General features: G+C 42.0%; 117 protein-coding genes and 1 pseudogene (1 of these 118 running past the window's edge). 62 read left to right on the top strand and 56 right to left on the bottom strand.

Translation table 11 applies throughout. The features are described from left to right. Both VM932_RS06545 and VM932_RS06540 read right to left on the bottom strand, forming a co-directional pair. On the bottom strand, positions 1 to 294 hold the 5' portion of the coding sequence (locus VM932_RS06545) for a M56 family metallopeptidase (RefSeq protein WP_326277977.1). 1,449 nt of this gene lie to the left of the window's left edge; 294 of the gene's 1,743 nt are visible here — the first part of the coding sequence; the start codon lies at positions 292 to 294; its stop codon lies off the left edge, out of view. After that, a complete protein-coding gene (locus VM932_RS06540; protein ID WP_293168455.1) occupies positions 294 to 653 on the bottom strand; it encodes a BlaI/MecI/CopY family transcriptional regulator in 360 nt (119 codons plus the stop codon). Before VM932_RS06540 ends, VM932_RS06545 begins: the two co-directional genes overlap by 1 nt. Before the next feature lie 152 nt (positions 654 to 805). Here VM932_RS06540 and VM932_RS06535 point away from each other — a divergent pair, with 152 nt between their 5' ends. Next, the gene (locus tag VM932_RS06535; protein ID WP_326277974.1) at positions 806 to 1,744 is read left to right on the top strand and encodes a calcium/sodium antiporter; all 939 of its coding nucleotides are present in this window, start codon (positions 806 to 808) and stop codon (positions 1,742 to 1,744) included. Between the two features lie 61 nt (positions 1,745 to 1,805). On the opposite strand, the gene VM932_RS06530 is transcribed toward VM932_RS06535, so the two are convergent. Continuing rightward, on the bottom strand, positions 1,806 to 2,816 hold the full coding sequence (locus tag VM932_RS06530; RefSeq protein ID WP_326277972.1) for a glutamine synthetase beta-grasp domain-containing protein: 1,011 nt from the start codon (positions 2,814 to 2,816) through the stop codon (positions 1,806 to 1,808). Between the two features lie 211 nt (positions 2,817 to 3,027). Here VM932_RS06530 and VM932_RS06525 point away from each other — a divergent pair, with 211 nt between their 5' ends. From VM932_RS06525 to pyrF, 9 genes are all read left to right on the top strand, one after another. Beyond that, positions 3,028 to 5,214 carry a glutamine synthetase III family protein gene (locus VM932_RS06525; protein WP_326277970.1) on the top strand — a complete coding sequence of 729 codons (2,187 nt, stop codon included), beginning with the start codon at positions 3,028 to 3,030 and terminating at the stop codon, positions 5,212 to 5,214. Positions 5,215 to 5,292: 78 nt separating this feature from the next. Then, positions 5,293 to 6,471 carry an AIR synthase related protein gene (locus VM932_RS06520; RefSeq protein ID WP_326277968.1) on the top strand — a complete coding sequence of 393 codons (1,179 nt, stop codon included), beginning with the start codon at positions 5,293 to 5,295 and terminating at the stop codon, positions 6,469 to 6,471. 48 nt (positions 6,472 to 6,519) lie between these two features. Continuing rightward, complete coding sequence (locus tag VM932_RS06515; RefSeq protein WP_326277966.1) at positions 6,520 to 6,960, top strand: QcrA and Rieske domain-containing protein; 441 nt, start codon at positions 6,520 to 6,522, stop codon at positions 6,958 to 6,960. A gap of 20 nt (positions 6,961 to 6,980) precedes the next feature. Then, positions 6,981 to 7,418, top strand: a complete 438-nt coding sequence (locus VM932_RS06510; RefSeq protein WP_326277964.1) for a thioredoxin family protein — start codon at positions 6,981 to 6,983, stop codon at positions 7,416 to 7,418. Next, the gene (locus tag VM932_RS06505; protein WP_326277962.1) at positions 7,415 to 8,410 is read left to right on the top strand and encodes an FAD:protein FMN transferase; all 996 of its coding nucleotides are present in this window, start codon (positions 7,415 to 7,417) and stop codon (positions 8,408 to 8,410) included. The genes VM932_RS06510 and VM932_RS06505 overlap by 4 nt, the downstream gene beginning before the upstream one ends. A gap of 14 nt (positions 8,411 to 8,424) precedes the next feature. Further along, entirely contained in the window at positions 8,425 to 8,634 is a 210-nt protein-coding gene (locus VM932_RS06500) for a DUF4266 domain-containing protein (protein ID WP_326277961.1), read from the top strand. Positions 8,635 to 8,668: 34 nt separating this feature from the next. Continuing rightward, positions 8,669 to 9,964, top strand: a complete 1,296-nt coding sequence (locus VM932_RS06495; RefSeq protein WP_326277959.1) for a DUF3570 domain-containing protein — start codon at positions 8,669 to 8,671, stop codon at positions 9,962 to 9,964. Positions 9,965 to 10,126: 162 nt separating this feature from the next. Then, positions 10,127 to 11,203, top strand: coding sequence for a peptide chain release factor 1 (prfA, locus tag VM932_RS06490; RefSeq protein ID WP_163625910.1), 1,077 nt, complete (start codon positions 10,127 to 10,129; stop codon positions 11,201 to 11,203). A 41-nt stretch (positions 11,204 to 11,244) separates the two neighbouring features. Next, positions 11,245 to 12,066 carry an orotidine-5'-phosphate decarboxylase gene (gene pyrF / locus VM932_RS06485; protein ID WP_326277956.1) on the top strand — a complete coding sequence of 274 codons (822 nt, stop codon included), beginning with the start codon at positions 11,245 to 11,247 and terminating at the stop codon, positions 12,064 to 12,066. Between the two features lie 3 nt (positions 12,067 to 12,069). Here pyrF and VM932_RS06480 read toward each other — a convergent pair whose 3' ends face one another. Then, positions 12,070 to 12,264, bottom strand: a complete 195-nt coding sequence (locus VM932_RS06480; protein ID WP_326277954.1) for a hypothetical protein — start codon at positions 12,262 to 12,264, stop codon at positions 12,070 to 12,072. Between the two features lie 200 nt (positions 12,265 to 12,464). On the opposite strand from VM932_RS06480, the gene VM932_RS06475 reads away from it, so the two are divergent. Beyond that, complete coding sequence (locus VM932_RS06475) at positions 12,465 to 12,986, top strand: hypothetical protein (protein ID WP_326277952.1); 522 nt, start codon at positions 12,465 to 12,467, stop codon at positions 12,984 to 12,986. Positions 12,987 to 13,170: 184 nt separating this feature from the next. Here the strand turns inward: VM932_RS06475 and VM932_RS06470 are convergent, their stop codons facing one another. The 4 genes from VM932_RS06470 to purU form a co-directional block, all read right to left on the bottom strand. Then, positions 13,171 to 13,875 (bottom strand): DUF4197 domain-containing protein, encoded by a 705-nt coding sequence (locus tag VM932_RS06470; protein ID WP_326277950.1) that lies wholly within the window; start codon positions 13,873 to 13,875, stop codon positions 13,171 to 13,173. Between the two features lie 121 nt (positions 13,876 to 13,996). Beyond that, positions 13,997 to 16,285: a glycoside hydrolase family 65 protein gene (locus VM932_RS06465; protein ID WP_326277949.1), complete on the bottom strand. Its 2,289-nt coding sequence runs from the start codon at positions 16,283 to 16,285 to the stop codon at positions 13,997 to 13,999. A gap of 109 nt (positions 16,286 to 16,394) precedes the next feature. Beyond that, on the bottom strand, positions 16,395 to 17,747 hold the full coding sequence (locus VM932_RS06460; protein ID WP_326277947.1) for an MFS transporter: 1,353 nt from the start codon (positions 17,745 to 17,747) through the stop codon (positions 16,395 to 16,397). A gap of 218 nt (positions 17,748 to 17,965) precedes the next feature. Continuing rightward, the gene (gene purU, locus VM932_RS06455; protein ID WP_326277945.1) at positions 17,966 to 18,814 is read right to left on the bottom strand and encodes a formyltetrahydrofolate deformylase; all 849 of its coding nucleotides are present in this window, start codon (positions 18,812 to 18,814) and stop codon (positions 17,966 to 17,968) included. Between the two features lie 142 nt (positions 18,815 to 18,956). Here purU and VM932_RS06450 point away from each other — a divergent pair, with 142 nt between their 5' ends. Continuing rightward, a complete protein-coding gene (locus VM932_RS06450; protein WP_326277943.1) occupies positions 18,957 to 22,415 on the top strand; it encodes a methylmalonyl-CoA mutase family protein in 3,459 nt (1,152 codons plus the stop codon). Between the two features lie 9 nt (positions 22,416 to 22,424). Here the strand turns inward: VM932_RS06450 and VM932_RS06445 are convergent, their stop codons facing one another. Beyond that, positions 22,425 to 22,826, bottom strand: coding sequence for a hypothetical protein (locus VM932_RS06445; protein WP_326277941.1), 402 nt, complete (start codon positions 22,824 to 22,826; stop codon positions 22,425 to 22,427). 121 nt (positions 22,827 to 22,947) lie between these two features. Here VM932_RS06445 and VM932_RS06440 point away from each other — a divergent pair, with 121 nt between their 5' ends. The 3 genes from VM932_RS06440 to VM932_RS06430 all read left to right on the top strand — a co-directional run bounded on the left by VM932_RS06440 (position 22,948) and on the right by VM932_RS06430 (position 25,586). Next, positions 22,948 to 23,400, top strand: coding sequence for an Lrp/AsnC family transcriptional regulator (locus tag VM932_RS06440; RefSeq protein WP_293168416.1), 453 nt, complete (start codon positions 22,948 to 22,950; stop codon positions 23,398 to 23,400). Between the two features lie 62 nt (positions 23,401 to 23,462). Then, on the top strand, positions 23,463 to 24,884 hold the full coding sequence (locus VM932_RS06435) for an alpha/beta hydrolase (RefSeq protein WP_326277938.1): 1,422 nt from the start codon (positions 23,463 to 23,465) through the stop codon (positions 24,882 to 24,884). 63 nt (positions 24,885 to 24,947) lie between these two features. Further along, positions 24,948 to 25,586 (top strand): DUF1684 domain-containing protein, encoded by a 639-nt coding sequence (locus VM932_RS06430; protein ID WP_326277936.1) that lies wholly within the window; start codon positions 24,948 to 24,950, stop codon positions 25,584 to 25,586. Positions 25,587 to 25,640: 54 nt separating this feature from the next. On the opposite strand, the gene VM932_RS06425 is transcribed toward VM932_RS06430, so the two are convergent. From VM932_RS06425 to VM932_RS06400, 6 genes are all read right to left on the bottom strand, one after another. Continuing rightward, positions 25,641 to 26,699: an outer membrane beta-barrel protein gene (locus VM932_RS06425; protein ID WP_326277934.1), complete on the bottom strand. Its 1,059-nt coding sequence runs from the start codon at positions 26,697 to 26,699 to the stop codon at positions 25,641 to 25,643. Positions 26,700 to 26,840: 141 nt separating this feature from the next. Continuing rightward, the gene (locus tag VM932_RS06420) at positions 26,841 to 28,121 is read right to left on the bottom strand and encodes an ammonium transporter (protein ID WP_326277932.1); all 1,281 of its coding nucleotides are present in this window, start codon (positions 28,119 to 28,121) and stop codon (positions 26,841 to 26,843) included. Between the two features lie 34 nt (positions 28,122 to 28,155). Then, positions 28,156 to 28,494 (bottom strand): P-II family nitrogen regulator, encoded by a 339-nt coding sequence (locus tag VM932_RS06415; protein ID WP_108246498.1) that lies wholly within the window; start codon positions 28,492 to 28,494, stop codon positions 28,156 to 28,158. 269 nt (positions 28,495 to 28,763) lie between these two features. Continuing rightward, entirely contained in the window at positions 28,764 to 29,138 is a 375-nt protein-coding gene (gene crcB, locus VM932_RS06410; protein WP_326277928.1) for a fluoride efflux transporter CrcB, read from the bottom strand. 16 nt (positions 29,139 to 29,154) lie between these two features. After that, a complete protein-coding gene (locus VM932_RS06405; RefSeq protein WP_326277926.1) occupies positions 29,155 to 29,334 on the bottom strand; it encodes a hypothetical protein in 180 nt (59 codons plus the stop codon). 118 nt (positions 29,335 to 29,452) lie between these two features. After that, the gene (locus tag VM932_RS06400; protein ID WP_239057436.1) at positions 29,453 to 29,641 is read right to left on the bottom strand and encodes a hypothetical protein; all 189 of its coding nucleotides are present in this window, start codon (positions 29,639 to 29,641) and stop codon (positions 29,453 to 29,455) included. A gap of 39 nt (positions 29,642 to 29,680) precedes the next feature. Between VM932_RS06400 and VM932_RS06395 the strand changes: the two genes are divergently transcribed. Next, on the top strand, positions 29,681 to 30,067 hold the full coding sequence (locus VM932_RS06395; protein ID WP_293168400.1) for a pyrophosphohydrolase domain-containing protein: 387 nt from the start codon (positions 29,681 to 29,683) through the stop codon (positions 30,065 to 30,067). Positions 30,068 to 30,228: 161 nt separating this feature from the next. Here the strand turns inward: VM932_RS06395 and VM932_RS06390 are convergent, their stop codons facing one another. After that, entirely contained in the window at positions 30,229 to 31,299 is a 1,071-nt protein-coding gene (locus VM932_RS06390; RefSeq protein WP_326277921.1) for a branched-chain amino acid aminotransferase, read from the bottom strand. Between the two features lie 106 nt (positions 31,300 to 31,405). Between VM932_RS06390 and VM932_RS06385 the strand changes: the two genes are divergently transcribed. From VM932_RS06385 to VM932_RS06340, 10 genes are all read left to right on the top strand, one after another. Next, a complete protein-coding gene (locus VM932_RS06385; protein ID WP_326277919.1) occupies positions 31,406 to 31,882 on the top strand; it encodes a DUF4920 domain-containing protein in 477 nt (158 codons plus the stop codon). Further along, complete coding sequence (gene mnmC2 / locus VM932_RS06380) at positions 31,879 to 32,544, top strand: tRNA (5-methylaminomethyl-2-thiouridine)(34)-methyltransferase MnmC2 (protein WP_326277917.1); 666 nt, start codon at positions 31,879 to 31,881, stop codon at positions 32,542 to 32,544. The genes VM932_RS06385 and mnmC2 overlap by 4 nt, the downstream gene beginning before the upstream one ends. 131 nt (positions 32,545 to 32,675) lie before the next feature. Continuing rightward, positions 32,676 to 33,620 (top strand): TIGR01777 family oxidoreductase, encoded by a 945-nt coding sequence (locus tag VM932_RS06375; RefSeq protein ID WP_326277915.1) that lies wholly within the window; start codon positions 32,676 to 32,678, stop codon positions 33,618 to 33,620. 140 nt (positions 33,621 to 33,760) lie between these two features. After that, positions 33,761 to 34,336 (top strand): nucleotide exchange factor GrpE, encoded by a 576-nt coding sequence (locus tag VM932_RS06370; RefSeq protein WP_326277913.1) that lies wholly within the window; start codon positions 33,761 to 33,763, stop codon positions 34,334 to 34,336. A gap of 6 nt (positions 34,337 to 34,342) precedes the next feature. Further along, positions 34,343 to 35,464 carry a molecular chaperone DnaJ gene (gene dnaJ, locus VM932_RS06365; protein WP_326277911.1) on the top strand — a complete coding sequence of 374 codons (1,122 nt, stop codon included), beginning with the start codon at positions 34,343 to 34,345 and terminating at the stop codon, positions 35,462 to 35,464. A 180-nt stretch (positions 35,465 to 35,644) separates the two neighbouring features. Continuing rightward, on the top strand, positions 35,645 to 36,583 hold the full coding sequence (locus VM932_RS06360) for an ABC transporter ATP-binding protein (protein WP_326277909.1): 939 nt from the start codon (positions 35,645 to 35,647) through the stop codon (positions 36,581 to 36,583). Further along, a complete protein-coding gene (locus VM932_RS06355) occupies positions 36,573 to 37,910 on the top strand; it encodes an ABC transporter permease (protein WP_326277907.1) in 1,338 nt (445 codons plus the stop codon). Before VM932_RS06360 ends, VM932_RS06355 begins: the two co-directional genes overlap by 11 nt. Before the next feature lie 6 nt (positions 37,911 to 37,916). Continuing rightward, positions 37,917 to 38,804 (top strand): mechanosensitive ion channel family protein, encoded by an 888-nt coding sequence (locus tag VM932_RS06350; protein ID WP_326277905.1) that lies wholly within the window; start codon positions 37,917 to 37,919, stop codon positions 38,802 to 38,804. Between the two features lie 6 nt (positions 38,805 to 38,810). Next, positions 38,811 to 39,707 (top strand): DUF6268 family outer membrane beta-barrel protein, encoded by an 897-nt coding sequence (locus VM932_RS06345; RefSeq protein WP_326278129.1) that lies wholly within the window; start codon positions 38,811 to 38,813, stop codon positions 39,705 to 39,707. Positions 39,708 to 39,717: 10 nt separating this feature from the next. After that, positions 39,718 to 40,881: a sigma-54-dependent transcriptional regulator gene (locus VM932_RS06340; protein ID WP_326277903.1), complete on the top strand. Its 1,164-nt coding sequence runs from the start codon at positions 39,718 to 39,720 to the stop codon at positions 40,879 to 40,881. Positions 40,882 to 40,883: 2 nt separating this feature from the next. Here VM932_RS06340 and VM932_RS06335 read toward each other — a convergent pair whose 3' ends face one another. Continuing rightward, positions 40,884 to 41,594: a hypothetical protein gene (locus tag VM932_RS06335; protein ID WP_326277901.1), complete on the bottom strand. Its 711-nt coding sequence runs from the start codon at positions 41,592 to 41,594 to the stop codon at positions 40,884 to 40,886. A 182-nt stretch (positions 41,595 to 41,776) separates the two neighbouring features. Here VM932_RS06335 and VM932_RS06330 point away from each other — a divergent pair, with 182 nt between their 5' ends. Together VM932_RS06330 and VM932_RS06325 are read left to right on the top strand one after the other, a co-directional pair. Continuing rightward, positions 41,777 to 42,661 carry a PPK2 family polyphosphate kinase gene (locus VM932_RS06330; protein WP_326277899.1) on the top strand — a complete coding sequence of 295 codons (885 nt, stop codon included), beginning with the start codon at positions 41,777 to 41,779 and terminating at the stop codon, positions 42,659 to 42,661. Further along, a complete protein-coding gene (locus VM932_RS06325) occupies positions 42,658 to 44,055 on the top strand; it encodes a M20/M25/M40 family metallo-hydrolase (protein ID WP_326277897.1) in 1,398 nt (465 codons plus the stop codon). Before VM932_RS06330 ends, VM932_RS06325 begins: the two co-directional genes overlap by 4 nt. A gap of 157 nt (positions 44,056 to 44,212) precedes the next feature. On the opposite strand, the gene VM932_RS06320 is transcribed toward VM932_RS06325, so the two are convergent. From VM932_RS06320 to pepT, 5 genes are all read right to left on the bottom strand, one after another. Further along, positions 44,213 to 44,773, bottom strand: a complete 561-nt coding sequence (locus VM932_RS06320) for a PepSY domain-containing protein (protein ID WP_326277895.1) — start codon at positions 44,771 to 44,773, stop codon at positions 44,213 to 44,215. A 520-nt stretch (positions 44,774 to 45,293) separates the two neighbouring features. Continuing rightward, on the bottom strand, positions 45,294 to 45,968 hold the full coding sequence (locus VM932_RS06315) for a DUF6624 domain-containing protein (protein ID WP_326277893.1): 675 nt from the start codon (positions 45,966 to 45,968) through the stop codon (positions 45,294 to 45,296). 61 nt (positions 45,969 to 46,029) lie between these two features. Then, a complete protein-coding gene (locus VM932_RS06310) occupies positions 46,030 to 46,653 on the bottom strand; it encodes a hypothetical protein (RefSeq protein WP_326277891.1) in 624 nt (207 codons plus the stop codon). A 53-nt stretch (positions 46,654 to 46,706) separates the two neighbouring features. After that, on the bottom strand, positions 46,707 to 47,297 hold the full coding sequence (locus VM932_RS06305; RefSeq protein WP_326277889.1) for a YdeI/OmpD-associated family protein: 591 nt from the start codon (positions 47,295 to 47,297) through the stop codon (positions 46,707 to 46,709). A 2-nt stretch (positions 47,298 to 47,299) separates the two neighbouring features. Further along, positions 47,300 to 48,529, bottom strand: coding sequence for a peptidase T (gene pepT, locus VM932_RS06300; protein WP_326277887.1), 1,230 nt, complete (start codon positions 48,527 to 48,529; stop codon positions 47,300 to 47,302). 103 nt (positions 48,530 to 48,632) lie between these two features. Between pepT and VM932_RS06295 the strand changes: the two genes are divergently transcribed. The 9 genes and pseudogenes from VM932_RS06295 to VM932_RS06255 all read left to right on the top strand — a co-directional run. Further along, a complete protein-coding gene (locus VM932_RS06295) occupies positions 48,633 to 49,052 on the top strand; it encodes a hypothetical protein (protein ID WP_326277885.1) in 420 nt (139 codons plus the stop codon). A gap of 56 nt (positions 49,053 to 49,108) precedes the next feature. After that, positions 49,109 to 50,149, top strand: a complete 1,041-nt coding sequence (locus VM932_RS06290; RefSeq protein ID WP_326277882.1) for a quinone-dependent dihydroorotate dehydrogenase — start codon at positions 49,109 to 49,111, stop codon at positions 50,147 to 50,149. 6 nt (positions 50,150 to 50,155) lie between these two features. After that, a complete protein-coding gene (locus VM932_RS06285; RefSeq protein WP_326277880.1) occupies positions 50,156 to 50,812 on the top strand; it encodes a LysE family translocator in 657 nt (218 codons plus the stop codon). Positions 50,813 to 50,833: 21 nt separating this feature from the next. Beyond that, positions 50,834 to 51,697, top strand: a complete 864-nt coding sequence (locus VM932_RS06280) for a hydroxymethylglutaryl-CoA lyase (protein ID WP_326277879.1) — start codon at positions 50,834 to 50,836, stop codon at positions 51,695 to 51,697. 138 nt (positions 51,698 to 51,835) lie between these two features. Next, complete coding sequence (locus VM932_RS06275) at positions 51,836 to 53,059, top strand: DUF4856 domain-containing protein (RefSeq protein ID WP_326277877.1); 1,224 nt, start codon at positions 51,836 to 51,838, stop codon at positions 53,057 to 53,059. A 104-nt stretch (positions 53,060 to 53,163) separates the two neighbouring features. Further along, the gene (locus VM932_RS06270) at positions 53,164 to 54,300 is read left to right on the top strand and encodes an imelysin family protein (protein WP_326277875.1); all 1,137 of its coding nucleotides are present in this window, start codon (positions 53,164 to 53,166) and stop codon (positions 54,298 to 54,300) included. Next, positions 54,301 to 55,668, top strand: a complete 1,368-nt coding sequence (locus VM932_RS06265; RefSeq protein ID WP_326277873.1) for an HTTM domain-containing protein — start codon at positions 54,301 to 54,303, stop codon at positions 55,666 to 55,668. Further along, on the top strand, positions 55,649 to 58,120 hold the full coding sequence (locus VM932_RS06260; protein ID WP_326277872.1) for a TonB-dependent receptor domain-containing protein: 2,472 nt from the start codon (positions 55,649 to 55,651) through the stop codon (positions 58,118 to 58,120). The genes VM932_RS06265 and VM932_RS06260 overlap by 20 nt, the downstream gene beginning before the upstream one ends. A 155-nt stretch (positions 58,121 to 58,275) precedes the next feature. Then, positions 58,276 to 58,533, top strand: a pseudogene (locus VM932_RS06255) (hypothetical protein); the annotation flags it as partial. 1 nt (position 58,534) lies between these two features. Here the strand turns inward: VM932_RS06255 and VM932_RS06250 are convergent. Then, the gene (locus tag VM932_RS06250) at positions 58,535 to 58,885 is read right to left on the bottom strand and encodes a DUF6686 family protein (RefSeq protein WP_326277869.1); all 351 of its coding nucleotides are present in this window, start codon (positions 58,883 to 58,885) and stop codon (positions 58,535 to 58,537) included. A 153-nt stretch (positions 58,886 to 59,038) separates the two neighbouring features. On the opposite strand from VM932_RS06250, the gene guaB reads away from it, so the two are divergent. After that, positions 59,039 to 60,511 carry an IMP dehydrogenase gene (guaB, locus tag VM932_RS06245; RefSeq protein ID WP_014031696.1) on the top strand — a complete coding sequence of 491 codons (1,473 nt, stop codon included), beginning with the start codon at positions 59,039 to 59,041 and terminating at the stop codon, positions 60,509 to 60,511. Between the two features lie 34 nt (positions 60,512 to 60,545). Here guaB and VM932_RS06240 read toward each other — a convergent pair whose 3' ends face one another. Then, positions 60,546 to 61,061, bottom strand: coding sequence for a thioredoxin family protein (locus VM932_RS06240; RefSeq protein ID WP_326277866.1), 516 nt, complete (start codon positions 61,059 to 61,061; stop codon positions 60,546 to 60,548). A gap of 99 nt (positions 61,062 to 61,160) precedes the next feature. Further along, positions 61,161 to 62,399, bottom strand: coding sequence for a diaminopimelate decarboxylase (lysA, locus tag VM932_RS06235; RefSeq protein ID WP_293168346.1), 1,239 nt, complete (start codon positions 62,397 to 62,399; stop codon positions 61,161 to 61,163). A gap of 162 nt (positions 62,400 to 62,561) precedes the next feature. Here lysA and VM932_RS06230 point away from each other — a divergent pair, with 162 nt between their 5' ends. The 5 genes from VM932_RS06230 to VM932_RS06210 all read left to right on the top strand — a co-directional run bounded on the left by VM932_RS06230 (position 62,562) and on the right by VM932_RS06210 (position 66,256). Next, positions 62,562 to 63,200, top strand: a complete 639-nt coding sequence (locus VM932_RS06230) for an LON peptidase substrate-binding domain-containing protein (RefSeq protein WP_326277863.1) — start codon at positions 62,562 to 62,564, stop codon at positions 63,198 to 63,200. 116 nt (positions 63,201 to 63,316) lie between these two features. Next, the gene (gene sucC / locus VM932_RS06225) at positions 63,317 to 64,510 is read left to right on the top strand and encodes an ADP-forming succinate--CoA ligase subunit beta (RefSeq protein WP_326277861.1); all 1,194 of its coding nucleotides are present in this window, start codon (positions 63,317 to 63,319) and stop codon (positions 64,508 to 64,510) included. A gap of 352 nt (positions 64,511 to 64,862) precedes the next feature. Beyond that, positions 64,863 to 65,198 (top strand): hypothetical protein, encoded by a 336-nt coding sequence (locus tag VM932_RS06220; RefSeq protein ID WP_326277859.1) that lies wholly within the window; start codon positions 64,863 to 64,865, stop codon positions 65,196 to 65,198. A gap of 115 nt (positions 65,199 to 65,313) precedes the next feature. Continuing rightward, positions 65,314 to 65,715 (top strand): TerB family tellurite resistance protein, encoded by a 402-nt coding sequence (locus VM932_RS06215; RefSeq protein WP_326277857.1) that lies wholly within the window; start codon positions 65,314 to 65,316, stop codon positions 65,713 to 65,715. 115 nt (positions 65,716 to 65,830) lie between these two features. After that, positions 65,831 to 66,256: an Hsp20/alpha crystallin family protein gene (locus VM932_RS06210; protein ID WP_326277855.1), complete on the top strand. Its 426-nt coding sequence runs from the start codon at positions 65,831 to 65,833 to the stop codon at positions 66,254 to 66,256. A 90-nt stretch (positions 66,257 to 66,346) separates the two neighbouring features. Here the strand turns inward: VM932_RS06210 and uvrB are convergent, their stop codons facing one another. The 3 genes from uvrB to VM932_RS06195 form a co-directional block, all read right to left on the bottom strand. Then, positions 66,347 to 68,335: an excinuclease ABC subunit UvrB gene (gene uvrB / locus VM932_RS06205; RefSeq protein WP_326277853.1), complete on the bottom strand. Its 1,989-nt coding sequence runs from the start codon at positions 68,333 to 68,335 to the stop codon at positions 66,347 to 66,349. A 65-nt stretch (positions 68,336 to 68,400) separates the two neighbouring features. Next, positions 68,401 to 69,234: an ABC transporter permease gene (locus VM932_RS06200; protein WP_326277851.1), complete on the bottom strand. Its 834-nt coding sequence runs from the start codon at positions 69,232 to 69,234 to the stop codon at positions 68,401 to 68,403. 11 nt (positions 69,235 to 69,245) lie between these two features. Next, positions 69,246 to 70,142: an ABC transporter ATP-binding protein gene (locus VM932_RS06195; RefSeq protein ID WP_326277849.1), complete on the bottom strand. Its 897-nt coding sequence runs from the start codon at positions 70,140 to 70,142 to the stop codon at positions 69,246 to 69,248. Positions 70,143 to 70,220: 78 nt separating this feature from the next. Between VM932_RS06195 and VM932_RS06190 the strand changes: the two genes are divergently transcribed. Further along, the gene (locus VM932_RS06190; protein WP_326277847.1) at positions 70,221 to 71,297 is read left to right on the top strand and encodes a hypothetical protein; all 1,077 of its coding nucleotides are present in this window, start codon (positions 70,221 to 70,223) and stop codon (positions 71,295 to 71,297) included. Here the strand turns inward: VM932_RS06190 and VM932_RS06185 are convergent. The 6 genes from VM932_RS06185 to VM932_RS06160 are packed head-to-tail and all read right to left on the bottom strand — an operon-like array spanning position 71,294 to position 76,767. Then, the gene (locus VM932_RS06185; RefSeq protein WP_326277845.1) at positions 71,294 to 72,352 is read right to left on the bottom strand and encodes a nucleoid-associated protein; all 1,059 of its coding nucleotides are present in this window, start codon (positions 72,350 to 72,352) and stop codon (positions 71,294 to 71,296) included. The genes VM932_RS06190 and VM932_RS06185 overlap by 4 nt on opposite strands. Positions 72,353 to 72,397: 45 nt before the next feature. After that, entirely contained in the window at positions 72,398 to 72,901 is a 504-nt protein-coding gene (locus VM932_RS06180) for an IS1096 element passenger TnpR family protein (RefSeq protein WP_326277843.1), read from the bottom strand. A gap of 42 nt (positions 72,902 to 72,943) precedes the next feature. Next, positions 72,944 to 73,957, bottom strand: a complete 1,014-nt coding sequence (locus VM932_RS06175; RefSeq protein ID WP_326277841.1) for a COX15/CtaA family protein — start codon at positions 73,955 to 73,957, stop codon at positions 72,944 to 72,946. Further along, complete coding sequence (locus tag VM932_RS06170) at positions 73,954 to 75,384, bottom strand: CCA tRNA nucleotidyltransferase (protein WP_326277839.1); 1,431 nt, start codon at positions 75,382 to 75,384, stop codon at positions 73,954 to 73,956. The genes VM932_RS06175 and VM932_RS06170 overlap by 4 nt, the downstream gene beginning before the upstream one ends. A 2-nt stretch (positions 75,385 to 75,386) precedes the next feature. After that, a complete protein-coding gene (locus VM932_RS06165) occupies positions 75,387 to 75,947 on the bottom strand; it encodes an L-threonylcarbamoyladenylate synthase (RefSeq protein WP_326277837.1) in 561 nt (186 codons plus the stop codon). Then, the gene (locus VM932_RS06160; RefSeq protein ID WP_326277835.1) at positions 75,940 to 76,767 is read right to left on the bottom strand and encodes a zinc-binding alcohol dehydrogenase; all 828 of its coding nucleotides are present in this window, start codon (positions 76,765 to 76,767) and stop codon (positions 75,940 to 75,942) included. The genes VM932_RS06165 and VM932_RS06160 overlap by 8 nt, the downstream gene beginning before the upstream one ends. Positions 76,768 to 76,848: 81 nt before the next feature. Here VM932_RS06160 and VM932_RS06155 point away from each other — a divergent pair, with 81 nt between their 5' ends. Further along, positions 76,849 to 77,667 (top strand): glycosyltransferase family 2 protein, encoded by an 819-nt coding sequence (locus VM932_RS06155; protein ID WP_326277833.1) that lies wholly within the window; start codon positions 76,849 to 76,851, stop codon positions 77,665 to 77,667. On the opposite strand, the gene VM932_RS06150 is transcribed toward VM932_RS06155, so the two are convergent. Further along, entirely contained in the window at positions 77,649 to 78,452 is an 804-nt protein-coding gene (locus VM932_RS06150; protein WP_326277831.1) for a glycosyltransferase family 2 protein, read from the bottom strand. The two genes, VM932_RS06155 and VM932_RS06150, sit on opposite strands and share 19 nt — an antisense overlap. Positions 78,453 to 78,642: 190 nt before the next feature. After that, on the bottom strand, positions 78,643 to 79,761 hold the full coding sequence (glf, locus tag VM932_RS06145; RefSeq protein WP_326277829.1) for a UDP-galactopyranose mutase: 1,119 nt from the start codon (positions 79,759 to 79,761) through the stop codon (positions 78,643 to 78,645). 92 nt (positions 79,762 to 79,853) lie between these two features. Here glf and VM932_RS06140 point away from each other — a divergent pair, with 92 nt between their 5' ends. Further along, a complete protein-coding gene (locus tag VM932_RS06140; protein ID WP_326277827.1) occupies positions 79,854 to 80,900 on the top strand; it encodes a glycosyltransferase in 1,047 nt (348 codons plus the stop codon). Here the strand turns inward: VM932_RS06140 and VM932_RS06135 are convergent, their stop codons facing one another. Further along, positions 80,901 to 81,716 carry a 2,3,4,5-tetrahydropyridine-2,6-dicarboxylate N-succinyltransferase gene (locus VM932_RS06135; protein WP_326277825.1) on the bottom strand — a complete coding sequence of 272 codons (816 nt, stop codon included), beginning with the start codon at positions 81,714 to 81,716 and terminating at the stop codon, positions 80,901 to 80,903. A 100-nt stretch (positions 81,717 to 81,816) separates the two neighbouring features. Here VM932_RS06135 and ruvX point away from each other — a divergent pair, with 100 nt between their 5' ends. The 3 genes from ruvX to VM932_RS06120 are packed head-to-tail and all read left to right on the top strand — an operon-like array spanning position 81,817 to position 83,320. Continuing rightward, positions 81,817 to 82,227 carry a Holliday junction resolvase RuvX gene (gene ruvX / locus VM932_RS06130; RefSeq protein WP_293168311.1) on the top strand — a complete coding sequence of 137 codons (411 nt, stop codon included), beginning with the start codon at positions 81,817 to 81,819 and terminating at the stop codon, positions 82,225 to 82,227. 3 nt (positions 82,228 to 82,230) lie between these two features. Beyond that, the gene (gene def, locus VM932_RS06125) at positions 82,231 to 82,821 is read left to right on the top strand and encodes a peptide deformylase (RefSeq protein ID WP_293168309.1); all 591 of its coding nucleotides are present in this window, start codon (positions 82,231 to 82,233) and stop codon (positions 82,819 to 82,821) included. A 55-nt stretch (positions 82,822 to 82,876) separates the two neighbouring features. Beyond that, entirely contained in the window at positions 82,877 to 83,320 is a 444-nt protein-coding gene (locus VM932_RS06120) for a DUF5606 family protein (RefSeq protein WP_293168307.1), read from the top strand. A gap of 3 nt (positions 83,321 to 83,323) precedes the next feature. On the opposite strand, the gene VM932_RS06115 is transcribed toward VM932_RS06120, so the two are convergent. Together VM932_RS06115 and VM932_RS06110 are read right to left on the bottom strand one after the other, a co-directional pair. Continuing rightward, positions 83,324 to 84,859, bottom strand: coding sequence for a family 20 glycosylhydrolase (locus VM932_RS06115; RefSeq protein WP_326278128.1), 1,536 nt, complete (start codon positions 84,857 to 84,859; stop codon positions 83,324 to 83,326). 54 nt (positions 84,860 to 84,913) lie between these two features. Next, the gene (locus VM932_RS06110; protein ID WP_326277822.1) at positions 84,914 to 85,558 is read right to left on the bottom strand and encodes a GDSL-type esterase/lipase family protein; all 645 of its coding nucleotides are present in this window, start codon (positions 85,556 to 85,558) and stop codon (positions 84,914 to 84,916) included. A gap of 154 nt (positions 85,559 to 85,712) precedes the next feature. Here VM932_RS06110 and mazG point away from each other — a divergent pair, with 154 nt between their 5' ends. From mazG to VM932_RS06085, 5 genes are all read left to right on the top strand, one after another. After that, entirely contained in the window at positions 85,713 to 86,486 is a 774-nt protein-coding gene (gene mazG / locus VM932_RS06105) for a nucleoside triphosphate pyrophosphohydrolase (protein WP_326277820.1), read from the top strand. Positions 86,487 to 86,569: 83 nt separating this feature from the next. Further along, positions 86,570 to 87,937 carry an MATE family efflux transporter gene (locus tag VM932_RS06100; RefSeq protein WP_326277818.1) on the top strand — a complete coding sequence of 456 codons (1,368 nt, stop codon included), beginning with the start codon at positions 86,570 to 86,572 and terminating at the stop codon, positions 87,935 to 87,937. Positions 87,938 to 88,123: 186 nt separating this feature from the next. Further along, a complete protein-coding gene (locus tag VM932_RS06095; RefSeq protein ID WP_293168299.1) occupies positions 88,124 to 88,351 on the top strand; it encodes a hypothetical protein in 228 nt (75 codons plus the stop codon). Beyond that, positions 88,351 to 88,920 carry a phosphatase PAP2 family protein gene (locus VM932_RS06090; protein ID WP_326277815.1) on the top strand — a complete coding sequence of 190 codons (570 nt, stop codon included), beginning with the start codon at positions 88,351 to 88,353 and terminating at the stop codon, positions 88,918 to 88,920. The genes VM932_RS06095 and VM932_RS06090 overlap by 1 nt, the downstream gene beginning before the upstream one ends. Then, on the top strand, positions 88,917 to 90,575 hold the full coding sequence (locus tag VM932_RS06085) for an ArnT family glycosyltransferase (protein ID WP_326277813.1): 1,659 nt from the start codon (positions 88,917 to 88,919) through the stop codon (positions 90,573 to 90,575). The genes VM932_RS06090 and VM932_RS06085 overlap by 4 nt, the downstream gene beginning before the upstream one ends. Here the strand turns inward: VM932_RS06085 and VM932_RS06080 are convergent. The 3 genes from VM932_RS06080 to meaB are packed head-to-tail and all read right to left on the bottom strand — an operon-like array spanning position 90,572 to position 93,466. Beyond that, positions 90,572 to 91,444, bottom strand: coding sequence for a lysylphosphatidylglycerol synthase transmembrane domain-containing protein (locus tag VM932_RS06080; protein WP_326277811.1), 873 nt, complete (start codon positions 91,442 to 91,444; stop codon positions 90,572 to 90,574). The two genes, VM932_RS06085 and VM932_RS06080, sit on opposite strands and share 4 nt — an antisense overlap. Further along, positions 91,425 to 92,387: a glycosyltransferase family 2 protein gene (locus tag VM932_RS06075; RefSeq protein ID WP_326277809.1), complete on the bottom strand. Its 963-nt coding sequence runs from the start codon at positions 92,385 to 92,387 to the stop codon at positions 91,425 to 91,427. The genes VM932_RS06080 and VM932_RS06075 overlap by 20 nt, the downstream gene beginning before the upstream one ends. A gap of 35 nt (positions 92,388 to 92,422) precedes the next feature. After that, positions 92,423 to 93,466, bottom strand: coding sequence for a methylmalonyl Co-A mutase-associated GTPase MeaB (gene meaB, locus VM932_RS06070; RefSeq protein ID WP_326277807.1), 1,044 nt, complete (start codon positions 93,464 to 93,466; stop codon positions 92,423 to 92,425). Positions 93,467 to 93,666: 200 nt separating this feature from the next. Between meaB and VM932_RS06065 the strand changes: the two genes are divergently transcribed. The 4 genes from VM932_RS06065 to VM932_RS06050 all read left to right on the top strand — a co-directional run bounded on the left by VM932_RS06065 (position 93,667) and on the right by VM932_RS06050 (position 96,805). Beyond that, positions 93,667 to 94,092, top strand: coding sequence for an Ohr family peroxiredoxin (locus tag VM932_RS06065; RefSeq protein ID WP_326277805.1), 426 nt, complete (start codon positions 93,667 to 93,669; stop codon positions 94,090 to 94,092). 206 nt (positions 94,093 to 94,298) lie between these two features. Then, complete coding sequence (locus VM932_RS06060; protein WP_326277803.1) at positions 94,299 to 94,781, top strand: RNA polymerase sigma factor; 483 nt, start codon at positions 94,299 to 94,301, stop codon at positions 94,779 to 94,781. After that, on the top strand, positions 94,771 to 95,373 hold the full coding sequence (locus VM932_RS06055; protein WP_326277801.1) for a hypothetical protein: 603 nt from the start codon (positions 94,771 to 94,773) through the stop codon (positions 95,371 to 95,373). The genes VM932_RS06060 and VM932_RS06055 overlap by 11 nt, the downstream gene beginning before the upstream one ends. Further along, the gene (locus VM932_RS06050) at positions 95,345 to 96,805 is read left to right on the top strand and encodes a hypothetical protein (protein WP_326277799.1); all 1,461 of its coding nucleotides are present in this window, start codon (positions 95,345 to 95,347) and stop codon (positions 96,803 to 96,805) included. Before VM932_RS06055 ends, VM932_RS06050 begins: the two co-directional genes overlap by 29 nt. 82 nt (positions 96,806 to 96,887) lie before the next feature. On the opposite strand, the gene msrA is transcribed toward VM932_RS06050, so the two are convergent. Beyond that, a complete protein-coding gene (gene msrA / locus VM932_RS06045) occupies positions 96,888 to 97,580 on the bottom strand; it encodes a peptide-methionine (S)-S-oxide reductase MsrA (RefSeq protein WP_326277797.1) in 693 nt (230 codons plus the stop codon). 324 nt (positions 97,581 to 97,904) lie between these two features. On the opposite strand from msrA, the gene VM932_RS06040 reads away from it, so the two are divergent. Continuing rightward, complete coding sequence (locus VM932_RS06040) at positions 97,905 to 98,141, top strand: hypothetical protein (protein ID WP_326277795.1); 237 nt, start codon at positions 97,905 to 97,907, stop codon at positions 98,139 to 98,141. 170 nt (positions 98,142 to 98,311) lie between these two features. Here VM932_RS06040 and VM932_RS06035 read toward each other — a convergent pair whose 3' ends face one another. The 8 genes from VM932_RS06035 to VM932_RS06000 form a co-directional block, all read right to left on the bottom strand. Beyond that, positions 98,312 to 99,529 (bottom strand): sensor histidine kinase, encoded by a 1,218-nt coding sequence (locus VM932_RS06035; RefSeq protein ID WP_326277793.1) that lies wholly within the window; start codon positions 99,527 to 99,529, stop codon positions 98,312 to 98,314. Between the two features lie 158 nt (positions 99,530 to 99,687). Further along, positions 99,688 to 103,050, bottom strand: a complete 3,363-nt coding sequence (gene secA / locus VM932_RS06030) for a preprotein translocase subunit SecA (protein WP_326277791.1) — start codon at positions 103,048 to 103,050, stop codon at positions 99,688 to 99,690. Between the two features lie 134 nt (positions 103,051 to 103,184). Next, positions 103,185 to 103,409: a DUF2795 domain-containing protein gene (locus VM932_RS06025; protein WP_013551418.1), complete on the bottom strand. Its 225-nt coding sequence runs from the start codon at positions 103,407 to 103,409 to the stop codon at positions 103,185 to 103,187. 125 nt (positions 103,410 to 103,534) lie between these two features. After that, complete coding sequence (locus tag VM932_RS06020) at positions 103,535 to 104,092, bottom strand: cob(I)yrinic acid a,c-diamide adenosyltransferase (protein WP_326277748.1); 558 nt, start codon at positions 104,090 to 104,092, stop codon at positions 103,535 to 103,537. Positions 104,093 to 104,191: 99 nt separating this feature from the next. Further along, a complete protein-coding gene (locus tag VM932_RS06015) occupies positions 104,192 to 104,353 on the bottom strand; it encodes a hypothetical protein (protein ID WP_326277746.1) in 162 nt (53 codons plus the stop codon). A 17-nt stretch (positions 104,354 to 104,370) separates the two neighbouring features. After that, a complete protein-coding gene (locus VM932_RS06010; RefSeq protein ID WP_326277744.1) occupies positions 104,371 to 104,868 on the bottom strand; it encodes a hypothetical protein in 498 nt (165 codons plus the stop codon). A gap of 37 nt (positions 104,869 to 104,905) precedes the next feature. Further along, positions 104,906 to 106,777 (bottom strand): ABC-F family ATP-binding cassette domain-containing protein, encoded by a 1,872-nt coding sequence (locus tag VM932_RS06005; RefSeq protein ID WP_326277742.1) that lies wholly within the window; start codon positions 106,775 to 106,777, stop codon positions 104,906 to 104,908. A 22-nt stretch (positions 106,778 to 106,799) separates the two neighbouring features. Beyond that, a complete protein-coding gene (locus tag VM932_RS06000; RefSeq protein ID WP_326277740.1) occupies positions 106,800 to 107,969 on the bottom strand; it encodes a lipoprotein N-acyltransferase Lnb domain-containing protein in 1,170 nt (389 codons plus the stop codon). Between the two features lie 102 nt (positions 107,970 to 108,071). Between VM932_RS06000 and VM932_RS05995 the strand changes: the two genes are divergently transcribed. Next, positions 108,072 to 108,797, top strand: a complete 726-nt coding sequence (locus VM932_RS05995; RefSeq protein ID WP_326277738.1) for a CDP-alcohol phosphatidyltransferase family protein — start codon at positions 108,072 to 108,074, stop codon at positions 108,795 to 108,797. 2 nt (positions 108,798 to 108,799) lie between these two features. Here VM932_RS05995 and lptB read toward each other — a convergent pair whose 3' ends face one another. The 4 genes from lptB to VM932_RS05975 are packed head-to-tail and all read right to left on the bottom strand — an operon-like array spanning position 108,800 to position 111,745. Then, positions 108,800 to 109,540 carry an LPS export ABC transporter ATP-binding protein gene (gene lptB, locus VM932_RS05990; protein WP_293168263.1) on the bottom strand — a complete coding sequence of 247 codons (741 nt, stop codon included), beginning with the start codon at positions 109,538 to 109,540 and terminating at the stop codon, positions 108,800 to 108,802. Between the two features lie 57 nt (positions 109,541 to 109,597). After that, positions 109,598 to 109,948, bottom strand: coding sequence for a carboxymuconolactone decarboxylase family protein (locus VM932_RS05985; protein WP_163625810.1), 351 nt, complete (start codon positions 109,946 to 109,948; stop codon positions 109,598 to 109,600). Continuing rightward, positions 109,938 to 110,780, bottom strand: a complete 843-nt coding sequence (gene tatC / locus VM932_RS05980) for a twin-arginine translocase subunit TatC (RefSeq protein WP_326277735.1) — start codon at positions 110,778 to 110,780, stop codon at positions 109,938 to 109,940. The genes VM932_RS05985 and tatC overlap by 11 nt, the downstream gene beginning before the upstream one ends. Further along, positions 110,780 to 111,745, bottom strand: a complete 966-nt coding sequence (locus tag VM932_RS05975; protein ID WP_326277733.1) for a KpsF/GutQ family sugar-phosphate isomerase — start codon at positions 111,743 to 111,745, stop codon at positions 110,780 to 110,782. The genes tatC and VM932_RS05975 overlap by 1 nt, the downstream gene beginning before the upstream one ends. A 185-nt stretch (positions 111,746 to 111,930) precedes the next feature. On the opposite strand from VM932_RS05975, the gene recQ reads away from it, so the two are divergent. Then, positions 111,931 to 114,132 carry a DNA helicase RecQ gene (recQ, locus tag VM932_RS05970; RefSeq protein ID WP_326277731.1) on the top strand — a complete coding sequence of 734 codons (2,202 nt, stop codon included), beginning with the start codon at positions 111,931 to 111,933 and terminating at the stop codon, positions 114,130 to 114,132. Here the strand turns inward: recQ and VM932_RS05965 are convergent. Then, the gene (locus VM932_RS05965; RefSeq protein WP_326277729.1) at positions 114,129 to 114,440 is read right to left on the bottom strand and encodes a CCC motif membrane protein; all 312 of its coding nucleotides are present in this window, start codon (positions 114,438 to 114,440) and stop codon (positions 114,129 to 114,131) included. The genes recQ and VM932_RS05965 overlap by 4 nt on opposite strands. Positions 114,441 to 114,687: 247 nt before the next feature. Between VM932_RS05965 and VM932_RS05960 the strand changes: the two genes are divergently transcribed. Further along, a partial coding sequence (locus tag VM932_RS05960) for a transposase (RefSeq protein ID WP_326277727.1) occupies positions 114,688 to 115,343 on the top strand: 656 nt, incomplete at its 3' end.

Raw genomic sequence — 115,343 nt, 5'->3', positions numbered from 1 at the left:
TACTGCACTGTATAGGATAAGGAGTATGTTTTCCGCAGTGAACAAACTACTTTCGGCAAGGGATGAGGTAGCTTGAGCTCCCAACTCATCGGCCTGAATAAGTATGGGTTTGGAAACCACCACCGTTTTTTTGATCTTGATGAAGGGGAGTACAAAAGCGAGTATCAATCCCGATAACAAAAACATGCGGTTTTCCGTAAAAAGGGTGTCGCGCTTTAAAAAAATATGGTAAACCGCCAAAAAACCACCGGAGATAAGGGCGGATTGTAAAAAGTACATGAATATAGGTTCCATTATTTTTTCTTTTCTATTAGGTCAATGATCTCTTTGAGTTCTGCAATGGATATTTTTTCCTCTTGGGCAAAGTGGGAAACCAAACTTTTAAAAGAGTCATTGTAATAATCTGCAATGGCTGAGTTCACATACTTTTTCCGGTAGTCCTCTTTGCTTACTATTGGGAAATATCTATGGGTGTTGCCAAAGGCCTCATGATCTACGAACCCTTTTTCCTGAAGATTTCTAACAATGGTGGATAAGGTATTGTAATGGGGCTTTTCGCCCTGTATCTCCTCAAGTATTTCCTTTACAAAAGCTTTTTTCAGCTCCCAGAGGATTTTCATGATCTCCTCTTCCTTGTTGGTCAATTTTTGCATGATGTATTTGTTGTATGCCCAAACGTAATACTAATATTTTAGTTAAACAACTATTTTTATAGTTTATCAACTATTTATGTAGTTTTTATTTATGAAAGAACCTTCTTTGACCAGCTATTCTTCCCGTATCTTTGCGCAAAATTTTATTTTTTTTGGGAAATCTACTCTTTATTGTTTTGGGATTGGTCCTCTTAATAGCCGGGGGAAATTGGTTATTAAAATCGGCGGTTGCCTTATCCTTGAGATTGTACATCCCCAAAATAATCATAGGCATGACGGTGGTCTCGTTCGCTACCTCAGCTCCAGAGCTTATTGTTAGTGTAAAAGCTGCTTTGGATGGTTTCCCGGACCTTTCTTTGGGAAATGTGGTAGGTTCCAATATTGCTAATCTGGGATTGGTTTTGGCAATCACCATAATTATGGGGAGCATAAATGTGCGGAAGAGTTTTTATACCACCGATTGGCCTGTAATGATGGTCGCTTCGCTTTTGTTATGTGGTTTTATCTATTTTGATGGAGAGCTCCAGCAATATGAAGGGATTGTTCTTGTGTCCCTTTTATTTGTGTTCTTGGTGTACCTGCTTAGATTTCAAAAAACAGCGGTTGAGGACGAAATGCCCGAAGATGACGTACCCCTACCATTATATAAGGTCGCACTTTTCTTGGGAATCGGCGGAACGGCGCTTTGGGGAGGTTCCGAATTACTTATAGATGGGGCCGTGGGTCTTGCATCCTCTTTTGGGGTAAGTGATCGTGTAATTGGTATAACCATTGTTTCCGTAGGAACAAGTATCCCTGAACTGGCAGCATCGGTAATAGCAGTACTAAAGAAAGAAAAGGCTATATCTTTGGGGAACTTGATAGGTTCCAATATTTTCAATTTGTTGGCCGTTTTGGGAATTACCTCGATAATTACTCCGATAACCGTTATGGACGAAGGATTGTTGTCCAGCGATATTTTTTGGATGTTGGGGATTTCTTTCCTTATCCTTCCTTTGGTGTTCTTCCCAAAAGGCCTACGCTTGGGGTGGAGGGATGGATTGATACTCTTGGCGTTTTATGCCACCTTTATCTATTTTACCATAAAATAAAAACCGCCCCACAAAACGGGACGGTTTTCACCTATAATCAACAACTAATTTATATACGTACTTATACTGCTGCGGATTTAACCGTTTTCACGATTACGGCCGCCACCTTGTATGGGTCTGCGTTAGAAGCAGGTCTTCTATCTTCCAACCATCCTTTCCAACCTTTCTCTACGGTCATAATTGGAATTCTGATGGAAGCACCTCTATCGGAAACTCCGTAGCTGAAATCAGAGATGGAAGCAGTTTCGTGCTTACCGGTCAATCTTTCATCGTTGAACTCACCATAAACGGAAATGTGCTCTTTGGTTACCGGACGGAACGCTTCACATACTTTTTCGTAAATTTCTTTGGAGCCGCAAGTTCTTAACAACGTATTGGAGAAGTTGGCGTGCATACCGGAACCGTTCCAGTCACCTTTAATGGGTTTTGGGTGGTATTCAATGTAGTATCCGTAGCTTTCTGTCAATCTTTGTAGCATATAACGCGCTACCCAAATTTCATCACCGGCTTTCTTGGCACCTTTTGCGAACAATTGGAATTCCCACTGTCCGGCAGCAACCTCTTGGTTAATACCTTCAAAGGTAAGTCCAGCATCCAAGCAAAGGTCGGCATGCTCCTCAACAAGGTCTCTTCCCCAAGTATTTCTTCCACCAACGGAGCAGTAGTATAGCCCTTGTGGACCAGGATAACCACCAACAGGGAATCCTAAAGGTAGTTGGGTTGCAGTATCCATAATAAAGTATTCCTGCTCAAATCCAAACCAGAAATCATCATCCTCATCGTCAATAGTGGATCTGGAGTTGCTCTCGTGCGGGGTTCCGTCAGGATTCAACACCTCAGTCATTACCAAATAACCGTTTCTTCTTGCTGGGTCAGGGTAAATGGCAACAGGCTTCAACAGGCAGTCAGAGGAACCGCCTTCGGCTTGTTTGGTGGATGAACCATCGAAGGACCACATGGGGCAGTCTTCCAATTTGCCACTAAAATCCTCTTCTATTCTAGTTTTGCTTCTAATGTTGGCCGTTGGTTCATAACCATCCAACCATAGATACTCTAATTTAGATTTGCTCATAATTCTGGTAGTTAATCGTTCTCAATTTTATGATTCACAAAAATAGGTTTTTCATTTTATTATCAATGTTTTATGGGGGTAAAATCACAAATTTGAACCTATTATTTATATTACCCCTGTTTTATTTAGGGCAGAATGAAAAAAAAGTAATTTTTGCAGTATATTTTATTAAATTGTTAATTGTAGATTTGAAAATTAAATATTATTGAAAATGCCTAAAACACGATTCCAAGCCTTGGTAGAAAGCCGCAACAGGGAATATGCCACTATTAATGAGACAGGGAAAAGATCCGACCTGTTCGGTAAGCATGTTTTTAACGAAGAAAAAATGCTGCAATTTTTGACAGCAGAAGCCTTTGATAAAGTAAAATCAGCCATTTATCAAGGAAATAAGATCGACAGAAAGATTGCCGACCAAGTGGCCGAGGGTATGAAAGCTTGGGCACTGTCCATGGGGGCCACACATTATACGCATTGGTTCCAGCCATTAACAGGGGCCACCGCAGAAAAGCACGATGCATTTTTTGATATCCTTCCCGACGGAAGGGCCATGGAGAAGTTTGGGGGCGCACAATTGGTGCAGCAAGAACCCGATGCTTCCAGTTTTCCGAGCGGGGGAATCAGAAACACTTTTGAGGCACGCGGCTATACGGCTTGGGACCCGACCTCTCCAGCATTTATTTACAAAACAACCCTATGTATACCTACCATATTTGTAGCTTATACGGGAGAAGCACTGGACAATAAAGCACCATTGTTGAGGGCGTTGCAGGCCATAGATCAGGCTGCCACAGGTGTAGCGCAGTATTTTGACAAGAATGTAAGAAAGGTGCATGCCACGCTAGGGTGGGAGCAAGAATATTTTTTGATTGATAAGTCATTGGTGAATTCCCGTTTGGACCTTTCCGTGACAGGGCGAACCCTGGTAGGTAGTTTTTCGGCCAAGGGACAACAACTGGACGACCACTATTTTGGAGTGATACCGGCAAGGGTCTTAGGTTTTATGAGTGAACTGGAAAAGGAATGTACCAAACTTGGAATCCCTGTAAAAACGCGCCATAATGAGGTGGCGCCAAACCAGTTCGAACTTGCCCCGGTTTTTGAAGAAGCCAATCTCTCCGTGGACCATAATTTATTGTTGATGGACGTAATGGAGGAGATAGCCGACAAGTACAACTTTTCCGTATTGTTCCACGAAAAGCCATTTGCAGGCATCAACGGGTCGGGCAAGCACAACAATTGGTCCTTGGGTACCGATACAGGGGTGAACCTATTGAGCCCAGGTACAACACCCATGAAAAACCTTCAGTTCCTCACTTTTTTCGTGAACACCATCAAAGCGGTGGATACCTACGAGGAATTGTTGAGAGCCTCTATAGCTTCGGCAAGTAATGACCACAGGTTGGGTGCCAATGAAGCACCGCCGCCTATTATTTCCATCTTTATAGGACAACAATTAAGCGATGTGCTGGACGAACTCGAAGGGGTTTCCAAAGGAAAATTGTCCCCTCAGGAAAAAACAGAGCTCAAGCTCAATGTGGTAGGTAAGATTCCGGAGATATTATTGGACAATACGGACAGGAACCGTACATCGCCATTTGCGTTCACCGGAAACAAGTTTGAGATGAGGGGGGTAGGTTCCAAGATGAACTGTGCCAAGCCCATGACCACGCTCAACACCATCGTTGCCAAACAGCTTACCGACTTTAAAAAAGAAGTGGATACGCTGATTGACAAGAAAAACCTGAAAAAGGACGAAGCAGTGTTCAATGTGCTTCGAGAATACATAAAAACCTCCAAGCGCATCCGTTTTGAAGGGGATGGGTATGGTATTGAATGGCAAGAAGAAGCAAGAAGGCGAAAGTTGAGCTTCAATAAAAACACACCCGAGGCACTCCAAGTCATCACATCAAAGGAAAGCTACGAGCTCTTTAAGCAAATGGGCGTGATGAACGAAGTGGAGCTCAAGGCCCACAAAGAGGTGGAATTGGGCGCTTATATTTTCCATATTCAGATAGAAGGCCGTGTATTGGGCGAAATGGTGTACAACCACATCATTCCCGCTGCAATCAAGTACCAAAACATGCTGCTGGAGAACATTCATGGGTTAAAAGAGGTCTATGGAGCGGCGCACAAGAAAGTGGCCGAAGGCCAGCTGAATATTTTGGAACAGATCGGCGAACATATCGTGGAGATCAAAAAACTTACCGATGAAATGGCAGATGCTCGCAGAAGAGCCAATGGCATGTCGGTGGTTGATAAAAAAGCCCAGGCCTACTGTAATAATGTAAGGCCTTATTTTGATAAAATCCGGGAACACTCGGATACCTTGGAGAAATTGATTGCAGATGAATTTTGGCCATTTACCAAATACAGGGAAATGTTGTTTTCCAAATAGCATAACACTCAAAAGGAAAAGACGGAAAGCATATCAATAATTTGATGGCTTTCCGTTATTTTTGCCCAAACCATTTATATGTCATCGGATACCAGTAAAAGATATGCCCAAAGAGGTGTTTCGGCCTCCAAAGAAGATGTGCACAACGCAATCAAGAATATTGATAAAGGACTTTTCCCCAAAGCGTTCTGCAAAATTGTACCCGATTATTTAACAGGTAGCGAGGACCATTGTTTGGTGATGCACGCCGATGGTGCAGGTACCAAATCCTCCTTGGCATACATGTACTGGAAAGAAACAGGCGATGTTTCGGTCTGGAAAGGCATTGCCCAAGATGCACTTATTATGAATGTGGATGACCTGATCTGTGTGGGTGCCACAGATAACATACTGTTGTCATCGACCATTGGGCGGAACAAAAACTTGATTCCCGGTGAAGTGATTTCGGCCATCATCAATGGTACCGAAGCGCTTATTTCCGATTTGGAAAAGCATGGCATTACCATCCGTTCCACGGGAGGTGAAACCGCAGATGTAGGCGATTTGGTAAGAACCATTATCGTTGATTCCACGGTAACGGCCCGAATGGAACGAAAAAACGTGATAGATAACGCCAATATTAAAGCTGGAGATGTGATCGTTGGCCTAGCTTCCTTTGGAAAGGCGACTTATGAGACCGAATACAACGGAGGAATGGGCAGTAACGGATTAACATCTGCCCGGCACGATGTATTCTCCAAATATCTGGCTGAAAAATATCCAGAAAGCTTTGATGCATCGGTTCCGGAAGAATTGGTGTATTCCGGAAACACAAACCTCACAGATGCGGTACCCGATTCTCCGTTAGATGCAGGGAAATTGGTGCTGTCCCCAACAAGAACCTACGCACCCATCATTAAAAAAGTACTGGAAAAATATACTTCCAAAGAAATACATGGCATGGTGCATTGTAGCGGAGGGGCACAGACCAAGATTCTTCATTTTGTGGATAATCTTCATATTATCAAGGACAATATGTTTGCGATTCCGCCCCTGTTCAAACTGATTCAAGAACAATCCGGGACCGATTGGAAAGAGATGTACCAGGTCTTTAATTGTGGTCACCGAATGGAGCTATATGTGAATGAGCAGGTTGCGGAAGAAATCATTTCCATTTCCAAAAGTTTTGATGTGGATGCCCAAATTATTGGTCGGGTAGCATCCGCTAGCAGTAAAAAGTTGACTATCCAAAGCCCGTACGGCAAGTTTGATTATTAACATACGATTTAGCTTGAAATAGCGTTCTTGTAATAAACCTCCCACGCTATGGAAAGAAAAGAGTTTCTGCGGAGTTTGGGTGCAGGCGCGGCCTTTGCACTTACATTCCCCTGTTTACAAGGGTGTTCCAAGGATGATGTGAACGGGGATATAGTGGAAGAGCCCACAGGTGTCGACTTTACCGTAGACCTTAGCTCGCAAGAAGCTCAAGCTTTGGCTTCCAATGGAGGTTTTATATTAAAAAACTTAGTGGTTATAGCTAAAAATTTAGAAGGCGAATATGTGGCGGCAAGTCAGGTTTGCAGTCATCAATCATATGATCAAGTGAGATTTGTAGATCAAAGTGGCGGTATTTTTTATTGCGATGTGCATGGATCTCGTTTTGATCAGGATGGAACACCCCTTAACCAAGTTGACAGTTCCCCCGCAAGAGCACTCAAGGTTTACAATACGGAACTCAACGGTTCCATTTTACGGATTTATGAATAGTTTTTTGAGTCCCAAATCTTATGAAACATCTAATCTACATACTGATTTTTGCATGTGCAGGCATACTTCAGGCCCAAGAATGGCAAGATAATTTTGATGATGCCCTAGCCAAAGCAGCTGTTGAGAACAAACCCATTGTTTTGGTCTTTTCCGGTTCGGATTGGTGTGCGCCATGTATCCGTTTAAAAAAACATGTTTTTGATAGCGGGGAGTTCAAAGCCTATGCCTCTGAGCATTATGTGATGTATGATGCGGATTTTCCCCGCAAAAAGAAAAATCAACTACCTGAAGAAAAATTAAATGTAAATAAGTCCTTGGCCGAAAAATATAACCCAAAGGGTTATTTTCCACTGGTTGTGGTAATGGACAAGAACCAAAACGTTTTGGGCACTACAGGTTTTGTGGCCCGAACCAGTCCCGAAAAATATATCAGAACACTTAACAAATTTCTAAAATGAAAAGCTTTATAGCCCTTATCTGCAGTTTTTCTTGCCTGCTGTCCTTTGGGCAGTCGAGGCAAACAGATGTCACTGTAAAAAAGACCCTAAAACTAATGGGTACCCGGTTCGAGATTACCGTGGTGGCACCGAACGAGGATATTGGCTACATTAATATAGACGAAGCTGTTTCGGAAATTGAGCGTATAGAAAAAATCATCTCATCATGGGACAAGGATTCCGAAACCTCTTTAATCAACAAAAATGCTGGAATCAAACCTGTGAAGGTGAGTCAGGAATTGATTGATTTAATCGAACGGTCCATCAAAATATCGGAAATAACAGATGGAGCTTTTGATATTACCTATGCCTCCATGGACGAGGTTTGGCGGTTTGATGGGACCATGGATAAAATTCCTTCAAAAGAAGAAATTGAAAAATCCATTGCAAAGGTCGGATATCAAAAAATACAGTTGGATCAAGATAACCAAACCGTTTTTTTGCCCGAAAAAGGAATGTGCATTGGATTTGGTGCTATCGGAAAGGGGTATGCTGCAGATAGGGCCAAAGAACTCTTGGTATCCAAAGATGTGAAAGGAGGAATCATCAATGCTTCGGGCGACCTTACCACTTGGGGCACCAAAGTGACCGGTGAAAAATGGTTGGTAGGTATTGCAAATCCATTGAGCAAGGATAAAGTGTTCAGTTGGTTGCCTATAATAGAATCTTCAGTGGCTACTTCGGGCAATTACGAGAAGTATATTGAGCTGGACGGAAAAAAATATTCACACATTATTGACCCGCGAACAGGATATCCTACCACAGGTGTTAATAGTGTATCGATTTTTGCCAAACAAGCTGAATTGTGCGATGCCCTTGCCACCGCAGTTTTTATAATGGGCAGGGACGTTGGTCTGCACATGATCAACCAGATCGATGGAGTAGAAGCCGTTGTGGTCGACTCCGAAAGCAAAATCCATAAAAGCTCGGGTATAATGTTCGATACGAACTAGAACATACTTAAAATATGGTAAAACCTCTTTTTTTGCTATTACTCTTGATTTTATCAAGTTCCTGTGTCGCCGTCCGCGAGTACGATAAAGTGTATGTGAACGACGAAGAGATGCAGTTGAGTGCGCGAGCTTGCGAACGTTTTGAAACCAATTTCCATGTTTATAGGGAGGCCTCCTCTGGTGCCAACGGAGGCAAGACAGGTGGTGGATGCGGATGTAATTGAATGGGAACTTCAAATGATTAATTTAAAAAACCTCATGGCCCGATCATCCAAATCAGCGAAAACCGTTTTCGTAGTCTTATTATTTTTGATGGTATCCTTGGGATGGTCGCAACAGGGAGATACCTCGTACAAGCGAAGGGTGTTGGAGGCAAGTGAGGTTGACATGCTTTTTAGTTATTACAGACAAGATGGGGAAAATGCGGCTGTTACAGGTGGCGAAGGTACCGAGGAATTAACGGATGCTACTTCTAGCATTGTCTTGCGAATGCCGATGAACGAGGATGATATTTTAACGGTGGATGTGGGGTTGTCCGCCTATACCTCGGCATCTTCCAGTAATGTAAATCCTTTGGATGGCGGAGCCAATGCTACTCCTTTTGATGCTTCTTCGGGAGAATCTCGAAAGGATGTATTGGCCTATGTCAAACCAACATATCGGCACAGTTCCGATGATCGTAATTCCATCTGGAGTGCCAATGCCTATTTTTCGTCGGAGTACGATTATTTTTCCATTGGATTTGGAGGCAGTTACACCAAGTTGTTCAACGAGAAGAACACAGAGGTCACACTAAGCGGTAATGTGTATTTGGATAAATGGAATGCACAGTACCCTATTGAGCTGCGTGATGGTTTCTTTGATGACCGTATCACCGGAAATGGTGCTTACAATCCCATTTTTTCCGAGTTTGAGTATGAAAAGCGGAATTCTTACTCACTATCCTTGAATTTCTCCCAGATTTTGGGCCAAAAATTGCAAGGTGCCCTTTTTGTGGATGTGGTCTCTCAGAACGGATTGTTGAGCACGCCATTCCAACGCGTGTACTTCTCGGATTTTGAAGATTTTTATATTGATGATTTTCAATTGGCGGATAATGTGGAGCAGTTGCCCGATAACCGGTTCAAAATACCTGTGGGCGGTAGGTTGAATTATTATTTGAACGATTTGGTCATACTGCGTTCCTACTACCGTTTTTATTGGGACGATTGGGGGATTCGTTCCCATACCACAAGTTTGGAAGCGCCTTTTAAGTTGACGGATAAATTCACCTTATACCCAAGTTACCGATACTACACACAAACCGCAGCCGACTATTTTTATCCCAAGGAGCAGGCATTATCCACCTCCGCGTTTTATACTTCGGACTATGATCTGTCCAAATACGATGCCCATCAGTATGGGATTGGGGTACAGTACAAGGATGTTTTTACCAGAGCCCGAGTGTTCAATTTTGGGTTGAAAACCATCAACCTGCGATTTAGCCAATATGATCGTAGTGATGGCCTCAATGCCTTTATTGTTACGCTTGGTACTACTTTTGTTGGAAACTGACCTCAATTCCTCATCGAGGGTTTGATTTTCCGGTGTTCTAGATCGGAATGAATTAATTTTTTTCGTTTGAACACCTCGTTGGCTTGCTCCGAGGTAGTTGATTTTAAAAAATAATCCAACGAAAAAATCGTAAATTCGCATTCCCATTAGGAGGATTGATTTATGTTAGACAAACTCAACATTGTAAAACAGCGTTTTGATGAGGTTTCGGACCTGATCATACAACCCGATATTATTGCGGACCAAAAAAGGTACGTAAAGCTGAACAAAGAGTACAAAGACTTGAAGTTGCTCAGCGACAAACGCGACGAATACATAGCCCTTACCAACAATATCCAGGAAGCAGAAGAGATTATTGCCGACGGTAGTGATACAGAAATGTTGGAAATGGCCAAAATGCAATTGGATGAGGCCAAGAGTGCCTTGCCCAAATTGGAAGAAGAAATTAAATACCTTTTGATTCCCAAAGACCCTGAAGATGAAAAGAACGTGGTTATGGAAATCAGGGCTGGAACCGGAGGGGACGAGGCCAGTATTTTTGCCGGTGACCTGTTCCGTATGTACACCAAATATTGCGAATCCAAAGGATGGAAGACCAACGTAATCGATTTGAGTGAAGGAACCAGCGGCGGATACAAGGAAATCCATTTTGAGGTCAATGGGGAGGATGTGTATGGAACACTTAAGTTTGAGGCAGGAGTGCACCGTGTGCAACGCGTACCACAGACCGAAACCCAAGGTAGGGTGCACACCAGTGCGGCTACCGTTATGGTGATTCCCGAGGCGGAAGAGTTCGATGTTCAAATAGATCCAAAAGATGTGCGGATAGATTACTTCTGTTCCTCTGGACCTGGTGGACAGTCGGTGAACACCACTTATTCTGCGGTGCGTTTAACGCACGAGCCTACAGGGATTGTGGCCCAATGCCAGGACGAAAAGTCCCAACACAAGAACAAGGATAAAGCCTTTAAAGTACTTCGTGCCCGTTTGTACGATATGGAATTGGCCAAAAAACAGGCCGAGGATGCAGCCAAACGTAATTCACAGGTGAGCAGTGGCGACCGTTCAGCAAAAATCCGCACCTATAATTATCCGCAGGGTAGGGTAACCGATCACCGAATCGGTCTAACGCTGTACGATTTACAGAATATCATCAACGGGGATATCCAAAAGATAATCGATGAGTTGATGTTGGTGGAAAATACCGAGAAACTCAAAGAAGCTTCGGAGATATTTTAATCGATTAATTTCCCATTGAACACGGTCGAGAACCATTCAAAATGAAGATAGAAGATTTAATTGCCCAAATACGTCAAAAAAAATCGTTTCTCTGTGTTGGTCTCGACACTGACTTGGATAAAATCCCAAAGCATCTTCTAAAAGAAGAAGACCCTATTTTCGCTTTCAATAAGGCTATAATTGATGCTACGCATCCGTATTGTGTAGCCTACAAGCCGAATATTGCTTTTTATGAGGCTTATGGTCTGGAAGGATGGAAATCCTTGGGGCGTACCATGGCATATTTGAATGCCAAGCATCCAAAAATGTTTACCATAGCTGATGCGAAACGTGGAGATATCGGAAATACATCCACTCGCTATGCCAAGGCGTTTTTTGAGACCATGGATTTTGATTCCATTACCATTGCACCCTATATGGGCAAGGATTCTGTGGAGCCCTTTTTGGAGTTTAAGGATAGGCATACCATTTTATTGGCGCTCACGTCCAATCAGGGCGCTTTTGATTTTCAGACCAAAGATGTAGATGGCCAGGAATTGTACAAAGAAGTATTGTCCATTTCCAAAACGTACAAAGGCGCTGAAAGATTAATGTATGTTGTTGGTGCGACCAAGGCTACTTATTTGGAAGATATCAGAAAAATTGTTCCAGAAAGTTTTTTGTTGGTACCAGGGGTAGGTGCGCAAGGAGGTAGTTTACAAGAAGTTTGTAAATACGGAATCACTAAAGATGTAGGTTTGTTGGTGAATTCTTCTCGAGGTATTTTATATGCTTCTACAGGTTTGGATTTTGCCGAAACCGCTGCGAAAAAGGCACAGGAAATCCAGCAAGAAATGGCAATTGAACTGGCTAAACTTGATTAAGTTCTAGGCCAAGCTTTCCAAAACCTTTTTTAGGCTCTGCGCTTTCCTTTTAAAAAATTCTCCCAATTGGGTGTCTTTACCGGCAACACTGGCAGCTTTTTCCATAAAATTATTGTGCATTACCTCCAAAACTGATGCTGCTTGGCTTATACTGGTAATGGGTGTAACAGATCCAACTTTACAATACTGATTATTCATAGCTTTCAAGATTTGTTAATAACAAAGATACGTTCAAAACAGGCTTGTGGACTACGGTTTTGGATGGTATACATCTATAAATCAGGTAATTTATCTAAAATTTAACGTATCTATTGCTATTTGTCCAAACCCTTTACTTTAGCCTAGTAAAAAATTAACTTATCTTTAAAAGGATTGCTTTTTAACTTTCTAGGGTTCCTATGCACAGATCATTATTCGTTTTGATTTTACTTTTTCATTTTGTGGGCCAAGCACAAAATGAACAAAATTGTAATTGCTGTTCCCAAAATCATAGAGCATTTGACTTTTGGGTTGGGGAGTGGGAAGTAGTTAATTTCCAAGATGGCTCTCTTGCAGGATCAAGTGTGATCAATAAGGAAGAAGGTGGTTGCGTAATTCGGGAAAATTGGACCAGTGCCAAAGCATATACAGGAACCAGTCTTAATTTTTTTAATGCCCAAACCAGTGAATGGGAGCAGTTGTGGATAGATAATGCTGGAGCTTCTTTAAAGTTGAAGGGAAACAGGGTTAACAATAAAATGATTTTGACTTCCGATGAGTTTACAAAATCTGATGGCAAAAAATACAGGAACCGAATTATCTGGACCAAAAACGATGACGGAACTGTGAGGCAGTTATGGGAGGTTCTCGGGGAAGGGAACAGTACCTCAATTGTTTTTGATGGACTCTACCGCAAAGTTCAGAAAACAAAAAACCGGTGAAGAACACCGGTTTTTAAACTAACTAACTCAAAAAAATGCTAACTCAGATAACTTGTACAAAATTCTAGTTTAACCTTCAGGCCAAGGTTAATTTAACTTTAGGATTTTGTTATAATTACTCTTAATTATTGAGTTTATAACGACTTATTTTTAGAGTTATTGCGTTTTTATCAAAAAATTGTGATTAATCCTGAAGGGCGAATACCTTTTTTAACAAATCTGTTGTTCTTGATGAAACTTTTGTCCTAATTTCTTTTTCTTCCACGGCAATCATGGTATAGACACCCTCCAATGCTTCGTTGGTGGTATAATCCGTCAAATCTGGGTTTACATCGTTGGTAAGCGGCAAGCTATTGTACTTGGTAATAATGTTGCTCCAGATTTGGTCCGCGCCCACTTTTTGGAACGAATTTTTGATAATAGGATTAAATTTATTGTACAATTGCGTTTTGGTGGCTTGTTGCAGGTACTGGGTCGCAGCATTATCGTTTCCTAAAAGAATCTGTTTGGCATCATTAAATGTTATTCCCTTTACGGCATCTACAAAAATAGGCGTGGCTTCGCCAACGGCATCCTCTGCGGCACGGTTTATTATTCTCAAACCTTCGTCTGCCAAACTGGACAAGCCAACATCACGCAAGGTTTTGTCCACTTTTTGTAATTCTTCCGGAAGCAAAATCTTTACAAGCTCGTTCCTGAAAAAACCGTTTTCCAGAGCTAGCTTATCCACTTGTTTTTCAATACCCATATTCAAGGCTTCCCGTAATCCTTGTGCTATTTCGGCATTTCCGATTCCTGTGGTGCCTTGGGGCAATTGGTTTACAACCTGTTGGAGTTCCGCACATCCCACGAGCTGCAAAACCAAAACACATAGCAATAATCTTTTCATGGTAAAATCTTAAAATTGATGTGAAAATACTTCGAATGCCCTTAAAACTGATAGTTTTTAAGCTTTTTTAGGTGAAATCAAACCGATTTAATCATTATCAGGTACTTTTTTGCTTTGCTGGTTAAGCGGATATGGTCACAGCTTTATTGTTGACCATGATCTTTAAAGCTTCACCCTTGTCAATATCAAATTCAGCTCCTTTTTGGGTCACGATTACCCTCAAAACCCTATCCCTAAAATTAATTTTAAAGGAATACATCTCCCATTGTTCCGGGATTTTTGGAGAAAAACAGAGCTTGCCATCTCTTATGCGCATGCCTCCAAAACCTTCCACGATACTCATCCAGGTACCTGCCATAGAAGTAATATGGAGCCCTTCTTCCACCTCTTTATTATAATCGTCCAAATCCAATCTGGATGTACGGAGGTAAAAAGTATAGGCTTGCTCCATACGGCCCAGCTTTGCTGCTTGTATGGCATGGACGCAAGGAGAAAGTGAAGATTCATGTACGGTAAAGGGTTCATAAAAATCGAAATGTTTTTCCAGTTCTTTTTCCGTAAAATGGTCTTCGAAAAAATAAAACCCTTGCAAGGTGTCGGCCTGTTTAATGTAGGGGGAACGTAGAATTCGGTCCCAGCTCCAATGTTGGTTAATGGGGCGTTCTTTTTTGTTCAACTTGGCCGCAGGGACCAAATCTTTGTCCAGAAACCCATCTTGCTGAAGGTAAACCCCATGTTCTTCGGAATAGGGCAAGTACATGTGGGCGGCTACTTTTTTCCATAGTCCAGTTTCATCATTGCCCAACTGGGTTTTTTCCAAAACTCTTTTGTAGTCGTTCGGATACTCCTGCTGCACGTAATTTAATTGTTCCAATGTATATTCCAAACACCATTTAGCAATATAATTGGTGTACCAGTTGTTATGAACATTGTTTTCGTACTCGTTTGGCCCGGTTACCCCTAACATCACATATTTATTGCGGTGAGTGGACCAGTTGACGCGTTGCTGCCAAAATCGTGCAATTCCGATCAGTACTTCCAGTCCCATTTCTGGAATATAGCTGTAATCTTCGGTATATCTTGTGTAGTTGTATATGGCGTAGGCTATGGCACCGTTCCTGTGGATTTCTTCAAAGGTGATTTCCCACTCGTTGTGGCATTCTTCACCATTCATGGTAACCATGGGATATAATGCAGCACCTTTGGTGAAACCCAATTTTTCGGCATTTTCCATGGCCTTATCCAAATGGTTGTATCTATACTTGAGCAGTTTTCTGGCTACTTCCTGGTTTTTTGTCGCCATATAAAATGGAAGGCAATAGGCTTCGGTGTCCCAATACGTGCTGCCCCCATATTTCTCGCCCGTGAATCCTTTTGGTCCAATATTTAATCGGGAATCTGTTCCGGTATAGGTTTGGTTCAGTTGAAAAATATTAAAACGGATACCTTGTTGGGCTTTTATATCACCCTCTATGGTGATATCGCTCATTTCCCAAATAGCTGCCCATGCCTTTTTCTGTTCTTCCAGAAGCCTGTCGAAGCCTAGGGAAGATACTTCATCCAGCACTGAGTTGGCAGCTTCCATTAATTTGTTCGCGTCATGGTTTCGGTCTACCGTGTACCCTCCGTACTTGATCAAGCTTACTTTTTCCCCTTTATTGGTTTTTTGGGAAAACCCAAAACCGATAGCTAGCTCTTCTTTATTTAGGGAATCAGGAGTTTCTTTTATGGTATTGCCATAAACCAGATGGGCCTGCATAAAAGTACACACGTTAAAATGGGTTTTCATGGTGAGGGACTCAATAAAGGCCCTGTTTTTATTGGAACCAATGTTGGTAGTATTCCAGAACTTATCGTCCCAATTGCTATCCTCATTGGTGATACCGGCATCAATATAAGGTTTAAATACAATTTCAGCATCAGTATTCATTGGGGTTATCTCAAATTGAATTGCTCCAACTTCATTGTGGGATAGACTCAAAAACCGAGTGGCAACAACTTCTATTTCTATATTATTGGGCGTGGTGGCGACGAAATTTCTTCGGTACCACCCTTCCTTCATATTAAGCTCCCTCTTAAAGTTTTTGATATGAGTGCAAGTGGCTAAATCCAAGGGCTCTCCATCGATACTAACATCGATGCCAATCCAATTTGGGGCATTTATAACCTTGGCAAAATACTCGGGATAGCCATTTTTCCACCACCCTACACGTGTTTTGTCCGGGTAATATACGCCTCCAATATAGCTTCCTTGAAATGTAGGGCCAGAATAGGATTCCTCAAAATTGGCACGCTGTCCCATAACCCCATTTCCCAAACTGAAAAGGCTTTCGGAAGACTTGATGCGTTCCTTGTCGAAACCGTCTTCTATAATGCTCCATGGATGTGATTGTATATAGTCTTGATTCATTTTAGGGGTGATTGATGTGTTGTTTGTTTTTTGGATTAAATTATTGGAATTTGATTAAAACCTGTGGTTTTTATAGGTAGTGGCATTGCCCGAACATAATAAATTCCGATTAAATTATAGTTCCATTCTCGTCCATATCCTCGACCCTTGAAACCAATAGGGCGGCAATTAAAAAGGCGACACCACTGGTCATTAGTGCATATATGGGATGTCCGTTGTATAGGTATTGTACCATTAGGCCTCCAATTAGTGCATTTATAATTTGGGGGATTACGATAAAAAAATTGAAAATGCCCATATAAACGCCCATCTTTTGTGGAGGAATGGCGCCTGCCAAAATAGCGTATGGCATAGCCAAGATACTGGCCCATGCAACTCCGATGCCAAGCATGGAAAGTATCAGCCAATTGTCGTTGGGCATAATATAAATGGACAGAAAACCCAGGGCGCCTATGATCAATGAGATGGCATGTGTTTTTTTTCGACCCACTTTATTGGCAATGGCAGGAAGAAAAAAAGCGAAGATGGCTGAAACGCCATTGTACACACCAAATAAAACACCCACCCAATCACCAGCATCTTGATAGGCGGTACTTTGACTGTTGTTGGGATCCAATCCATAAATATGCTCGGCGATGGCCGGAGTGGCAAACACCCATAACCCGAACAGTCCAAACCAGGAAAAGAACTGTACCCAGCTCAATTGCCGCATGGTCTTTGGCATTTTTGCAAAATCGGTAAATATATCGATTAGGCCGCCTGTCGATTTTTCCGTTTCCTCGACTTTTTCGTCTTGGTTTAGAAGGGCCATTTCTTCAGGTGTATATTCTTTGGTGGTAAATACGGTTATGGCAACGCTGGCTACAAGTACCAATGCACCTATTACAAAGGAAAGCAGCAAGTTTAAAGGAACTTCGCCCGCCGCGGCCGTATTGCTAACTCCAATCCAGTTGGTCAAAACGTAGGGCAACCAGGAGCCGATGACCGCACCTACACCAATTAATACGGTTTGAATACTGTACCCTAAAGTCCGTTGGTCCGATGGTAGCATATCCGCTATCAACGCCCTGAAGGGTTCCATGGCAATGTTGAAAGAGGCATCCATCACCATAAGCATACCGGCCCCGACCCAGAGTGAGGGCAAAAAAGCGGTGAACATATCCGCATTGGGCATAAAAATGAGCCCCAATGAAGCCAAAAGGGCACCTGTCAGAAAATAAGGCCTTCTGCGCCCCAACCTAGTCCAAGTCTTATCGCTGTAATAGCCTACAATAGGTTGTACGATAAGTCCGGTAAGTGGAGCAACGATCCAAAACCATGAAAGTTCATGGACATCGGCGCCAAAACTTTGGAGAATTCTACTGGCATTGGCATTTTGGAGGGCAAAGCCCATCTGAATTCCAAGGAATCCGAAACTGAGGTTCCAGATTTCCCAGAAGTTTAATCTTCGCTTTTGAAACATTGTGATAGAGTGTTAGATCCACAATTTGAACTGCTTATACCGCTCTCGAATACTTTTAGGGAAAGTAAAATAAAACATTTTCGTGGACAAACTTTAATCCCATTAAATGGGTTTAATTCCCCGATGTCCTGGGTCGAAATGGTTTTAAGGTTTGCTGGTTTGAATACCTTGTGGGCCTGCCTTTGTCGGCAGACAGGCTTTTCCCGAGGCCGTTGATTTTAGGAAAAAATAACGGTCTTGTTGTTGTAGACCATGGTTTTTCGAGCTACGTGAAGTTGAACGGCGCGAGAAAGGACTATACGTTCCAAATCCCTGCCCTTGGCAATAAAATCCTTAACGGAATGTGTGTGCGAAACTGTGGTGACATCTTGCTCAATAATGGGCCCCGCATCCAAATCCTCAGTAACGTAATGGCTGGTGGCACCAATAATTTTAACGCCTCGATTAAAAGCGGCATGGTAAGGTTTGGCCCCCGCAAATGCTGGCAAGAAAGAGTGATGGATGTTGATGATTTTTTGGGGGAATTCATCGATCACCTTTGGTGATACTATCTGCATATACCTAGCCAATACAATAAAATCCACCCCATATTTTCCCAAAAGTTCCAGTTGTTTGTCCTCGGCCTCAGCTTTATTTTCTTTGGTTACGGGAATGTGGAAATAAGGGATGTTGAACTGCTCTGCCACATATTCCAAATCTTTATGGTTGCTCAAAATAAAAGGGATTTCAACAGAAAGTTCCCCAGAATTGTACCTGCTCAGCAGATCGTAAAGGCAATGATTGTACTTGGAAACAAAAATGGCCATTTTGGGTCTGTACATATCCGTATAGGCATCCCATTCCATATTAAAGCCTTCCGCCAATTCACGTCCAAATTCCATTTTGAATTTAGGTAGATCCAGATCCTGTTCAAATTCACTCTTTAAACGCATAAAAAATACGCCCGCCTGTTTGTCCACATGTTGGTCAAGGTAGACTACGTTTCCTTTTTGCTGATGTATAAAGGTGGTCACGGAGCGGATGATACCAGATTGGTCCGGGCAATTGATAAGAATGGTCAGTTTCATTGAACAGGTTTGAACGGATAAAATTATGGTATTCAAAAAAGGAAGTCCAAACTTTTAATATTTTTTGTATAATCTTAATCAAAACCAATTTTCATTTGCATTTTCTGTAAATTGCAGGGCGAAAACAGACCTTTTATTGCAGATGGAACAAATTAAACCCTACACACCCAAACATAAAATCAGAATTGTGACCGCAGCTTCCCTGTTCGATGGACACGATGCAGCCATCAATATTATGCGAAGGATTATCCAAGCCACCGGAGTTGAGGTGATTCATTTGGGGCATGATAGGAGTGTGGCCGAAGTGGTGGATTGTGCCATTCAAGAAGATGCTAATGCCATAGCAATGACCTCGTACCAAGGAGGGCATAACGAATACTTCCGCTATATGTTCGATTTGCTGAAGGAAAGAGGCGCGGCACACATCAAAATCTTTGGTGGCGGAGGCGGTGTCATCCTTCCAGAGGAAATAAAGGAGTTGATGGATTATGGGATCGAGCGAATTTATTCTCCGGACGATGGTAGGGAAATGGGACTGCAAGGAATGATAAACGATTTAGTGAAACGATGTGATACGGCCGTTCCCGATTTACACCTTCCTAAAGGAAAATCACTGGAGGACGAACTGGAAAGAAAGCATCCGAATACCTTGGCCCGATTGATTTCATTGGCCGAGAACCGCCATAGGGAGTACGAGAAATTTCAACAAGAAATTGAACATAGACAGGCCAACGTACCTGTTCTGGGCATTACTGGTACAGGTGGGGCGGGAAAATCGAGTTTGGTCGACGAATTGGTACGGCGTTTTTTGATGGATTTTCCCGATAAGCATATCGGTATTGTTTCGGTGGATCCCTCAAAACGAAAAACGGGAGGCGCGCTTTTGGGTGATAGGATCCGAATGAATGCCATCAACAGCGATAGGGTATACATGCGTTCCTTGGCTACGCGACAATCCAATTTGGCCCTGTCCAAACACGTATCCGAGGCGGTTCAAGTGCTGAAAGCTGCAAAATATGACCTGATTATCTTGGAAACCTCCGGAATCGGTCAATCCGATACCGAAATTTTGGAACACAGCGATGTTGCGCTCTATGTGATGACGCCAGAGTTTGGTGCGGCCACGCAATTGGAAAAAATTGACATGCTGGACTTTGCCGATATTGTAGCCATCAATAAGTTCGATAAACGTGGTGCTTTGGACGCCCTTCGCGATGTTAAAAAACAATATGCCCGTAATCATGGATTATGGCATACCAATGAAGACGAACTCCCCATTTTTGGAACCATTGCTTCGCAGTTCAACGACCCCGGGATGAACAATCTCTATAAAAAGGTGATGGGCACCTTGGTGGAGAAAGCGGGTTCCAATTTGGAATCGACCATCGAGATTACCCAAGAAATGGCGGAGAAAATCTACGTGATTCCGCCAGCACGGACCCGATATTTATCAGAAATAGCTGAAAATAATAGAGGTTATGATGCCAAGGCAAAGGAAGAATCCAAAATAGCTCAAAAGCTTTACGGTATCTTTTTGACATTAGCTTCTACTTTGGAAATGGACCAAGAACAAGCCGAGGAGCTGTTTTTGGATAAATCGGGCTTGAACGAGGAGGAAATTGAATCCCATATCAAAAATGAGGAATCCAAAGAATTTATTTCATTACTGCTAAAGGAGTTCGACAAAGTCAAGATGCATCTGAACCCGTATCATTGGGAGGCTATTTTAAGATGGCAGGAAAAGGTAAAACGCTACAAATCTGAAATCTATTCCTTTAAAGTTCGAGAAAAGGAGGTCAAGATAAAAACCCATACCGAATCCCTATCGCACAGTCAGATTCCGAAAGTTTCCTTGCCCAAATACCGAGCTTGGGGAGATGTTTTACAATGGATATTGAAAGAAAATGTACCCGGTGAATTTCCATACACGGCAGGTTTGTATCCGTTTAAAAGGGAAGGAGAGGACCCAACCCGAATGTTTGCGGGTGAGGGAGGACCCGAACGTACCAACCGACGCTTCCATTATGTGAGTATGGACATGCCCGCCAAACGATTGTCAACCGCTTTCGATTCGGTGACGTTGTACGGAAACGACCCGGACCATCGGCCTGATATTTACGGAAAAATCGGTAATGCAGGAGTGTCCATTTGTTGTTTGGACGATGCCAAAAAATTGTATTCAGGATTTGACTTGAGCAGCCCGATGACTTCGGTAAGCATGACCATTAATGGCCCTGCGCCTATGCTGTTGGCCTTTTTTATGAATGCTGCCATAGACCAAAACTGTGAGAAATACATTAAAGAAAATGGTTTGCAGAAAAAGGTCGAGGACAAAATCAAAACCATCTTTAAAGAGAAGGGGATGGCACAGCCCCAATATTATGGGGGACTTCCCGAAGGGAATAATGGCTTGGGATTGATGCTTTTAGGGGTTACGGGGGACCAAGTGCTACCAAAAGAAGTGTATCAGGAAATAAAAGCCAAGACCCTTAACCAAGTTCGAGGTACGGTACAGGCCGATATATTAAAAGAAGACCAGGCGCAGAACACCTGCATTTTCTCGACCGAGTTTGCCCTAAGGTTAATGGGCGATGTGCAAGAATATTTTATTGAACAGCAAGTACGCAATTTTTATTCGGTTTCCATATCGGGCTACCACATTGCCGAGGCGGGTGCCAACCCCATCACCCAATTGGCATTTACGCTGTCCAACGGGTTTACCTACGTGGAGTACTATTTGAGCCGAGGCATGGACATCAACAAATTTGGCCCGAACCTTTCTTTTTTCTTCTCCAATGGTGTGGATCCGGAGTATGCGGTTATTGGTCGCGTAGCTCGTCGTATTTGGTCCAAAGCCCTGAAAGAGAAATATGGGGCCAACCCGAGAGCGCAAATGCTCAAATACCATATTCAAACTTCGGGAAGGAGTCTGCATGCGCAGGAAATTGATTTTAACGATATCCGTACCACGCTTCAGGCCCTGTATGCGATTTATGACAACTGTAATTCATTGCACACCAATGCTTACGATGAAGCCATTACCACACCGACTGAGGAATCGGTGCGCAGGGCCATGGCCATACAGTTGATCATTAATAAAGAATTGGGTCTGGCCAAAAATGAAAACCCAATTCAAGGTTCATTTATTATTGAAGAATTGACAGATTTGGTGGAAGAGGCCGTTTTGATGGAGTTTGACAGGATTACCGAACGTGGTGGTGTGCTTGGTGCCATGGAAACCATGTACCAGCGTTCCAAAATACAAGAAGAGAGCCTTCATTACGAAACTTTAAAGCACTCCGGGGAATATCCCATTATTGGAGTGAATACATTTTTGAGTTCCAAAGGCTCACCTACCATTTTACCTGCCGAGGTAATACGGGCTACCGAAACCGAAAAGGAAAATCAAATCGAAACCTTGCAAAATCTACACAAAAGGGAAGCTGATAAAGCTGCGGAGCACTTGAACGAATTACAGGAAGCGGCTATCAATAATGAAAACATTTTTGCAAAATTGATGGAAGCTGCAAAATATTGTTCACTGGGCCAGCTTACCGAAGCTTTGTTCCAAGTGGGAGGGCAATACCGAAGAAATATGTAGGGGGGGAACTTAGTCGTTCTTGTTGATCAAGGACTTTCTCCACTTTTTAAAGGAAACTCGGAATATCCGAATCTCTCTGCGAAGAAGATTTAGGTATTCCTTTTCTTTGACACCGTCCCTTTCCAAACCATTGCAATAGGCCAAGATGTTACGGGTCATAATGTTTACGTACGAAAGACTTCTCATTCGCGAGGTATGGCAATTGCTCAATGCAGCTTGTTCCACTTCTTTTGTAATCAAATCAGCATCCGTCAAAAGGGATTTGGAGATGTCGTCTCGGAAGGAATCAATTTTACGCAAAGACAGCATTTCCCTGTTTTGGGCAAAATAGGCCGCTACAGCTTCGCTCATGTCGCGTAGCGCCAAAGATTTACGATAAACACCTAAGGAGTTAAGGGAATTTCTCTCCATTTTCAATAGCAATTTTGTACTATAAAATTAAGCACGATTTAAATTTTTTTACTTTTGTTAATAAAGCAATTATTCGATTTTACTTTCGATAGTAAAAAAATAGTGGTAAATTTCTTTTGATATGAAGATAGATGACTTGAATTGGCAAATCCTGAATCATTTGCAACAAAATGCAAGGGAATCTTTTGCCAATATTGGAAGGAAAATCGGGTTGACACCACCCGCTGTGGCGGAGCGCGTAAAAAAGATGGAGGACCTCGGAATTATTGAGCGGTACAGCACTAAAATTTCGTATGTAGAGGCCGGGTATCAGCTAAAGGCCATTATTATGTTGCGTGCTTTTATGGGGAAACTCAAACCGTTTTTGGATAAGGTCAAAACGTTCCGGGAAGTGGTAAACTGCTATCGAATTACGGGAAATGAGAACATCATTATGGAGGTAGTGCTTCGTGATCAGTCGCATTTAGAAGAATTTATTGATGAACTGATCGTATATGGTGAGTGCAGGACACATATTGTATTGTCCAACGTTGTGGCCAATTCGCCGATTCAAAAAAATAGGACAGCCAAGTAGTTGCCGGATAAATTTGACGTTTTTAAAACAAACTTTGGCTAGATTTTTGTTAAAATAGGGTTATGAGAAAAACATATTTGTTACCGCTTCTGACTATTTTTTGCATATTTTCTGTCTTTTCGCAACAAATGGTTTTGAAAAAGGGGGAGATTATTGATAATCTCTCGGTCAACGATTCAACCAAAAACAGCTACTCCCTTTATATTCCCAAAACATTCTCCATGGACGAAAAATGGCCGTTGCTCATGATTTTTGATACGGAGGGGAATGAGAAAAAGGCACTGTCCATTTTTGTACTTGCTGCGGAAAAGGAAGGCTATGTTTTGGCGGCCCCAAAGTTGATCGACAGTATTTCTTTGACCAAGAATATGGTAGTGGCTGGCCAAGTTATTCAGAAAGTTACAAGTCTATTGCCAATACATAATGATCGGATTTATGCCGCAGGCGAGGATTCCGGAGGGCAATTTGCCAGTTTGGTGCCCATTCTGATCAATGGGGTCAACGGAGCCATGTCCATTGGCGCCTCCTTATCCAATAGCGAACTCATTAATGTTAAAAAGCCTTTTCATTTTATAGGTATGGTCAGCAAAGAAAACTTTAATTATCCATTTATGCTGACGGATACCAAGCTTTTGGACCGCTATAAGTTTCCCAATCAGGTTTTGTTGTTCGATGGAAATGGCAACTGGCCAGGAGTGGCTTATTTACAAAAAGGAATGCAGCTCTTCACCCTCGATGCCATGGGACGAAAATGGATTCCCCAAGATACATCCTATATCGAAAAAGCGTACCAGGAAGATTTGCAAAAGTTGAATCAGTTGAAAAGCATTGGCGATTTATTGTGGGCGGAACAATATATGACAGAAATGACTTCCATATACGGAGCTTTAAAAAATATGGACTCCCTAAGGTCGGTACAGCGAGACCTTCGGAGAAACAGGGATTATAAAACCTTGAAACGAGCGGAAAATGCCGCTTTCTTAAAAGAGTCCATGCTGAAAGAAGATTATCAATATTATATGGAGGAGGATGTTTATACCCATAATTTCAACAATTTGGGTTGGTGGAACCATCAAATGGACGAGATAGAAAAATTTATTTCTGGTTCAAAACCGTATGAAAAACAAATGGGACATCGGTTAAAGGGTTTTGTAAATGCATTGGCAGAGGATAACATTAACATTATAGCTTCGGAAAAGGTGGTTGATGAAGATGCCTTGGCATTTTTGTATATGCTTAAAACAATTTTAGAACCGGACAACTACGGGTATTATCTAAAAACCATTTCAATCAGTGCAAAAAATGATGATTTTGGCACTTCGTTATTCTATTTGGAGGAGTTATTGAAAAAGGGCTTCAAGGACAAGGAAAAGCTCTATAATCTGGAAAATACAGCCTTGTTTAGAATTACACCGGAGTTTAACGAGCTTGTCTCAAAATATTTGAAAGACGCGCGGTACGATATTAAGGTCGATGAAAATTAATCTATCAGGTAGGCTTGACACTGATTTAGTTTAGAGCTGTATTTTTGTACAAATACTTTCTGAATGAAATACGTAATCCTACTTTCAGTTATATTCCTAACAGCCTGTGGTCAAGGAAAAAAATATCATGACAAAGAAAAGACGGTAGCAGTTGAATCCGACTTGATCGCCGGTATTCTTGAATATCAAAAAGAACAGAACGAAAGTTTTAGAGACCCGGATTCCTCTCCTTTGCCCGACAAATACCGTAAAGATTTTGAAGGGCTCGATTTTTTTGCGCCCGATACCACTTATATAGTAAAGGCCCACTTTGTACGCACTCCCGATGCCGACCCTTTTTTAATGCCCAGCACTACGGATAGGCAAACACGAGAGGTGGTCTACGGAATTGCACATTTTACCTTGAATGGTACAGCGCATCAATTGGAAGTCTACCAAAGTTTGGATTTGATGGACGATGAGGAATATGAAGATTATCTGTTTTTGCCTTTTTTGGATAATACCAATGGTGAAGAAACGTATGGTGGTGGCAGGTATATCGATTTGTCCATCCCGGAAGGGGATACCTTGGTGATTGACTTTAACAAAGCGTACAACCCCTATTGTGTTTATAACAAAAAGTACTCCTGCCCTCTAGTGCCAAGGCAAAATTATTTGAGAACTAAAGTGAGAGCAGGAGTGAAAAATTTTAACAAGGACTAAAAAAGCCTTAATCCTATTGGAAGAAGGCTTTTTTTCGTGTCATATCTATATTGCTTAGAAGGAGTAAATCGCAGCGAACAATACAGAGGCCAAGCTCGAGGTTGGAGCAAGATCGTGGTCGATAAACGCATCTTCTGCAGAGCTATCCAATCGAATTTCGGGCTTTAAGATTAAGTTTCCAATGGTAGCACTACCGGTCAAGGTCAAAGCTAATACGCTTCCGTCACCATCAGGGTCGGAACCAATGCTTGCAGTATCACCGAAGAAGTCACCTGTCATGAAGTATTCACCTCTTAGGCCAAGGCTGAAAGTTTCTGAAACAGCATATTGTGGATAAAGCGCGGCACCTGTAAAGGACCCTCCGTCATCTTCCATGCTAAAGTGAGCAGCGTTGATGCCCAAGAAGAACTCATCTGAAAGGTCAAAACCACCAGTGTAGTCAATCTCGAAGCCTCCTTGGCTGTACAAGAAATTCAAAAACTGACCTGAGTATCCCAATTGTGCGCCCACGGCGTAATCACCTGTCGGGTTGAACTCCGTCAAATCTGTTGGATTCATGACAGCCACCATGGCAGACCAATCGTTGCCCAAATCAAAATCGGCCTTAAGACCTGTGTGGCTAAAAGGGCCGTAAGAAAATAGGTAGGAAGTACTGTAGTTAAAGTTGGCCGCAGGTGAAATTACCTCATAACCCAAAAATGTGTTGAAGTTACCAAAGGTAAGAGTCACGGCATCACTTACATTCCAATATACGTATAACTGGTTGACAATGTCGCCAGTAGCAGAGTACATGGGAGATGCAAATATAGCATCCGTACCACGTGGGCCAAAAACCAGATCGGCCACAAAACCTACTTTTTCACCCTCATAAGCGGCAATAACATTTGCCATGCCCAAAGAGAACCCTGGTAGTTGTGCAAAAGAGGATCCCGGGGCTATGGCTTCCTCGTCATTTGGAGCGGTAATATTTGCTCTGTAATAAGCATCAACTGTACCACTAAAGCTAAACTTTGGAGTAGTTTCTTCCTCCTGTGCAGCGGCGGAAAATGTTACCATTGAAATGATGGCGATAGCCAAAATTTTTCCGAAGTTTGTATTTATAATCGTTTTCATATCATAATCGTTTTAAGTTGTCCTTTTATTGAAGGACGGTTGTTTAATTGTGAGTTTGATTGAAAAGGTTATTCAACGGAGCGTTTGGCAGAACGCTCCGTTCCTTTTTTTCAATATTGTTGTGAGTTTGAAAGACTTATTTTATTTGTCTTGGGAAATGTGTTCTGGATAAGCTTCCACTCCATGCTCGTGCAAATCCAAACCTTCAACTTCCTCTTTCTCAGATACCCGTAGTCCAATGGTTTTCTTCAAAATAAAGAGTACTATAAAGGATGCAACAGCCGCCCAGACAATGTAGGCCAATGATCCGTATGTCTGTACCCAAAGTAGCTTTCCGCTACCTCCGTAAAACAATCCACCGTCCAGTGCAAACAGGCCAATTAGTACGGTTCCAAGGAATCCACAAACCCCGTGAACGGAAATGGCCCCTACTGGGTCGTCAATCTTAAGTTTCTTATCAATAAATTCAATGGACGCAACCACTACAATACCACATAGCAGACCAATGGCAAGGGCTCCCCAAGCATTTACGGACCCGCATCCGGCGGTAATACCCACCAAACCGGCCAAGGCACCGTTCAATGTCATGGAAATATCCGCTCTACCATATCTGGCCCAGGTAAAGAACAGGGCTGCAATGGCTCCAATGGCAGCGGCAAGGTTGGTGTTTATGATAACGCTGGTTGCCGCAATGGTATCGTCACCGCCCCAAGCCAATTGGGAGCCGCCGTTAAATCCAAACCATCCCAACCAAAGGATAAATACACCCAATGCTCCAAAGGCCATATTGTGACCTGGAATCGCCTTGGCCTTTCCATCCACATATTTACCAATTCTCGGGCCAACCAAAATGGCAGCTACCAATGCGGCGGCACCGCCAACGGCGTGCACTACGGAAGAACCTGCAAAATCAATGAATCCGGCTGTGTTCAACCATGCATCGTCGTCAAAAGGCCAGTACCAGCTCCCTGAAATGGGGTAAATTAAAGTGGTAAGGATTGCGGAGAAAATCAAATAAGTGGAAAATTTGGTTCTTCCAGCAATTGCTCCGGATACAATTGTTGCTGCCGTAGCGCAGAATACGGTTTGGAAAAACAGATTGTGCCAATCATCGGCACTAAAAAATAAGTATCCCTGATCTGATGGACTGGACCTAAAAAATCCTCCACCCACTAAATCGCTGCCATACATGATAGCGTAACCTACTGCCCAAAACATTATTGAGCCTACGGCAAGGTCCATAACGTTCTTCATTATTATATTACCGCTGTTTTTGCTTCTGGTAAAACCTATTTCCACAAGGGTGAATCCTGCTTGCATAAAAAATACCAAAACGGCGGCAAGTGTAATCCACAAGGCGCCCATATCGCCAGTTATGGCTTCAACGGCTTTATCTATCGCTTCTTGTTCTTGTACAATCATAATCTAAGTTTTTAAGTTTTTCGGCTATTAAATGTTAGTTGATTCCGGCGCTTCCGCTTTCCTTGGTCCTGATTCTGTAAGCCTCGATAACATCGGAGACGAAAATTTTTCCATCACCAACATTGCCGGTACTGGCAGTGTCCAATAAAACATTCACGGTTTTTTCCAGAAAGTCATCGCTAACTACGATAACCAAATACCTTCTTTGTATATCGCTCGTGCTGTACGATATGCCACGATAGACATGTCCTTGTTTTTCATTACCAACCCCTGTTACATCCCAGTAACTAAAGAAGTTGACCTCAATTTGATGCAGGGCTTTTTTCACCTCATCAAATTTGGATTTTCTAATAATTGCCTCGACTTTTTTCATAATTAAGTAGTTAATTGATGATTCAAATATATAGTAATTGAATATAGACTACCTAAAATAGGAGGGTGGTTGGATAATTTTTATTGGTATAAGAAAAATACCCCCTAAATTTTAGGGGTACTTAATTTTAAGATATTATTTGTTATGTATTTGTTGATTTTATATTAACATTATGTGTCTACAGCTTTATTTTTGTCAATAGAATTGCCTTAAAACATGTGAAATGTTTAATTTTTAACAAATTTTAACGATAAAAATGTAGTTTATAACTAATGGATGTGTCGGGCTATCCATAATCCCAACACAACGGCCAATACACCAATGCCAATACTCGAAATCATGTAAATGGCTAAATTGAGAAGTTCGCCATTCTTTAAATAGGTATGTTTTTCAAAAGCAAATGCGGAAAAAGTAGTGAAGCCACCGCAAAATCCAGTAGCTAGAAAAAGAGTGTTGTTATGGGATAGTAGATTGCCCTTGGCAGAGAGACCTAAAAAAAAACCAATTAACAGACAACCTATAATATTGACCAAAAAAGTGCCAAAAAAGAAATTATGGAAAAGGGGATTGAGGGGTTTGGAAATCAAATAACGTAGAACGCTACCAATTCCCCCGCCCAAAAAAACAAGTAAGGCCTGCTTCATGCCTTAAAGGTACAAACTAAACCGCTTCTTTGTACTCGGTTTCTACGGCCTCACGGGGGAAAAGTTTGGTGGTCGAGGTCTCAGAAATCCGTTGCATAGGTTTTGTAAACCTTTCTTTGGCTCCGTTGACACTGAAAATCAACAGAATGGCATTAACAGTAAGCAAAATAAAAAGAATACTCAAAAATACAGTCATCTAGGTTAGGTGCTAAAGTATTGTTAAAACAAAAGTACGTTTTTTCCTATAAGAACGAAATACAGGGACAACTATTGTTGTTAAACAATTGATTTTTGTGGTAAAGACAAATTAAATGTTAATTTTTGAGGAAGTGTTTAATCAAAAACAGGATAATTATAAATGTTAAGAAAGCAGCTAGAATCCAGATAACACCTTTATAATTTTTTTTGTGCAGTTTCTTGTCCTTTCGATACGAAAATGAGATGATTGCCACAAAGGCTATAAAGAATAAGGCTGCGAAAATTAGCTGTCCCGTACTGAACATATTTTATATTTTTATGCAAAGCTAAATCAAATAAGTGTAATGGAAAGTAAAATTAAGGCCGTGGAGCTCTTTCACAATTCTTTTGGTCTTGGGGTTTCCCAAGAGCCAAAGGCAGATTTGGGAAAGGACAAAAACAATCTAAGGTTCAATTTGATGGATGAGGAGAACCGTGAGTATTTGGAAGCCGCCAATAATAACGATCTGGTTGAAGTTGCCGATGCATTGGGCGATATGCTCTACATTTTATGCGGAACCATACTAGAGCATGGCATGCAATACAAGATAGAAGAAGTTTTTGAAGAGATACAACGCAGCAACATGAGTAAACTTGGAGCCGATGGAAAACCCATTTACCGTAAAGATGGAAAAGTACTGAAAGGTCCAAATTACTTTAAGCCCGACATTCAAAACATTATAGATAAATAAAAGAGGTTTAAAAAGCAACAAAAATTTGATCTTGTCAGGTTGAGCCCTTCGGATACACTCAGGATAAATTGAAGTCGAAACTCCCTTGATTATCAACTTAACCTAGGTTCTCAACTGCGCTCGCACAATCAGGTAATGAGCTTTTTAGACCTCTTCTGTTTTTACTGGGTGACTTCTTGTCGCCATCCAAACTTATCCTCTGCTCGGTTGTATTGAATATCAGTGATTCTTTTCTTGAGCAAAGAAGCATAGCTCCCCTCCAAATCCGGAAGTTCGTAATCCTTGCCGTGGTAGCCAAAGCCTGAAATCGGAGACACTACCGCAGCCGTACCTGCCCCGAACATTTCTTTTAACGAGCCATTTTCTGCGGCCTCGACCAATTCGTGAACGGATATTTTACGGACCTCGGTTTTAATACCTTCGTCTTTGGCAATATCCAAAATGCTTTTTCTGGTAATTCCGTCCAGGATACGGTCGCTGGTAGGTGCGGTCATCAAAGTATCGTTAATACGAACAAAAACGTTCATGGCGCCAGCTTCCTCAATAAACTCGTGGGTGTTGTCATCCGTCCAAATTACTTGTTGATACCCTTTGTCCGCAGCCAATTTTGTCGGGTAGAACTGACCTGCGTAGTTGCCGCCAGCTTTGGCATAACCAACCCCGCCGTTTGCTGCTCGGGAATAGGTCTCTTCTATCAACACTTTCACTTTTCCCGAAAAATAGGCGCCAGAAGGGGCACAGGCGATAATAAATTTGTATTCATCGGCCGGTGAAGCGTGAAACCCATTTCCAGAGGCAAAAACAAAAGGTCTAATATATAAGGAACTTCCTGGGTTTTGAGGAATCCAGTCGCTCTCCAATTGGATAAGAGCATTGAGCCCCTCCATAAAATAAGCTTCGGGTATTTCTGGAATGGCCAATCTTTGGGCCGACTTGTTCAATCGTTTCCAATTTTCCTCTGGTCTAAAAAGCCAGACTTTTCCATCTTCGTCCTTGTAGGCCTTCATCCCTTCAAAGATAGATTGACCGTAATGGAAAATCTTTGCGGAAGGATCCAAGGTAATGGGTTGGTACGGAACCACTTTGGGTGCGGACCATTCACCATTCTTATAATCGCAGACCAACATGTGGTCGGAATAAACACTTCCAAAGGAAAGGTTGTTAAAATCCACGTCATGGATTTTAGAGGATTTAGTCTTCTCTATAGCAATTTTGTTAGCCATTGTTTCCATATCACTTACATTTACCGTGATAAAATTAGCTATTTATTGTTAGTTTTGGACGTTTCGCAAATCTAAATATTATACTTGGCCCACAATTATTTAAATGTTATCAAAAATGAAGATTTTTAACACTTTTACTACTATTTTTTTACTGGGTGTTTTGATGGTCTCCTGTAAACAAGAGGTTATGCAAGGCGATTATTTTGGGGAGCAATTTGAAATTTCAAAAAAAGCGTCCAAAACATCGGCCCCTTTTAATAAGATCTCTGGCAAGGATTCCTTGCAGACACAAATTGTGGGTGAGATCAAGGAAGTTTGTCAAGCCAAAGGTTGCTGGATGAAGGTGCAGTTGGAATCCAACGACGAGGTCTTTGTCCGTTTTAAGGATTATGGATTCTTTGTCCCAAAAGATGCAGCGGGTAAAAAAGTGGTAATGGACGGAGCGGCATTTTTCGAGGAAATGTCTGTAGAGGACCAAAAACACTATGCCAAGGACGAAGGTGCTTCCGAAGACGAATTGGCCCAAATAACCACTCCAAAAAAAACACTAAGGTTTGAGGCGGAAGGTGTGCTAATCGCCTCTCAACCTTGAAACGAAGGATAATCACAACTGGCGATGGTTCCAAGACCATCCAAATAGAGGATTGGGACGAACAGTACCATTCCAAGCACGGTGCCGTCCAAGAGGCCTATCATGTTTTTATAGAGCACGGTCTAAGGCTGTTCCAAAATGGACACATCCATCTTTTGGAGATAGGTTTTGGTACGGGTCTCAATGCGCTTATTACCCTAATGGAAGCTCCCAAACAATATTTGGGTGTTGACTATGTGGCGGTTGAGGCGTTTCCGGTTTCCATGGAAGAAGTGGAAGCATTGGATTATTGCAAACAGTTAAAAGCCGGGGATCATCAAGATGACTTTCAAAAAATGCACAGTTCCCCTTGGGAACAAACCGTGACATTAACGCCAAATTTCTCCCTGCTAAAACAAAAAAGGGATTTCAGGGAAATCAGTCAGCAAAACCAGTTCGACCTTATATACTTTGATGCATTCGGTGCTAGGGTCCAACCTGAACTTTGGACAGAAGATATTTTTCTGAAAATGTACCAAGCACTAAAAACCAACGGAGTTTTGGTCACTTACGCAGCCAAAGGCAGTGTGCGCCGAGCCATGCAAGCAGTTGGTTTTACCGTGGAACGCTTACCTGGGCCACCGGGCAAAAGAGAAATGCTTAGGGCCATAAAACCCGGGTAGTTCCCAATGTTCTGTTAAGAAAAAAGCCTTTGGTATCATGAAATGGTTTAAAGTTTAAACAAATATGTTAAACCTGAATTAAGGTCTAATAAACAGTCAATTAAACCTATAACTTTGTATAAAATGACAGTATGAAGGTGTTGATAACAGGAGCTACAGGATTGGTTGGGCAGGCCATAACAAAAGTACTGCACCAAAAAGGAATACCTGTAAATTATTTAACCACAAGTAAGGACAAGGTTTCTTCCACAGAGGATTTTCAAGGTTTTTACTGGAATCCTTCCAAGGGCGAAATAGATTTGGAATGTTTTGAAAATGTACAGGCCATTATCAATTTGGCTGGGACCAGTATAGCCAAACGCTGGACACCCAAGCAAAAAAAGAAAGTACTCTCTAGCCGAATCAATAGCTTAAGAACATTGAAAAAAGGACTTGAGCAGTCCAATAACAAGGAGGTTGAATGCATGGTTTCCGCATCAGCCATTGGCATATATCCCGATTCTATTTCAGATTATTATGATGAGGGCACATCCAAAGTTGATGAAGGTTTTTTGGGCGAGGTAGTTCAAAAATGGGAAGCCGAGGCCGAAACCTTTGAAACAATTGGTGTAGATGTCGCTAAAATCAGGATAGGTCTCGTACTGTCAACAGAGGGTGGTGCCCTGCCCAAAATGGCAAGGCCTGTAAAAAACTTTGTTGGCGCACCGATTGGTAGTGGTGAACAATGGCAATCTTGGATCCATATCAAAGATTTGGCGCATATGTTCGCTTTTGCGGTAGAAAATAACCTTCGGGGCACATATAATGGTGTGGCCCCCAATCCAGTCACCAACACAAAACTTACCAAGGAACTGGCTAAAATTTTGGAAAGACCCCTGTGGTTGCCAAATGTACCCGCATTTTTCTTAAAGCTGGTTTTGGGAAAAATGGCTACTCTTTTACTGGCAAGCCAACGGGTGAGCAGTAAAAAAATAGAGGAAGAAGGATTTTCTTTTCAGTATGTGAATATTTGCCAAGCATTAAAAAAATTATATACACCACAAGAAAAAGGTATGCCTGCATCTGTTGAAGCATAGAAAAATCAGGGCTTACATACTTTTTAAAAGATTAAAAGACCGCTTTTGGCGGCTTTTTTTATGTTTTGCGGTGACATTTTGACATTTTTAGACAATTGGCAGTACTTTTGCCACTTCAAATCGGAATAAAACATTAGAACATGAGCAATAAAAGTAAGGTTGAGGAAATGGAAGATGAGCCTAAAAAAGGGCAAACCGAAGAAAGTACTGAGCTGAACGATGAAAATATAGAAACCGAAACCACGGAAGAAATCGAAGAAGAAGTTTCTGGGGAGGAGAAGCTGCGTGAAGATTTGGCAAAAGAAAAAGAGAAGTTCCTGAGGCTTTTTGCCGAGTTTGAAAATTATAAGCGAAGAACTTCCAAGGAGCGTATGGATTTGTTCAAGACGGCCGGACAAGAGGTCATGGTGGCTTTGCTTCCTATTTTGGACGATTTTGAACGTGCTTTAAAAGAGCTTTCCAAATCCGAGGACAGGGAAATGTTCAAAGGCGTGGAACTTATCAGCAATAAATTCAAAGAAACCTTGAAGAACAAGGGTCTGGAACAGGTTGAGGTAAAAGCGGGGGATATATTTGATGCCGAGGTGCACGATGCCATTACCCAGATACCTGCACCGGACAAGAAAATGAAAGGGAAAATCATAGATGTCGTGGAAAAAGGCTTCAAGCTTGGAGACCGCATTATAAGACATCCAAAAGTCGTTGTTGGAAACTAAAACTGTATGAAGGAGGATTATTACGAAATATTGGGAGTCTCCAAAGGAGCTTCAGCTGCGGAAATAAAAAAAGCCTACAGGAAAAAGGCCATCGAGTTTCACCCAGACAAAAACCCAGGTGATGCCAAGGCAGAGGAAATGTTTAAAAAATCTGCCGAGGCTTATGAAGTATTGGGCAATCCTGACAAAAAGGCAAAATACGACCAATTTGGACATGCTGCCTTCGATGGTAGTGGCGGATTTGGCGGTGGAGGTATGAACATGGACGATATCTTCAGTCAATTCGGTGATATTTTTGGTGGCGCCTTTGGCGGTGGCGGAGGATTCAGTGGATTTGGCGGATTTGGTGGCGGACAGCGCAGGGCCAAGGGAAGCAACCTTCGTATCCGTGTTAAGCTAACGCTGGAAGAAGTGGCCAATGGTGTAGAAAAGAAAGTTAAGGTAAGACGAAAGCTCCAAGCCGATGGGGTTACCTATAGAACTTGCCCTACTTGTAACGGTACCGGACAGATCACCAAAATCACCAACACCATTTTGGGCAGAATGCAAACAGCTACCACCTGTACAACTTGTGGGGGTGCTGGGCAGTCCATAGATAAAAAACCTGCTGGAGCCGATGCCCAAGGGCTCAAGGTCGAAGAAGAGACCGTGTCCATTAAAATTCCACCAGGAGTGGAGGATGGCATGCAGCTAAAAGTATCCGGCAAAGGTAATGATGCCCCCGGAAACGGTATTGCGGGAGATTTGTTGGTCGCCATTGAAACTGTTGAGCACGAAACGCTTAAACGTGAAGGGGACAATCTGCATTACGATTTGTACATAAGCATGCCCGAAGCCGTTTTGGGAAGTTCCAAAGAAATTGATGCCATAGGCGGAAAAGTTCGTATAAAATTGGAGCCAGGGCTACAGTCCGGAAAGATTTTAAGACTTCGCGGTAAGGGGATAAACAGCCTTAACGGGTATGGCGCGGGAGACTTATTGGTGCATGTAAACGTATGGACACCAAAAAATATAAATAAGGAGCAAAAGGAGTTTTTTGAGCGTATGCAGGACGATGAAAACTTTGTTCCAAGGCCCGAAAAATCGGATAAATCTTTTTTTGAGAAGGTAAAAGATATGTTCTCTTAAGAGAAAAAACCTTCTGTTTAAATAAAAAACGTATATTTGAAACTGATGTTGGGTGACCGATATCTAATTTTCTTTTTCATAGCAATTTTTTTCCCATCCTTGATTTTTTTAAGGGTGGGTTTTTGTTTTTATAGGAAAATGGGTAGCTAGCAAATACATATCTTTGAAAAAATAGTTTACATGGATCATATCCTTGTTGCCAAAAATGTGACCAAAACCTATGGTGATTACACAGCGCTGAGCAACATTTCACTTCAAATTCCAGAGAATTGCATATACGGACTTTTGGGCCCTAATGGGGCAGGTAAAACTTCGTTTATCAGAATTATTAACCAGATTACGCACCAAGACTCTGGTGACATTTGGCTCAATGGTGAGCCCTTGGCCCCAAAGCATATAGCTTCCATTGGGTATTTGCCCGAGGAAAGGGGACTGTACAAGAGTATGAAGGTGGGGGAGCAGGTACTTTATTTGGCACAATTGAAGGGATTGTCCAAAAATGAGGCAAAAACAAGGCTCAAATATTGGTTTGACCGTTTGGATATAGGGGACTGGTGGGATAAAAAAATACAAGAGCTTTCCAAGGGAATGGCTCAAAAGATACAGTTTATCGTTACCGTATTGCACGAACCAAAATTGTTGATTTTTGATGAGCCTTTTAGTGGTTTTGACCCCATAAATGCGAATATGATCAAGGATGAAATCCTTCAGTTAAAGGAAAAGGGTACATCTATCATTTTTTCCACGCACCGTATGGAGTCGGTGGAAGAGCTTTGTGAGTACATTGCCCTTATCCATAAATCCGAAAAAATATTGGACGGAAAACTGTCGGACATAAAAAAGGCTTACAAGAACAACATTTTTAATGTGGGTGTGCAAATGGAGAAAGATGCAGAGGCCTTTATGCGTTCTTTGGGACAAAAGTTCAACATTCTTTCTTCGGAAATAGATGCTTTGGAAAATCAAATACATTTTAAGGTGCAGTTGCCATCATCGCATACAGGTGATATTTTAGCGGAACTCTCCAAGGTATCGAACATAAACAGGTTCGAAGAAACCATACCTTCGGCCAACGATATTTTTATTCAAACTGTAAACAACAAGGACAATGGCAAGTAAACTTGGTTTGATCATAAAACGCGAATATTTGGCCAAGGTGCGCAACCGTTCCTTTATTGTTATGACCATTTTGAGCCCACTCCTAATGGTGGGGATGGTTGTGCTTATTGCGTATTTGGCCAAAATAAATGATGATGAGACCAGGGTAGTCTCCGTTTTGAACGAAAGTGCCTTCTTTCAAAGTGAATTTAATCCATCCAAGAATATATCCTATGTCCACATGAGCGACTTGACCTTGGAGCAGGCCAAGGACTCGACCAATTCCTTGGAATATTATGGGTTGCTCTACATTCCCGAAGGGGCAACGGTCGATGAGGTGTCCAATGCCTCGTATCTTTTTACCAAGGACAACCCCAATACCTCGGTGACCAAAGAATTGGAGGATGTTTTTCAAAACCAACTGCGTCAAGATCGTTTGCAAAAGCTAGGAGTGACCCCAAAACAGTTTTCCAGTGTGGAAAAACCTTTTGAGATCAACCTATCCACATTCGATGGGGGAAAAAGTATAAGGGGCATCAACGAGATCAAAGCCATTATTGGAGGAGGTTTTGGCTATGCAATCATGATGTTCATCATTATTTATGGGGGCTTTGTGATGCGCAGTGTTATCGAGGAAAAAACCAGCAGGATCATCGAAGTGATCATATCCTCTGTAAAACCATTTCAATTAATGCTCGGAAAGATTATAGGGAATTCTTTGGCAGGAATCACCCAGTTTACCATTTGGATCATTTCCGCATCATTGTTGATGTTAGTGGCAGTGATGATTTTTGGAATAGACTTGACGGCACTATCAAACGACAATGGTGTGACTTCTGGGGCAATGGGAGTGTCACAATTAGGCACTATGGATGATAAAATGATGTTGTACGCCAAGGAAGTCTACGATATTCCATGGGGCTTGCTCATAGCATCATTCTTTATTTATTTTATACTTGGTTACCTTATATATAGTTCCATTTATGCGGCTATTGGTGCCGCGGTGGATAATGAGACGGATACACAACAATTTATTTTTCCTATTATATTACCTTTAATGCTGGCTATTTATGTTGGGTTCTTTTCGGTTTTCAGCAACCCGCATGGACCCATTGCAGTTGGGTTTTCGTTGTTTCCATTAACATCGCCCATTGTAATGCTGATGCGCTTGCCGGGAGGAATAGGGGAAGGCGGAGTGCCTTTGTGGCAATTTTTATTGTCCGTTTTTCTTTTGATAATTACCTTTTGGGGAATTGTATCATTGGCGGCCAAAATTTATAGAACAGGCATCTTAATGTACGGTAAAAAACCAACATACAAAGAATTGGTAAAATGGTTGAGATATTAAAATAGTATGCAAGAAGGCGCAGAAGAAATAAAGGAAATCATTACGAAAGATGTTTGGGGGACCATAAAGGAATTTTTGGACCTTGGATTCCATATTGGGGAGGGTGAAAAGGCTATAAATCTTACTATTGGACTTTTGCTATTGTTGACGATTACGATAGTGGTAACCAAATTTTTGCTGAAATGGCTACGCCGCATTTTTACCCGAAAAATGCAACAGGAAGACAAACAAAAGTTTTCCAGTGTATTCAAATTTATCCATTACGTCGTTTACCTCATTGCTGTATTGGTCACCTTAAGTGCAGCAGGAGTGGATATCACTTTGGTGATTACGGCCTCAGCAGCACTTTTTGTAGGTTTGGGTCTTGCATTGCAAGAGTTGTTCAAGGATATTCTCGGGGGTATTTTTATCATAGTGGATAAATCACTTCAGGTAGGCGATGTTGTTGAGGTTGATGGTAAGGTTGGTAAAGTCTTCGAAATAAAACTCCGAACCACAAGGGCCATTACCCGTGATGATAAGGTATTGATACTGCCCAACCACAAATTTATAAGCGATATTGTATACAATTATACCCAAAACCATAGAACCACTCGAGAAAAAGTAAGTGTAGGTGTTGCCTATGGTAGCGATGTGGATTTGGTGACCACTATTTTGGAAGAAGTGGCCCATACCCAAAAACAAGTGCTCAAAAATCCAAAACCATTTGTACTGTTCGAGGATTTTGGAGATTCAGCATTGATTTTCTCCATATACTTCTTTACCAACGATACCTTCCGAGATCCACGGATAAAAAGTGAAATGCGCTATAAAATCAATGCCAAGTTCAAGGAGAACAACGTTAGCATCCCGTTCCCGCAGCGCGATATACATATAATTCAGCCAAAACAATAGACACACATAAAAACCTCAACCCACCATATTGCAATTTGGAAGTGGTTCACTTTCATTGTAATACTTTGTAACCATAATTTATGGGCACAGAGCACAGATATTTTTAGGCTGGAATACCTTAATATTCCCGAGAACGATAGCGGCGTCAAGACACAGCGCTACAAAGCGTTGCTCAATTTCCCCATACAGCTGAACAACAATAAGGATTATCTGGTTACAGGTGCCGAATATAATCGTTTTGATATGGGGTATTCAGCAGACCTTCCATTTGATAAAAAAGAAATGATCCGCTTCCATGTCATCGATTTTAATTTGGGATTGATCAAAAAATGGAACGAGAATTGGAATTTTGTGGCCATATTGACTCCTAGATTGGCGTCCAATTTATTGGATGGTGTGCTGCAGGATGATTTTTTTATGAATGGCTCTGCGGCTTTTTGGAAAGAAAAACCAAAAGCAGATAAACCTTTTCGGGTGGTTTTGGGGCTGACCTACAACAGCACTACCGGGATTCCCGTACCGCTGCCCCTGATCCATTACTATAAAAAGTTTCACCCAGACTGGTCGTTTATAGTAGGAGTGCCAAAATCCAATCTTAAATATCATTTTGATAAAAAACACAGTTTGGAGTTGGCACTGTTCTTGGATGGTTACTTTTTAAATCTTCAAAACGATATTGTTTTGGATAATGGGTTGGCAGCTTCCCGGATTTCGTTCAACACTTTGGTGGGTAGCTTGGGGTATCAGTACCGTATTTCCAAGAGCATGTCCTTTTTTGCCATTGTGGGAAGCAGTGTGTATCAAGAGGGCAAATTAAGGGATAAAGATCGTGGTGAGGTGTATTTGTTTAATAACGATGCAAATTTTTATATTAGAACAGGTTTCAAAATAGGAATATTTTAAAAAGCAGTATATGTCAAAAATTCTGATAATAGAGGACGAATCGGCAATTAGAAGGGTGTTGGTGAAAATATTGGCCGAGGAAAACGATGGTTATAATGTAGCTGAAGCAGAGGACGGCCTAGCAGGAATTGAAGTCATCAAAAAGGAAGATTTTGACCTAGTGCTCTGCGATATCAAAATGCCAAAGATGGATGGGGTAGAGGTTTTGGAAGCCGCCAAGAAAATAAAACCAGAGATTCCATTTATAATGATTTCAGGTCATGGCGATCTCGACACGGCAGTAAATACCATGCGGTTGGGGGCATACGATTACATCTCCAAACCACCGGATTTGAACCGATTGCTTACCACGGTTCGCAATGCCTTGGACCGAAAGGAACTGGCCGTGGAGAACAAGGTGCTCAAGAAAAAGATTTCCAAGAACTATGAAATGATTGGGGAGAGCAAGGAGATAAATGCCATAAAGGACATGATCGAAAAAGTAGCGCCTACCGATGCCCGGGTTCTGATTACGGGTTCCAACGGTACCGGTAAAGAACTGGTGGCCCATTGGGTACACCAAAAAAGCCCCCGTTCATCGTCCCCATTTGTTGAGGTGAATTGTGCAGCGATCCCCTCTGAGTTGATTGAAAGTGAGTTGTTTGGACACGTCAAGGGTGCATTTACATCTGCTGTTAAAGATAGGGCGGGTAAGTTTGAGGCGGCCAATAAGGGAACCATATTTTTGGATGAGATAGGCGATATGAGCCTTTCAGCCCAAGCCAAAGTACTTCGGGCCCTGCAAGAGAACAAAATCAGTCGCGTAGGTTCCGATAAGGACATTAAAGTAGATGTTCGGGTACTTGCAGCTACCAACAAGGATCTAAAAAAGGAAATAGAGGCAGGCAAATTCCGGGAGGATCTTTACCACCGTTTGGCCGTGATCCTGATCAAGGTTCCGGCACTCAACGAAAGGCGTGACGATATACCTTTGTTGATAGAACATTTCGGCAAAAAAATAGCATCCGAACAAGGAACAGGACAAAAGAGCTTCTCCAAAAAGGCCATAGAGCTGCTTAAAAGTTATGATTGGACAGGAAATGTACGCGAACTCCGCAATGTCGTGGAACGTCTGATCATTCTAGGAGGTAAGGAGGTATCCGAAGAGGATGTTAAACTATTCGCCAGTAAATAGGCCTAGTTGCAATCACCTAATTTTTCCAGAGCATCTTTGGCCAAGGTTTCAACCCTTTGGTAATATTCCTTTTTATGTTGCGATAGATTGGTCTTCAGCAAGTTCAAACGGGATTCTTCATAAATATTGGTAATAAATCTGTCAGCTTCTTCACAGTCCACATCAGAAACCACTTTATCCAAGGAAGACTCAAACCTCAATAAAGAGCCGTGCACCTGTTTTTTTACAGCAGAACCATGTGTCAACACCATCCCGCTCTCAAAGCCCAGAACTTCCTTGGTGTTCAGTACCAGCACATTGCTCCCGTAATCACTGGAGGTCTGTTGCCCGAATTCCTGTAATACATTAATGCCGATTATAGCGCTCTCCAAAGCTTGCTGCAATGCCACTTTGGATTTTGGTAAAACACTGGCTTTTGTAGCCGTTTTTAAATGGGAAAGTGTAATTTCCAAACTTTCAATGGCATCCTCGCAGCCACAATCCAAAAAATTGCCCCTCGTTTTTTCAATACCGTTCAACGCTTTGTAGGCGTGGTACTTGGTCATATTTAAATTATCGGCCACCATAGCCTCTTGGATTTTACTTTTGATATACTCTAAATTGGTGCTTGCATATTGGCAGGCATTTGCTGGAGTAGTGAACGAAGCCATGAGCCAAAGGCCGAGAAGACCAATAGCAAAGACTATAAGTAGGATAATCTTTCTGATTTTCATAACGATTTACAGATTTGGGACGCTGCGTCGTTGATAATCATAAAGTTACGAATTTCATCGTCCAGAGGAGAAAATAGATCGATTAAAGAACCAACTTTGGGTACAAGTGGTCAAAGTACCGATGAACTACACTTTTAATAAGTAGGTTGAAGGAGTAACCAAAAAGAATTATATTCATTCCTATGAAAGAAATCAAAACAGAAGACTACAAGGTAGTTGATTCGGTAAAGCTATCTGAAAAAGATACCTACGAGGATTTTGGAGCATCCAAAAAGGAACTCAAAAAAGAATTGAAGGATATCCGAAAGGACCTTGGCGATTTTCAAGATACGCTCTACGCCCACGCAAAGTATGGAGTGCTGGTCTGTTTACAAGGAATGGACACCGCGGGCAAGGACAGTTTGATCAGGGAAGTTTTTAAGGATTTTAATGTAAGGGGCGTGGTGGTGCATAGTTTTAAGGTGCCGTCTACTAAAGAGAAAAAACACGATTACCTCTGGCGACACTACATTGCGCTTCCCGAAAGAGGAAAATTTTCTGTCTTTAACCGTACACACTACGAAAATGTATTGGTGACCAAGGTCCACCCAGAATATATTTTGGGCGAGAACCTGCCAAAAGCGGAAGCTGTGGACGATATTGATTATGATTTCTGGGAAAGACGCTACAGGCAAATCAATAATTTTGAAAAACATGTTGCCGATAATGGCACCATAATCTTCAAGTTTTTCCTGCATCTTTCCAAAGAAGAACAGCGGCAGCGCTTATTGCGCAGAATCCGCTTAAAACGAAAGAATTGGAAGTTTACCCCGGGCGATCTGGAGGAAAGAAAACTTTGGGACAATTACCAAAAGTGTTATGAAGAGGCCCTGAACAGGACTTCCAAGGAACATGCCCCATGGTACGTAATTCCTGCCGATAACAAAAAAGCAGCTAGGGTAATTGTGGCCTCCATTATGATGGAAGCGTTAAAAAAGTACAAAGATATCGAAGAACCCGAGCTGGACGATGAAATAAAAGCTAATTTAGAAACCTTTAAACAAGAACTGGAAAAAGAAACCACATGAGAACAGTCCTACTTTTGGCCTTTTTGTTGGTCAGTACCCCATTTTTTTCGCAGACCGAGGACGAAAAACAAATAAAAGCAATTTACGATGAAGCCCTTACCAATGGCAAGGCTTATGATTGGTTGAACTACCTTTCCAACCAAATTGGTGGGCGCCTTTCAGGTTCCGTACAAGCACAACAAGCCGTGGATTATACCAAGGCACAATTGGACTCACTGGGCTTGGACAAGGTTTGGTTGCAACCCGTAATGGTGCCTAAATGGGTAAGGGGAGTTCCTGAATTCGCCTACTTTGAAACCAAGCCCGGATTAACTACCAACGTGCCCATTTGTGCACTTGGAGGATCAGTGGCAACACCCGCCGGCGGCTTAAAGGCCAACATGGTTGAAGTTGAGGGGATTGAGGATTTGGAAAAGTTGGGCCGTGATAAAATAGAGGGCAAGATCGTGTTTTACAACCGTCCTATGGACCCAACACTGATCAATACCTTCTCTGCATATTCAGGCTGCGTGGACCAACGCTATTCTGGCGCGGCCGAAGCCGCAAAATATGGGGCATCGGGCGTCATTGTGCGCTCCATGAACCTTCGCTTGGATGACTATCCACATACAGGCTCCATGAGCTATGGTGATACTCCGGTGAACCAACGGATACCAGCGGCAGCCATTAGTACAAATGGAGCGGAATTGTTGAGCACTACGCTTAAATTAAATCCTGATGTCAAATTTTATTTCAAACAAAACTGTAAGCAACTGGAAGATGTGCAATCCTACAACGTAATCGGAGAAATTACGGGCAGTACCTATCCCAACGAAATTATGGTAGTGGGCGGTCACTTGGATTCTTGGGACTTGGGAGATGGTTCCCACGACGATGGAGCTGGCTGTGTACAGAGCATGGATGTGTTGAGGCTTTTAAAAGAAACGGGATATCGACCCAAACGAACCTTGCGCGTTGTCCTTTTCATGAACGAAGAAAATGGGATGCGAGGTGGCAATAAGTATGCGGAAGTCGCCCGCACCAAAAACGAACAACACATATTTGCATTGGAAAGTGATTCTGGCGGGTTTACGCCTAGAGGGTTCTCCATTGATGCTTCTCCAGAAAACGTTCAACAAATTCAAGGTTGGAAGGATCTGTTCGAACCGTACTTGGTCCATCTGTTTTACGAAGGAGGAAGTGGTGCGGATATAGGTCCGCTAAAAGAAGATGGAATAGTATTGGCGGGATTGCGACCCGATACCCAACGCTATTTTGACCATCACCATGCCGAGAACGATACTTTTGAGCACGTGAACAAGCGCGAATTGGAGTTGGGAGCAGCTACGATGGCCAGTTTGGTTTACTTGATCGACAAATATGGAACCATTCCTACCAAAAAGATAAAGGGATAAACTTCGTATATTTTGAGAATGAAAAATTAGTCAGTTCGAGTTCGTTTTCGCAACAAAGTGTAGGAACTCATATCGGGTGCACAAAATTTGCTTCAAAAGCATCTTTTGCACCCCTATTTTATCTTTTTCTCCCTCCGTAGCTTTGCTAAACAGCCTCTTAGGCTTTGTTTACTTTTCGCATTCGCTTGGGCCCGTACCAGAGCCAAAATCCAGTAATGGTGAAAATCAAAAGGGAAATACCCATTACCGAAGTGTACACAAGTTTTATATAACCGTTTGTTCCGAGGTAATCATCCACAATGGAAGCATCGTGAATGTTTTCCATAAAATCTGACCTTCGTTTTCCAATGGATAAAACATTGCCATTGGCCCCATCTAGTTGTACTTCGTAAAAAGAGTCCACAAAAAGGAACTTGACCGATCCTTTTTCCTTTCGCATATCAATACGGTCTACCTTAAAAGAGGTGTTTGGTACTTCGTTGTTAATTGTATTCAGTGCTATGGTATGCAGGCTATCAACAGGCAGCCATTTTTTTAGTTCTGCTGTAGTTCCTTGTTGTGTTTTTGGGAGAATGTATCCGTTGGAGTTCTTTTTCCAGCCCAAAATGAGACCGGATACGGAAATAAAAAAGAAAAATATAAATAATAATGCTCCTGTGGTTCGGTGTACTTTTCTAAAAATGCGTAATATTTTGGCTTGCTTCTTCCTTTTGCCCATTCCTGCCAGTTAAAACTCTAAAGATCATTAAAATTTATGAAAGTATGATACTTGCCAATACCCGAACTGAAAAGATAAGCTCGCATTTAACATAAATTTTGGAATATGAAGGAGGATTGATCGATCGGCCAATCAAAAACAGATGAATTGCTTGTAAAAGGAGTACTTAATACGCCAATGGCCAATTTTTCCCAAACAGGAGGGAGGCGAATCACAATTGCTGTGATTGCAATAAGCTTTTTGTTAAAGGATTAGATTTTTCTGCTAACCAAATCAATGGAAAAGCCCAAGTCCAATAACCCTGCGCCAGCATTCAAGAAATCGAACAAAGACCAATTGACTTCGGATGAGGACTGCATGGCTATAAATAGTATTTAAAACAATACTGAAACAGATGATAGAATTACAAGCTATCTTTTACTAATGGTTATAGATGCATGTATTTATACGGTTAAATCATACTCTAATTAACTTATTTTTAAATGTTTAGGTGTAAAGTTAACGAATGCTTCATGAATCCCTAGTTTTTCACGGTTTTGTAGAGCTTAGGGCCTTTTATTCCTTTTTTCAAAAACATTTCCTTGTTGATTTCAAAATGCATTTCGGACATTTGGTTAAGGTATTCCTCTAGTGGCTTAAGACCAATAGCTTCTCTTCTTTGATTTACATTGAGACTATCCTCCAGAGTTTTTGGAAAAGCTTGACAAAGCTCCCAATTATAATCCACTTGTGTGCCATATATCTGGGGCCGACCTGTATTTAATCTGACCCGATCTACCAAGAGGCCATAATTGCTTGGGGAAGCATTTCCTTTATCAACTTCTACCTTCATCTGATCCAAAACCTCTTTTTGAAATCCGGGTACATGGTCGGAATGTTGTACCATCAACCAAAAATCCCTCGAACCATTTTCACCCGCCAAATCAAATCCTACAAAACCATGTTTCTCAAAAATTTGGCTCAATCTTTTTTGATGGGTAGTAAAAACACTATCCTTGAAAGCGTTCCATGCTTCGGAGGACAATTCTTTGTATTTCCCTTGAGGTATGTAAGCAGCAATTTGGTCAACTTCGACCATCCGTTCCAGTTCGTCGGCCAAGGCTTGATTAAAAACAACCTTTCCTTTTTCTACTTCTTTGGAGTCTTTGCCTTTGCATCCCATTAAAAGGACACTAAGGATGAATACTTTGTACATTAGGTTCATTTTGATTGATGCTTGTGAGAAAGTTAGGTTAAAATATTAGAATGGTCAATAACTATCCAGAACTATTGAGGAACCATGATTGATTTGGAAAGTCTGAACGTTTTCTGGTCAGTGGAGGCCTTCCTTTCAAATGATTGTCGATCACATAATATTCGTACTCCGATATTCGCTTCGCTTTTATTTCTTTTTCTATGAGTTCTCGAGCTTGTTTCCAATACTTTTTTGGGGCATGACGGAATATTATAGCTGTCCGAAACTTTTGATCACACCCCAAGCTTCTTCTTGTAACCCAACCATTTTCTTTTACAATTTTGATTAGCTCTTCGGTATTGGCAGCATCAATTTTTTCTTGCTTCTTTGCCAATGATTTATTTTCTGCCATTTTGGGCTTTATGTGATGGGACAATAATTTGAAAGATAAACGCTTGATTTTACCTTGTTCATGTTCAGGCAGAAGATCAAAAGTCTGTTGGGTATAATCTTTGGCTTTAATGAGTGAGTCTAAAACCAATGGGTATACGTCTTTGATGTTTTGGTCGCTGCCTCTGTACTTTTGGTCAGCAATTGCCATTTCCTGAAGCTTTTTACATAGTTCAGGATTAGTTACGTTATTATCAAACTTCGGATTTGAGATTTGAAAAAGGATTAGAGGTAATAGGATAAAGTGAAACATCATGTCAACTATTTGATCAATGAACTGCTTTAAAAAACCATTTGTCCAACTATAAACTACCTATACCCATCATTCAACCCAACACCCTCCTTGATCATAGGCAGTATTTTGGCCAACCGCCGGAGTTTGGTTTTTTCCTGTTTGGCTTCGGCGATGTATTCGCAGAACTCTTTTTGTTTATAGGGCGTAAACTTTTCAAAAGCGACCTTTAACGTAGCATTGTTGGAGAATTCGGATTGCAACAGCTCAGGAATAACAACTTTTGAAGTTCTTTCAGCCTTCACTTCCAGTCCTTTTTTCTGGTGCTCCAAGGCTTCAACCATATAGGCCAACACCATTTTTTGGTCAACTTCGTTCAAACTATGGAACTTCCAATGGCGCATGCCCTTGGTTTTGCCTTCCTGCGCATTTTCCAGTACTTTTTTGGAATCCGTTAAAAACACCCCATTAAAAAACCAAATCCCAAAATGCCCCTTGAACTTACAAATACCAAAAACATTCTTGTTGTTCCAAGTGTACACGGGAATACTCCATTTAAAATCTTCTTGGGCTTCTGTTTTTAAGGCAATTTCACGTAGAAAACCTATGCCCTCCCTGAACGGATGCTCCTTTTCGTAATAGCTCTCTAATTTTTCGGATTTTTCCACAACTATCTGATTTGAATAGCAGTAAGTTCGCAAATTTTCACGATTACCTTCACCGCTTTCTCCATACTTTCCAAAGGAACATACTCGTATTTACCATGAAAATTGTGTCCCCCGGCAAAAATATTGGGGCAGGGCAAGCCCATAAAGCTCAATTGGGAACCATCAGTTCCCCCTCGAATGGGTTTTATTATGGGCTCGATTTGGAGGGATTTCATCGCTTCTTCGGCAATCTCCACAATATGGAACATGGGTTCTACCTTTTCCCGCATGTTTTTGTATTGGTCTTCAATCGTCAGGTTGACGTACTCCCCGTATTTGTTGTTGAGTTTTTCCTTGATGTCGTTCAATAAATCTTTCCTTGCCTCAAAATGGACCGCATCGTGGTCTCGAATAATGAGTTCTATCTCCGCTTTTTCAATTTCGCCCTTTATGTTGTGCACATGAAAAAAACCTTCCCTACCCGTGGTGTGTTCGGGAGCCTCGCTAGGAGGTAGGTGGCTTAAAAAATCGTTGGCAATTCCAATGGCGTTGACCATTTTGTTTTTGGCATATCCCGGGTGCACACTTTTTCCCGTTACGGTGATTTTGGCCTTGGCCGCGTTGAAGTTTTCATATTCCAGTTCGCCCACTTGGCTACCGTCCACGGTGTAGGCCCATTCCGTCCCGAATTTTTTTACATCAAATTTGTGTGCACCGCGACCAATTTCCTCGTCTGGAGTAAAGGCAATCCGAATTTTACCGTGTTTAATCTCGGGGTGATTGATCAAGTATTCCATAGCAGTAATGATTTCCGCGATCCCCGCCTTGTCATCTGCACCCAACAAAGTGGTGCCATCCGTAGTAATCAACGTTTGACCCTCGTAGGCTTTTAGGTCTTCAAAATAATCGGGAGACAATACAATGTTTTTCAACTTGTTAAGCACAATATCCTTTCCATCATAATTCTCAATAATCTGGGGCTTTACATTTCTGCCCGAAAAATCAGGGGAAGTATCAAAATGGGAAACAAAACCAATGGTGGGCACTTTTTTTTCCAAATTGCTGGGCAACGTAGCCATAATGTAGGCGTTCTCATCAATGGAGACTTCTTGCATACCAATCTGATGCAGTTCCAATACCAATTTTTTGGCCAAGTCCCATTGCTTTTCCGTACTGGGTGTGGTTTTGGAATAGGGGTCGCTTTGCGTATCCGTGGTTACATATTCCAAAAATCGTGGTAATAATTTTTCCATGGTCAGTGTTTAATTTGTTCAAAAATAATGCTTATTCAAACGTAATTTTGCAAATCAAAGGCATTAATAAGTATCTTTCCATAACCATTAACAGCAACCTCAATTGAAAGCGGTAGTATTATTTCTTTTTTTGATTTTTTGGTTTTGCGGGTTTGCCCAAATGGATTGTATATTGGGTGTGGGCGGACGGGACAACGAAACCATAACCAAGGTTTTTGAGTTGACAGAAGAGCAACAAGAGAACTTGAGGAATTGGAGTGCCGAATTAAAAATCCGGAACGATTTTTTAAAGGATAAGGCAACATATCTGATGAAAAAGAACAAGGAAAGCCCTCCCGAGGTATTGATTACCGTTTCCAAGCAATATGCTACCATACTGGACAGCATGAAACAAAACGTGGGAATGATTGATAAAAGATTACTGAGGAGCTTCAATAATACCCAATATGAAAGGTATTTAAAATTATGTGGTCAACTAAGCTTGCGTCCTATCCACATTAATAGGTCCGTTGACGAAAATTGACCGAATTGTTAAGAACTGTTTTAAGAGTTTTTATTTTTGTCCAAAATCCATTTTGAATGTATAAAATCCTTATTCGCCCGGTACTTTTTTTGTTTGATGCAGAAACCGTGCACCACTTTTCCTTTTGGGCCATTAAGTTTTTTTCAAAACTGGGTTTAAGCCGTCTATTTAGGAGGTCCTTCACTTTGAATGACCCAAAGCTGGAGCGCGAGGTTTTTGGAGTGAGGTTTAAAAACCCTGTGGGTCTTGCGGCTGGTTTTGATAAAAATGCCAGTCTTTACAACGAGTTCTCCGATTTTGGTTTTGGTTTTGTAGAAATAGGCACGGTAACCCCAAAGCCCCAGCCCGGCAATCCAAAAAAGCGGTTGTTTCGCCTACGCGAGGATAATGCGATCATCAATCGGATGGGATTTAACAACAAAGGTGTTTTTGAGGCTGTGGAACAGTTAAGGAAGCCGCACCGCGTTATAGTTGGGGGAAATATTGGGAAGAACAAGGTAACGCCAAACAAAGATGCCATTAAGGATTACTTAATTTGCTTCGAAGCATTGTTCGAGCATGTGGACTATTTTGTGGTAAACGTGAGTTCTCCCAATACCCCGGGGCTTCGGGAGCTTCAGGATAAGGAACCTTTGACCAAATTGTTGAAAAAACTCAAAAGCCATAACAGTAAACTGGCGAAAGGTTCAAAACAGAAAGAGAAACCAATTTTACTAAAGATCGCACCGGATTTGACCGATGATCAACTGTTGGACATCATAGCGATTGTTGCGGATACCCAAATTGATGGTGTAATCGCTACGAATACCACCATAGAAAGAAAAGGATTGAAGTCGCATTTGATCTTATCCGAAGAAAAGGGCGGCCTTAGTGGAAAACCCTTGACCAAACGGAGTGCCGAGGTGATTCGTTTTTTATCTGAAAACAGCAGAAAGGCATTCCCGATTATTGGAGTGGGTGGTATACATTCACCAGAAGATGCATTGGAAAAATTGGAGGCGGGCGCCGATTTGGTGCAACTCTATACCGGTTTTATTTACGAAGGCCCCGGACTTATCAAGAAAATAAACAAGGCCATTTTGGAAAAAATAGACTAAGGTTATATGCACAGTTTGTTTTTATTTCTGGAAACCGTCAATTACCCCATACTGATCGGGTTTTTGGTGTCATCGCTCGCTTTGGCCATTTCACCGGGCCCGGATAATATTTTTGTACTTACCCAAAGCATCAGCAACGGAACAAAATCGGGATTGGCCACGGTTTTTGGATTGGTCTCTGGCTGTTTGGTGCATACAACCTTGCTTGCTTTTGGGGTTTCGGAAATCATCAAACGGAGCGATGCGTTATTTTTTGCCATCAAGCTTTTTGGTGCCTTGTATCTTTTGTACTTGGCTTATCAAGTTTACCGTAGTGATGCATCCATACTTCTGGATAAGGAAAATAAACCGACCAAAACACCCGTAAAGCTCTTTTGGACAGGTTTTACAATGAATGTGCTCAACCCCAAGGTGACCATCTTCTTTTTGGCCTTTTTCCCAGGGTTTTTGTTTAGTGAAGAACTCAATACCGTAATTCAATTCTACATTTTAGGGCTGCTTTTTATGCTTTCTGCCCTCATTGTTTTTGGCGCAATTGCAGTACTTGCGGGTAAAATTTCCAAATACCTCACAAGGCATAACAAGGCTGGACTATATTTAAAATGGGTGCAGATCGTTGTTTTTGTGGGGATTGCCATTTATCTATTTCTATCGGATAAATAAGTGCTATTTTTACGGAAGCCTATGCCAAAAGTAAAACTCATAGAATGTCCACGGGACGCCATGCAGGGTATAAAGACCTTTATCCCTACAGATGAGAAGGTGAAGTATATCCAATCCTTGTTGGGCTGTGGTTTCGACACCATCGACTTTGGAAGTTTTGTGTCGCCAAAGGCCATCCCTCAAATGCAGGATACCGCAGAGGTGTTGGCACGGTTGGATTTATCACGAACGCAAAGCAAGCTTTTGGCCATTGTGGCCAATGTTCGTGGGGCGGAAGACGCTTGCAAACACGATGCGATTGATTATTTGGGGTTCCCTTTTTCCATTTCGGAAAACTTTCAGATGCGGAACACGCACAAGACCATTGCCCAATCGGTGGAAACGCTGAAGGGAATCTTGGAATTGGCCAATGCTCACGATAAAGAAGTTGTGACCTATATTTCCATGGGATTCGGTAATCCGTACGGAGACCCTTGGAATGTGGAGATTGTAGGGGAGTGGACAGAGAAACTGGCCGAGATGGGAACCAAAATCCTCTCATTGTCGGATACCATCGGAAGTTCTACTCCAGAGGTGATTGATTATCTGTTCTCCAACCTGATTCCAAAATATCCCGAGATTGAGTTCGGCGCCCATTTGCATACCACCCCCAGTAAATGGTATGAAAAAGTGGATGCTGCCTATAGAGCAGGTTGCAGACGTTTTGATGGTGCCGTACAGGGATTTGGCGGGTGTCCCATGGCCAAGGACGAGCTTACAGGCAACATGCCGACCGAAAAAATGCTTTCCTATTTTACTACGAACAAAGCCGATACCGGAGTAAATGGGATGGTTTTTGAAGCAGCATTCAATAAGGCAACTGAGCTTTTTTCCGTATACCATTAGCTTTTATGGAACAATGCTTAATCCAAATGTTAAAACAAAATCCATTTAAATTAAGTCTAATTAAATTTGGAGCAATGTTTTTTGGACAATATATTTGCCGGGTATATTATTTGAATTTAATCTAAATAAACAGCCAAAATGTTACTAAGGAGAATTTTTTTATTGAGTTTGCCTATTGCCTTGATCACTTCATGTTCCAACGATGATTCCGAGGATGTAGATTCAATAATTACCATCGATAATCCAACCACCTATGTTTTTGAAAGAAATGGAGAGAGTTCAGTGAGTTTTGGAGGTCAGACGACACGAATTTTGATGGCCGAAGAAATTATAGGTAAACTAAAGGATGATACCGCAACTGCCGATGCCCTAAAGGCCATGTTTGCCCATGAAGAAGGTGCCAGTGACTTTGCTGATGCGGATTTGAACGCTTCAGACAAAAATCTTAGGGGCAAAACCGCAGCGTCTTTCGATTTCTTTTCCACCAATGCCACCGATCAAGCACTCGTCAGGGCCGATTTTGAAAACTGGATACAAACTCAAGTGGATGAAGTGTTCCCTAATTGGAATACTGCCGCAGCAGCCGGAACCGCCGGCCAAATTGCCGATGGTTCTTCGACCAGGTATGTTACGGGCAAAGGATTGGAAATGAACCAGGTCTTTAGCAAATCATTGATTGGAGCATTGATGGTCGATCAGATTTTGAACAATTATATCAGTTCAGACTTTATAGATGGCGGTACCCAAAGAACGGACAATGATGAAGGTGTTTTGGCCGAAGGAAAGAACTATACGGCCATGGAGCACGATTGGGACGAAGCTTATGGATATGCCTTTGGAACCGCGCAGGACTTGGCAGACCCAAGGTCCACGATCGGGGAAGACGACAGCTTTTTGAACAAGTATATTGGTCGAGTTGAAGGGGATAGTGATTTTGTGGGGATCAATGACGATATCTATCAAGCCTTTAAATTGGGCCGTGCTGCCATTGTGGCCAAAGATTACACCGTAAGGGATGAACAGGCCGAAATCTTACGCGAACTAATTTCACGGATAATCGGGATTAGGGCTGTTTATTATATGCAGCAAGGAAAAAATGCAATAAATCAAACAACGCCAGATTATGGCGGTGCGTTCCATGATTTGTCAGAAGGGTATGGTTTTGTGTACAGCCTACAGTTTACCCGTAAGCCCAATTCAACCGACCCTTACTTTACCAAAGCGGAAGTTGATGCTTTTCTGGCCGATTTAATGGATGATGGGGACAACGGATTGTGGGATGTGACCCCGGAAACCTTGGATGCCATTTCAACAGGCATAGCCGAAAGATTCAGCTTTACGGTGGAACAGGCGGCAAACTGAATATAGTTTGAGATTTGGGTGAAATAAGGTGGAGCCTGGTTGGATCCCACCTCTTTTACTACCTTTGGATATTGTTTAATTGGAATAAATAATAATACATTTAGATGAAAAGAAAATGGTATTTTGTTTTTGTGGTCGCGTTGGTCATTTGGGGCTGTTCTTCAGATAGTTCGGATGATCCAGGGGCGGGGAGCAACGAAGAATTGCCCGTTTCCTTTGACAGAAGGGCCATGTTGGTCAATTGGGCGGATAATATCATTGTTCCATCATACAGAGCTTTCCAATCCGAGCTCTCAGACTTAAAAACCGCTTTCGAAACATTTTCCTCCAATAAAAATATGGATAACCTTGTTTTATTTAGAGAAGCATGGGTGGAGGCTTATCTGGCTTGGCAGAGCGTATCCATGTTTGAGACAGGGCCTGCAGAAACCATCGGATACCGTTTGAATATGAACACATATCCCACGGACACCGATTTAATAAACTCGTTTATTTCTACGGGCAGCTACGACCTATCCTTGCCTGCCAATAGGGATGCAAAGGGATTTGCGGCCTTGGATTACCTATTGAACGGTCTGGAGGATACGGACGCAGGTTTGGTGATTAGATGGACAAGCGGTACGGAAGCCGATAACACCATGGATTACATAGCAGCATTGTTGGCCGATATGACCTCGCTCACGGATAGTGTGGTCGGGGAATGGGAAGGTAGCTATCGCAATACCTTTGTGGAGAACGATGGCTCTTCCGCCACAGCTTCAGTGGATCGTTATGTGAATGATTATATTTTTTATTACGAGAAGTTTCTTAGGGCCGGCAAAATGGGAATTCCCTTAGGTGTGTTTTCCGGAACCCCGGCGCCCAATACCCTAGAGGTTTTTTACAGCCCAGACCTGAGCAAAGCCATGTTCTTGGCAGGACTGGGTGCCGTTCAGGATTTTTTCAACGGAAAACATTTTGGGTCCAACACCACAGGAGAGAGCTTGGCCTCTTATTTAAATGAGTTGAATACACTGAAAAATGGGGAGGACTTGTCACAACTGGTCAATGACCAAATGGATCTTGCCCGTAGCATGGTTATGGACTTGGATAGCTTTAGGAACGAAATTGAAAATAATTCTCCCCCTACCAATATGTTGCTTGCTTATGATGAAGTGCAACGGGTAGTACCTTTTTTTAAAGTGGATATGGTATCGGCAATGAGCATTAGTATTGATTTTGTTGATGCCGATGGTGACTAGATGGCACCGAACCTGGATAAATACCTGCATAGGAATGTAGAGGCCGCCCCTTTGGCGGTCTTTCGGATTTTTTTTGGACTGATGATGCTCTGGAGCATTATTCGGTTTTGGGCCAATGGTTGGATAGAGAAATTGTATTTAGAGCCCAAATTTCATTTTTCGTACTACGGTTTTGAATGGGTAAAGCCCTTGGGAACGCCAACGTACCTTGTTTTTATCCTATGTGCCATTTCCGCAATTGGCATTGCCCTGGGATATAAATACCGGCTTTCCATTGGTCTTTTCTTTTTGTCCTTTACATACATAGAGCTAATGGACAAGACCACCTACTTAAACCATTACTACTTTATCAGTATACTGTCCTTTTTAATGATTTTTCTCCCGGCCAACGCTTATTTCTCGGTAGATGCAAAAAGGGGCCATATCAAAGCTTTCCAATATGTCCCAAAGTGGACCATTGATGGTATAAAACTTCTGTTGGGGATTGTGTATTGCTACGCAGGATTGGCAAAACTCAACTCGGATTGGTTGATAAAGGCCATGCCCTTGAAAATTTGGTTGCCCTCCAAGTTCTACATACCCTTGATCGGAGATTTAATGACAAAGGAATGGGTGCACTATACCCTTAGCTGGGGAGGTGCCCTATACGATTTGACCATACCATTTCTGCTCCTATGGAACAAGACCCGTTATTTGGGCTTCTTTTTAGTGGTATTTTTTCATGTGCTGACCCGTGTTTTGTTTCCAATAGGCATGTTTCCCTACATCATGATCTTGTCCGCTCTCATTTTTTTTGATGCCAAACTGCACCACAGGATCCTGGCCTACATTTCAAAAATAGTGGGAGTTGCAAAAAGTCAATTTGACAATGGAAAGGTGTCGCCCTACAAAGAAGGGGCCTTTGGAAAACTAAAATATGGCCTGGTTGCCCTGTTTTTTGCAATACAGCTACTTTTTCCATGGCGATACCAATGGTATCCCGGAGAATTGTTTTGGACCGAGGAAGGCTATCGGTTTTCTTGGCGGGTCATGTTAATGGAAAAATCCGGTTATGCCCAGTTTAAAATTGTGGACAAGGTGACCAAAAAATGGTTCTATGTGGACAACAAGGACTTTTTAACCCCTTTTCAAGAAAAACAAATGGCTTTTCAGCCAGACTTTATTTTGGAATATGCCCATTACCTTAAACAGCACTTTGAGAAGGACGGACATCAAAATATAGGTGTTTATGTAGAAAGCTATGTAGCACTGAACGGGCGGCTTAGCCAGCCCTTTATAGACCCCAAAGTGGATTTGGCACAGGAAAAAGATTCATTTAAACACAAAACGTGGATATTACCATTTAAGGATGAGATCAAAGGAATTTAGAAGCACCGCTTTTCTTTTACTATTTTCAATATTGGCCTGGGGACAGGTTGATCTTTCAGGTAATGTGACAGATGCCGAAAACCGCCCCGTGGCAGGGGCAGAAGTGTACATAACCCAATTGCAAAGGCTGGCCACGACCTCTGAAAATGGTGATTTTCAATTTCACAATGTCCCTACCGGAACGTACAAACTGGTTGCCTTTGCCTTTGGCATGCATGTCTACGAGCAGTCCTTGGAGATAAAAAAGGACACTTTCCTACTTCTTACATTACAACCTTTGGGGGAGCAACTGTCGGAGGTAGTGCTGACCGAACAAAGGGAGAAAGTTTTTGGACTTCAGAAACTTGATAAAGTTGAGGGAACGGCCATTTATTCAGGCAAAAAGAGTGAAGTGGTCCTGATTGAAAACCTGACTGGAAACCTTGCCGCCAACAATCCCCGCCAAATCTACGGGCAGGTAGTTGGACTGAATATTTATGAAAATGGGGATGCCGGCCTGCAGTTGAACATTGGAGGTAGGGGATTGGATCCCAACAGAACCGCAAATTTCAATGTTAGGCAGAATGGTTATGACATCAGTGCAGACGCTTTGGGATATCCCGAAAGCTATTATACTCCTCCGGCCGAAGCCCTGAGTGAAATCCAGGTGGTCAGGGGAGCGGCCTCATTGCAGTATGGTCCTCAGTTTGGGGGGTTGGTCAACTTTAAGTTCAAGAAGCCCAACCCATTTAAAAAGTTAGAACTGGTATCAAGACAAACAGTGGGCTCGTACGACCTGTTCACTAGTTTCAACAGCCTAAGTGGAACTATAGGTGACTTTAGCTACTACACGTATTTTAATTACAAGCAAGGAAATGGGTTTCGCCCCAACACCAACTTTAATAGTAGAAATTTTCACGGCCACTTTGGGTATCAAATTTCCGAGAGGACCAAGTTGACCCTGGAGACCACATTTTTTAACTATCTGGCCAAGCAACCGGGCGGGTTGACCGATGCACAATTCTTGGAAGACCCATCATTCAGCAATAGAAATAGAAACTGGTTCAATGTGGATTGGAAGCTTTTTTCTTTGCGGTTGGACCATCAGCTTTCAGCAAAAACAGATTTTAGCCTAAATCTTTTCACCCTGGATGCCACCAGGAACGCGTTGGGATTTAGGACCAATCGTGTTTCACAACCAGATGACCCCAATGAGCCCAGGGAGTTGTTGCAGGACAATTTTCAAAACTGGGGGGGAGAAGGCCGGTTGCTGACCCGTTACCAAATAGCTGAAAGAAACCAGGTGCTTTTGCTCGGGGCCAAATACTATCAATCATCCAACGATCAAAGGCAGGGGCCGGGAAGTACATCCGATGCTCCGGAGTTTGCTTTTGCCGATGATGAGTTTCCCAATTACGAGAGACAGTCCCAATTTGAGTTTCCCAATCTAAATCTGGCGGTATTTGGCGAGAATATTTTCACAATTTCAGATAAGTTCTCCATAACCCCCGGTTTTCGCTTTGAGTACATAAAAACGGAAGGGAAGGGAAGTTATAGAAATATTGTTCTGGACTTGGCAGGAAACCCCCTTCTCAATGAAGAGGTTCCCGATAACAGGACCTTTGAGCGGAATTTTGTATTGTTGGGCCTGGGCGCCACATACAACCTGGGCACGGAATCCGAACTTTACGCCAACTTCTCACAAAACTACAGATCAGTGACCTTCAATGATATTCGGGTGGTAAACCCCTCCTTTCAGGTAGATGAAAATATTTCTGATGAAGATGGGTTCACTGCTGATCTGGGAACTAGGGGGCATATAGGTGAGTATTTAAATTATGACCTAAGCGTCTTTGGCTTGTTGTATGATGATCGGTTGGGAGAGGTCCTTCGGAACGAAACCAGGGTAAATGCACAAGGGGAACTAGTGGAGACCGGCAGAATAGTTCGGTTTAGGGGAAATATAGGGACTGCCTTTATGTATGGTCTCGAGAGTTTTGCAGATGTTAATCTAAAAGAACTTTTCTTTAGGGGAAACGACAAACTAAGACTGAACTACTTTGTTAATTTGGCCCTTACAGATTCAGAATATCTTTCTTCCGATGAAAATAATGTAGAGGGCAACCAAGTGGAATTCATACCCAAGATCAATCTAAAGACCGGGGTGAGTTTTGGTTATGGCAACCTTTTGGGGAGCTTGCAATACACCTATTTGTCAGAACAATACACAGATGCCACCAATGCGCCCCAAGATGTGAACGATAACCAAAGGGGGATCGAGGGTACAATACCGGCTTACGACATCTTGGACCTGTCCCTGTCCTATACCTATAAAAGATTCAAATTGGAGGCAGGAATAAACAATGTACTGGATAATTCATATTTTACACGTAGGGCTACAGGATACCCTGGACCGGGAATCATTCCTGCTGAACCCAGAACCGTTTATACCACCTTGCAATTTAAACTATAAGAACTGCCCAAATATCAGAAGCAATGGCGAATGGTTTGCTGACTACCTTTCCCAAAGAGCTTGGGCTTTTTATCGCGGTTTTTATAATTGTCCTACCGATAGGATATTTTACAGGATGACTTTTTGTTCAAGGAGCAGCATCGGCCACTCCCACTGGAATCTGGGAAAATTACTTGGGCAAGGAAGATAGTGAAGGAGCAGAAGTGATGAAGTTTAAAAAAGGGGAAGGTGAAATGCTTACCGTAATTCATACCCATGTACTTTCCATTTCATCTATTTTTTTTTTGCTGGGAGGTCCGGTTTGGGTATGTAGTGGTGCTTTCCGGAATTTAATGACGATTACCTATGAGGGGCCGGCAGGCCAGGTACTGAGGCAATGTATTTTTCCCAACAGATTACTGCAGGTACGATAAGTTAGTTCTCTATAAATTGATAGTCAATTTCATCATGCGTTAAAAGCTTCACCTTTTGTTTTTCGAAACGAAGCAGGCTCAATATTTCACTTACTTCTTCTTTGTTCACCAAAATAATGAAGTGCTTTTTCCCCACTGAAATAGGTATTTTACGTTGGTGGCCCCAATTTTTCAGGTGGTTCTCCCAATAAGGTATATCCAGTTGCTCTATGTACTCCTTCAAAGCTTCCAGTTCCCACTCGTAGAGTTCAAAACAGAGATTGTTATATATCAATTGGAATAATTTGCTGCGGTTGCAAAAAGTAAGCACCCCATTTTTGGATCGGTTCATTACATTTAAATAGTTGCACATAAAAAAGAATTGAGTCATAAAGATAATAATTATATAGAATCATTCTAAATAATTGAAATGAATTTCCGAATAAGTGGGAAAATGTAATATCGGCACAACGAGGTAATCAAATAAATTAGTGGTATATTTGCACGCAATTAATCCGTAATTGCAATGGAAGCTCACCAAAACAAAATTGTTGGAGAAGGACTTACTTATGACGACGTTCTTCTTGTGCCGGCATACTCCGAAGTACTTCCCAGAGAAGTAAACATTCAATCAAAATTTACCAAGAACATTACCATAAATGTGCCCATTGTTTCCGCGGCCATGGATACGGTAACCGAATCGCGTATGGCAATTGCCATGGCAAGGGAGGGTGGCATTGGTGTTCTTCACAAGAACATGACGATTGAGCAACAGGCGATCAAGGTTAGAAAGGTAAAGCGTGCAGAAAGCGGAATGATCATGGATCCCGTTACCCTTCCTTTGGAATCTGTGGTACGTGATGCCAAGGCCAGCATGAAAGAGCATAGTATTGGTGGAATCCCGATTGTGGATGACAATAAAAGGCTTATTGGTATTGTAACCAACCGCGATCTCCGTTTTGAGAAAAATGATGATAGGCCCATAGCCGATGTAATGACTTCCGAAAATTTGGTTACAGTGGCAGAAGGTACTTCGTTGCAACAAGCTGAGGTAATCCTACAGGAAAATAAAATTGAAAAACTACCAGTGATCAACGATAAGGAGGAACTTATCGGTTTGATTACTTTTAGGGATATCACCAAACTTTCCCAAAAACCCATTGCCAATAAAGATCAATACGGACGTTTGCGCGTAGCTGCTGCCATAGGGGTGACGGCAGACGCTGTTGATAGAGCCGGGGCATTGGTAAAGGCAGGTGTGGATGCCATAATTATTGATACGGCCCACGGTCACACCAAAGGTGTGGTGAGTATTTTAAAAGAAGTGAAGAAGTCTTTTCCAGAATTGGAAGTGGTGGTAGGCAACATTGCAACCGCCGAAGCTGCCAAATATTTGGTTGAGGCAGGTGCCGATGCCGTTAAAGTGGGAATTGGACCAGGCTCCATTTGCACCACTCGTGTTGTGGCAGGTGTTGGTTTTCCACAGTTTTCCGCAGTTTTGGAGGTTTCTGCCGCATTAAAGGGAACAGGAATTCCCGTAATTGCCGATGGTGGTATCCGCTATACAGGAGATATTCCCAAGGCATTGGCAGCCGGAGCCGATACAGTGATGTTGGGCTCTTTGTTGGCCGGTACCAAAGAATCTCCGGGAGAAACCATTATTTACGAAGGGCGTAAATTTAAATCGTACCGTGGAATGGGCTCTGTGGAGGCTATGAAAAAAGGTAGTAAGGACCGCTATTTCCAAGATGTTGAGGACGATATCAAGAAATTGGTCCCCGAGGGCATCGTTGGCCGAGTGCCGTACAAAGGTGAACTGGAGGAAAGCATGCACCAATTTATTGGAGGTCTAAGAGCAGGTATGGGCTATTGCGGAGCAGGCGATATTGAAACTTTAAAAAACAATGCCCGTTTTGTAAAGATTACATCAAGCGGTATCCACGAAAGTCACCCGCACAATGTGACCATTACCAAAGAAAGCCCGAATTATAGTAGGTAAATTATAAAATAAAGTTAAGCCCGCAGGGGAGAATTTACTTCCCTGCGTAGGTTTGCCAATCCTTATCCTTGTAAATATTGTCGCCGAAGTACTTGGCAATCTGCATAAAAGGCTCTACCTGCTGATATCCAGGAACAGGGGAAAGCATATTCAATTGTTCGTCCAAGAAAACTACGGTAGGGTAACTCATCTTACCCTGTAATAGCGCAGCTGCCAATTCATGGTAACCCCTTCTGCCAGACGGAACAAACTTGAATGTCTTGCCTTGGTACTCAATAGGGTCCTTGCCCTCAGCATCCATCTTTACCATGTAGAAATTCTCCTGCATGTATTTGGATACCTCGGGATGTTGAAACGTGTTTTTATCCATTTTTTTGCACCATCCGCACCAATCTGTATAAACATCCACAAAGATTTTTTTGGGTTGGGCATCAGTTTTGGAAAGTTGTACGGCTTCCTCCCAAGAAATCCATTGAATATCTTGAGCTTGGGCGTTAAAGCCTATAAACACTATAAAAAGTAAGCTGATTTGGGTGTAAATTGAGCGCATAGTCTTGGTTTTTGACGTAATTGTCGTCATATCAATACAAAACTAACGAAAATTGTGCCAAAAAAGTATTCGTTTTAACAGTCTGATAGGGCTTTGCTGTTATTTTACGGTCTGTTTCTTAGGTGATTCGAAAAGCCCTTTTACATCTACCTGGTTGTGCAGGATGTCATCAAAGGTTTCCCTTTTTCTTATTAAATGGGCTTTTCCTTGGTACCAAAGCACTTCGGCCGGTCTGTATCTGGAATTATAGTTGCTGGCCATGGTAAAGCAATAGGCACCGGCATTTTGAAAGCACAATATGTCACCTTCGGATATTTCGTTGATTCTACGGTTGCTTCCAAATGTGTCCGTTTCGCAGATGTACCCAACAACGGAGTAATAGCGTTCCTTGCCTTTTGGATTGGATATATTGATGATTTGATGGTTGGAACCATACAACATAGGTCTGATAAGGTGATTGAAGCCCGAGTCCACACTTGCAAAAACCGTGGAAGTGGTTTGTTTCACTACATTGACCTTTGCCAAAAAGTGACCCGCTTCGCTCACTAAAAATTTACCGGGCTCAAAGGCGAGGGTAAGTTCTTTGCCGTATTCCTTACAGAATTCGTTGAATCTTGTGGTGAGTTTTTTGCCCAATTCATCTACATTGGTCTGGATATCGCCCTCTTTGTAAGGTACCTTAAACCCGCTACCGAAATCTATAAACTCTAGATCCTTGAAGTTTTTTGCGGTTTCAAAAAGAATTTCGGACGCATAAAGAAACACATCAATATCCAAAATATCGCTACCGGTGTGCATGTGGATTCCGTTGATGTTCATATTGGTCAACTCCACAATACGCAACAAATGTGGTATTTGGTGAATGCTGATCCCGAATTTTGAATCGATATGTCCAACGGATATTTTGGAATTGCCTCCCGCCATTACATGAGGGTTAATCCGAATACAAACGGGGATATCGGGATGCTTGCTTCCAAATTGTTCCAAAATGGAGAGATTGTCTATGTTAACTTGAATGCCAAGGGCAGCAGCTTCCTCAATCTCTTCCAAGGAAACGCCGTTGGGGGTAAAAATGATGGATTCCGGCTTGAAGCCCGCCAAAAGCCCTAGTTTAACTTCTTGGATGGATACCGTATCCAAACCGCTCCCCAAGCTGTTCAACAATCTTAAGATACTAAGATTGGACAAAGCTTTGGCCGCATAGTTCAATTTAAGATTGGGTACCCCTTTAAAGGCATTGGTGAGCTTTTTATATTGTGAGGTGATCTTATCGGCATCATAAACATAAAGAGGTGCGCCAAACTGCTCGGTAAGCTGAAGTAAGTCCTTAGAATTCATGTAAAACGGAATTTTAAACAAAACTATATGTTGTTACTTATACACGCAAGAAATAAAACATTTTTATCAAAATATAACAAGTTGTTTTATTTGAAACAACAGTGGGGTCTCTTGAAGTTGTGGTTTTAGGTTTTGATATGTATTTTTAAATAAATTGTGAAAATGAAGCTACCCTTTTTTCCATTACAATCCGTATTTTATCCAGGCGAAACCGTACCGCTGCATATTTTTGAAGACCGTTACAAACAGTTGATCTCCGATTGCAGAAAGGAAGCTTTGACCTTTGGTGTCCCGGTTTTTATTAACAATGCAATTTCATACGGGACCGAGGTACAATTGGTGGAAGTGGTGAATACCTACGAATCTGGAGAAATGGACGTGGTTTGTGTGGCACGCCAAGTATTTAAAGTATTGAGCTTTGAAAAACAGATGGAAGGCAAGTTGTATGCTGGAGGAGAAGTTGAATTCTTGGAAATGGAAAACGATGCCGATGAAAGTTTAAGGGAAGAAGTGCTTCAAAAAGTGGAGGCCCTATACGATATCATGGATGTCCCGTTCACGAAAACAACCCCCAAACAGTTCAACAGCTATTCATTGGCGCACAAAATGGGGCTTTCCTTTGAACAGGAATATGAATTGTTGCTCTTGAGGAAGGAAACTGATCGTTTGAATTTTATAAAAAAGCATTTAGAAGCCACCACAAATATTTTAAACGAGGTAAACCGAACCAAGGAAGTCATCGAAATGAACGGACATTTCAAAAATTTCGACCCTTTGGACTTTCAAGATTTCAAGTTGTAAGCTTTCCAAAGCAGAAAGTGGTTATTTATTCTGTCAATTACGAATTAATCATTTAACATCTTCAATTTGTCAGCGGTGTTTTCTATTTTTGTCTGCAAACAAAAGTAAATTCACAGATGAATCTTCACGAATATCAAGGAAAAGAGATTTTAGCCAGTTTTGGAGTTAGAATCCAACGAGGAATTGTTGCCCACAACGCCAAAGAAGCAGTAGACGCTGCAAAACAACTTACAGAGGAAACCGGGACCGGATGGCACGTAATAAAAGCGCAAGTGCATGCCGGTGGCCGTGGTAAGGGCGGTGGCGTAAAATTGGCCAAAAACTTGAAAGAAGTGGAAGAACTAGCAGGTAACATTATTGGGATGAACCTTGTTACCCCACAAACATCTGCCGAAGGTAAAAAAGTACATCAGGTATTGGTGGCCGAAGATGTGTACTACCCGGGAGACAGTGAAACCAGCGAGTTTTACATGTCCGTTCTGTTGAACAGGGGAACCGGAAGAAACATGATCATGTATTCTACCGAAGGAGGTATGGATATAGAAGAGGTGGCAGAAAAGACCCCTCATTTGATCTTTACCGAAGAAATTGATCCCGGAATGGGGCTTTTGCCTTTCCAAGCTAGAAGGATAGCCTTTAATTTAGGATTGTCCGGTACAGCTTTCAAGGAGATGGTGAAATTTGTAATGTCCCTGTACAAGGCTTATGAGGAAAGCGATGCCAGTCTTTTTGAGATAAATCCGGTATTGAAGACTTCGGACGATAAAATCATGGCTGTAGACGCCAAAGTATCCATTGATGACAATGCGCTTTACAGAAGAAAGGCTTATGCTGAAATGCGTGACCTTCGCGAAGAAAACCCGATCGAGGTTGAAGCGCGTGAAGTCGGCTTGAACTATGTTGATTTGGATGGCAACGTAGGTTGTATGGTAAACGGCGCCGGATTGGCAATGGCTACCATGGACTTGATCAAAATGGCAGGAGGGGAACCGGCAAACTTCTTGGATGTAGGTGGTACTGCAGACGCCAAAAGGGTTGAGGAGGCATTCCGTATTATCCTAAAGGATCCCAATGTAAAAGCAATCCTTATCAATATTTTTGGAGGTATAGTTCGTTGCGACCGTGTGGCGCAGGGCGTTGTAGATGCTTATAAAAACATGGGAGATGCCATACAGGTACCGATTATTGTTAGGCTTCAGGGAACAAATGCCGAATTGGCCAAAGAAATCATTGACAACTCCGGTTTGGCAGTACATTCTGCCGTACAGTTTAAGGAAGCTGCGGATAAAGTGGAAGAGGTTTTGAGCTAGACCCTCAGAATCCTAAAAAATGTTAAAGGGCAACGTTATCTTAACGTTGCCCTTTTTTGTTTTATTGACCCGAAAAACCGTCCTTTTTAGCGCTGACCCAACCATTGATATTTGTACTTATTTCGTTTTGAACGGTTTCCGAAAATAAGGTTTAAGGGATGGAATTTTTCTCGTGATAAAAGCCGGTATTTGCCCAAGTAGAGAGACATTAAACATTTGTTAAATCCCACTAAACCGTAACGATTTTATTTTTTGATCGTCTTATTTTTGAAGTGTCATTAAAAAGGGGCGTTAATCAAGTCCAAATATTGACAAATCGATAATCATCAATTTTAATCAAAAAACAAAGATCATGAGAAAATTAAAAACTGTATCGGTAGCGTTGGCACTATTTGCCACAATGAGTGCTTTTGCAACAGAAGACAAAAAACCAATGAAAGCAAACAATCTTTCTAGCCAGATCTACGAAATGTTGAAAGAAAATCAATTCAACGCAGATTATAGGGAAATGACTGCCGAAGTTCGCTTTATAGTGAACGAGAAGGGTGAATTGGTGGTACTTTCCGTAGAAACAAAAGATGAGATTTTAGAAGGTTTCGTGAAAAATCGTTTGAACTACAAAAAGGTGAAATTGGACAACGTAGCCCCAGGTAGGGTTTACGAACTTCCAGTACGAATTACCGCTTAAAAACGGGAATTGTTTGAGTTAGTTAGAAAAAGCCCTGAATTTCAGGGCTTTTTTATGTACTAAAACGAGGTGTTTTGGAGTTATCTAATAAAGATTGCAAACCAAAACCATCTATATGGGAACCTACAAGGAAAAATTGAGCATGCTTTCGGAGATGATTGCCTTTGCCAGGGTAGATCATTCCTTGAAACGGTCGGAGTATGGTTTTTTGCTGCAAGTAGCCCGAAGTTTGGGTGTTAGTAAAGATATTTTTGATGGTCTGTTAAAGGAAAAATCCCCAAAAGTACGCCTAAAAACCCAAGCGGAGCGAATTGTACAATTCCATAGGCTTATTCTTCTCATGAACATAGATCAGGAGCAGCACAAAAAAGAAATCAATACACTTTACAATATAGGGCTTAAAATGGGTTTGCCTCCAACAGCCATTAGTCAGGTTTTAGAGGTGATGCACCGCTATCCCAACAAAATTGTTCCGCCAGATGTGCTTATCAATATCTTCAAGGCACATTACAATTGATGTCAAAATGACATGCAATTTCATTTAAATCATGCCATATAGACATGTTTTTTCTATTGGTATAGGTTTTGACTTATACAAGCTGATTTAAATGTTTAACTAAAATTGAATCGCCATGAGTATAGTAAAAAGAAACAACCTGTTTTTCCCATCCTTGATGAACGATTTTATGGGTCCTGATTGGTTCGGTGGAACAGAAAAGTGGAATACTTCTGTGCCCGCTGTGAATATAAAGGAAAATACCGAAGGTTTTGAATTGGAACTTGCCGTTCCTGGCATGAAAAAAGATGATTTTACCGTTGAGGTGGACAATGATGTGTTGACCATATCCAGTGAAGTGAAAACTGAAAACGAGGAAAACAAAGACAACTACACAAGAAAAGAGTTTTCCTTTACTTCTTTTAAAAGAGCCTTTACATTGCCTGAAACTGTAGATGGATCTAAAATCGACGCCAAGTACGAAGATGGAATATTGAAATTGACATTGCCCAAAAAACAAGAGGCATTGCCAAAACCAAAACGATTGATTGAAATAGGATAAGACATTAGAACACCAACTATAGGTGTTTCATGATGGTTGGATTAGTTGGTTAGTTTGAGGCGCGCCCCTGCATTAGCGGGGGCGCGTTTTTTATTCCTTCTCCTGAAGCATTTTGATTTCGTCCCGAAGCTTGGCCGCTTCCATAAAGTTGAGTTCTTTGGCGGCTTTTTCCATAGCCTTTCTTTTCTCCCTGATCAATTTTTCTTTTTGGTCTTCGGTTATATAATCAAGGTCTAGTTCTGCTGCCCGTAGCTCCTCCTTTTGGAAGTGATAGGTGGAAACCGAATTTTTGGCCAGGGCACTGTCCAGATTTTTCTTCAATGCCGTTGGGGTTATGTTGTGTTCCTTGTTGTAGGAAATCTGTTTGTCCCTACGGTAATTGGTCTCATCAATGGTTTTTTGCATGCTATCGGTAATCTTGTCTGCATACATGATGGCCTTTCCGTTGAGGTTTCGAGCTGCACGACCCACCGTCTGCGTCAATGAACGGTTGCTGCGCAAAAAACCTTCTTTGTCCGCATCCAGTATGGCTACAAGCGATACTTCGGGCAAATCCAAACCTTCGCGCAAAAGATTGACCCCAATGAGAACATCAAACAAACCTTTGCGCAAGTCCTGCATAATTTCCACCCGTTCCAAGGTATCCACATCACTATGGATGTAACGGCACCTAACATCAATTCTGGACAGGTACTTGGTAAGTTCCTCCGCCATACGTTTGGTAAGCGTGGTCACCAAAGTACGTTCGTCCTGTTCCACCCGCTGTTGAATTTCTTCCACGAGGTCATCAATTTGGTTTTCACTGGGGCGCACCTCGATTACGGGATCCAATAAACCTGTTGGTCGGATAATCTGTTCCACATAGACCCCTTCGCTCAGCTCCAGTTCGTAATCGGCCGGGGTGGCACTTACGTAAATCACTTGGTTCTGAAGCGTTTCAAATTCTTCAAACTTTAATGGACGGTTATCCATGGCCGCAGGTAAACGGAAACCATATTCCACCAAATTCTCTTTTCTGGATCGGTCCCCGCCGTACATGGCATGTACCTGGGGTATGGTTACATGGCTTTCATCAATTACCATAAGGTAATCATCAGGGAAATAATCCAACAAACAGAAAGGTCTGGTGCCGGGTTTTCTTCCATCCAAGTACCTTGAATAATTTTCGATTCCGGAGCAATAACCCAGCTCACGAATCATTTCCAAGTCAAAATTGGTGCGCTCCTCCAAGCGTTTTGCTTCCAGTGGACGACCAATTTCCTTAAAATAGTCTATCTGCTTCACAAGATCGTCCTGAATTTCCTTTATCGCATTTTGAAGCACATCGGGAGAGGTGACGAACATGTTTGCCGGATAGATGTTCAAGGTTTCGTAAATTTCAATGACTTTATTGTTGTGGGGATCCAATGCTTCAATCTCCTCAATTTCATCACCAAAAAAGTGAATCCGGAAAGCATGATCGGCATAGCCGGGAAACACATCAACAACATCTCCCTTCACCCTAAAGTTTCCGTTTCTAAAATCTGCTGTTGTACGGGCATACAGGCTCTGAACCAATTGTTTTAAAAACTTGGTTCGCGATATTACTTGGTCCCGATGGATGGTAATCACGTTCTTTTGGAACTCTACGGGGTTACCAATACCGTACAGACAGGAAACAGAGGCTACCACGAGCACATCCCGTCTGCCTGACAGGAGGGAAGAGGTAGTGCTCAACCGTAATTTTTCTATATCCTCGTTTATGGAAAGGTCTTTTTCAATGTAAAGTCCACTCGTTGGAATATAGGCTTCGGGCTGATAATAGTCGTAATAGGAAACAAAGTATTCCACCGCATTGTTGGGAAAAAATTGCTTGAATTCCGAGTACAATTGTGCCGCCAAGGTCTTGTTGTGCGCCAAAACCAAGGTTGGGCGCTGAACGGATTCCACCACATTGGCCACGGTAAACGTTTTGCCCGATCCGGTTACCCCGAGCAAGGTTTGGTGCCGGGCTTTGGACTCGACGCCCTCAACCAACTGTTTTATGGCTTCGGGTTGATCGCCCGTAGGCTTAAAGCCAGATACTACCTCAAATTTCATTCGATAAAAATACTAAAGGTAGATGCTAAATTGAAGCAATGCTTGAATATTATTATCCGATGGCACTACAAATCACGTTTCTTCAACAGTGTGTAGGACAAATAGATGAAAACAGCTGTCCAGATCATAACGATCAAGAACTCGTACCAATACACATGGTAGTCGAACTTCATGTTCTCCCCGATCTGTTGCCCTATGTTCTGTACCGCTGAAAGCCTTGTAAAAGGCTCTTTGATCAGGTTGGACATGGATTCCAAAGGGAAGAACCGTTTTACCGCTTTTGCAGCTTCCCAACTCATTACTTTCCAGCCCAGCAAACCAAATACCACTTGTTCCAGAATGGTCCAAAGAATGAGAAAGCCAAGGGCAAAGGCCGATCGCTTTACCAAAATGCCCAAGAAAAGACAGAATGAGAAAAAACCCACCAGTTTAAAAAAGAATGCAGGTAGAAACTCCATATCCGAAAATATGATGGAGGCCTCGTTGTAGTCTGAATATACAAGTCCAAGAATCATGGAGACCACGAACACAAAAATTGTGGATATTAGGGCAAAGGAAATTACCGTGAGTACTTTGGAAAGGATAAACTCCCTTTTCGACAGGCCATCGATCAAGTTTTGTTTAATGGTTTTGTTGCTGTACTCATTGGACATCATGGAGACGATTACAATGGCCAAAAACAGTTTGAACAATGCCGTGACAAAGGTATTGAAGTGCCAAATATACGGGAAGTTGAAAATCCCTTGGTCCGCCAAGTGGAATTGGACCGGGCCAATATCAAACTTAATGGCGGCAATAAGTGCAATGGATGTCAAAAGCACAAAATAGGAGATAATAAGCACCTTACTGGCCCTATTGTTCCAAAGTTTTATAAATTCTATTTGTAAAAGACGTAACATTCGTTTTTTGATTATGGATTCTTGGTCAAGGTTAAAAATTGTTCTTCGAGGCTCTCTTTCCGTTTTACAAGATGGGACAGTACAACCCCTTTATCGAATAGCATCTTGTTTAAACTTTCCGCATCCATTTCTTCCTTTAAATAAGCGGTAAGGGTTCCATTGAAGTTTTCGATTTTTCCAAAACTGGCACTTTTTTCCAGTAATTCCTTTAATTGGTCAATATCGTTGGACCTTAGTTCAAAAAAGCCGTGGCTCGCCAGCATACTATCTACGGGGCCGGAGTACAAACTTTCGCCTTTTCGGAGAATGATGACGTGGGAACACACTTTTTCCACCTCGTCCAATAAGTGGGAGGCCAATAAAATGGTGGTACCTTGACGTGCAATTTTTTTGATGATCTCACGTATTTGGTGAATCCCCTGCGGGTCCAAACCATTGGTGGGCTCGTCCAAAATAAGAATCTCTGGGTCGTTGAGCAGGGCAGAAGCGATGGCCATACGCTGTTTCATACCCAGCGAATAGGTTTTGAACTTGCTGTTGCGACGGTCCCATAACCCTACCAGCTCCAGTTTTTCCTGAATCTTGGTTTCTGGTACATCCTTGATTTTGCAGACCAACCTTAAATTTTGGATGGCGTTCATGTACGGGTAAAAGTTGGGGCGCTCAATAATGGCACCAACTTTTTTAAGGGCTTCATGTGTGGACATTGTGCCATCGAACCAGCCAAAATCTCCAGAAGTGCGGTTCACCACGTTTAAAATAATTCCTAATGTGGTCGACTTGCCACTCCCATTGGGTCCCAGTATGCCATACACATTTCCTTTTTCTATGGTAAAGGAAAGATCCTTGACAGCTGTGAGGTAACCAAATTTTTTGGTAAGATGGTTAACGGTCAGTATTGTTTCCAAGATATGCTATCGTTTTTTGAATGGTTTATACTAACTTGACGAAGTATATTGCAATTTGTTACAAAATAATCGAATACAATGTCGGAAGAAAAATTGATGTCGAAAAAGAAACCTGCCTATCCCATAAGCAAGGATTTGGATAAATATTTGAAATATTACAATCGAAAAATAGAGATTCCCATCCACTACGATGACCTGCTTCGTTTTTCGGGAAGTGTTGCCGTGTACGATGCCAACGATGAAGATACCCTTTGGGTAAGGGTGTTCTATCCAGAGTTTGACCGCGATGAAATCGACCTTGCCCTAAAGCGTGTCTACTCCAGTTTTGTTTCGGATGGAAGCGATTCCATTTTCCCCTATTTAAATGTGGATTATGTGGACTATTGCACTTTTGGGAACTCCAAGCCATTCAGGATAAAGGTGCGTAACATTTTGAACGATAACTATACCCTGTTCTATGTAAAAAAGACAGATGCATCCCGTGTATATGGCTTGGAGCTTGAACACATGCTATCTCCGTACAACCTCAATTTTGTGATTTACGAAAATACCTTGATAGAAGAACACATTGTTGGTATACCAGGGGATGTTTTTATGAAGAAAAATCTGCCCAAGTGCACCGAATTCGACAAAGCTCAGATTGCCAAGGAATTCGTGAAATTCAATGAACGATGCATGATCCGTTTGCTGGGCGATATGCGTTCCTATAATTATGTTATAGTTCCTACCCACGATTTTGATAGTGTGGTCTATAAGATAAGGGCCATAGATTTTGACCAACAATGCTATGAAGGAAAAATAAAAGTGTACCGCCCCCAATTTTTTAAGGAGAATAAAACAATGGTCGATTTGGTCCAGGATAAATTGACCATTGATTCCGTAAACCAGTATATTGTAGAGGAGCGTTCCATCATTGCCAAAAGAATATTGAGCTGGGGTAGAAGACTTAAGCGACTATTGGATGTATGCAAAGAAGACACCATTGCCCCGCCAGAAAATATAGAAATGCTTAAAACTCAATTGTTGGAGCTAACGGGGGACATTAACTTTAGGGATAGCAACACCATGGGAGAGGTATTGATCCACGCCCTGGATTTTGTGAAGCGAAACTACGAGGATGTAAGTATGAAACAGATTATAGAAAAGAAATTCTAACTTTTCTGTTCCTTGTTGAAATAAACAAGGTAGTAATACATCTGCCTTTCCTCGTCCCAACCTTTTTCCACAAATTTTTCCGCGGATTCCGGGTTGATGAAATCCATCTTTATTTGTATGTTGGTATCTAAGTTGATGACGTTCTTTATCTTCTTACGGGCGTCGCTCACCGCCTTGTTGGCAATATCAAAATTGGAAACGTCCTCAATGCTGTATTTTGGCCCTTTTTCCACCTTGTAGTGCTTAAACTCGGGAATCAACTCCGGATTTTCCATAACCTCGTTCAAAAATGAGGTTTCCTCAAAATTGTCGTTTTTGGCAAAGTGGTTCACAGCACGGTTCATGAACATTACCTCCTGTTGTTTGTCCTCGGCAGGCAAAACCACATCTTTTGCAAAGTTTTGACAGAATTTAAGGTAATTCTTGGTATAAAAGTTTTCATCCGTTAATGGGGCAACGCCCAAAAAGTTCTCCAACCAATATTTGGCGTCATATCGATTGCTGTCCACCGATAGCACTTTGTAACCTTCTTCCTTGCCCACGTTGAACACAATACAGCCCTTGTCCAGTTTGTTGATGTTGATTCCTTGGCGAATCAAAATCTCCAAGTTGTGTTCCTTTTCCTCAAATTGAAGGAAATCGTGCTTCAATTCACTTTTAAAAATACCTACGGCATCCGTTTTTTGGTTGTCGATCACCATATCGGAAAAATGGACCACATAAACCTCCCCACTTTTTATATGCGGATGGTTGGATTGTTCATATAGGTGTGTGGTAATTTTTTTGGACAACCTATGGGTATCGGACGGGGTTTCGAAAATTTCCGTGACCGCTGTACAGACCTCATTGAATTCCAAGTCCACTTCTTGATTGAACTTATAATAGTTTTCCTCCTTTTCCCTGAAAGGCTTAAAGAAATATTCCTTTAGCAAACCGGCCATTTCATCGTTGAGCGAAAAAGGCTCTGCGGACAAAAAAGCGGATTCGTTTTTACTTTTATTGCCTACACGGTGAAGCGAAATGCTTTCGATCTGGGCGGAATATAGGTTTAGCATTTTTAGGTAAAGTGTTAAGGGTTAAAACTTAGGTGAAGCGTTCTTTTAATTCCAGTTTTCGTCAAAGTCCATATCGTCGTACCTATCTAGGAGATCGTCAAAATCACCTTCATCATCGCTGGGCTTTGCCTCAAACTGCTTTTCTGGAGGGGCATCGGGCAGTTCACCAAAGGTGAACAGCAGGTTCGGGTATACCTTGCCATCTTCTTTGTCAACAATATCGGCCAATTCCACAAAAAAGGTCCACATGCTAAAAAAGTCGTACACATAGATCATTTTTGGATTGTCCTCCGTTAAAACATCGTCAAGGGATGTGTCGTTCATCAATCGGATATCGGAACCGCTCTCGCTCATGTCAAAGAGGGCAATTTCCTCATCTTGGTTCCATTCTTCATCACAGGTGTAAAAGGAGGCCATTTCACTCCCTTCAAAACCAAAAGCTTGGGTTATGGCATTGTGGAAATCCTCCAAATTACTTTGGTCTTCAATTTCGATATCGCGAAAGATATCTTCCTCAGCATCAAGTATTATCCTGATTTTATAAATCATCCATAAAATTTTAGAGTGGGCACAAAGGTACAATAATAGACCTTATTTGGCGAACCTATGCAAAGTAAAAGTCATAGCTGCCAAAAGGAAAAATGCACCGATTTGATGCGCAATTCCCAACCAAAGGGGAACGGCATAAATTAATGTAAACACACCCAATACAAATTGTACAAAAACCAATATCAGCAAGGATTTCAATCCTTTTTCTTGAAGTGGTGTTGTCTGTATTTTTCGTGTTCTGTACCAAATCAACGCAATAAAACCAACTACAGCATAAGCTAGGTATCGGTGTACAAACTGTACCCCGCTTTTCCCTTCATAAAAGTTTTTGATCAGGGGTTGTTGCTCAATGTACACGGTTTCGTGCATCAGTTTGCCTTCGTTCATCAAGGGCCAATGGTTGTGTATAAAACCTGCGTCCAAACCTGCCACAAAGGCACCCCAGATAATCTGTAACAAGAGGAGGACAAGTCCAACTCGAACCAGGTTCCTGATTTTTATATTGATTTCTTTTTTATTTGGGTAAATGAGATCCAAGGCTACCCACAAACTATAGGCAAAGGTGAGAAATGCGGTGGTCAAGTGAGCCGCCAACCTATAGTGGGATACATCGGGACGGTCCACAAGACCACTTTTTACCATGTACCAACCCAAAAAGCCCTGGAATCCGCCCATAAAGAGCAAAATCAAACATTTTTTTATCGTGGGTCTGTCCAATTTTTTGGTGAACAAAAAGTATAAGAACGGCAAAATGAATACCACGCCGATAAATCTACCTATAACCCTGTGCAGCCATTCCCAGAAGTAGATGTCCTTAAACTCCTCGATTCCGAAGTGATAGTTGAGTTTTTGGTACTCAGGGTATTGTTTGTACAGTTCAAATGCCTCTTGCCATTCCTGCTCGTTCATTGGCGGTATGGTGCCCTGTATCAGTTTATAATCGGAAATGGAAAGTCCGGAATGGGTGAGCCGTGTAATGCCCCCCACCAAAACCATCACAAAAATCAGAAAGCATCCTGTTAACAACCAATACACTACATATTTGTTCTTTTTCATTCGGAGTGGACTTTTAGATTCATTTTTTTGCCTTTTTCCAACATAAAATGGTAGGCGGCTTCATACTCGTTGGGAATTTCTCCCTCTAGAATGGCTTCTTTGATGGCGTCTTTTATAATTCCAATTTCTTTTGAGGGCTTTAGGTTGAAGGTTTTCATAATCTCTTCACCAGAAACGGGCGGTTGAAAGTTTCGGATGTGGTCCCTTTCCTCTACTTCGACTATTTTTTGACGGACTATCTTAAAATTGTTCTTGTACTTTTTCTGTTTACGCGGGTTCTTGGTTGTAATGTCGGCCTCGCACAAAGTCATCAGATCTTCCACAGAATCGCCCGCATCAAAAACCAATCGCCTTACGGCGGAATCGGTTACATGGTCCTCGGATAGTATGATGGGCCTTGAACTCATCAACACCATTTTTTGAACGAACTTCATTTTCTCGTTCAAAGGCATTCGCAACCTTTTAAAGAGTTTGTATACCATTTTTGCTCCCACGAATTCGTGTGCATGAAAGGTCCAACCAATTTTTTCATGGAATTTTTTTGTGGGCGCCTTTCCGATGTCGTGCAACAATGCGGCCCAGCGCAACCAAAGGTTGTCGGTGGTTTCAGCAATATTGTCCACCACCTCCAAGGTATGCCAAAAGTTGTCCTTGTGGCGTTGTCCTTCCTTTTCCTCTATTCCCTGTAGAGCCGTCAATTCAGGTAGGATCAATGGAAGAAGTTCTGTTTGGTGCATCAATTTGAAACCCACGGAGGGCTTGGAGCTCATCAAAATTTTGTGGAGTTCGTCCACGATACGTTCCTTGGAAACTATTTTGATGCGGTCTTTGTTTTCCGTAATGGCCCGGAGCGATTGCAGTTCAATGGTAAAATGCAGTTGTGTGGCAAATCGAACGGCCCGCATCATCCGTAAGGGATCATCGGAATAAGTAATGCCGGGCTCCAAAGGTGTCCGGATAATTTTTCGGTCCAAATCGGCCAAACCGTCAAAAGGATCCAAAAGCTCCCCAAAATTGGATTCATTTAAAGCCAAGGCCATGGCATTTATGGTGAAATCGCGACGGTTTTGGTCATCTTCCAAGGTGCCATCTTCCACAATGGGTTTTCGGCTATCGCGATTATAACTTTCTTTTCGGGCACCCACAAATTCAAGCTCCAAATCCTTGTGCTTGATCATGGCGGTGCCAAAATTCTTGAACACGGAAATTTCTGGTTTGCCCTTCAGTTTGGAGGCCACCTTTTTGGCAAGTTCTATTCCACTGCCAATGGCGACAATGTCTATGTCCTTTGGGGTGTTTCGTTTTAAAAAGTAATCACGCACAAACCCGCCGATTACATAAGAATCCACTCCCAGCTCGTCCGAAGCTTCGCCAATAAGTTTAAAAATAGGATGTTGTATTGCCTTTGTATGGAATTCCTTCGCCATTATTATTCCCGAATAACCTTCACCTGTCCGTCTGTACTCAATTTAATGATGGAGGATGGGGAAGGGTTTATATTTTCATCGGGCAAATTTACCACATAGTCCACTCCTTTTAAAATTTCTTCATCAATATCCTTGAATTGTTTTGGGGTAGGATTCCCCGAAATATTGGCGGATGTGGAAACTATCGGTTTTCTGAATTTATTGATGAGATATTGGCAGAATTTATCGGAAGCCACCCGGATAGCCAATGTATTATCTTTAGCTATCAGATTGCCGGCAATGCCGATGGGATTGTCAAACACAATGGTGGTGGGTTTTGTGGCCAAGTCCATAATATCGTAGGCCACATCGGGCACTTCCTTAACATGGCGCTCCAGCATAGCCTGGTTGGCCACCAAACAGATGAGGGCTTTGGTATCTTCCCTTTTTTTGAGGGCGTATACTTTTTTAACGGCTTCGGGGTTGGTGGCATCGCAGCCTATGCCCCAGACCGTATCGGTAGGGTAGAGGATGAGCCCGCCTTCTTGCAGTATTTTATTGCAGTTGTTGATTTCTTCAATCAATGTTCTCGAATTTTAGATTAAAATGGTTGGTTAAGGCCATCCATTGTGTCCTGTTTTTGTCCATTCCAATATTCCCTTTTTTCAAGGAAACCTTTTGTGAACCCCAAATTGGGATGGGGTCTTTTCCGGTATTTCCGGCTTGTATTGAAACAGTATTTCTTAAAAGTCCCATGGCCTTAAACCATAGATCATCGGCATGTGGAACAAGCTTTAAGAATAGGTCTTTGTCAAAAACCTGTTCATGCATGGTGTTGGGTGGGTAAAAAGTACCCCCAGCACCAATGGGCAATGTTAATTCAGGGTTTTCACAGCCCGATCCACTCGGTTTCCATTGCCTGTACGGGAGCGGTTCCCCTGATTCATCATAAGCAATGCACCGGGTTTGATTGGCAATGATTTTATCTGGATGCCCTTGATGGGCTTCATACAGTTTTGAAAGCCAGTTTTTCCGGTACATCATATCATCATCACAAGTGATGATGGCTTTTTTTGGATAATGCTTAAGAGGTTCTACAAGTTTTCTATGTGAACTGTAATAGTCCGTAAATTCAATAGTGAACAAGTCTCCAATCAGCCCATTAAGTTTTTTTGGGATTTTTCCCCTTAAATCATTGTGCAACCAAAGCACGATTTTTTCCGGTAACACATCTTGATCCAGCAAACTCCGAATGGTGAGGTGTACAATGTTTAATCTTGATGGGATTGAAGCCAATGAAACTATTACCGGAACCTGCTTTTTATCGGACGTAAGCTTTTCCTTGGATTGCCAAGCCAACTTAGCTTGATGAAAAAGTGAAACAGGGATTTCTTTGACCTTCATTTTGGAAGTTTAGAATCACAAAATTAAGGATATGAGATAACATTTAATATTTCTATTTTTGCCCAGATGAACCAAAAGGAAATGGAATCACCGAAAATATCAGTAATTGTAAGCACTTATAACGCCGAAGAGTGGCTGAAAAAAGTGCTGTGGGGGTTCAACTGCCAAATTTTCAAGGATTTTGAAGTGGTTGTTGCCGATGATGGTTCCGGTCCCAAAACCAAGGAGTTAGTGGAAGAGATGTCCAAAAGGGTTTTTTACAATATTATCCATGTGTGGCAAGAGGACGACGGGTTCCAAAAGTCAAGAATTCTCAATAAGGCAGTGGAGGCGTGCAATGCCGATTATATTATTATGACAGATGGTGACTGCATTCCACGGGAAGATTTTGTTGAGGTCCACTACATTAACAAAGAACCTGGATACTTTATTTCTGGCGGGTACTATATGCTGCCCATGAACATTTCCAAAATGATTACCCTTGAAGATATTGAAAACCAGCATTGTTTTAATATTCATTGGCTCAAGGAAAAAGGTATTCCAAAGACTTTTAAGAACAACAAACTCACGGCAAATGGAATTGTTTCCAAGTTGTTGAATACTTTCACTCCGACCAATGCCAGCTGGAACGGTCATAATTCATCGGGTTGGAAAAAGGATATTTTAAACGTGAACGGTTTTGACGAACGTATGCAGTACGGTGGGCAGGATCGTGAATTGGGGGAGCGTTTGTTCAATTTTGGGATAAAATCGAAACAGTTACGTTATAGTGCGGTCTGCGTGCACTTAGATCATAAAAGGGGATATAAAACACCTGAATCCATTGCCAAGAACCAAGCCATTAGAAAGGAGACCAAATCCAATAAAATGGTTTGGACCCACTATGGCATTACCAAATAATAGGCAAGCTCGTTCTTTTTTTCCAATCGTTTTAACGTTTTGAACCTTTCAAGGACACCAAGGGCGTTCAAGTAACAAATGGTCCATCCTTTTTTGCCATCCAAAAATCCGAGGCGTAGAATGTAATGGTTGAAGAATTTCCAGATAGGTTTTACTGTCATCAAAAGGTAATTGAAATGCTTTTCCCTGTAAAAGTCTTCTTTGGCCTTTAATCTGCCATACTTGAGCATTTTACCTTTATAGTCTTCATAATCTTTGTAGCAGAAATGAATCAATTTTTCCTTTAGAATGCCAGACTTGCCATCGACAACCAAAGTTTCGTGCACAATTTTTCTATCGGTGAAATGAGCTTTGCTCCTTCGGAACAGTCTATAATTTTTGTCGGTCTGCCATCCGCTAAAATTTAGAGGCTCGTTTTGGAACATAAACTTTCTATAAAACCAATATGCTTCTTGGGCATTTGGGCTGTTTATGGTGTCGATAATTTCTTTTTGAAGACTCTCTGTAACCACCTCGTCCGCATCCAAAAACAAGACCCAATCATTTGTCGCCTGTTTAAGTGTGAACGATTTTTGGGCCGTAAAATTTTCAAAAGGGTTTTGAATCACCTTTACTTTGGGATGGTCCAAAAGATACTCGTAAGTACCATCGGTACTGTAGGAATCAACCACTAAAATTTCATCGGCAAAGGAAACGGAGTCGATACATTTTTCAATGTATCCCATTTCATTGTAGGTAATCACAAGTGCTGATATTTTTTGCCTTGGGGTGCTCAATTCAGCCATAATTTATTGGTGTGGTGTTTAATTTGTACAAAGCTATAACAAAAAATCAGCGAAAAAATTGTTTGAACGTTTCTTTTTCTTACAAAGAATCGGCCCCTCAATTTCCCTGCTTACTTTCCGCTAAAACAATAATTTGGGCAAATTCATTCATTGTTTAGACGGGATTCAGGGCCAAGAGTTGCGTGTTGAATTAAGATTTTTCGATAAATAGTTTTCTTGTTTTGCTAAGGGCCGCACCTATTACCTGATGCATATCGTAATATTTATATTCAGCCAGTCGTCCCCCAAAAATGGTGGTCTCTTTCTTTGCCATTTCTTGATATGCTTTGAAAATTTTGGTATTCTTGATGTCGTTAATGGGATAGTACGGTTCTTTATCCGATGAGGCTTCCAAGGGGTATTCTTTTGTGATCACCGTAGCCTTTTGATTGCCAAATTCAAAATGTTTGTGCTCTATGATCCTTGTAAATGGAATTTTTGCTTCGGTATAGTTTACGACTGCATTTCCTTGGTAATTGGATAGATTCAGTACTTGATGTTCAAAATCCAAGCCTCGATACTCGAGTTTGCCATGACAGTAATCAAAATACTCGTCTATTTTCCCTGTAAACACTACCTGCCGGGCCAATTCGGTCAAACATCCTTTTTCCTTAAAGAAGTCCACATTTGTCCTGCACTCTACATTTTTCAATAGACCTTCGGTAAGTTTATTGTACCCTCCAGAGGGTATGCCTTGGTAAGCATCGTTAAAATAGTTGTTGTCAAATGTAAACCTTAAGGGTAATCTTTTAATGATGAAAGCAGGAAGTTCTGTCGCCTTTCGTCCCCATTGTTTTTCAGTATATCCCTTTATCAATTTTGTATAAATATCCTCCCCGACCAATGATAATGCTTGCTCTTCAAGGTTGGAAGGTTTGATTTTCCTGTACTTGCTGGTTTGTTCCTCAAGAACCGTCTTGGCTTCATCAGGTGTTTTTGTTCCCCAAAGTTGGTAAAAAGTGTTCATGTTGAAGGGTAGATTGTATAACTTTCCTTGAAAGTTTGCCAATGGGGAGTTGGTATACCGGTTGAAAGGGACAAAACTGTTCACATAGTCCCAAATAGGCTTGTCGTTGGTGTGAAAAATATGGGCGCCGTATTTATGTACGTTGACTCCTTCGATTTCCTCGCAGTAGGTATTTCCACCAAGGTGGTTTCTTTTATCGATCACCAGACATTTTTTGCCGTGTTTGGTTGCCTCGTGGGCAAAAACTGCGCCGTAGAGTCCTGCACCAACAATTAAATAATCATATTTGTGACTGTTTTTCATCAGGTCGGTGTTTTAATAGCTTTAACAAATGGTTGGCCGCAATTTATGGATTAGCTGCTTAAAAAGAATATTTTTGAAAAAAAACGCGTACCATGCAAAACACTGGCCTGTTCTATATTTCCCGAAACTATAAGTTTTCCAAAAATGCCGCATCCAAGCCCAAAATGGATTGTGAAGGCGTCTTGTCCCAAATGGGGTTCAAAAACTTGGGGCTCAAGCAAAGCAATCATCCAAGTTCGGCCCTTGGGGCCCTTATTAGTTTTTTTGGAATTACCAAAGGATTGATTTTATTGCCCTTTTCATCCATTCTGTGCATGCAGTACCCGCTCAGCAAGTTTTTCAATTACAAGATCGGGATTGCCAAGCTCAAGGGCTGTAAAATCATTTTGATCGTCCATGATGTAAAGACCCTCATGGGTAAGAGCAAGTATGTGAAAAAGGAAATGAAACGCTTCAATAAAGCCGATGTTCTGATATTGCACAATGAGGTCATGATGGAGTGGTTTGTTGAAAATGGCTATAAGGGCAAAATGGTGCCGCTCTACCTGTTTGACTATTTATTGGCCAGGGGGCAGAAGTTACCCCAAATGCCAGGTAGCTTTGGAAGGGATGTAGTTTTTGCAGGTGGATTGGGTATGGAAAAAAGTGCATTTCTTTACAAGGCGGATGAGTTGGAAGGAACAGATTTTATACTGAGGCTTTATGGGAATGGTTATCAAAAGGAAAAAGTAAGAACCAGTTCCATATTGGATTATCAAGGAGTTTTTGCTCCAGATGAGGTATTGAACAAATTAAAAGGAAATTTTGGTTTGGTGTGGAACGGAAATGCTATTAAAGAATGCGATGGAGCCTTTGGTAAATACATCCAATACAACAATCCACATAAAACCTCATTGTATTTGTTGGCGGGATTGCCTGTTATTGTTTGGGATAAGGCAGCGGTGGCGGAGCTAATCGAAGAAGAAAAAATAGGCTTTACTATTTCATCTTTGGATGAATTATCTAAAAAATTGAACAGTATTGACGCGGAGAGCTATTCAAAAATGATTTCCAATGTAAAGACAATAAGGGGAAAAATCACCAACGGCCACTTTTTAACAGTGGCCGTTGGTAATGCTTTGGAACAGTTGAACAAGTAGTTAAACCGCTACATTGTGCTCACGAAGGGCATTGTTCAACGAAGTTTTCTTATCCGTACTTTCCTTTCTTTTACCAATGATCAAGGCACAGGGTACCTGATAGTCACCGGCAGGGAAATTTTTGGTATAGCTGCCGGGAATGACGACCGATCTGGCCGGAACCCTTCCTTTCAATTCGACAGGTTTGTCTCCGGTAACGTCGATTATTTTGGTTGAAGCTGTCAAAACCACATTGGCACCCAAAACGGCCTCTTTTTCAACACGCACCCCTTCCACAACAATACATCTAGATCCGATAAAGGCATTGTCTTCAATAATTACGGGAGCCGCTTGCAAAGGTTCCAATACACCTCCGATACCAACACCGCCACTCAAATGGACGTTTTTACCAATTTGGGCACAACTTCCCACCGTGGCCCAAGTATCCACCATGGACCCTTCGTCCACATAAGCGCCAATGTTTACATAACTGGGCATTAAAATGGTTCCTTTGGAAATATAGGCCCCGTGCCTGGCAACGGCATGTGGAACTACACGGACACCCTTTTCTTTGTATCCTTTTTTTAGTGGAATTTTGTCATGATATTCAAAAATGCCAGCTTCTAAAACTTCCATTTTTTGGATGGGGAAATAAAGCACCACCGCTTTTTTCACCCATTCGTTGATCTGCCAACCATTTTCCGTTGGTTCAGCGCATCGCAACTCACCCGCATCGATCAGGTCTATTACTTCACGTATGGCGACTTGAGTTTTTTCATCTTCCAACAAGGCTCTATTGTCCCACGCTTTTTCAATCAGCGTTCTTAATCCTGTCATTTTTCTTAAAGTTTTGACAAAGATAAGCCCCATGGCAGAATTATGGTTCCCATTTTTAAGCGCATAACATTTTTAAGGTTATTTTTGCCAAAAAAATATTTTGGCTAGAATTTTGGCTTTGGATTTTGGAAAGGTGCGGACGGGAATAGCGGTTACCGATGAACTTCAGCTCATTGCTTCTGGTTTGACCACCGTTGAAACCAAAGGTTTGTTGACGTTTTTGGCGGAGTATACGCAAAAGGAATCGGTAGAACGTTTTGTAGTAGGTTTGCCCAAACAAATGGACAATACCGCATCCGAGTCCGAAGAGCTTATCCAAGGATTTTTAAACAAACTAAAAACCAAGTTTCCATCCATTCCCGTGGAACGCCAAGACGAGCGATTCACCTCCAAAATGGCGGTACAGTCCATGCTGGACAGCGGAATGAAAAAGAAAAAAAGAAGGGACAAGGCCCTAGTCGATGAAATAAGTGCCACGCTCATATTGCAGGCCTACTTAAACAGATTTTGATTTATGATTTTACCCATAGTAGCCTACGGAGACCCCGTGTTGCGAAAAAAGGCAAAGGATATTACATCGGAATATCCAAAACTGGATGAACTGATAACAAACATGTGGGAGACCATGTACAATGCCCATGGCGTTGGTTTGGCCGCCCCGCAGGTGGGACTTCCCATCAGAATGTTCATGGTTGACACCACACCTTTTGCGGATGATGAGGGGTTGACCAAGGAAGAGCAAGAACAGCTGGATGGTTTCAAGAAAGTATTCATCAACGCCAAAATTGAAGAGGAAAGTGGTAAGGAGTGGGACTTTAACGAAGGTTGTTTAAGTATTCCCGATATCCGTGAAGATGTAAAACGCAAGCCCGAGATCACCATAAGTTACTTGGATGAAGACTTTAAACCTCATACCGAAACTTTTGACGGCCTATTGGCCCGGGTGATTCAGCACGAATACGATCATATTGAAGGAATTTTGTTCACAGATAAGCTTTCAACGCTTAGAAAACGTCTTTTAAAAAGTCGATTGGAGAAAATTTCCAAAGGAAAAATAGATGTGGATTACAGAATGAGGTTTCCCAAAATCAAAAAAGGACGTTAAAAAAATCGCTGTTTGCAATAAAAACATATTTTTGCGCCCATAAATTACTATTTGAATGGCATTAGACAAGATTTTATCTATTGGAGGTAAACCGGGACTTTACAAATTATTGACACAAACCCGGGGCGGATTTGTTGGCGAATCCCTTTTGGATGGCAAACGTGTAACCGTTGGTTTAAGAAGCAATGTAAGCGTGTTGTCCGAAATAGCCATTTATACCTTGGAGGAGGAAATTCCTTTGAAAGAGGTCTTTCAAAAAATCAAGGAGAAAGAAGAAGGCAAAAAAACCTCCATTAGTCACAAGGCCGATAAAATAGAATTGGAAGAGTATTTCTTTGAAGTGCTTCCCAATTATGATGAGGATCGAGTGTACGCTAGCGATATCAAAAAAATTGTACAGTGGTACAACATCCTTCTCGACAACAATATCACTGATTTTGTTGAAGACGAAAAGGATGCTGAAGAACCTACTGTTCCTGCCTCAGAAGAGGAAGAATAAACACTATTCCTTTTTCCAATCCACCAATTTTGATGGGTAGTAATTGATTTGCATGGCTTCCAAATAGGGAACTTGTGCGGCAAGGCGCTCTTTGTAATCTTCCCAATTTAAGTGTTCTTTGGGAGACCACCCCAATTCGGCATAACCAATTATTCGTGGGAAGGCCAAATATTCCAATTCGGTACCGTTGCTTATGGTTTCCGACCATAGCGGGGCTTCGATTCCAAGAATGTTCCCTTTACCAAGTCCTTCGGCATAGGTTTCTGGATTCCATTTATAGCCCACATCAACAGGTATATACCCGGCCCATTTTAAGCCATATTCGGAGATGGAGTCGTATTTCATGTCCAAATAAGCCTTTTTTGCAGGGGAAATAATAATTTTAGAACCATTTTCAGCTGCGTTCAAGGCATTTTCAGCATTGTTCCATAATTGAACTACCGAACTAGGGGCAATATCTGCCTGTGCAATTTCGTCCCAACCGATCATTCTTTTGTTGTGCTTTTGTACAATTTTTTCCACTTTTTCCACAAAAAGAATGTAATCATCCTTTTTGGTCACGTGGCTTTCATCACCCCCAATATGAAAGTATGGACCAGGTGACATGGATGCGATTTCGCCGATTACATCATCCAAAAAGCTGTAAACGGTATCTTTTTTGGCATCAAAAGAGCTGTAGCCTACTTTCATGTCGGTTCGTACCCGAGGTGTCTCTGCTCCGGCATAGTGTAAAAAAGGATAGCTCAACGATGCTGCATTGGTATGCCCTGGCATATCTATTTCGGGAACAATCGTAATATGTCTGTCCGCAGCGTATGCCACAAGGTCTTTGTATTGTTCTTGTGTGTAAAAACCACCTTCACCACCGCCCACTTCGCTGGCACCGCCTACCTCGGTCAGTTTGGGCCAAGATTTTATCTCGATGCGCCACCCTTGGTCGTCCGTTAAGTGCAAATGCAGTGTGTTAAATTTGTAGTAAGCCAGGGCATCAATGTATTTTTTGACTTCCTCAACCGTGAAAAAATGTCTGGCAACATCCAGCATGGAGCTACGGTAACCAAATTTTGGGGCATCCATTATCTTGCCCGAAGGAATTACCCACATGGGGCGGTCCGTCAAAGTATCATTACTTTTTTCCGGAATGAGTTGGCGAAGCGTCTGAACACCCCTAAAAGCCCCAGCAGCGGTTTTGGCATTCAAAATAATGGAATCATTTTTGATGTAGAGCTGATAGGCTTCCGGACTTTCCAAATCAACGCTATCCGATTGGTTGATGTAGATCAATCGTTCTAATTTTTCCCCGTTTGATGCATTTACCGCAACATCAAGCCCTGTTTTGGATTTAATGTTATCGGATAAAAACCTGCCCACTTTCTCAAATTCCGGGTCTGTGGTCGAGGTGTAAATCGCAGTTCCCGCATCCAGTCCAAAGGCACTACCTGTTGGAATGGTTTTAATGGGTTTTGGAATCAACGGAGCTTTCGCAAGGTCTGTTTTTGGAAAATTGATTTCCTTTTTTTCGGTTTGGCAAGCTGTCATGCAGATAACTGCAACGAACAGCAAAATTGATCTGTAAATCACGTTTGTTTGGTTTTAGTCTATGTAATTTTTGATAACATCGTACCAGATGTCATATCCTTTATCGTTCATGTGAAGTCCATCTTCAATAAAGATGTCTTGTTTTACTTTTCTTTTATTTAGCATCGGATACCAAACGTCAACAAAATCTATCCCATCGGTTTTTGATGCCAATCGGTCCAATTTTCGGTTTAGACGACGGTACCTACCTCTGTATTTCCATCGAGAGATACTCGGTTTGGCCGATATCAATACAATCTCCATGTTTGGATTTTCCAGTTGTAGCTTGTCAAGGATGCCTTCGGCAGTTTTTACTATTTTTCGAGGTCTCTTCTTGGCAAAAATATCGTTGTCACCTTCATAAATAAATACTTTTACGGGCCTATAGTCCAAAATCAATTCATCAAGATAAAGCCCAAGATCGGAAAATTGGGAACCACCAAAGCCTGTGTTCAGCACTTGATGTTCCGGAAACCTTTTCTGTATATCTGTCCAAAACCGGATACTGGAACTTCCCGTAAAAACAATGGTCGGCTTGGAAGGATCCCAAAGGGAATCATTTTTTTGCTGAATTGACCTAACCTCATTTTTAAAAGGATCATCGTTTTGCCCAATGGCCATTAACGGTACCAAGAGCAATGCAATAAAAAAATGTTTCATTCTACAGGATTTTGCCTAAAAACGACGTTGAAGATAGTAATATTTTTCCGTAACAATGCTTTGTTGAAAAATACACGAATACTTTTCATAAGTAACTTTTGAAGTTGGGTTTTCTAAAGTGGGTACTTCGTATTTTTGGTCAAAATAGAAAGCAATGAACACAAGATCGGAGCAGTTGGCTGCTTTTGACCGTCTGTTGACCATAATGGATGAACTGCGCGAGCAATGCCCGTGGGACAGAAAGCAGACCATGCAGACGCTTCGCCATTTAACCATTGAGGAAACCTACGAATTGGGCGATGCCATTCTCGACAATGATTTGGAAGAGGTGAAGAAAGAACTGGGCGATATTTTATTGCATATCGTTTTTTACGCCAAAATAGGTTCCGAAACACAGGATTTTGATATTGCCGATGTGGCCAACGGCATCTGTGATAAATTGATTAATCGACACCCGCACATTTATGGCGATGTAAAAGTGGAGAATGAGGAGGATGTGAAGCAGAATTGGGAAAATATCAAATTAAAAGAAGGTAAAAAGAGCGTGCTGGAAGGCGTTCCCAATGGTTTGCCCTCCTTGGTGAAGGCCAATAGGATCCAAGACAAGGTAGCCGGTGTGGGATTTGATTGGGAAGAGCCCGAGCAGGTTTTTGAAAAGCTGAAAGAGGAGTTGGGGGAGCTTCAAGAAGAGGTGGCGGCCAACAATGCCGATAAAATGGAGTCCGAATTTGGCGATGTGCTTTTTTCGATGGTGAATTATGCCCGTTTCCTAAAAATCAATCCGGAAAATGCATTGGAGCGGACCAATAAAAAATTCATCAAACGCTTTCAATATTTGGAGGGAAAAGCCAAGGAAGCAGGAAAGTCCATAAAGGACATGACCTTGGCCGAAATGGACGTTTACTGGGAAGAGGCGAAGCAGTTGTGAGATTTATTCATTCCCTAACATTTCAACCGACCAAGATTGTCATCAATCTACCTATATTTGCCATCCTTTTTTAAATATCCGCTGTGTTTCAAAACTACACCAAAGAATTCGCCTATAACCTAAAACTGTCCTATCCCGTTATTTTGGGAATGTTGGGGCACACTTTTGTGGCCTTTGCAGACAACATTATGGTAGGGCAATTGGGAACTGCTGAACTGGCAGCGGTCTCCTTGGGCAATAGTTTTGTGTTCATTGCCATGTCGCTCGGTATTGGTTTTTCCACTGCCATCACTCCTTTGGTGGCCGAAGCGGACGGGGCAAAGGACCAAGCAGCGGGCAAAAGTGCCTTAAAACACGGTTTGGTGCTTTGTACCGCACTGGGTTTATCCCTGTTTGGACTCATCCAAGTTTCCAAACCCTTGATACACCATATGGAACAGCCCCCAGAAGTGGTGGAACTCGCTTTGCCCTATTTGGATTTGGTGGCATTTTCGTTGGTGCCCTTGATCATATTTCAAGCCTTTAAACAATTTTCGGACGGTCTATCGCAGACCAAATACCCTATGTACACCACCATTGTGGCCAATGTGGTAAACATCACCCTGAACTATTTACTCATTTTTGGTGCCTTGGGCTTTCCTAAAATGGGAATTGTCGGGGCAGCGGTAGGTACTTTGGCATCTCGCGTGATTATGGTGGCCTTTATCTGGTATTTGCTAAAACGCAAGGAGAAATTTAAACCCTACGTGACCCATTTCAATTTTAGAAAGATTGAAAAGAAGGTAATGAACAAAATCATCAGTCTTGGTTTTCCATCCGCTTTACAAATGTTTTTTGAAGTGGCCATTTTTACAGCGGCCATTTGGTTGAGCGGTGTGTTGGGAAAGAATGCCCAAGCGGCCAACCAGATTGCCTTGAATTTGAGCAGTATGACCTTTATGGTGGGCATGGGCCTCGGTGTGGCTGCCATAGTACGGGTCGGAAATCAGAAAGGGCTCAGAAATCATAAAGAGTTGAAGCGAATCGCGGAATCCGTGTTTTTCTTGACGCTTTTGGTGGAAATAGCTTTCGCTGTGATTTTCTTATTGGGGAGACATTGGTTGCCGACCATTTATTTGGACGTGGACGACATTGCCAACCAAGCCGATAATTCAGCAGTGATCGTTATTGCGGCAAAACTATTGTTGGTGGCCGCCTTTTTTCAAATCTCTGATGGACTACAGGTGGTGGTTTTGGGGGCATTACGTGGTTTACAGGATGTGAAGATACCTACGCTCATCACTTTTGTAGCCTATTGGTTGATCGGTTTTCCAATCAGTTACTACTTGGGGCTGCACACCAGTTTGCAGAGCACGGGAATTTGGATAGGATTGTTGTCGGGGCTTACGGCATCGGCCGTAATGTTGTATCTTCGATTTAATTCTTTGACCAAGAAATTGATTGAAAACTAAATGATTGGTTCGGCTAAACCGCAAATTTTTATGATTTGAGCTGGAATTGTCACGTCGAGCGCAGTCGAGAAGTTGTCGATAGTCCCTTCGACTGCGTTCAGGGTGACAAGAAAAACAACACATATCATATATTTAAGCAAGTAACAGAAAACAAAACATTCTATTTTTGGAACCCAACTCATAGATATGGAACTACCTAAATTTTTATTGGCCGACAATACGGACCATCCCGATGCCATTTTTATCGTTCATACCGAATACCCACGTTTTATCATCAATCTGGAAAATGATGAAGTGGAATGGATGGAAGAATTCTCCAAAGAGGATGAGGCGGATTTAATGGAAGAGGCCGAAAGCTTGATCGAAGCCGCTACGGCCTTTTACGATAGGGAAGTCTCCAGATACGACGATTGATGATCGAACAGTTACTGCAATACGATAAAGAATTGTTTTTGTTCCTCAACGGATTGGGGACCGAAACTTGGGACGGCTTTTGGATGTTTATGACCACCACCAGAAATTCAGCTCCGCTTTATCTGTTACTACTTTACTTATCCTATCGAACTTTTGGTTGGAAGGGAACCGGGATAATTTTGGTGTCCATCGCTTTGCTGATTACCTGTACCGACCAATTGTCCAATTTCTTTAAATACGGCGTTGGTAGATTGCGACCTTGCCACGAACCCGAAGTAAGTAGCCTGATGCGCTTGGTAAAAAGCTATTGTGGCGGGCAATTCGGGTATTTTTCAGCCCACGCGGCCAACTCCTTTGGCCCAGCTGTTTTCTTTGCCGTTATGTTCAAGAACAAGGTAAAATACATGGCTTGGGTATTGATGCTTTGGGCATGCATTGTAGCCTACAGTCGAATTTACATTGGTGTACACTATCCCTTGGATGTGGTTTCGGGAGCCTTGGTAGGTTCGCTTTTCGGATGGTTGTGGGCCAAGTTGGCTATATTTGCTTTCCAAAAAACAGGGGTATGATATCAACCGCCAGATACTGGTTTTATATTGCGCTGATTGTGATGGTGTACATCATAGGAATGTTCGTCACCCTGCTCGAGAACGATTCGGCCCAATTTGCAGTTATGGCCATGCGAATGGTTCAGGAAAACGATTTTCTAAGCCTGTTCAAGGGTCCCGAAGAGTATCTCGATAAGCCGCATATGCATTATTGGCTGGCCGCCATTTCCTATAAAATATTTGGCATTCACGATTGGGCATATCGCATTCCCGGTATATTGTCCACTTTATTGGGCGCCTACAGTTGCTACGGTCTCGGAAAATTGCTTTACAATAAGGACGTGGGTAGGTTTGCCTCATTGATTTTTATGACGGCCCAAACCATGGTCCTGGCCAATATTGATGTGCGTACCGATGCTGTTTTGACCGGATTCACGATCTTTTCCATTTGGCAATTGGCCAAGTATATTGAGCAAAACACCTTGAAAAGTATCGCTCTGGGTGCTTTTGGGGCGGGAATGGCCTTTTCCACCAAAGGTCAGATTGCTTTGGTAGTGATTGGGATTTCGATACTGTGCCACTTGACCTATACCCGAAAATGGCAGCAATTGCTCAATTGGAAAGTTTTGGTGGCGATTTTGGTGTTTGGTGCCACCATTGCCCCGATGTTGTACGCCTATTACCATCAATTTGATTTGCATCCCGAGAAAGTAATCAGGGGAAAAGACAACCGTAGCGGTATCTTCTTTATTTTTTGGGAACAGAGTTTTGAACGCATGAGTGGTGAAGGGGTTGGGAAGAACAGTAGTGATTTCTTCTTTTTCTTCCACACCTTTTTATGGGTGTTCCTGCCGTGGACGGTTCTCGCATTGATCGGTTATTGGACCAAACTGAAAATCTTTTGGGAAACCAAGTTCGCCTACAGGCCCAACTTGGAGTTTTTGACCGTTGGAGGGATTTCCATTTTGTTCCTGCTCATCAGTTTTGCGCAGTTTAAATTGCCGCACTACATGAACATTTTAATGCCTTTGTATGCGATCCTATCGGCGGCATTCCTGTATATGTTGCATCAAAAGGAAAAATTGAGGATGGCCAAGGTAATTTTGGGCATCCAATACTTCATATTGGGTCTAGTGGCGGTCTTTACCGTTTTGGTGAGTTTTTATGTATTTAAATTCGAGCGTTGGTACAGTTATTTGTTCTTGCTGACGGCCCTTGCATTGGTGACTTGTTTCATTTTGAAAAAAGAAGCGCCGTACACAAAAATTGTAAGTGTCGCCATTTTTAGTTCGGTGTTGTTAAATGGCTTGATGAATGCCCATTTTTACCCAAAACTGCTCGAATACCAGGGGGGGTCCACCATGGCGGAGCAGGTAAAGCAGAACAACATTCCCGTCGATAGCATTTATAAGATTTCGGAAAAATATTCGTGGTCGTTGGATTTTTATAACAGGAAACCCGTACAAATAAGTTCGCTCTCGGAAATAGCGGAGAAAAATGATGTTTGGGTGTATGCCACGGACAAAGAATTGAAGCAATTAGAGAAAAAAGGAATTGTTTGGGACAATCAAATTACGGTGGACCAATTCCGGATTACCCGACTTCAAATCAAATTCTTGAATCCCGATACGCGAGAAGAAAAATTGAACAAAATGCATTTGGTGCATTTGAACTAATCTACTGAATCCAGTCTTGGCTTTTTAAAGTGATAGATTACTCCGAAAAGTGAGGTGAGTGCCGTTATCAAAAAGAAGGTAAAACTGATACCGATGGAAGTGCTGGCATTCAGCCCCAACCACTCTGCACCGTACAAAAAAGTGACTTCTCGACTTCCTATTCCGCCAATGGTCAAAGGTATCACGGAGACAATCGAAGAAACTAAGAACACAAAGAGGTATTCAATAGTGTCCATGCTAACGGACAAGGACTTCAAAATACATAATACGCTGATTAATTGTGCCAGTTGCACCAAGGCCGAAAACCCTAGGGATTTCCAAAATACGGGCAGGGTAGTGATGAAGAATATTTTGTTCACGAACCAGAAAGCGATTACACTTAAGGGAATGGCCGCAGTTACCAACCAATAAAAGCTTTGAAAAAATACATTTTTTGCCAAGAGGGCAAGCACACAAGCATACACAAAAAGCAAAAGCATACCGCTTAAACGGTCCAAGAGTAAGCTGGAGACTACTTTCTTGGTACCTGGTTGATATTCTTTTTGGATGACGTAGCCTTTGTAGGCATCACCGCCAATGCCCCCGGGCAAAAAGAGGTTGTAGAACATTCCCAACAGGTAAAGTTTCAAATTGCTCAACTGGGAAATCTTAGCTCCGATTTGATGGAAATATAAGTTTGTCCTAAAGGCAGCTAAAACTTTGGACAGCACAAAAGACAGCAATGCCAAAAATAAATATAAGGGGTGGCTCTTTTTTAGGGTCTGGAGTACATCCTTCAACTCTATTTTGGTGAAAATAAAGTAGATCAATACTGCGCTAATGATGATTTTTAGGGCAGTGATGCCCTTTTTACGTAGCCTTTCCGTCACCTATGCTGATTTTTTTGATACGATACGGTCTTTTCTGTTGCGATTCGTAGTAGGTACGGATCAAGAGTTCCATCACAATCCCGATGGTAAACAATTGGATGCCACCCACAATGAACATCATCCCGAATATGAGCAATGGTCGGGTGCCGATATCCTGTCCGAAGCCAAGCTTTACGATCAACAAATACACATTGATCAAAACTCCCAAAATAACCAACAATACCCCAAAAATCCCGAAGAGGTGGATGGGACGCTGAAAATATTTTCGGATAAAGAGCAACAGCATCATATCGGCGACCACTTTAAAAACCCGCTCCAGACCGTATTTGGAAACCCCAGCGTGTCTTGCGTGGTGCTTTACGGGAACCTGTTTGATCTGTGCACCTTCCAAATGTGCCAAAAGTGTAATAAAACGGTGCATTTCACCATACAGATTAAGGCTTTTCGCGATGTCCTTGGTGAAAACTTTTAGGGCACAACCGTTGTCTTTAATATCGAGTTTAGTCACCCTGCGCACCAAAAAGTTGGCAATTTTTGATGGTATTTTTTTGACTTGGGAGTCTTTTCTTTTCTGACGGATGCCCGTTACCAAATCATATTCTTCGGTAATGGCATATTCCAACATCTGTGGAATGTCCGAAGGGTCGTTTTGCAGGTCCCCATCCATGGTAATGATGTATTCCCCTTCGGCATAATCAATCCCGGCGGCCAAGGCCAAACTTTGACCATAGTTCTTTTTCAGTTCAATCAGATGGACTCTCTTATCGTCCATTTCCTTGACCTTGGTTCGGGTTTTGTCCGTGGAAAAGTCATCCACATACACAATTTGGTAGTTGTACCCCTCAAGACTTTCGTTGATTTTTTGGGTCAAAAGAACCACATTGTCCTCCTCGTTGTACAAAGGAACCACTATGGATAAAAGGGAATCGGTGACGGTGCTCATTCAGTATAAAATCTGTGCAAATTTATTGCTTTTATTTAAAGTTCCTTGGTAATCTTGTCCAATAGGATTTTTGCAGCATAGAACGGTGAAATTTTATTCCCGTCAATAGCTGTCAATAAAGCTGCTTGTTCCTTTTTAAAGGTTTCTTTTTGATGGAAAAATTGTTTGATGTACTCATCCACGGTCTGAAGGAACCAGTTTTTGTTCTGTTGCTTCCGATTTTTTTCAAAAAAACCGTTTTCCTTGGTATGCTCCACAAATTGCTGGACTATTTTCCAGATATCTTCGATGCCGGTATTTTCTAGCGCGGAACATTTCATCACTTTGGGTATCCAACCATTTGCCTTGGGCGGGTATAGGTGCAAGGCCCTTGAAAATTCAGTAACGGCAAGTTTTGCGTGCTCCAAATTACTGCCATCCGCCTTGTTTATGGCTATGGCATCTGCCATTTCCATAATGCCTCTTTTAATACCTTGGAGTTCGTCACCTGCGCCGGATAGTTTTAGCAAAAGGAAAAAATCCACCATACTGTGTACGGCAATCTCACTTTGGCCTACGCCCACGGTTTCCACCAAAATAACATTATAGCCTGCTGCTTCGCAGAGGATGATGCTCTCTCTGGTTTTTCGAGCTACACCGCCCAATGATGTTCCAGAAGGGGAGGGGCGTATAAAGGCATTGGGGTCTTTAGCCAGGGTTTCCATACGGGTTTTATCGCCCAAAATACTTCCCTTGCTCAAGGAACTGGTCGGGTCTACGGCCAAAACGGCCACTTTATCGCCTTGATCGGTCAATATCTTCCCCAAGGTTTCGATAAAGGAGCTTTTGCCCACTCCCGGTACACCTGTTATTCCTAGCCGAATGCTTTTGTTGGGCTGGGTCAAACACTTTTCTATGACCGCATTGGCTTTTTCAAAATGTGCCGGTTTTGTGCTTTCCAATAAAGTAATGGCCTTGGCAAGCATCGCTTTGTTGCCGTCAAAAATACCTTGCGCCAAAACATCGGCAGAGAGTTCTTGTTTTCTGAGTGCCTTGATTTTGGAAACCGTGTTCGAGGGTGTTTTGCTTTTGTCTGCCAAAGGTGCTATTGATCAATTCATCACGAATTTATAAAGATTTTACGGGTTTAGGCCAATCATGATACCAATACAGCTTATCCATTTCACAAAAATTTAATATCTGTTAAGGTGGACTTCCGCATACAAATTGGTACCTTATTCGTTAAATTATCGGTTACCGTGCAGGTGCTGATTTTTACAAACCTATAAACATTTAAAAGATGAAAACTATTTTTGAGGCCAAGGCCACCAATACAGGAGGAAGAGCTGGACATGTAAAGAGTGAAGATGGCGTTTTGGATTTTGACATAAGCATGCCAAATTCAAAAGGAAAACCGGATCCAAAATCGACCAATCCCGAGGAACTCTTTGCTGCAGCTTACTCCACTTGCTACGCTGGTGCGGTAGAAGCTGTTGCCAAAAGCCACGGTGTGGACGACCTTGGAGATTTCAATGTAACCGCGATAGTGGCATTCAATAAAGAGGAGGAAGGCTTTTTCTTGGAAGTAACCTTGGATACGTATTTGCCCACGGTGGATAAGGAAATGGGTGAAACCATTATTAAGGAAGCTCACGAAATGTGCCCTTATAGCAAGGCTACACGCGATAATATTACCGTGCACTTAAATTTATTGATGGACGAATAAAACACCCAACTTAAACAATAATGAGCCCCGCTGAAACCATCAGCGGGGCTTTTTTTGTTAAAAGAGAGCCAAAAACAAACTAATTTGCAACGTTGCATTTTTTGCATCGTCCTTATTAAGGAACAACTAAAAAACCAAACATAGAACCGAGTGCGCTGCATATTGAGCTTGTAGATAAGTGCAAGGCGAACGACCGTCAGGCACAAATGAAACTGTACCGTCAGTATTGCGATGGTATGTTTTGTGTGGCCATGCGATTTGTCAAAAATGCTGAAGATGCAGAGGATATATTACAGGACTCGTTTATAAAGGCTTTTCAGCGTATTGGGCAATTTAAGGGGGATGTAACGTTCGGGGCTTGGTTAAAAAGAATTGTGGTGAACGGCAGTATCGACTTTTTAAAATCGAAACACCAACGTACGGTGGAGTTGAACGAAGATTACTTGCAAATGGCAGAAGAGGATGATTGGTCCGTGGAAGAAGGAATTTCCATTGAACAAGTGAAAGAAGTCATTGAGGAACTGCCACCAAAATATAAATATGTAGTGCAATTGTTCTTGGTAGAGGGATACGATCATTCGGAAATCGCTGAAATTTTGAACATTACAGAAACAGCATCCAGAACCCGATTGTTAAGGGGAAAAGCACAATTGAAAGAAAAATTAAAAGATTTGGCCTATGGCACGTGACCTTAGAAAATTGTTTGAGAAAGAAAGGGAGCAGAAACGCTTTACCATGGAGGATGGGCATGAGGACCGGTTTTTTGCCAAACTGGAAAAGGAACTGCCCAATAACCCTCCAAAGAAAAAGGTGTTCTCCCTTTGGATGCAGATAGCGGCTTCTGTAGTTGCGGTGCTTGGCTTATCCATTTATTATTTTAACAACATTGGCTCCATTGATGTGCCAGAAGGGCAAGTAACGGTTGTTGATCGCAATAATTCAAATGATGATGACCAGGGTGTGTCACTGGGCGATTTATCACCGGACTTAAAAAAGATTGAAACCTATTACACTACAAATATCAATTTACAGCTATCGGATTTGGATGTTGATCCCCAGAACAAGGAACTTATGGACAGCTATATGGAGCGATTGGCCGAGTTGAACAAGGAATACCACAGGCTAAATCAAGAGCTGAACGAATTGGGCCCCAATGACCAAACCATAAACGCACTCATCAAAAACTTACAGTTAAGGCTGCAGTTGTTGCAAAAGTTAAAAACAAAGTTGAATCAATTAAAATCATCAAAAAATGAACAGGAATCATCAAATATTGTTTAGTGGATTGCTCCTTGCCTTGGTCGGGTTTACCGGGCAAGCGCAGGAGAAATCCAAAACTTACAAGGAAAGTTTCAATGTCAATAAGGACACTGAACTTAACATCAACACTAGTTATGCCGATATTCAATTTGAGACATGGGACAAAGATCAAGTGGAAATTACGGCGGTAATCGAACTAGAGGGTGTCGACAAAGAGGAGGCCGATGCTTATTTTGAGCGGGATTTGGTCAAAATTATGGGCAATAGCAAAGAAATTGAGGTAAGTACCGAAGGTGCCGGACCCAATTATGTGTTCGATTTTGAAGGGTTTAATATTGACATCCCCGAGATGCCATCAGTTGCCGAGATTATTGCGAATGTGGAGATTCCGGAACTTCCTGAGTTCACCATCCCGGAAATAAACGTAATGCCGTCCATGCCACCGATGCCTCCCATGCCACCCATTGAGTTTGATTACGATGCCTACAAAAAAGATGGGGACAAATACATGAAGGAGTGGAAAAAAGAGTTCGACAAAACTTTTGATAAGGAATACAAAGCCCGTTTTGAAGAATGGGGCAAACGTATGGAGGAGATGGCAGAAGAGCGAGAAGCCAGAAGAGAGGAGATGAAGGAAGAAAGGGATAAGCTCAGAGAAGAGCGTGAAAAGGTGCGTGAGGAGATGCACGAACAGCTCAGACAGCAACGTGAAGAGCTCCGAGCCCAGCAAGCTGAATTAAGAGAGGGGCAGACCGAGCTTAGAAAACAACTTCGCGAAGATGCAAGAACCATCCACGGCAGTCCCAATGTGTTCTATTTCTCTTCCGATGGGAAACATAAAGAGTACAAGGTCAAAAAACGAATCGTTATTAAAATGCCCAAGTACATTAAATTGAACTTGGACGTGAGGCATGGTGAGGTAAAACTGGCCGAAAACACCAAAAACATCAATGCAAGCTTGTCCTACGCAAGCTTGCTTGCCTCTACCATTGATGGTGCCAAAACGGATATTCGGGTGTCGTACTCGCCTGTAGTGGTACAGAACTGGAATTACGGCAGCCTTAGTACGGATTACTCCGATAAGGTCAATTTAAAAGAGGTAAAGGAACTAAAATTGAACTCGGTATCGTCCAACGTGGTGATTGGTAGAATTGCGAACAGGGCAACGGTAACCAATAACTTTGGTGTACTTAGTATTGATGAAGTTTCCGATGGTTTCAGCACCATTGATATTTCCATGGAAAATGGGGAATTGGACTGTAAACTGCCCGAAACGCCTTATACAATCTCCGTTAGCGAGACAACATCCGGATTCCAATATCCAAAAACTTTACAATTGACATCTACGCAAAAAAATGGCGCCAATGTCCATACAGGATATCATATCAATAAAAACGATGGGAAAACCATCAAGATCAACTCCAAATACAGCGAGGTGGTTCTTAAGAACTGATCTTGTTCGATATGTCCCAAGGAACCACCTCGAACTTACTTCAGGCCATTGTTTCTTCACGGCCACAACCTACCTTCCAATTTTAGTGGGCATCTTCTTTTAGGTAGGACTCAAAATTCTTTTTAAAACGATTCAATCTTGGGATTGATACGTTTCTGATATAACTGTTATTTGGATTTCGTTTTTCATAATCCTGATGGTATTCTTCCGCTTTGTAAAACTTTTCAAAAGGTTCCACTTCTGTTACAATAGGGCGATTGCCATAAATATTTTCGGTTTCCAGCTTGTCAATATAGTCTTGAATAATCTTTTTTTCCCTATCGTTTTTATAAAATGCGATGGAACGGTATTGTGCGCCACGGTCAGGTCCTTGCCTGTTTAGGGTGGTTGGGTCGTGAGAACCAAAAAACACTTGGACCAACTGTGTGAAAGAGATTACTTCTGGGTCATAATATACTTCTACCGCCTCCGCATGATGGGTTCTACCATAAGAAACCTGCTCGTAGGTCGGGTTTTTCTCAGAACCGCCAGAATACCCTGAATACACTTCCTTGACTCCCTTAACACTTTCGAAAATGGCTTCCACGCACCAGAAACATCCACTGGCAAAATAGGCGGTCTCGTATTTCTGAAGTTGTCCTGAAATCAATTTGGTCTCCAAATGAGGGTCGGATTCTTTTTGGGCAACTTCTTGTTTGCCCGATTTGTTTTTGGGCTGGCAACTTATGGATGCCAATAATAGCAGCATTAAAAATGGAGTTCTCACGATTTTCATTTTAGTTTCTTGTTTAGTTGCAATAAGGTACCAACAATTACTTGGCCGGCCGTTAAAAAATGTTAATCATTTTTATTGATTGTATTTTCCTACAAAGAAAAGAAAATATACCACAATGTTCTGTAAGGGTTTGGTGCTGCGGGTTTATCGATGAAATGCACATGCGTTCGGTGTGCTGTTTTTAGGGGTAAAAACGTTCGTCGAAGATAAAAAACACTTCATCCGAAAAAAAAATATTCACCGAAAAAAACGGGTTGTTGAGCGATGGAAATCGAGTTGAGCTTGTGCTTGAAAGTAATTTTACATCACAAAACAAACAGAACAATGAAGACAATTTTCACCATCATCGCAGTAACTTTTTTCGGAACTATGGCTTCTGCCCAAGATATTTCCAAAGAGGCCAAAGTGGATGCCCTTACAGTAGGAGTTGAGTTGGATGTAACAATCAACAACACTATTAGAAAGGATAGAAAAATGGTGAGATTGTACAAATTTAAGAACTCTCGAATCAAAAAGGAGCTTTCATTCAAAACCAAAATGAACAGGGCTAAATTGGCATAATCATGATATTGGATATTTTAATACCCTTTACGGTGTTTTTGAGCGTTGCCTTTGTTTTGGCAAGCATAGCCTTTTCCTTCAGGGAAAGAAAATTTATAGAAGTTTAAGTTTATATCAAAATAAGTATTGGTAAGGTCGGTTTTAAACCGGCCTTTTCTTTTGTAAAAACTTTAATCCACAGAGTTGAACTGTTCTATCACCTCTTCAAACTCAATAGTGTAGTGCGTTCCTTTTTTGGAGTAATCCCTACTGATGGAGCCCCTAAGTTGGCGTGCTAGATTGTAAATAAGTTTTAATCCTAAGGAATTGGATGTTTTAGGATTGATTTCTTCCGAATAGCCAACTCCATTATCACCTAGATACATTTTGTAGCGGTTATTCTCCATTTTTTGGACGGAGACATGGATTTCTCCATCATTTCCCTCTGTGATGCCGTATTTTAAGGCATTGGTAATGGTTTCGTTAATGATTAATCCCAAAGGGATTACCGTATCAATGCTCAGTTTGTAATCCGATATGTCCAAGGCAACCTTTACATTTCGGTTGCTTCCTTTTACCGACCTTACCAAATAATCACAAAGTTCCCTTACATAGGGTTCCAATTCTATTTTGGAAAGATAGTCATCTCGTTTATAAAGCATCTCATGGACCATGGCCATGGATACCACACGGTTTTGGCTGCTTTTTATGATACTGCTGATTTTACTGTCATCTATTGCCCTGGATTGCAGGCTCAGAAGACTGGAAACCGTTTGCAGGTTGTTTTTTACTCGATGGTGGACCTCCTTTAACAATGTTTCTTTTTCCTCGATGCGCTCTTGGATTTCGTTTCGGGATTTGTACAGTTTATGGTGTGCTCTCAAGAGGTTTTTACCAAAAACTCCACCCAATAGATATACGGCAAACATAGCACTCAAATAAGCGAACCAATCCCTCGCTTCCACAGGAACGGTATTTTCCGAAATCTTAAAATCCCCTGTATCGTAGAGGAACAAAAGGGTGAGTACCGCTAAATTAAGGATTAGATAGAGTTGACCAAAAACTTTGGTAGTGACATAGCCCGCAAAAACAATTATCGCCAAAACAAAAATAAAGGGACTTTCGATTCCTCCACTGTAAATTGTGATAATGAGCGCCCCCAGCATAGAAAGAATAGAAGTGGAGTTATAGGTAAGCACCAAATTCTTATGCTGTTTGTACAAAAGGGTGTTCAGTAAATTGATGAAGGCATAACCCAAAAAGGTGTAGGGTATGATTCCTCTTATATCCAAAAAGAAAAAACACAACAATCCGAAAACGGCAGCAAAGAAGGATGAATTGTAATTTACCTTAAGTATCAAATCAATCTTGTCTTGTAACCTATATGTATCCTTCCTAGGAATTTTCATATGCTGCGTGTGAATGTTCCTCTGCCACAAAAAAGCTGAAAACGGTGTGGTAGAGTAGCTTAATGGGGTGTTTTACGCTGTAAATCTAACCATGTTTTTGATATAAAAAAAGTGGCAGCTTAATAACTACCACCTTTAAAAGCTTTATTTGAGTTTTTCTAGTCGTTGACCAGAACCCATTCTCCTTTGTCTATCAATGGTTCGGCCTGTTTGTATTTTAACGTTTTGCTTTCCCCGGACATTACATTTTTAATGGTAACCCTTTCGTTTCTGCCAATTTTCGGTTTTTCCCGCACAATGGTTTCTGTTATCTGGGGGCGTTGTCCTTGCGTTTGTCCAGCTGCTCTGTTTTGCGCTGCCAATTCGTCGCTGTTCGGAATTTCCTCTTTTGTGGTCTGAAGTTTTTCCTTTGGTCTGCGAACATTTCTGGCTTCTTGGATTTGAGATGTGTTCTCCGATGGCAATTCTCCTTTGAAAAGGAAGGATATTACTTCTCGGTTTACTTTGTCGATCATTTCCTTGAAAAGTTCAAAAGCTTCAAACTTATAGATCAATAACGGATCTTTTTGCTCGTGAACGGCCAATTGTACGGACTGTTTCAATTCGTCCATTTTGCGTAAGTGCGTTTTCCAGGAATCATCAATAATGGCCAGCGTTATGTTTTTCTCAAAATCGGTGATCAACTGCTTTCCGTTGGTGTTGTAGGCCTTTTCCAGATTGGTCACAACGTTCAAGGATTTGATGCCGTCCGTAAAAGGAACTACAATGCGTTCAAACTTGTTGGACTCGTCTTCATAAACCTTTTTGATGACCTGGAAGGCAACGGTGGCACTACGCTCCATTTTCTGTTTATAGAAATCGTAGGCTTCATCATTGATTTTGTTCGCGATTTGCTGAAAGCTCATTTTCTTGAACTCCGCTTCGCCAATAGGCGAGGTGATCGAGAAGTACTTGATGAGCTCGAACTCAAAGTTCTTGTAATCATCGGCCATTTTATTGGTCTCCGCAATGGCTTCGCAAGTGTCGTAGATCATGTTGGCGATGTCCACCTTTAAGCGTTCACCCTCCAAAGCGTGCCTTCTTCTTTTATAGATTACCTCACGCTGTGCATTCATTACATCATCATACTCCAACAAACGCTTACGGATACCAAAGTTGTTTTCCTCAACCTTTTTCTGGGCACGTTCTATGGATTTGGTCATCATGGAATGCTGGATGACCTCACCATCTTCCAAGCCCATACGGTCCATCATCTTGGCTACACGGTCCGACCCGAACAAACGCATCAGGTTATCTTCCAAAGAAACATAGAACTGTGAACTGCCTGGGTCTCCCTGACGTCCGGAACGACCTCTCAACTGCCTGTCCACACGTCTGGAATCGTGGCGTTCCGTACCAATAATGGCCAAACCGCCAGCTTCCTTAACTTCCGGGGAAAGTTTAATATCGGTACCCCTACCGGCCATGTTGGTGGCAATCGTCACAATTCCACCTTTACCCGCTTCGGCCACAATGTCCGCCTCTTTTTTATGGAGTTTTGCATTCAGTACGTTGTGTGGAACCTTGCGTACACTCAATAATTTGGACAACAATTCCGAAATTTCAACGGATGTGGTACCTATCAAAACAGGTCTTCCTGCTTGTGAAAGTTTGGTCACCTCATCAATGATGGCATTGTATTTCTCCCGCTTGGTCTTGTAGATCAAATCATGCCTATCGTCACGGGCGATGGGTCTGTTGGTTGGAATTTCCATTACATCCAACTTATAAATCTCCCAGAATTCCCCTGCTTCCGTAACTGCTGTCCCTGTCATACCGGACAGCTTGTTGTACATCCTAAAGTAATTTTGCAGCGTAACTGTCGCAAAAGTCTGGGTCATCGCCTCGATTTTCACGTTCTCCTTGGCCTCAATGGCTTGGTGCAGTCCGTCCGAGTATCTACGGCCATCCATAATACGACCGGTCTGCTCATCCACGATCATTACTTTGTTGTCCATTACCACATACTCCACATCCTTTTCAAAAAGGGTGTAGGCTTTCAACAATTGGGTCATGGTATGGATACGCTCGCTTTTTACGGCAAAATCCTTGAAGAGTTCTTCCTTGAGCTCGGCTTCTTTTTCAATTTCGAGATCTTGGTCCTCAATTTTGGCTATCTCGCTACCGATATCGGGCATAACAAAAAACTCTTTGTCCTGGTCTGTTGAGATATACTCCACACCTCTATCGGTAAGTTCTATTTGATTGTTCTTTTCATCGATCACGAACAATAGGTCCTCGTCCACTTTGGGCATTTCCCTATTGTTGTCCTGCATGTAGAAGTTTTCCGTTTTCTGAAGCAATTGCTTAACGCCTTCTTCACTCAAAAACTTGATAAGTGCTTTGTTTTTTGGCAGCCCGCGGTGTACGCGAAGCAATAGGAAACCTCCTTCTTTGGTGTTTCCTTCTTTTATCAGCTTTTTGGCCTCTGCCAATACGCCGGTTAAATGCTGACGTTGCTTTTGTACAATGTCGGATACCTGCGGTTTGAGCTCGTTGAACTCGTGGCGGTCACCTTCGGGTACGGGACCGGATATGATCAATGGCGTACGTGCATCATCAATAAGTACGGAATCCACCTCATCCACAATGGCGTAGTGGTGCGGACGCTGTACCAAATCATCGGGCGTATGCGCCATGTTGTCGCGCAGGTAATCAAAACCGAACTCGTTGTTGGTACCGTAGGTAATATCAGCATTGTAAGCAGCCCTTCTTCCATCGGAGTTCGGCCTGTGCTTGTCAATACAATCCACGGAAAGGCCATGGAATTCAAATATGGGTGCCATCCAAGCGCTATCCCTTTTGGCAAGGTAATCGTTAACGGTTACCAAGTGGGCACCTTTTCCTACCAAAGCATTAAGGTAGAGAGGAAGCGTGGCCACCAAGGTTTTTCCTTCACCCGTTTGCATTTCGGCAATTTTTCCTTGATGCAGGGCAATACCACCGATCAGCTGCACATCGTAGTGGACCATGTCCCAGGTCACTTCCTTACCAGCGGCATCCCATGAGTTCTGCCAAACCGCTTTGTCGCCTTCCAACGAAACATAATCCTTGTCGCCCGACAGCACTCTGTCGAATTCACTAGCTGTAACGGTAAGCGTTTCATTGGCCGCAAATCGTTTCGCAGTTTCCTTAACTACGGCAAATGCTTCGGGGAGGATATCGTTGAGTGTTTTTTCGGAAATACTGTATGCCTCTTCATTGAGCTTATCGATTTCGGAGTAGATTTCCTCGTTGCGATCAATGTCGTTGGAATTTTCCACTTCTTCTTTCAGCTCGGCAATTTTATCGTTGATTTCCTTGCAATCTTCGGCTATTCTGGCTTTAAAGACGGCTGTTTTTTGTCTTAGTTCATCATGTGACAATCCTTCCAGTTGTTGCTCAAAGGATTTTATCTCGTTAACCAAAGGTTGTAACGATTTTACATCCTTCTCCGATTTATCTCCTACAAATACCTTAAGTACGGAATTAATAAAACTCATGAAATGTTTTTTCTTTTGATTGTCAAAAGCTGTTCCATTGATGGGATTGCGATGGAATACTTTTGCTAGGCTGTCAAAATTACATAAAAAAAAGCCTCAAATGAGACTTTTTAACGGGGTTTGTTCTTTCGGATTTAATATTCGTCCTCATTCCAGAGGTAGTCCTCTTCGGTGGGATAATCCGGCCAAATTTCTTCGATGGATTCGTAAATCTCGCCTCCTTCTTCTTCCATCGATTGTAAATTTTCTACAACTTCCAACGGCGCTCCTGTTCGAATCGCATAATCTATCAGTTCGTCTTTGGTTGCTGGCCAAGGCGCATCACTTAAATATGAAGCTAGTTCTAACGTCCAGTACATAGTAACGGTTTGATTTATAATTTTTTGCAAAAATAATTTTAAAACCCAATCTGCCAAGTAAAAACATGATTATTTAAAAATTATTTTGTTGTTCACAAAACATTTGGGTTGAAAAAACGATTTTGTCAGTCCAACTTCTCAGGAATCCACTTGACTTCTTGAGCTTTTAAGTCTTTTGACAATTTGCGTGCCAATACAAACAAATAATCGGAGAGGCGGTTGATATAGGAAAGCACATTGTTTGGAACAGGCTCATTTTCATGCAGATAGGATATCATACGTTCACCACGGCGACAAACCGTTCTGGCGATATGACAGTATGACACGGTGGTGTGTCCTCCCGGAAGGATAAAATGCGTCATTTCCGGAAGATCTTCGTTCATTTTGTCCATTTCCTGCTCCAAAAGTTCGATATCCTCGGAACTAATCCGCGGAATTTTGAGTCTTTTATCCTTTTTGGGCTCGGTGGCCAATATGGAACCTACCGTAAAAAGCTTTTCTTGTATCAGGGCCAGCGTTTTTTGGGAATGCCCGTCCATCTCTTGACCGCGTAAAAGACCCAAGTATGAGTTCAGCTCATCTATGGTGCCGTAACTTTCTATACGAACATGGTGTTTGGGTACGCGGGTCCCTGTAAATAGTGCTGTGGTGCCCTTATCCCCTGTTTTGGTGTATATCTTCATGGTGTTGGTTATCAATGTTCAAGAATCAATTGACAATTATCCGTAATAGCTGTTTATAAGATTTTGGAATGTTATTGTTAATTGCATAATGATTATTGCTCATTGCTCTTTGTTTTTATCGTGTTGTCTTTTACCTTCCATAAACCTTCGGGACTTCCTGCGTTTCGTTGCTTTTCTGTTTCTGAACAGGATAATTAAATAAATGAGCCCCAAAACGGCCAATACATACCAAATGGTGTTATCTGATGCTATATTTTCCATAACCTAAAATTACCGTTTTAAATCCGAATCGTGAAATGTTCCTTTACCTGCTCCCTTCTGATGGAAATAAGTCCGCAATAATACATATCAATACTTACCGTAATCCCTGGTAAGGCAATCAACTGGTTCCATTGTTCCAAATTTTGATGGCTAACATAAATTGAATCCACTAAAATTAGGCTGTTGTTGTGCAATTTTCCTTCGGAACGTAATTTTTCAAAGCTGGAAGTACTCAATTCATTCATAAAAAGGAGGTCAACAGTGTTTTTATCAAACTGTACCTCAGGAAAATTTTGTTTTACCAATTCCCTGAAGGATCTATTATTTACCGAAATACTATCAAAATTGAAATAAGCAATGGTCTTGAGTAACACATTGATGCTTTTGTTCTTGTGAAGCCTTTTTTTGGAATAGAGGCATTGGGTCACATAACTGAACACAAAAGGGGAGTGGACCCCGTGTTGATTGGTGGATTTAACCAGAAACTTTAGGTATGATAGTATTTTAAAAATCATTGCGATTACACCCCTGAAGCCCCTCAAGGGGGACAATTTATCCTTCTATAATGGAAGAAAGCTCGAACCAGCGTTCTGTTTTTTCCTCAATGGCGTCCGTAATTTCTTTTAGTTCAATGGACAGGCCGGCAATTTCATCCCCATCCAGTTCGGGGTCGGTAAATTTATTTTGGAGCACTCCTTTTTTCTCTTCCAGTTTTTGGATGTCCTTTTCCAGTTGCTTGTATTCCTTCTGCTCCGCATAGGAAAGTTTGCCTCCACTGGTGTCCCTCCAATTATTTTCGGTTTTTTCTGAAGAAGTGGTCTTGTTTTCCCTTTCCTCAAGTACTTTGCTATTCTCGTAAACCCTGTAATCGGAGTAGTTGCCCGGAAAGTCCTCCACAACCCCTTCTCCTCTGAACACGAACAAATGGTCCACAATTTTGTCCATAAAATAGCGGTCGTGAGAGACCACGATCAAACATCCTGGAAAATCCAACAAGAAACTTTCCAGTACGTTCAAGGTAACAATGTCCAGATCGTTGGTGGGCTCATCCAAAATCAAAAAGTTTGGATTTTGAATCAGTACGGTGCACAAATACAAGCGTTTCCGTTCGCCGCCACTTAGTTTTTCAACAAAATCATACTGTTTTTTACGGTCAAAAAGAAAACGCTCCAATAATTGTTGCGCAGAAATTTGACGTCCTTTTTTTAATGGAATGTAATCTCCGTACTCTCGAATAACATCAATTACTTTTTGGCCCTCCTTGACAGGAATTCCCTTTTGGGTGTAGTACCCGAATTTTACGGTATCGCCAATCACCACTTTTCCTCCTTCAATATCTTCCTGTTGTGTGAGGATATTCAAAAAAGTGGATTTCCCTGTTCCGTTTTTTCCGATGATTCCGATTCGTTCACCTTTGGTGAAGTTGTAATCGAACTTATCCAATATGGTTTTATCCCCATAGGATTTTGAAACATTGTGCAATTCCAAAATCTTGCTTCCCAAGCGTTCCATGTTCAGTTCCAATTGCACCTCGTGCTCTTGGCGACGTTGGTGGGCACGTGCTTTTATTTCGGCAAAATCATCAATACGGGATTTGGATTTTGTGGTACGGGCCTTGGGTTGTCTCCGCATCCAATCCAGTTCCTTTTTGTACAGCATTTTGGATTTTTGCTGTTCAACGGCCTCACGTTCCATTCGGGCTTCTTTTTCGCTTAAATAATAGGAGTAATTGCCCTTGTAGGTGTAGAGTTGGTTGTTGTCCAGTTCCAAAATTTCGTTGCACACCCTGTCCAAAAAATAGCGGTCGTGCGTCACCATAAACAAAGTGATGCTTTCCTTGGCAAAATAGGCTTCCAGCCATTCGATCATTTCAAGGTCCAAATGGTTGGTGGGCTCATCCAGAATCAACAAATCGGGTTTGTTGAGTAGGGCATTGGCCAAGGCCAAGCGTTTTTTTTGCCCCCCAGAAAGCGTACTTACCTTGGCATCGAGTTTGGAAAGCTGTAACTGAAAAAGGATTTGTTTGTATTGCGTTTCAAAATCCCAGGCATTATGTCGCTCCATGGCCTCGAAGGCTTTTTGGTATTGTTCGGTATCATCTGGGTTCTCCACGGCCTTTTCGTAAGTGGCAATAACCCTTAAGATTTCATTATCGGTAGCAAAAATGGTCTCTTCAATGGTCAGGTTTGGATTCAAATTGGGTTCCTGCTCCAAAAATGAAATTTTTATACCCTTTCGTGTAGTTACTTGGCCAGTCTCCGAGCTGTCCTTTCCGGACATTATATTAAGGATTGAGGTTTTCCCGCTTCCATTTTTGGCAATAAGAGCAATCTTTTGGTCCTTATTGATTCCAAAAGAAATATCGGAGAAGAGCACCAGCTCACCATACGATTTTGATATGTTTTCGACCGTTAATAAGTTCATGGGTATTGTTTGTGGGCCAACTTTATAATTTGGAATACTTGATCATGTACAGGTATCGGATGGCCAGGGTCAAAAGTAACGGAATAAGCACAGGAGAAAAAATCTGTACTTTAATTATCCACAGCAAAAGCATGATGACCATTAGCCCTAGGGCGGACCATAAATATTTTGGTGCCCATTTTGGTACTTTATCTTGAAACACTACAACAAAGGCAACTATCATATTTACGGGTAATGCCCATAAAATGTTGAAATTGTATGGGGTAGAGGTATGATCTGCCGCTACCCAAAGTAGGAATAAGAACGTTCCTGCAAATCCAGTTATGAACAATAGGGAAAAGTCAAACCAACGGCTTCTTGCTTTGTACTTGTAATCAAAATAGGTGATGATACCGGTAAACGCCATCAGTAAAATAAACCAAAACAACGGGGAGAGCGGGAAAAAGCCTTTTGGGATGTGTTCATTGTAATCCAAAACTGTGCGTTCTCGCTTTACCAATGGTTTTTCGTTTAAAGTGGTGTTTCGAAACTGCTCCATGGCGTAGTAGGGCAAAAACATGTGCTCTTGTACGGTGGCCTTTCTATCTACGGGCGACCCAAAGGCCAAATCAATACCAAACATGGACCAGGTATTCACATCCAAAAACTGACGCACCAATTGTCGGAAAGTATATCTTTTCCCTAAATGGGAGTCATCAAAAACAATGGCGTCACCAAAGTGATTTTTTAAAATATCACCTGTTATGCTGGAACAGTTGTTCAGCAAAGGATCGTATAGGTAATCCCGGTTTTCGGGCAGATAGTTTTCTTCAAAAAAAGCGAGGAGCTGGTTGCGTTGTTGTAGATCAAGGTCCAAAATTTGCTCTTTTACCCATCTTTTCTCCAATTCGTATTCGTACAGAAATGCTTCAAAACTTCTACGGGAAAGGGAATAAATCATTTTCCCCTTGGTGAAATTCAGGTAGAAATTAGGTTGGTTAAAGTCGAAAGTACCATAATTATAGACCACATCAATGCCCAGGGCGGGGTCCTGCACCCGAAATGCACTATGTCCAAAGGCAGAATAAAGTTCGTCGCCGGCCGCACAGGTAAGGAGGCTTATTTTTGAATTGTCCCTAAGTTGGGGAACTTGGGAAAAGAGGAATTTCCCGATGATGAAGCAAACAAATAAAAGATGGAGCTTTCGTCTCATTCTGATTTTTATCAGAGCAAATATCAGAATAAAAATGACTCGGTCTACCATACCTTGCCCACAGTTTAATTTTTCCATTATTTTTACGGAAATCTTAGTTGTATGAAGTCCTATATTCCCAATTTTTTAACCTTGCTCAATGTATTGAGTGGCTGCATTGCCACAGTGTTTGCAGTACTCAATCATTTGGAGTGGGCCGCACTTTTTGTGTTTATCGGGATTTTCTTTGATTTTTTTGATGGATTGGCGGCTCGTGCTTTGAATGTGCAAAGTGAGATTGGGATACAACTTGATTCCTTGGCAGATGTGATTACAAGTGGCCTGGTACCTGGAGTGGTTATGTTTCAATTGTTGAGCATGGCAGAACGCGGTGGATGGAACCTTGGGTTTATAGGCCATGATGCAGAGATTACTTTGTTGCCCTTTGTTGGGTTTGCAATTACCCTGGCTTCGGCATACCGATTGGCCAAATTCAATGTGGACGAAGATCAGGTGTCTTCTTTTGTTGGATTGCCCACACCCGCCAATGCACTTTTGATTCTCTCGCTGCCTATGATTCTCTTGTACCATAACAACGAGGTGCTGAACAACATTATCCTTAACCCCTGGTTTTTGGTGGTTTTGACCCTTTTGAGCTCTTACTTGTTGAACTCGCCCATCAAACTATTTGCTTTAAAGTTTAAGAACAGGAGTTTTAAGGACAACGGGATCCGTTATTTGTTTATCATTGGAAGTTTGGTGCTCTTGTTAACACTACGCTTTTTAGCGATTCCTGTGATAATTCTCTTTTATGTTTTGGCCTCTTTGTTGATGCCTTCGGAAAAGTAGCTTTAGAAATCCAATTTCTTTTTCCGTAGCTCAAAGTTCTGGCCCAAGTATACTTTCCTCACCATTTCATCCATAGCAAGTTCTTCGGGAATCCCAGCTTTTAGAATACCACCTTCGAACATTAGATAAGAGCGTTCGGTAATGGCCAAGGTTTCCTGTACATTGTGGTCGGTGATCAAAATACCGATATTTTTGTTCTTCAACTGGGCCACAATGCGCTGAATATCCTCCACAGCTACGGGGTCTACCCCGGCAAAAGGCTCATCCAACAAAATAAATTTAGGGTCGGTGGCCAATGCACGAGCAATTTCGGTACGTCGGCGTTCACCACCAGAAAGTAAGTCTCCACGGTTTTTACGGATGTGTCCCAAGCCAAATTCATCAATTAGGGACTCCATTTTCATGTGTTGCTCTTTTTTGCTCAAGTTGGTGAGCTGCAAAACGCTGAGGATGTTTTTCTCTATGCTCAGTTTTCGGAAAACCGAGGCTTCTTGCGCCAAATAACCGATACCGTGCTGTGCCCTTTTGTACATAGGGAAACTGGTAATGTTGGTGCCGTCGAGGTAAATATTTCCGCCGTTGGGTTTTATCAAGCCCACAATCATATAGAACGAAGTGGTTTTACCCGCTCCGTTGGGCCCCAAAAGCCCAACAATTTCACCTTGATTTACTTCTAGGGATATGCCCTTAACAACTTTTCGGCCACGGTAGGCCTTCATTATATTTTCTGCGCGTAGCTTCATAGGAATTTGCCAAAACTAAACATATTCTTTTTCTGCCGTATGGTCTTTTGGTTTTTTTTAAGCTTCGGTTTCCTCCAAATCCTCCCAATACTCGTAGGCGCGCCGTAAATGGGGTATTACAATGGTCCCGCCCACTAAAGTGGCAATGCCCAAGGTTTCCATTACCTCTTCTTTGTTGGCACCGGCTTCCTTGGAGCTTTCCAGATGGTACTTTACACAGTCATCACAACGGAGTACCGCAGAGGCGACCAACCCCAATAATTCTTTGGTTTTGACATCCAAGGCACCTTCCATAAAGGCGTTGGTGTCCAGATTAAAAATACGCTTTATGAGCTTGTTGTTTTCGGCGAGCAGCTTATCGTTCATTTTGGCACGATAGGCATTGAACTCTTCTACTTTATTTGGCATTATTTCTGGCTTTCTCTTTTTTCGCTTCGTTTTTAACTACCATTTTGGAAATGAATATGCTCACCTGATACAAAATAAGTACAGGGATACACACAATAATTTGACTGGTTATGTCCGGAGGTGTAATGATTGCGGATAGAATCAAAATGATTACCAAGGCTATTTTTCTGTATTTCTTTAGGATTTCGGGGGTTACCAATCCCACTTTGGTCAAAAAGAAAATAACGATTGGCAATTCAAACATGATTCCACAGGCGATGACCGAAGCTCTTACCGTTCCGATATAGGAGGCAAGATCGATTTCGTTCAATACTTCTTTACTGACTTGGTACGACCCTAAAAAGTTGATGGACAGTGGAGCTACGATATAATATCCAAACAGTACGCCAAGAAAGAACAATCCCGAGGCGGTAATAATGAATCCCCTGGAATGTTTTCTTTCGTTCTCGTAAAGTCCAGGGCTGATAAACCTCCACAATTCATACAAAATATAGGGGAAGCCTAAAATTACCCCTGCCCAAATGGAAGTCCAAATATGTGCGGAGAACTGTCCTGCCATTAATCTACTCTGAATGGTAAACGGCATTGAATCGCCACAGAATTCGGAATCTACCCCAAAGAACTTTCCGATGTTACAAAAGAACTGATAGGTGGGAAAGTCCATGTTTTTGGGACCGAACAATATGGTGTCAAAAATAAAGCCCCTGAATACAAAGGCAAAACAGGCAATGATCACAACTGCCAAAGTGGAGCGCACCAAATGCCAACGCAATTCTTCCAAATGATCCAAAAAGGACATTTCATCCGGGTTTTTTCTTTCTCTTTTAGCCATTATAGGATTCCCTCGTTTATAAGGTTATGGATGTGGACCACTCCGACATAGGTGTCGCCATCAAAGGCCAATAATTGGGATATGCTCTTTTCCTGCAATAGCTTTAGGGCCTTTACGGCCAAAGTATCCACGTCTATTGCTTTGGGATTGGAGGTCATAATGTCCCTTGCGGTAAGTCCATTTATATTATCGTATTTGCTCAACATTCTTCGGATATCTCCATCGGTTACAATGCCGACTACTTTGTCCTTGTCCATTACAGCGGTAACGCCCAACATTTTTTCGGATATTTCTACGATAACCTCTTTAATGTCCGAGTTAATGTCAACTTGTGGTTTTTGGTTGTTCACCACAATGTCTGCAACGCGCAAATATAGCTTCTTTCCCAATGCACCGCCAGGGTGGTACTTGGCAAAATCGGAACTGCTGAATCCCTTTAGCTCCAATAAACTGATAGCAAGTGCATCGCCCATGGACATTTGGGCCGAAGTACTGGTGGTAGGTGCCAAATTATTGGGGCAGGCCTCTTTTTCCACATAGGTGTTCAGAACAAAATCGGCCTGTTTGGCCAATACGGAATCCATGTTCCCGGTAATGCCGATAAGCTTGTGCTTTCCTACTTTGATTAAAGGAAGCAAAGCTTTGATCTCTGGAGTGTTCCCACTTTGTGACAAACAGATGACCACATCGTTTTGTTGAATGGTGCCCAGATCGCCGTGAATGGCATCCGCGGCATGCATAAATATGGCCGGGGTTCCTGTGGAGTTCAATGTCGCTACAATTTTGTTGGCTACAATGGCGCTCTTGCCCACTCCGGAAACAATGACCCTTCCTTCCGATTCCAAAATGTACTTTACTGCATGTGCAAATTGATCGTCCAACAGACTGATCAAATTTGCTACGGCCTTGCTCTCTATTTCAAGGGTCCGTTTGGCTATGGATAAAATTGACTTAATGTCGTTCAAAGTAATTAACCGATTAACTGATTGTATTCCTAAAAGAATGTCTTATATTTAAGATTACAAAACTAATCAAACTATCTTTTACAGACTATTCTAGAAGTGAGAATAGATTCATCTGTATTTGAATGGTTTAAAATAAAAGCTTCAACTGCCTTTTAGGCTGCTTGTAACAAATTGAAAATGCGGAAATGAGCCTAATGAACACTGATTTGCACTCCTCGCTCAAAAAATATTTTGGTTTCTCAAAATTTAAAGGATTACAGGAAGATGTAATCCAGAACATTCTTAGCGGCAACGACACTTTTGTGATCATGCCAACAGGCGGTGGAAAATCCCTATGCTATCAATTGCCGGCAATTATGAAAGAAGGAACAGCAATTGTTGTTTCTCCTTTGATCGCCTTAATGAAAAACCAAGTCGATGCCATACGCGGCATATCCGAACAGCATGGTATTGCACATGTGTTGAACTCTTCCCTGACCAAAACAGAGGTAAAACAGGTTAAAGAAGATATTACCAACGGTATTACCAAATTGCTTTATGTGGCCCCGGAATCCTTGACCAAGGAGGAAAATGTGGATTTCCTAAAAAATGTGAAACTTTCCTTTGTTGCGGTAGACGAGGCCCATTGTATATCGGAATGGGGGCACGATTTTAGACCGGAATACCGAAACCTACGGGGCATTATAAACAGACTTGGGGACAATATTCCTATTATAGGTCTTACCGCTACGGCCACACCCAAAGTGCAAGAGGATATCATCAAAAATTTGGGTATGACGGATGCCAAAGTTTTCAAGGCATCGTTTAACCGGCCCAATTTGTTTTATGAGGTACGTCCAAAAACCAAGGATGTAGATGCCGATATTATTCGTTTTGTAAAGCAAAATCAAGGAAAATCCGGAATCATATATTGTTTAAGCCGCAAAAGGGTGGAGGAATTGGCCCAAGTGCTTCAGGTAAACGGCGTAAGTGCAGTTCCGTATCATGCCGGTTTCGATGCCAAGACGCGTTCCAAATATCAAGACATGTTCTTGATGGAAGAGGTTGATGTGGTGGTGGCCACCATCGCATTCGGAATGGGTATAGACAAACCGGATGTGCGTTTTGTGATCCATCATGATATTCCCAAAAGTATTGAAAGCTATTACCAAGAAACCGGACGTGCCGGTAGAGATGGCGGCGAGGGACATTGTTTGGCCTATTACGCCTATAAAGATGTGGAAAAGCTGGAAAAATTTATGTCAGGAAAACCCGTGGCCGAACAAGAGATCGGTAATGCGCTGTTGCAAGAAATTGTAGCCTATGCCGAGACATCCATGTCCCGTAGAAAATTTATTCTACATTATTTCGGTGAAGATTTTGATGAAGAGAACGGGGACGGGGCCGATATGGACGATAATGCCAGAAATCCCAAACCGAAGGAGGAGGCCAAGGAGCAGGTTATTAAACTTTTAAGTGTGGTTAGGGATACCAAAGAAAAGTTCAAGACCAAAGAAATTGTCAAGGTTTTGATTGGCAAAACCAATGCCATGATATCCTCGCATAAAACCGATGAAAAAAGCTTTTTTGGAATAGGTAGTGACAATGACAAGGAATTTTGGATGGCCTTGACCAGGCAGGTTTTGGTTGCTGGGCTTCTGAAAAAGGAAATTGAACGATATGGGATTCTCCATTTAACCAAATTGGGTGAAAAGTACTTGGAAAATCCAGAATCATTTATGATGACGAAGGATCATGTCTACTCCAAAGAAGATACCGGAAATATTGTTACGGCCCAGAAATCCAATGGGGCTGTTGCGGATGACCATTTATTGAAACTACTCCGTGACCTCCGAAAAAAAGAGGCACAAAAACGGGATGTGCCACCGTTTGTAGTTTTCCAAGACCCATCTTTGGAGGACATGTCGCTAAAGTACCCCGTAACCATGGAAGAATTGATAAATATCCAAGGGGTTGGTGAGGGGAAAGCAAAAAAATATGGGAAAGCCTTTGTGGAGCTGATTTCCAAATATGTGGATGAAAATGATATTACCAGGCCCGATGATCTTGTAGTAAAAAGTACCGGGGCGAATTCTGGACTTAAACTTTATGTAATTCAAAGTGTGGACAGAAAACTGCCGTTGGACGATATCGCCTCTGCCAAGGGATTGGAACTACCGGAACTTATTAAAGAAATGGAACAAATCGTGTTCAGCGGCACCAAGTTGAACATTGGCTACTGGATAGATGAAATCTTGGACGAGGACCAACAAGAAGAAATCCACGATTACTTCTTGGAAGCAGAAACAGACTCTATTTCTGCCGCCATTGAAGAGTTTGAAGGTGATTACGAAGATGAGGAGCTCCGCTTGTATCGTCTAAAATTTATAAGTGAGGTGGCGAATTAAAATTCGCCACTTAACTCACCTGTAGTAATTGCCGCTACAATAAATCCAAAGTAAAGAATTACGAATACCAAGGAGATAATTGACAAAGCCAATCCAATATAGGAAAGGATTTTACCCGTTTTTACATTGCTGTAATCGGTATAATTTTCTGGGTTTTGTTGGTACAATTGGTTGGCAGTCTTGGCTTTCACCAATCCTATGATGCTAAATATAGCACCAAATGGGCCACAGCAAAACAAGGTGCCGACAATGGAGAGAATCCCCATTGTCAACACGGTGCTTGCCCCGGGTAAGGGTTGTTGGTTCATTTTATTTTCTAGTTAAAGGTTAAAATCCTGCCTTTGCCGGCAGGCCTGCAAACTTGCCTAAAGGCGGTCAGGTTTTATTACAGTTACTTTTGTGTTTATATAAATGTCCCCTATCCGGTCTCCCCAGGCACGTTCAGAAGTAGTGTAATTATTTGATTATCAGATTATTAATTCGTATATTTAGGTATAACAAAACCCCGAAAATGAGTCTCTAGCTCGAAAAACGGGGTTTTTTTAATCTTCAAGTATGCACAAATTACGAAGAATATCCGATTTTCAGCACACCTTTTCTTTTTCTTCCCAAACAGAACAATTTGACATCTTTTACGATCGCTTCCTTAGGAGCGATCTGGGGAAGATCTATCGGGGGGTTCCCTGGGATGACCTGGTGAGATCCTTTGGGCTCAAGGAATCCAAAAAGGGCCCTGCCTGCATCTTTTCCCCTAAGGGCAAACTGGCCCTGATGTTCTTGAAACACTATTCGGGGGATTCCGACCGTAGCTTAATGGAACATCTGAACGGGAACCTGGAATGGCAGTTTTTCTGTGACATCTATCTGGGCCGGGACCGCCTTACCAACTTTAAGGCCATCAGCGAGATCCGCTGCGAGCTGGCCAAGAAACTGGACCAGGATAAGGTACAAGAGGTTTTTTACAAACATTGGTCGCCCCACATCGCGGACAAGCACTCTTTGGTGATGGATGCCACTTGTTATGAGAGTTATCTGCGCTATCCCACCAACATCAAGCTGTTATGGGAGAGCGTGGAGTGGCTCCATAACCTTATGGGACATCTCTGCAAAGAGGTAAGGGTGCCGGTGCCCCGCAGCAAGTATCTGAAATGGCAAAAGCGCTATGTCTCTTACAGTAAAATGAAAAGGAAGACCAAAAAGAAGAAAAGGGC

The sequence above is a fragment of the Flagellimonas halotolerans genome (genome assembly GCF_035818535.1).
Lineage (GTDB): Bacteria > Bacteroidota > Bacteroidia > Flavobacteriales > Flavobacteriaceae > Flagellimonas > Flagellimonas halotolerans.
This window is presented reverse-complemented; position numbering and strand designations above follow the sequence as displayed.

Coding starts and splice junctions, on each gene's coding strand:
- VM932_RS06540 (WP_293168455.1), bottom strand. CDS start 653: ATGCAAAAATTGACCAACAAGGAAGAGGAGATCATGAAAATCCTCTGG.
- VM932_RS06530 (WP_326277972.1), bottom strand. CDS start 2,816: ATGAGCAAATCTAAATTAGAGTATCTATGGTTGGATGGTTATGAACCA.
- VM932_RS06525 (WP_326277970.1), top strand. CDS start 3,028: ATGCCTAAAACACGATTCCAAGCCTTGGTAGAAAGCCGCAACAGGGAA.
- VM932_RS06520 (WP_326277968.1), top strand. CDS start 5,293: ATGTCATCGGATACCAGTAAAAGATATGCCCAAAGAGGTGTTTCGGCC.
- VM932_RS06515 (WP_326277966.1), top strand. CDS start 6,520: ATGGAAAGAAAAGAGTTTCTGCGGAGTTTGGGTGCAGGCGCGGCCTTT.
- VM932_RS06510 (WP_326277964.1), top strand. CDS start 6,981: ATGAAACATCTAATCTACATACTGATTTTTGCATGTGCAGGCATACTT.
- VM932_RS06505 (WP_326277962.1), top strand. CDS start 7,415: ATGAAAAGCTTTATAGCCCTTATCTGCAGTTTTTCTTGCCTGCTGTCC.
- VM932_RS06500 (WP_326277961.1), top strand. CDS start 8,425: ATGGTAAAACCTCTTTTTTTGCTATTACTCTTGATTTTATCAAGTTCC.
- VM932_RS06495 (WP_326277959.1), top strand. CDS start 8,669: ATGGCCCGATCATCCAAATCAGCGAAAACCGTTTTCGTAGTCTTATTA.
- prfA (WP_163625910.1), top strand. CDS start 10,127: ATGTTAGACAAACTCAACATTGTAAAACAGCGTTTTGATGAGGTTTCG.
- pyrF (WP_326277956.1), top strand. CDS start 11,245: ATGAAGATAGAAGATTTAATTGCCCAAATACGTCAAAAAAAATCGTTT.
- VM932_RS06480 (WP_326277954.1), bottom strand. CDS start 12,264: ATGAATAATCAGTATTGTAAAGTTGGATCTGTTACACCCATTACCAGT.
- VM932_RS06475 (WP_326277952.1), top strand. CDS start 12,465: ATGCACAGATCATTATTCGTTTTGATTTTACTTTTTCATTTTGTGGGC.
- VM932_RS06470 (WP_326277950.1), bottom strand. CDS start 13,875: ATGAAAAGATTATTGCTATGTGTTTTGGTTTTGCAGCTCGTGGGATGT.
- VM932_RS06465 (WP_326277949.1), bottom strand. CDS start 16,285: ATGAATCAAGACTATATACAATCACATCCATGGAGCATTATAGAAGAC.
- VM932_RS06460 (WP_326277947.1), bottom strand. CDS start 17,747: ATGTTTCAAAAGCGAAGATTAAACTTCTGGGAAATCTGGAACCTCAGT.
- purU (WP_326277945.1), bottom strand. CDS start 18,814: ATGAAACTGACCATTCTTATCAATTGCCCGGACCAATCTGGTATCATC.
- VM932_RS06450 (WP_326277943.1), top strand. CDS start 18,957: ATGGAACAAATTAAACCCTACACACCCAAACATAAAATCAGAATTGTG.
- VM932_RS06445 (WP_326277941.1), bottom strand. CDS start 22,826: ATGGAGAGAAATTCCCTTAACTCCTTAGGTGTTTATCGTAAATCTTTG.
- VM932_RS06440 (WP_293168416.1), top strand. CDS start 22,948: ATGAAGATAGATGACTTGAATTGGCAAATCCTGAATCATTTGCAACAA.
- VM932_RS06435 (WP_326277938.1), top strand. CDS start 23,463: ATGAGAAAAACATATTTGTTACCGCTTCTGACTATTTTTTGCATATTT.
- VM932_RS06430 (WP_326277936.1), top strand. CDS start 24,948: ATGAAATACGTAATCCTACTTTCAGTTATATTCCTAACAGCCTGTGGT.
- VM932_RS06425 (WP_326277934.1), bottom strand. CDS start 26,699: ATGAAAACGATTATAAATACAAACTTCGGAAAAATTTTGGCTATCGCC.
- VM932_RS06420 (WP_326277932.1), bottom strand. CDS start 28,121: ATGATTGTACAAGAACAAGAAGCGATAGATAAAGCCGTTGAAGCCATA.
- VM932_RS06415 (WP_108246498.1), bottom strand. CDS start 28,494: ATGAAAAAAGTCGAGGCAATTATTAGAAAATCCAAATTTGATGAGGTG.
- crcB (WP_326277928.1), bottom strand. CDS start 29,138: ATGAAGCAGGCCTTACTTGTTTTTTTGGGCGGGGGAATTGGTAGCGTT.
- VM932_RS06405 (WP_326277926.1), bottom strand. CDS start 29,334: ATGACTGTATTTTTGAGTATTCTTTTTATTTTGCTTACTGTTAATGCC.
- VM932_RS06400 (WP_239057436.1), bottom strand. CDS start 29,641: ATGTTCAGTACGGGACAGCTAATTTTCGCAGCCTTATTCTTTATAGCC.
- VM932_RS06395 (WP_293168400.1), top strand. CDS start 29,681: ATGGAAAGTAAAATTAAGGCCGTGGAGCTCTTTCACAATTCTTTTGGT.
- VM932_RS06390 (WP_326277921.1), bottom strand. CDS start 31,299: ATGGAAACAATGGCTAACAAAATTGCTATAGAGAAGACTAAATCCTCT.
- VM932_RS06385 (WP_326277919.1), top strand. CDS start 31,406: ATGAAGATTTTTAACACTTTTACTACTATTTTTTTACTGGGTGTTTTG.
- VM932_RS06375 (WP_326277915.1), top strand. CDS start 32,676: ATGAAGGTGTTGATAACAGGAGCTACAGGATTGGTTGGGCAGGCCATA.
- VM932_RS06370 (WP_326277913.1), top strand. CDS start 33,761: ATGAGCAATAAAAGTAAGGTTGAGGAAATGGAAGATGAGCCTAAAAAA.
- dnaJ (WP_326277911.1), top strand. CDS start 34,343: ATGAAGGAGGATTATTACGAAATATTGGGAGTCTCCAAAGGAGCTTCA.
- VM932_RS06360 (WP_326277909.1), top strand. CDS start 35,645: ATGGATCATATCCTTGTTGCCAAAAATGTGACCAAAACCTATGGTGAT.
- VM932_RS06355 (WP_326277907.1), top strand. CDS start 36,573: ATGGCAAGTAAACTTGGTTTGATCATAAAACGCGAATATTTGGCCAAG.
- VM932_RS06350 (WP_326277905.1), top strand. CDS start 37,917: ATGCAAGAAGGCGCAGAAGAAATAAAGGAAATCATTACGAAAGATGTT.
- VM932_RS06340 (WP_326277903.1), top strand. CDS start 39,718: ATGTCAAAAATTCTGATAATAGAGGACGAATCGGCAATTAGAAGGGTG.
- VM932_RS06335 (WP_326277901.1), bottom strand. CDS start 41,594: ATGAAAATCAGAAAGATTATCCTACTTATAGTCTTTGCTATTGGTCTT.
- VM932_RS06330 (WP_326277899.1), top strand. CDS start 41,777: ATGAAAGAAATCAAAACAGAAGACTACAAGGTAGTTGATTCGGTAAAG.
- VM932_RS06325 (WP_326277897.1), top strand. CDS start 42,658: ATGAGAACAGTCCTACTTTTGGCCTTTTTGTTGGTCAGTACCCCATTT.
- VM932_RS06320 (WP_326277895.1), bottom strand. CDS start 44,773: ATGGGCAAAAGGAAGAAGCAAGCCAAAATATTACGCATTTTTAGAAAA.
- VM932_RS06315 (WP_326277893.1), bottom strand. CDS start 45,968: ATGTACAAAGTATTCATCCTTAGTGTCCTTTTAATGGGATGCAAAGGC.
- VM932_RS06310 (WP_326277891.1), bottom strand. CDS start 46,653: ATGATGTTTCACTTTATCCTATTACCTCTAATCCTTTTTCAAATCTCA.
- pepT (WP_326277887.1), bottom strand. CDS start 48,529: ATGGAAAAATTATTACCACGATTTTTGGAATATGTAACCACGGATACG.
- VM932_RS06290 (WP_326277882.1), top strand. CDS start 49,109: ATGTATAAAATCCTTATTCGCCCGGTACTTTTTTTGTTTGATGCAGAA.
- VM932_RS06285 (WP_326277880.1), top strand. CDS start 50,156: ATGCACAGTTTGTTTTTATTTCTGGAAACCGTCAATTACCCCATACTG.
- VM932_RS06280 (WP_326277879.1), top strand. CDS start 50,834: ATGCCAAAAGTAAAACTCATAGAATGTCCACGGGACGCCATGCAGGGT.
- VM932_RS06275 (WP_326277877.1), top strand. CDS start 51,836: ATGTTACTAAGGAGAATTTTTTTATTGAGTTTGCCTATTGCCTTGATC.
- VM932_RS06270 (WP_326277875.1), top strand. CDS start 53,164: ATGAAAAGAAAATGGTATTTTGTTTTTGTGGTCGCGTTGGTCATTTGG.
- VM932_RS06265 (WP_326277873.1), top strand. CDS start 54,301: ATGGCACCGAACCTGGATAAATACCTGCATAGGAATGTAGAGGCCGCC.
- VM932_RS06260 (WP_326277872.1), top strand. CDS start 55,649: ATGAGATCAAAGGAATTTAGAAGCACCGCTTTTCTTTTACTATTTTCA.
- VM932_RS06250 (WP_326277869.1), bottom strand. CDS start 58,885: ATGTGCAACTATTTAAATGTAATGAACCGATCCAAAAATGGGGTGCTT.
- guaB (WP_014031696.1), top strand. CDS start 59,039: ATGGAAGCTCACCAAAACAAAATTGTTGGAGAAGGACTTACTTATGAC.
- VM932_RS06240 (WP_326277866.1), bottom strand. CDS start 61,061: ATGCGCTCAATTTACACCCAAATCAGCTTACTTTTTATAGTGTTTATA.
- lysA (WP_293168346.1), bottom strand. CDS start 62,399: ATGAATTCTAAGGACTTACTTCAGCTTACCGAGCAGTTTGGCGCACCT.
- VM932_RS06230 (WP_326277863.1), top strand. CDS start 62,562: ATGAAGCTACCCTTTTTTCCATTACAATCCGTATTTTATCCAGGCGAA.
- sucC (WP_326277861.1), top strand. CDS start 63,317: ATGAATCTTCACGAATATCAAGGAAAAGAGATTTTAGCCAGTTTTGGA.
- VM932_RS06220 (WP_326277859.1), top strand. CDS start 64,863: ATGAGAAAATTAAAAACTGTATCGGTAGCGTTGGCACTATTTGCCACA.
- VM932_RS06215 (WP_326277857.1), top strand. CDS start 65,314: ATGGGAACCTACAAGGAAAAATTGAGCATGCTTTCGGAGATGATTGCC.
- VM932_RS06210 (WP_326277855.1), top strand. CDS start 65,831: ATGAGTATAGTAAAAAGAAACAACCTGTTTTTCCCATCCTTGATGAAC.
- uvrB (WP_326277853.1), bottom strand. CDS start 68,335: ATGAAATTTGAGGTAGTATCTGGCTTTAAGCCTACGGGCGATCAACCC.
- VM932_RS06200 (WP_326277851.1), bottom strand. CDS start 69,234: ATGTTACGTCTTTTACAAATAGAATTTATAAAACTTTGGAACAATAGG.
- VM932_RS06190 (WP_326277847.1), top strand. CDS start 70,221: ATGTCGGAAGAAAAATTGATGTCGAAAAAGAAACCTGCCTATCCCATA.
- VM932_RS06185 (WP_326277845.1), bottom strand. CDS start 72,352: ATGCTAAACCTATATTCCGCCCAGATCGAAAGCATTTCGCTTCACCGT.
- VM932_RS06180 (WP_326277843.1), bottom strand. CDS start 72,901: ATGATTTATAAAATCAGGATAATACTTGATGCTGAGGAAGATATCTTT.
- VM932_RS06175 (WP_326277841.1), bottom strand. CDS start 73,957: ATGAAAAAGAACAAATATGTAGTGTATTGGTTGTTAACAGGATGCTTT.
- VM932_RS06170 (WP_326277839.1), bottom strand. CDS start 75,384: ATGGCGAAGGAATTCCATACAAAGGCAATACAACATCCTATTTTTAAA.
- VM932_RS06160 (WP_326277835.1), bottom strand. CDS start 76,767: ATGAAGGTCAAAGAAATCCCTGTTTCACTTTTTCATCAAGCTAAGTTG.
- VM932_RS06155 (WP_326277833.1), top strand. CDS start 76,849: ATGGAATCACCGAAAATATCAGTAATTGTAAGCACTTATAACGCCGAA.
- VM932_RS06150 (WP_326277831.1), bottom strand. CDS start 78,452: ATGGCTGAATTGAGCACCCCAAGGCAAAAAATATCAGCACTTGTGATT.
- glf (WP_326277829.1), bottom strand. CDS start 79,761: ATGAAAAACAGTCACAAATATGATTATTTAATTGTTGGTGCAGGACTC.
- VM932_RS06140 (WP_326277827.1), top strand. CDS start 79,854: ATGCAAAACACTGGCCTGTTCTATATTTCCCGAAACTATAAGTTTTCC.
- VM932_RS06135 (WP_326277825.1), bottom strand. CDS start 81,716: ATGACAGGATTAAGAACGCTGATTGAAAAAGCGTGGGACAATAGAGCC.
- def (WP_293168309.1), top strand. CDS start 82,231: ATGATTTTACCCATAGTAGCCTACGGAGACCCCGTGTTGCGAAAAAAG.
- VM932_RS06120 (WP_293168307.1), top strand. CDS start 82,877: ATGGCATTAGACAAGATTTTATCTATTGGAGGTAAACCGGGACTTTAC.
- VM932_RS06115 (WP_326278128.1), bottom strand. CDS start 84,859: ATGACAGCTTGCCAAACCGAAAAAAAGGAAATCAATTTTCCAAAAACA.
- VM932_RS06110 (WP_326277822.1), bottom strand. CDS start 85,558: ATGAAACATTTTTTTATTGCATTGCTCTTGGTACCGTTAATGGCCATT.
- mazG (WP_326277820.1), top strand. CDS start 85,713: ATGAACACAAGATCGGAGCAGTTGGCTGCTTTTGACCGTCTGTTGACC.
- VM932_RS06095 (WP_293168299.1), top strand. CDS start 88,124: ATGGAACTACCTAAATTTTTATTGGCCGACAATACGGACCATCCCGAT.
- VM932_RS06090 (WP_326277815.1), top strand. CDS start 88,351: ATGATCGAACAGTTACTGCAATACGATAAAGAATTGTTTTTGTTCCTC.
- VM932_RS06085 (WP_326277813.1), top strand. CDS start 88,917: ATGATATCAACCGCCAGATACTGGTTTTATATTGCGCTGATTGTGATG.
- VM932_RS06075 (WP_326277809.1), bottom strand. CDS start 92,387: ATGAGCACCGTCACCGATTCCCTTTTATCCATAGTGGTTCCTTTGTAC.
- VM932_RS06065 (WP_326277805.1), top strand. CDS start 93,667: ATGAAAACTATTTTTGAGGCCAAGGCCACCAATACAGGAGGAAGAGCT.
- VM932_RS06060 (WP_326277803.1), top strand. CDS start 94,299: ATGAAACTGTACCGTCAGTATTGCGATGGTATGTTTTGTGTGGCCATG.
- VM932_RS06055 (WP_326277801.1), top strand. CDS start 94,771: ATGGCACGTGACCTTAGAAAATTGTTTGAGAAAGAAAGGGAGCAGAAA.
- VM932_RS06050 (WP_326277799.1), top strand. CDS start 95,345: ATGAACAGGAATCATCAAATATTGTTTAGTGGATTGCTCCTTGCCTTG.
- msrA (WP_326277797.1), bottom strand. CDS start 97,580: ATGAAAATCGTGAGAACTCCATTTTTAATGCTGCTATTATTGGCATCC.
- VM932_RS06040 (WP_326277795.1), top strand. CDS start 97,905: ATGAAGACAATTTTCACCATCATCGCAGTAACTTTTTTCGGAACTATG.
- VM932_RS06035 (WP_326277793.1), bottom strand. CDS start 99,529: ATGAAAATTCCTAGGAAGGATACATATAGGTTACAAGACAAGATTGAT.
- secA (WP_326277791.1), bottom strand. CDS start 103,050: ATGAGTTTTATTAATTCCGTACTTAAGGTATTTGTAGGAGATAAATCG.
- VM932_RS06025 (WP_013551418.1), bottom strand. CDS start 103,409: ATGTACTGGACGTTAGAACTAGCTTCATATTTAAGTGATGCGCCTTGG.
- VM932_RS06020 (WP_326277748.1), bottom strand. CDS start 104,092: ATGAAGATATACACCAAAACAGGGGATAAGGGCACCACAGCACTATTT.
- VM932_RS06015 (WP_326277746.1), bottom strand. CDS start 104,353: ATGGAAAATATAGCATCAGATAACACCATTTGGTATGTATTGGCCGTT.
- VM932_RS06010 (WP_326277744.1), bottom strand. CDS start 104,868: ATGATTTTTAAAATACTATCATACCTAAAGTTTCTGGTTAAATCCACC.
- VM932_RS06005 (WP_326277742.1), bottom strand. CDS start 106,777: ATGAACTTATTAACGGTCGAAAACATATCAAAATCGTATGGTGAGCTG.
- VM932_RS06000 (WP_326277740.1), bottom strand. CDS start 107,969: ATGAGACGAAAGCTCCATCTTTTATTTGTTTGCTTCATCATCGGGAAA.
- VM932_RS05995 (WP_326277738.1), top strand. CDS start 108,072: ATGAAGTCCTATATTCCCAATTTTTTAACCTTGCTCAATGTATTGAGT.
- lptB (WP_293168263.1), bottom strand. CDS start 109,540: ATGAAGCTACGCGCAGAAAATATAATGAAGGCCTACCGTGGCCGAAAA.
- VM932_RS05985 (WP_163625810.1), bottom strand. CDS start 109,948: ATGCCAAATAAAGTAGAAGAGTTCAATGCCTATCGTGCCAAAATGAAC.
- tatC (WP_326277735.1), bottom strand. CDS start 110,780: ATGGCTAAAAGAGAAAGAAAAAACCCGGATGAAATGTCCTTTTTGGAT.
- recQ (WP_326277731.1), top strand. CDS start 111,931: ATGAGCCTAATGAACACTGATTTGCACTCCTCGCTCAAAAAATATTTT.
- VM932_RS05965 (WP_326277729.1), bottom strand. CDS start 114,440: ATGAACCAACAACCCTTACCCGGGGCAAGCACCGTGTTGACAATGGGG.